Source organism: Streptomyces sp. NPDC002788 (assembly GCF_053592115.1).
The window spans coordinates 305,848-421,190 of the sequence record NZ_JBSFVB010000002.1 but is presented as its reverse complement, the minus strand read 5'-3'; the positions used below and the strand labels follow the sequence as shown (position 1 = coordinate 421,190).

The 115,343-nt window shown below is 71.6% G+C and carries 94 protein-coding genes, 2 tRNA genes and 2 pseudogenes (2 of these 98 only partly in view); 24 read left to right on the top strand and 74 right to left on the bottom strand.

Annotation, left to right across the window (positions count from 1 at the left end):
- The 3 genes in view from ACWD1U_RS05145 to ACWD1U_RS05135 are tightly spaced (each overlapping or abutting the next) and all read left to right on the top strand, a layout consistent with a single transcriptional unit that may run on beyond the window.
- Nucleotides 1-1,350, top strand: partial view of a dipeptide/oligopeptide/nickel ABC transporter permease/ATP-binding protein gene (locus tag ACWD1U_RS05145; protein WP_451104541.1) — the 3' portion only. Its footprint begins 621 nt before the window's first position; only the last 1,350 of its 1,971 coding nucleotides appear in the window; the start codon falls outside the window, past its left edge; it ends in the stop codon at nucleotides 1,348-1,350.
- On the top strand, nucleotides 1,347-2,405 hold the full coding sequence (locus tag ACWD1U_RS05140) for an oligopeptide/dipeptide ABC transporter ATP-binding protein (RefSeq protein WP_451104539.1): 1,059 nt from the start codon (nucleotides 1,347-1,349) through the stop codon (nucleotides 2,403-2,405). Before ACWD1U_RS05145 ends, ACWD1U_RS05140 begins: the two co-directional genes overlap by 4 nt.
- Complete coding sequence (locus ACWD1U_RS05135) at nucleotides 2,402-3,385, top strand: dihydrodipicolinate synthase family protein (protein ID WP_451104537.1); 984 nt, start codon at nucleotides 2,402-2,404, stop codon at nucleotides 3,383-3,385. The genes ACWD1U_RS05140 and ACWD1U_RS05135 overlap by 4 nt, the downstream gene beginning before the upstream one ends.
- A gap of 254 nt (nucleotides 3,386-3,639) precedes the next feature.
- Here ACWD1U_RS05135 and ACWD1U_RS05130 read toward each other — a convergent pair whose 3' ends face one another.
- The 5 genes from ACWD1U_RS05130 to leuA all read right to left on the bottom strand — a co-directional run bounded on the left by ACWD1U_RS05130 (nucleotide 3,640) and on the right by leuA (nucleotide 10,482).
- Complete coding sequence (locus ACWD1U_RS05130) at nucleotides 3,640-4,302, bottom strand: response regulator (protein WP_451104535.1); 663 nt, start codon at nucleotides 4,300-4,302, stop codon at nucleotides 3,640-3,642.
- Nucleotides 4,299-5,540, bottom strand: a complete 1,242-nt coding sequence (locus tag ACWD1U_RS05125) for a sensor histidine kinase (protein ID WP_451104533.1) — start codon at nucleotides 5,538-5,540, stop codon at nucleotides 4,299-4,301. Before ACWD1U_RS05125 ends, ACWD1U_RS05130 begins: the two co-directional genes overlap by 4 nt.
- A gap of 50 nt (nucleotides 5,541-5,590) precedes the next feature.
- Nucleotides 5,591-7,684 carry an MMPL family transporter gene (locus ACWD1U_RS05120; RefSeq protein ID WP_451104531.1) on the bottom strand — a complete coding sequence of 698 codons (2,094 nt, stop codon included), beginning with the start codon at nucleotides 7,682-7,684 and terminating at the stop codon, nucleotides 5,591-5,593.
- A 190-nt stretch (nucleotides 7,685-7,874) separates the two neighbouring features.
- A complete protein-coding gene (locus tag ACWD1U_RS05115) occupies nucleotides 7,875-8,573 on the bottom strand; it encodes a TerB family tellurite resistance protein (protein WP_451104529.1) in 699 nt (232 codons plus the stop codon).
- 187 nt (nucleotides 8,574-8,760) lie between these two features.
- On the bottom strand, nucleotides 8,761-10,482 hold the full coding sequence (gene leuA, locus ACWD1U_RS05110) for a 2-isopropylmalate synthase (RefSeq protein WP_451104527.1): 1,722 nt from the start codon (nucleotides 10,480-10,482) through the stop codon (nucleotides 8,761-8,763).
- A 322-nt stretch (nucleotides 10,483-10,804) separates the two neighbouring features.
- Here leuA and ACWD1U_RS05105 point away from each other — a divergent pair, with 322 nt between their 5' ends.
- Genes ACWD1U_RS05105 through ACWD1U_RS05095 form a run of 3 tightly spaced genes read left to right on the top strand, consistent with a single transcriptional unit; the run spans nucleotide 10,805 to nucleotide 13,534 of the window.
- Nucleotides 10,805-11,866 carry a M4 family metallopeptidase gene (locus tag ACWD1U_RS05105; protein ID WP_451104525.1) on the top strand — a complete coding sequence of 354 codons (1,062 nt, stop codon included), beginning with the start codon at nucleotides 10,805-10,807 and terminating at the stop codon, nucleotides 11,864-11,866.
- A gap of 20 nt (nucleotides 11,867-11,886) precedes the next feature.
- Nucleotides 11,887-12,153: a protealysin inhibitor emfourin gene (locus ACWD1U_RS05100; RefSeq protein WP_451104523.1), complete on the top strand. Its 267-nt coding sequence runs from the start codon at nucleotides 11,887-11,889 to the stop codon at nucleotides 12,151-12,153.
- Nucleotides 12,154-12,211: 58 nt separating this feature from the next.
- Nucleotides 12,212-13,534: a GH1 family beta-glucosidase gene (locus ACWD1U_RS05095; RefSeq protein ID WP_451104521.1), complete on the top strand. Its 1,323-nt coding sequence runs from the start codon at nucleotides 12,212-12,214 to the stop codon at nucleotides 13,532-13,534.
- Here the strand turns inward: ACWD1U_RS05095 and ACWD1U_RS05090 are convergent.
- The 3 genes from ACWD1U_RS05090 to ACWD1U_RS05080 are packed head-to-tail and all read right to left on the bottom strand — an operon-like array spanning nucleotide 13,524 to nucleotide 15,500.
- Entirely contained in the window at nucleotides 13,524-14,336 is an 813-nt protein-coding gene (locus ACWD1U_RS05090; RefSeq protein WP_451104519.1) for an SAM-dependent methyltransferase, read from the bottom strand. The genes ACWD1U_RS05095 and ACWD1U_RS05090 overlap by 11 nt on opposite strands.
- A 43-nt stretch (nucleotides 14,337-14,379) precedes the next feature.
- On the bottom strand, nucleotides 14,380-14,631 hold the full coding sequence (locus ACWD1U_RS05085; RefSeq protein ID WP_451104517.1) for a DUF397 domain-containing protein: 252 nt from the start codon (nucleotides 14,629-14,631) through the stop codon (nucleotides 14,380-14,382).
- Nucleotides 14,628-15,500 carry a helix-turn-helix domain-containing protein gene (locus ACWD1U_RS05080; RefSeq protein WP_451104515.1) on the bottom strand — a complete coding sequence of 291 codons (873 nt, stop codon included), beginning with the start codon at nucleotides 15,498-15,500 and terminating at the stop codon, nucleotides 14,628-14,630. The genes ACWD1U_RS05085 and ACWD1U_RS05080 overlap by 4 nt, the downstream gene beginning before the upstream one ends.
- Nucleotides 15,501-15,732: 232 nt before the next feature.
- On the opposite strand from ACWD1U_RS05080, the gene ACWD1U_RS05075 reads away from it, so the two are divergent.
- Nucleotides 15,733-16,179 (top strand): ATP-binding protein, encoded by a 447-nt coding sequence (locus ACWD1U_RS05075; protein WP_451104513.1) that lies wholly within the window; start codon nucleotides 15,733-15,735, stop codon nucleotides 16,177-16,179.
- Between the two features lie 9 nt (nucleotides 16,180-16,188).
- Here ACWD1U_RS05075 and era read toward each other — a convergent pair whose 3' ends face one another.
- Nucleotides 16,189-17,151 (bottom strand): GTPase Era, encoded by a 963-nt coding sequence (era, locus tag ACWD1U_RS05070; RefSeq protein WP_451104511.1) that lies wholly within the window; start codon nucleotides 17,149-17,151, stop codon nucleotides 16,189-16,191.
- A gap of 172 nt (nucleotides 17,152-17,323) precedes the next feature.
- Here era and ACWD1U_RS05065 point away from each other — a divergent pair, with 172 nt between their 5' ends.
- On the top strand, nucleotides 17,324-18,634 hold the full coding sequence (locus tag ACWD1U_RS05065; protein ID WP_451104509.1) for an ammonium transporter: 1,311 nt from the start codon (nucleotides 17,324-17,326) through the stop codon (nucleotides 18,632-18,634).
- Complete coding sequence (locus ACWD1U_RS05060) at nucleotides 18,631-18,969, top strand: P-II family nitrogen regulator (RefSeq protein ID WP_451104507.1); 339 nt, start codon at nucleotides 18,631-18,633, stop codon at nucleotides 18,967-18,969. Before ACWD1U_RS05065 ends, ACWD1U_RS05060 begins: the two co-directional genes overlap by 4 nt.
- Nucleotides 18,970-19,059: 90 nt before the next feature.
- On the opposite strand, the gene ACWD1U_RS05055 is transcribed toward ACWD1U_RS05060, so the two are convergent.
- The 8 genes from ACWD1U_RS05055 to ACWD1U_RS05020 all read right to left on the bottom strand — a co-directional run bounded on the left by ACWD1U_RS05055 (nucleotide 19,060) and on the right by ACWD1U_RS05020 (nucleotide 25,521).
- A complete protein-coding gene (locus ACWD1U_RS05055) occupies nucleotides 19,060-19,413 on the bottom strand; it encodes a cytidine deaminase (protein ID WP_451104505.1) in 354 nt (117 codons plus the stop codon).
- A gap of 20 nt (nucleotides 19,414-19,433) precedes the next feature.
- Nucleotides 19,434-19,793: an MmcQ/YjbR family DNA-binding protein gene (locus ACWD1U_RS05050; RefSeq protein ID WP_451104503.1), complete on the bottom strand. Its 360-nt coding sequence runs from the start codon at nucleotides 19,791-19,793 to the stop codon at nucleotides 19,434-19,436.
- Nucleotides 19,790-21,094, bottom strand: a complete 1,305-nt coding sequence (locus tag ACWD1U_RS05045; protein ID WP_451104502.1) for a hemolysin family protein — start codon at nucleotides 21,092-21,094, stop codon at nucleotides 19,790-19,792. The genes ACWD1U_RS05050 and ACWD1U_RS05045 overlap by 4 nt, the downstream gene beginning before the upstream one ends.
- Nucleotides 21,095-21,102: 8 nt before the next feature.
- Entirely contained in the window at nucleotides 21,103-21,600 is a 498-nt protein-coding gene (ybeY, locus tag ACWD1U_RS05040) for an rRNA maturation RNase YbeY (protein ID WP_355854887.1), read from the bottom strand.
- Nucleotides 21,601-21,614: 14 nt separating this feature from the next.
- Nucleotides 21,615-22,682 carry a PhoH family protein gene (locus tag ACWD1U_RS05035; RefSeq protein ID WP_451104499.1) on the bottom strand — a complete coding sequence of 356 codons (1,068 nt, stop codon included), beginning with the start codon at nucleotides 22,680-22,682 and terminating at the stop codon, nucleotides 21,615-21,617.
- Between the two features lie 156 nt (nucleotides 22,683-22,838).
- Nucleotides 22,839-23,975, bottom strand: coding sequence for a carbohydrate kinase family protein (locus ACWD1U_RS05030; RefSeq protein ID WP_451104497.1), 1,137 nt, complete (start codon nucleotides 23,973-23,975; stop codon nucleotides 22,839-22,841).
- 137 nt (nucleotides 23,976-24,112) lie between these two features.
- Nucleotides 24,113-25,402 carry a glucarate dehydratase family protein gene (locus tag ACWD1U_RS05025; protein ID WP_451104495.1) on the bottom strand — a complete coding sequence of 430 codons (1,290 nt, stop codon included), beginning with the start codon at nucleotides 25,400-25,402 and terminating at the stop codon, nucleotides 24,113-24,115.
- Nucleotides 25,399-25,521 carry a hypothetical protein gene (locus ACWD1U_RS05020; RefSeq protein WP_451104494.1) on the bottom strand — a complete coding sequence of 41 codons (123 nt, stop codon included), beginning with the start codon at nucleotides 25,519-25,521 and terminating at the stop codon, nucleotides 25,399-25,401. Before ACWD1U_RS05020 ends, ACWD1U_RS05025 begins: the two co-directional genes overlap by 4 nt.
- 579 nt (nucleotides 25,522-26,100) lie before the next feature.
- Here ACWD1U_RS05020 and ACWD1U_RS05015 point away from each other — a divergent pair.
- The gene (locus tag ACWD1U_RS05015) at nucleotides 26,101-27,414 is read left to right on the top strand and encodes an MFS transporter (RefSeq protein WP_451104492.1); all 1,314 of its coding nucleotides are present in this window, start codon (nucleotides 26,101-26,103) and stop codon (nucleotides 27,412-27,414) included.
- A gap of 3 nt (nucleotides 27,415-27,417) precedes the next feature.
- Here ACWD1U_RS05015 and ACWD1U_RS05010 read toward each other — a convergent pair whose 3' ends face one another.
- From ACWD1U_RS05010 to hrcA, 10 genes are all read right to left on the bottom strand, one after another.
- Nucleotides 27,418-28,410: an adenosine deaminase gene (locus ACWD1U_RS05010; RefSeq protein ID WP_451104490.1), complete on the bottom strand. Its 993-nt coding sequence runs from the start codon at nucleotides 28,408-28,410 to the stop codon at nucleotides 27,418-27,420.
- A 20-nt stretch (nucleotides 28,411-28,430) separates the two neighbouring features.
- Complete coding sequence (locus tag ACWD1U_RS05005; protein ID WP_451104488.1) at nucleotides 28,431-29,336, bottom strand: ribonuclease Z; 906 nt, start codon at nucleotides 29,334-29,336, stop codon at nucleotides 28,431-28,433.
- A gap of 6 nt (nucleotides 29,337-29,342) precedes the next feature.
- Complete coding sequence (locus tag ACWD1U_RS05000) at nucleotides 29,343-29,696, bottom strand: histidine triad nucleotide-binding protein (RefSeq protein ID WP_451104486.1); 354 nt, start codon at nucleotides 29,694-29,696, stop codon at nucleotides 29,343-29,345.
- Between the two features lie 124 nt (nucleotides 29,697-29,820).
- Entirely contained in the window at nucleotides 29,821-32,967 is a 3,147-nt protein-coding gene (locus ACWD1U_RS04995) for a S41 family peptidase (protein ID WP_451105017.1), read from the bottom strand.
- Nucleotides 32,968-33,057: 90 nt separating this feature from the next.
- Nucleotides 33,058-33,603, bottom strand: coding sequence for a hypothetical protein (locus tag ACWD1U_RS04990; protein ID WP_451104484.1), 546 nt, complete (start codon nucleotides 33,601-33,603; stop codon nucleotides 33,058-33,060).
- A gap of 49 nt (nucleotides 33,604-33,652) precedes the next feature.
- Entirely contained in the window at nucleotides 33,653-34,045 is a 393-nt protein-coding gene (locus ACWD1U_RS04985) for a VOC family protein (RefSeq protein WP_451104482.1), read from the bottom strand.
- A gap of 17 nt (nucleotides 34,046-34,062) precedes the next feature.
- Nucleotides 34,063-34,803: a 16S rRNA (uracil(1498)-N(3))-methyltransferase gene (locus ACWD1U_RS04980; protein WP_451104480.1), complete on the bottom strand. Its 741-nt coding sequence runs from the start codon at nucleotides 34,801-34,803 to the stop codon at nucleotides 34,063-34,065.
- Nucleotides 34,800-35,873 (bottom strand): nitronate monooxygenase, encoded by a 1,074-nt coding sequence (locus ACWD1U_RS04975; RefSeq protein WP_451104478.1) that lies wholly within the window; start codon nucleotides 35,871-35,873, stop codon nucleotides 34,800-34,802. Before ACWD1U_RS04975 ends, ACWD1U_RS04980 begins: the two co-directional genes overlap by 4 nt.
- Before the next feature lie 121 nt (nucleotides 35,874-35,994).
- A complete protein-coding gene (gene dnaJ, locus ACWD1U_RS04970) occupies nucleotides 35,995-37,131 on the bottom strand; it encodes a molecular chaperone DnaJ (RefSeq protein WP_451104476.1) in 1,137 nt (378 codons plus the stop codon).
- A complete protein-coding gene (gene hrcA / locus ACWD1U_RS04965; RefSeq protein ID WP_451104474.1) occupies nucleotides 37,131-38,147 on the bottom strand; it encodes a heat-inducible transcriptional repressor HrcA in 1,017 nt (338 codons plus the stop codon). The genes dnaJ and hrcA overlap by 1 nt, the downstream gene beginning before the upstream one ends.
- Nucleotides 38,148-38,318: 171 nt before the next feature.
- On the opposite strand from hrcA, the gene ACWD1U_RS04960 reads away from it, so the two are divergent.
- Nucleotides 38,319-39,050, top strand: coding sequence for an MBL fold metallo-hydrolase (locus tag ACWD1U_RS04960; RefSeq protein WP_451104472.1), 732 nt, complete (start codon nucleotides 38,319-38,321; stop codon nucleotides 39,048-39,050).
- Nucleotides 39,051-39,081: 31 nt separating this feature from the next.
- Entirely contained in the window at nucleotides 39,082-39,906 is an 825-nt protein-coding gene (locus ACWD1U_RS04955; RefSeq protein WP_451104470.1) for a DUF3097 domain-containing protein, read from the top strand.
- An 80-nt stretch (nucleotides 39,907-39,986) separates the two neighbouring features.
- Here ACWD1U_RS04955 and hemW read toward each other — a convergent pair whose 3' ends face one another.
- The 4 genes from hemW to lepA form a co-directional block, all read right to left on the bottom strand.
- Nucleotides 39,987-41,219 carry a radical SAM family heme chaperone HemW gene (gene hemW / locus ACWD1U_RS04950; RefSeq protein ID WP_451104469.1) on the bottom strand — a complete coding sequence of 411 codons (1,233 nt, stop codon included), beginning with the start codon at nucleotides 41,217-41,219 and terminating at the stop codon, nucleotides 39,987-39,989.
- A 97-nt stretch (nucleotides 41,220-41,316) separates the two neighbouring features.
- Nucleotides 41,317-43,530 carry a SpoIIE family protein phosphatase gene (locus ACWD1U_RS04945; RefSeq protein ID WP_451104467.1) on the bottom strand — a complete coding sequence of 738 codons (2,214 nt, stop codon included), beginning with the start codon at nucleotides 43,528-43,530 and terminating at the stop codon, nucleotides 41,317-41,319.
- Nucleotides 43,531-44,037: 507 nt separating this feature from the next.
- Nucleotides 44,038-45,912: an AMP-dependent synthetase/ligase gene (locus tag ACWD1U_RS04940; RefSeq protein ID WP_451104465.1), complete on the bottom strand. Its 1,875-nt coding sequence runs from the start codon at nucleotides 45,910-45,912 to the stop codon at nucleotides 44,038-44,040.
- 261 nt (nucleotides 45,913-46,173) lie between these two features.
- Nucleotides 46,174-48,042 carry a translation elongation factor 4 gene (gene lepA / locus ACWD1U_RS04935; RefSeq protein ID WP_451104463.1) on the bottom strand — a complete coding sequence of 623 codons (1,869 nt, stop codon included), beginning with the start codon at nucleotides 48,040-48,042 and terminating at the stop codon, nucleotides 46,174-46,176.
- A 229-nt stretch (nucleotides 48,043-48,271) separates the two neighbouring features.
- On the opposite strand from lepA, the gene rpsT reads away from it, so the two are divergent.
- Nucleotides 48,272-48,538: a 30S ribosomal protein S20 gene (rpsT, locus tag ACWD1U_RS04930; RefSeq protein WP_086849999.1), complete on the top strand. Its 267-nt coding sequence runs from the start codon at nucleotides 48,272-48,274 to the stop codon at nucleotides 48,536-48,538.
- A gap of 176 nt (nucleotides 48,539-48,714) precedes the next feature.
- Here rpsT and ACWD1U_RS04925 read toward each other — a convergent pair whose 3' ends face one another.
- Nucleotides 48,715-49,110: a nuclear transport factor 2 family protein gene (locus ACWD1U_RS04925; RefSeq protein ID WP_451104461.1), complete on the bottom strand. Its 396-nt coding sequence runs from the start codon at nucleotides 49,108-49,110 to the stop codon at nucleotides 48,715-48,717.
- An 85-nt stretch (nucleotides 49,111-49,195) separates the two neighbouring features.
- Between ACWD1U_RS04925 and ACWD1U_RS04920 the strand changes: the two are divergent.
- A pseudogene (locus tag ACWD1U_RS04920) lies at nucleotides 49,196-49,620 on the top strand (VOC family protein).
- Nucleotides 49,621-49,816: 196 nt separating this feature from the next.
- Here ACWD1U_RS04920 and holA read toward each other — a convergent pair.
- The 9 genes from holA to leuS form a co-directional block, all read right to left on the bottom strand.
- A complete protein-coding gene (holA, locus tag ACWD1U_RS04915; RefSeq protein ID WP_451104459.1) occupies nucleotides 49,817-50,806 on the bottom strand; it encodes a DNA polymerase III subunit delta in 990 nt (329 codons plus the stop codon).
- Nucleotides 50,807-50,842: 36 nt separating this feature from the next.
- On the bottom strand, nucleotides 50,843-51,088 hold the full coding sequence (locus tag ACWD1U_RS04910) for a hypothetical protein (protein ID WP_451104457.1): 246 nt from the start codon (nucleotides 51,086-51,088) through the stop codon (nucleotides 50,843-50,845).
- A 38-nt stretch (nucleotides 51,089-51,126) separates the two neighbouring features.
- On the bottom strand, nucleotides 51,127-52,008 hold the full coding sequence (locus tag ACWD1U_RS04905) for a YceI family protein (protein ID WP_451104455.1): 882 nt from the start codon (nucleotides 52,006-52,008) through the stop codon (nucleotides 51,127-51,129).
- Nucleotides 52,009-52,183: 175 nt separating this feature from the next.
- Nucleotides 52,184-53,014: an arylamine N-acetyltransferase family protein gene (locus ACWD1U_RS04900; protein WP_451104453.1), complete on the bottom strand. Its 831-nt coding sequence runs from the start codon at nucleotides 53,012-53,014 to the stop codon at nucleotides 52,184-52,186.
- A gap of 4 nt (nucleotides 53,015-53,018) precedes the next feature.
- Entirely contained in the window at nucleotides 53,019-55,601 is a 2,583-nt protein-coding gene (locus ACWD1U_RS04895) for a ComEC/Rec2 family competence protein (protein WP_451104451.1), read from the bottom strand.
- Complete coding sequence (locus tag ACWD1U_RS04890; RefSeq protein ID WP_451104450.1) at nucleotides 55,598-56,713, bottom strand: helix-hairpin-helix domain-containing protein; 1,116 nt, start codon at nucleotides 56,711-56,713, stop codon at nucleotides 55,598-55,600. The genes ACWD1U_RS04895 and ACWD1U_RS04890 overlap by 4 nt, the downstream gene beginning before the upstream one ends.
- Before the next feature lie 119 nt (nucleotides 56,714-56,832).
- Nucleotides 56,833-57,678, bottom strand: a complete 846-nt coding sequence (locus ACWD1U_RS04885) for a DegV family protein (RefSeq protein WP_451104448.1) — start codon at nucleotides 57,676-57,678, stop codon at nucleotides 56,833-56,835.
- 72 nt (nucleotides 57,679-57,750) lie between these two features.
- Nucleotides 57,751-58,500: a hypothetical protein gene (locus ACWD1U_RS04880; protein WP_451104446.1), complete on the bottom strand. Its 750-nt coding sequence runs from the start codon at nucleotides 58,498-58,500 to the stop codon at nucleotides 57,751-57,753.
- 138 nt (nucleotides 58,501-58,638) lie between these two features.
- Nucleotides 58,639-61,518 (bottom strand): leucine--tRNA ligase, encoded by a 2,880-nt coding sequence (leuS, locus tag ACWD1U_RS04875; RefSeq protein WP_451104444.1) that lies wholly within the window; start codon nucleotides 61,516-61,518, stop codon nucleotides 58,639-58,641.
- A 470-nt stretch (nucleotides 61,519-61,988) separates the two neighbouring features.
- Between leuS and ACWD1U_RS04870 the strand changes: the two genes are divergently transcribed.
- A complete protein-coding gene (locus tag ACWD1U_RS04870) occupies nucleotides 61,989-63,254 on the top strand; it encodes a cytochrome b/b6 domain-containing protein (RefSeq protein WP_451104442.1) in 1,266 nt (421 codons plus the stop codon).
- Entirely contained in the window at nucleotides 63,251-64,864 is a 1,614-nt protein-coding gene (locus ACWD1U_RS04865) for an NADH-ubiquinone oxidoreductase-F iron-sulfur binding region domain-containing protein (protein WP_451104441.1), read from the top strand. The genes ACWD1U_RS04870 and ACWD1U_RS04865 overlap by 4 nt, the downstream gene beginning before the upstream one ends.
- A 109-nt stretch (nucleotides 64,865-64,973) precedes the next feature.
- Here the strand turns inward: ACWD1U_RS04865 and ACWD1U_RS04860 are convergent.
- The 10 genes from ACWD1U_RS04860 to ACWD1U_RS04815 form a co-directional block, all read right to left on the bottom strand.
- Nucleotides 64,974-65,046 (bottom strand) — tRNA-Ala (locus tag ACWD1U_RS04860).
- A 128-nt stretch (nucleotides 65,047-65,174) separates the two neighbouring features.
- Nucleotides 65,175-65,408: a hypothetical protein gene (locus tag ACWD1U_RS04855; protein WP_006136074.1), complete on the bottom strand. Its 234-nt coding sequence runs from the start codon at nucleotides 65,406-65,408 to the stop codon at nucleotides 65,175-65,177.
- A gap of 3 nt (nucleotides 65,409-65,411) precedes the next feature.
- Nucleotides 65,412-65,585, bottom strand: a complete 174-nt coding sequence (locus tag ACWD1U_RS04850) for a hypothetical protein (RefSeq protein WP_451104439.1) — start codon at nucleotides 65,583-65,585, stop codon at nucleotides 65,412-65,414.
- Between the two features lie 202 nt (nucleotides 65,586-65,787).
- Nucleotides 65,788-65,860 (bottom strand) — tRNA-Ala (locus ACWD1U_RS04845).
- 74 nt (nucleotides 65,861-65,934) lie between these two features.
- A complete protein-coding gene (locus ACWD1U_RS04840; RefSeq protein ID WP_451105015.1) occupies nucleotides 65,935-66,606 on the bottom strand; it encodes a histidine phosphatase family protein in 672 nt (223 codons plus the stop codon).
- The gene (gene rsfS, locus ACWD1U_RS04835; RefSeq protein ID WP_451104437.1) at nucleotides 66,597-67,043 is read right to left on the bottom strand and encodes a ribosome silencing factor; all 447 of its coding nucleotides are present in this window, start codon (nucleotides 67,041-67,043) and stop codon (nucleotides 66,597-66,599) included. The genes ACWD1U_RS04840 and rsfS overlap by 10 nt, the downstream gene beginning before the upstream one ends.
- A 105-nt stretch (nucleotides 67,044-67,148) precedes the next feature.
- Nucleotides 67,149-68,852, bottom strand: coding sequence for an LCP family protein (locus tag ACWD1U_RS04830; protein ID WP_451104435.1), 1,704 nt, complete (start codon nucleotides 68,850-68,852; stop codon nucleotides 67,149-67,151).
- 16 nt (nucleotides 68,853-68,868) lie between these two features.
- Complete coding sequence (nadD, locus tag ACWD1U_RS04825) at nucleotides 68,869-69,612, bottom strand: nicotinate-nucleotide adenylyltransferase (protein ID WP_451104434.1); 744 nt, start codon at nucleotides 69,610-69,612, stop codon at nucleotides 68,869-68,871.
- 85 nt (nucleotides 69,613-69,697) lie between these two features.
- Entirely contained in the window at nucleotides 69,698-69,862 is a 165-nt protein-coding gene (locus ACWD1U_RS04820; protein WP_094057638.1) for a hypothetical protein, read from the bottom strand.
- 165 nt (nucleotides 69,863-70,027) lie between these two features.
- Nucleotides 70,028-70,189, bottom strand: a complete 162-nt coding sequence (locus ACWD1U_RS04815; RefSeq protein WP_451104432.1) for a hypothetical protein — start codon at nucleotides 70,187-70,189, stop codon at nucleotides 70,028-70,030.
- A gap of 123 nt (nucleotides 70,190-70,312) precedes the next feature.
- Here ACWD1U_RS04815 and ACWD1U_RS04810 point away from each other — a divergent pair, with 123 nt between their 5' ends.
- On the top strand, nucleotides 70,313-71,437 hold the full coding sequence (locus ACWD1U_RS04810; protein ID WP_451105013.1) for a M48 family metallopeptidase: 1,125 nt from the start codon (nucleotides 70,313-70,315) through the stop codon (nucleotides 71,435-71,437).
- Between the two features lie 37 nt (nucleotides 71,438-71,474).
- On the opposite strand, the gene ACWD1U_RS04805 is transcribed toward ACWD1U_RS04810, so the two are convergent.
- From ACWD1U_RS04805 to proB, 5 genes are all read right to left on the bottom strand, one after another.
- The gene (locus ACWD1U_RS04805; RefSeq protein ID WP_451104430.1) at nucleotides 71,475-72,545 is read right to left on the bottom strand and encodes an SCO2583 family membrane protein; all 1,071 of its coding nucleotides are present in this window, start codon (nucleotides 72,543-72,545) and stop codon (nucleotides 71,475-71,477) included.
- An 88-nt stretch (nucleotides 72,546-72,633) separates the two neighbouring features.
- Entirely contained in the window at nucleotides 72,634-73,209 is a 576-nt protein-coding gene (locus ACWD1U_RS04800) for an SCO2584 family spore wall biosynthesis protein (RefSeq protein WP_451104428.1), read from the bottom strand.
- A gap of 193 nt (nucleotides 73,210-73,402) precedes the next feature.
- Nucleotides 73,403-74,689 (bottom strand): glutamate-5-semialdehyde dehydrogenase, encoded by a 1,287-nt coding sequence (locus tag ACWD1U_RS04795; protein ID WP_451104426.1) that lies wholly within the window; start codon nucleotides 74,687-74,689, stop codon nucleotides 73,403-73,405.
- A gap of 72 nt (nucleotides 74,690-74,761) precedes the next feature.
- On the bottom strand, nucleotides 74,762-75,220 hold the full coding sequence (locus ACWD1U_RS04790; protein ID WP_451105012.1) for a hypothetical protein: 459 nt from the start codon (nucleotides 75,218-75,220) through the stop codon (nucleotides 74,762-74,764).
- A 135-nt stretch (nucleotides 75,221-75,355) separates the two neighbouring features.
- Nucleotides 75,356-76,462 carry a glutamate 5-kinase gene (gene proB / locus ACWD1U_RS04785; protein ID WP_451105010.1) on the bottom strand — a complete coding sequence of 369 codons (1,107 nt, stop codon included), beginning with the start codon at nucleotides 76,460-76,462 and terminating at the stop codon, nucleotides 75,356-75,358.
- Between the two features lie 665 nt (nucleotides 76,463-77,127).
- Between proB and ACWD1U_RS04780 the strand changes: the two genes are divergently transcribed.
- Entirely contained in the window at nucleotides 77,128-79,194 is a 2,067-nt protein-coding gene (locus ACWD1U_RS04780; protein WP_451104424.1) for a hypothetical protein, read from the top strand.
- Nucleotides 79,195-79,450: 256 nt separating this feature from the next.
- On the opposite strand, the gene ACWD1U_RS04775 is transcribed toward ACWD1U_RS04780, so the two are convergent.
- The 13 genes and pseudogenes from ACWD1U_RS04775 to ACWD1U_RS04715 form a co-directional block, all read right to left on the bottom strand.
- A complete protein-coding gene (locus tag ACWD1U_RS04775; protein ID WP_451104423.1) occupies nucleotides 79,451-80,659 on the bottom strand; it encodes a glycosyltransferase family 2 protein in 1,209 nt (402 codons plus the stop codon).
- A 200-nt stretch (nucleotides 80,660-80,859) separates the two neighbouring features.
- A complete protein-coding gene (locus ACWD1U_RS04770) occupies nucleotides 80,860-82,938 on the bottom strand; it encodes a hypothetical protein (protein WP_451105008.1) in 2,079 nt (692 codons plus the stop codon).
- 199 nt (nucleotides 82,939-83,137) lie between these two features.
- Nucleotides 83,138-84,634, bottom strand: a complete 1,497-nt coding sequence (locus tag ACWD1U_RS04765; RefSeq protein ID WP_451104421.1) for a D-ribitol-5-phosphate cytidylyltransferase — start codon at nucleotides 84,632-84,634, stop codon at nucleotides 83,138-83,140.
- 946 nt (nucleotides 84,635-85,580) lie between these two features.
- The gene (locus ACWD1U_RS04760) at nucleotides 85,581-87,131 is read right to left on the bottom strand and encodes an alkaline phosphatase D family protein (protein ID WP_451104419.1); all 1,551 of its coding nucleotides are present in this window, start codon (nucleotides 87,129-87,131) and stop codon (nucleotides 85,581-85,583) included.
- Nucleotides 87,132-87,300: 169 nt separating this feature from the next.
- Entirely contained in the window at nucleotides 87,301-88,806 is a 1,506-nt protein-coding gene (locus tag ACWD1U_RS04755; RefSeq protein ID WP_451104417.1) for an FG-GAP-like repeat-containing protein, read from the bottom strand.
- A gap of 173 nt (nucleotides 88,807-88,979) precedes the next feature.
- Nucleotides 88,980-90,416 (bottom strand): GTPase ObgE, encoded by a 1,437-nt coding sequence (gene obgE, locus ACWD1U_RS04750; RefSeq protein ID WP_451104416.1) that lies wholly within the window; start codon nucleotides 90,414-90,416, stop codon nucleotides 88,980-88,982.
- Nucleotides 90,417-90,528: 112 nt separating this feature from the next.
- Entirely contained in the window at nucleotides 90,529-90,783 is a 255-nt protein-coding gene (gene rpmA / locus ACWD1U_RS04745; RefSeq protein ID WP_010041940.1) for a 50S ribosomal protein L27, read from the bottom strand.
- Nucleotides 90,784-90,797: 14 nt separating this feature from the next.
- Nucleotides 90,798-91,118 (bottom strand): 50S ribosomal protein L21, encoded by a 321-nt coding sequence (rplU, locus tag ACWD1U_RS04740; RefSeq protein WP_003990208.1) that lies wholly within the window; start codon nucleotides 91,116-91,118, stop codon nucleotides 90,798-90,800.
- A 265-nt stretch (nucleotides 91,119-91,383) separates the two neighbouring features.
- Entirely contained in the window at nucleotides 91,384-95,505 is a 4,122-nt protein-coding gene (locus tag ACWD1U_RS04735) for an Rne/Rng family ribonuclease (protein ID WP_451104413.1), read from the bottom strand.
- 259 nt (nucleotides 95,506-95,764) lie between these two features.
- On the bottom strand, nucleotides 95,765-96,547 hold the full coding sequence (locus ACWD1U_RS04730; protein WP_451104412.1) for a TIGR03936 family radical SAM-associated protein: 783 nt from the start codon (nucleotides 96,545-96,547) through the stop codon (nucleotides 95,765-95,767).
- Nucleotides 96,548-96,595: 48 nt separating this feature from the next.
- Nucleotides 96,596-96,868: pseudogene (locus ACWD1U_RS04725) on the bottom strand (hypothetical protein); the annotation flags it as partial.
- A 177-nt stretch (nucleotides 96,869-97,045) separates the two neighbouring features.
- Nucleotides 97,046-97,525, bottom strand: a complete 480-nt coding sequence (locus ACWD1U_RS04720) for an N-acetyltransferase family protein (protein WP_451104410.1) — start codon at nucleotides 97,523-97,525, stop codon at nucleotides 97,046-97,048.
- Entirely contained in the window at nucleotides 97,525-97,755 is a 231-nt protein-coding gene (locus tag ACWD1U_RS04715; RefSeq protein WP_451104408.1) for a helix-turn-helix domain-containing protein, read from the bottom strand. Before ACWD1U_RS04715 ends, ACWD1U_RS04720 begins: the two co-directional genes overlap by 1 nt.
- Before the next feature lie 171 nt (nucleotides 97,756-97,926).
- On the opposite strand from ACWD1U_RS04715, the gene ACWD1U_RS04710 reads away from it, so the two are divergent.
- Nucleotides 97,927-98,616: a GAF and ANTAR domain-containing protein gene (locus ACWD1U_RS04710; protein ID WP_451104406.1), complete on the top strand. Its 690-nt coding sequence runs from the start codon at nucleotides 97,927-97,929 to the stop codon at nucleotides 98,614-98,616.
- A 95-nt stretch (nucleotides 98,617-98,711) separates the two neighbouring features.
- Here ACWD1U_RS04710 and ACWD1U_RS04705 read toward each other — a convergent pair whose 3' ends face one another.
- Nucleotides 98,712-102,383 carry a LamG-like jellyroll fold domain-containing protein gene (locus ACWD1U_RS04705; RefSeq protein ID WP_451104404.1) on the bottom strand — a complete coding sequence of 1,224 codons (3,672 nt, stop codon included), beginning with the start codon at nucleotides 102,381-102,383 and terminating at the stop codon, nucleotides 98,712-98,714.
- Between the two features lie 341 nt (nucleotides 102,384-102,724).
- On the opposite strand from ACWD1U_RS04705, the gene ACWD1U_RS04700 reads away from it, so the two are divergent.
- The 5 genes from ACWD1U_RS04700 (at nucleotide 102,725) to ACWD1U_RS04680 (ending at nucleotide 108,636) form a co-directional block, all read left to right on the top strand.
- Complete coding sequence (locus ACWD1U_RS04700) at nucleotides 102,725-103,747, top strand: LacI family DNA-binding transcriptional regulator (protein WP_451104402.1); 1,023 nt, start codon at nucleotides 102,725-102,727, stop codon at nucleotides 103,745-103,747.
- Between the two features lie 142 nt (nucleotides 103,748-103,889).
- Nucleotides 103,890-105,131 (top strand): sugar ABC transporter substrate-binding protein, encoded by a 1,242-nt coding sequence (locus tag ACWD1U_RS04695; RefSeq protein WP_451104400.1) that lies wholly within the window; start codon nucleotides 103,890-103,892, stop codon nucleotides 105,129-105,131.
- A 1-nt stretch (nucleotide 105,132) separates the two neighbouring features.
- Nucleotides 105,133-106,029, top strand: a complete 897-nt coding sequence (locus ACWD1U_RS04690; protein ID WP_451104398.1) for a carbohydrate ABC transporter permease — start codon at nucleotides 105,133-105,135, stop codon at nucleotides 106,027-106,029.
- The gene (locus ACWD1U_RS04685; RefSeq protein WP_451104396.1) at nucleotides 106,026-106,841 is read left to right on the top strand and encodes a carbohydrate ABC transporter permease; all 816 of its coding nucleotides are present in this window, start codon (nucleotides 106,026-106,028) and stop codon (nucleotides 106,839-106,841) included. The genes ACWD1U_RS04690 and ACWD1U_RS04685 overlap by 4 nt, the downstream gene beginning before the upstream one ends.
- Before the next feature lie 67 nt (nucleotides 106,842-106,908).
- Complete coding sequence (locus tag ACWD1U_RS04680) at nucleotides 106,909-108,636, top strand: amylo-alpha-1,6-glucosidase (RefSeq protein ID WP_451104394.1); 1,728 nt, start codon at nucleotides 106,909-106,911, stop codon at nucleotides 108,634-108,636.
- An 87-nt stretch (nucleotides 108,637-108,723) separates the two neighbouring features.
- On the opposite strand, the gene ACWD1U_RS04675 is transcribed toward ACWD1U_RS04680, so the two are convergent.
- From ACWD1U_RS04675 to mrdA, 4 genes are all read right to left on the bottom strand, one after another.
- Complete coding sequence (locus ACWD1U_RS04675) at nucleotides 108,724-110,688, bottom strand: TIGR03960 family B12-binding radical SAM protein (RefSeq protein ID WP_451104392.1); 1,965 nt, start codon at nucleotides 110,686-110,688, stop codon at nucleotides 108,724-108,726.
- Between the two features lie 88 nt (nucleotides 110,689-110,776).
- Nucleotides 110,777-112,282: a CYTH and CHAD domain-containing protein gene (locus tag ACWD1U_RS04670; RefSeq protein ID WP_451104390.1), complete on the bottom strand. Its 1,506-nt coding sequence runs from the start codon at nucleotides 112,280-112,282 to the stop codon at nucleotides 110,777-110,779.
- Nucleotides 112,283-112,347: 65 nt separating this feature from the next.
- Nucleotides 112,348-113,550: a rod shape-determining protein RodA gene (gene rodA, locus ACWD1U_RS04665; RefSeq protein ID WP_451104389.1), complete on the bottom strand. Its 1,203-nt coding sequence runs from the start codon at nucleotides 113,548-113,550 to the stop codon at nucleotides 112,348-112,350.
- Nucleotides 113,547-115,343, bottom strand: the 3' portion of a protein-coding gene (gene mrdA, locus ACWD1U_RS04660; RefSeq protein ID WP_451104387.1) for a penicillin-binding protein 2. The gene runs 450 nt beyond the window's last position; the window shows 1,797 of its 2,247 coding nt (coding positions 451-2,247); its start codon lies beyond the right edge, outside the window — the gene reads right to left on this strand; it ends in the stop codon at nucleotides 113,547-113,549. Before mrdA ends, rodA begins: the two co-directional genes overlap by 4 nt.

Here is a 115,343-nt window from a genome sequence, read left to right as displayed (position 1 = left end):
CCGGTGCTGGTGTTCTGCACGGTCCAGGTCGCCGAGGCGATCGTCTTCGAGGCGTCGCTGTCCTTCATCGGCGCGGGCGTCCGGCCGCCGGACCCGTCCTGGGGCAGTGTCATCGCGGACGGCAAGAACATGGTGCTGACGGGCGGCTGGTGGGCGACCGTGTTCCCCGGGCTGCTGATGCTGGTGACCGTGCTGTCGCTGAACATCCTGTCCGAGGGCGTGTCCGACGCGTGGGCTGCACCGTCGGCCCGGGAGGTGGACGTACCCGAGGGCGACCGGCTGGAGGGGCCGGAGCCCGGCAGCGAGGACGTCGTGCCACTGCCCGGTCTGACCGAGGCGGCGCGGCGGCTGCGGGCCCGGGCCCGGCAACTGCCCCGGGACGGGCAGCCCGTACTGGCGGTGGAGAACCTCGCCATCGGCTTCGACCGTCGGCACGGCGGCGTGGACATCGTGGACGGCATCAGCTTCGAGGTGCGTCCCGGGGAGGTGCTCGGGCTGGTCGGCGAGTCGGGCTGCGGCAAGTCACTGACCGCGCTCGCGATCATGGGCCTCCAGCCGAAGGAGGCGCGCGTCAGGGGGCAGGTCCGTTTCCACCAGCGGGACCTGCTCGCCGAACCGATGCGCGTACGGCGCAGGCTGCTCGGTCACGAGATGGCGATGATCTACCAGGACGCGCTCTCCTCCCTGAACCCGGCGATGTCGATCCGTGCCCAGCTCAAGCAGGTCGTCCGGCGCGGCGGACGGCGCAGCCCGGCAGAGTTGCTGACGATGGTCGGCCTCGACCCCGAGCGCACCCTGCGCAGCTACCCGCACGAACTGTCCGGCGGGCAGCGCCAGCGCGTCCTGATCGCGATGGCCCTGTCCCGCGAGCCGAAGCTGATCGTCGCCGACGAGCCGACGACCGCCCTGGACGTCACCGTGCAGGCCCAGGTCATGGAGCTGCTGCTGCGGCTGCGCGAGGAGCTGGGTTTCGCGCTGATCCTCGTCTCGCACGACCTGGCACTGGTCGCGGACGTCACCGACCGGGTGGTGGTGATGTACGGCGGGCAGATCGTGGAAACAGGCGTCACCGCCGACCTGGTGGAGGCACCGGCCCACCACTACACGCGCGGCCTGCTGGGCAGCGTGCTGTCGCTGGAGTCGGCGCAGGAGCGGATGACGCAGATCAAGGGCGTCGTACCGTCCCCGGCCGACTTCCCCGCCGGCTGCCGGTTCGCCGACCGCTGCCCACGGGCGAGCGGGATCTGCCGGACGACGGCCCCCGTCCTGGCCGGAACGTCGGCGCACACGGCGGCCTGTCATCACCCGGCCGTGGAGCCGGCGACCACCGAGACCGAGGCGGTGTCATGAACGCACAGCCGGACCCCGCCCCGGTGAAGCCGTCCGGTCCCGCCCTGGTGGAGCTGTCCGACGCGCACGTCGTCCACAAGGCCCGCAGCGGTGGCCTGTTCACCCGCGACCGCGTGTACGCCCTGACCGGCGCCGACCTGGCCATCGCGCCCGGCGAGACCATCGGCGTGGTCGGCGAGTCGGGCTGCGGGAAGTCGACGTTGGCGAAGGTGCTGGTGGGGGTGGAGCGGCCGGCCCGCGGGACGGTGTCGTTCCGGGGCCGGGACCTGTGGGCGATGCCGGCCGCCGAGCGCCGCAGATCCGTCGGCGGCAGCATCGGCATGATCTTCCAGGACCCGTCGACGGCCCTGAACCGCCGCCTGTCCGTCCGGCAGATCCTGCGGGACCCGCTGGACGTGCACGAGTGGGGCACCAGCGCCCGACGCGAGGAAAGAGTCCGGGAGTTGATGTCCCTCGTCGGTCTCCCCCGGGCCCTCGCCGACGCCCTGCCCGGACAGCTGTCGGGCGGACAGCGGCAGCGCGTCGCGATCGCCCGGGCGCTGGCGCTGGACCCGGACCTGGTCGTGGCGGACGAGCCGACGAGCGCCCTGGACGTGTCGGTCCGGGCCCAGATCCTCAATCTCCTGCTGGACCTCAAGGAACGCCTGGGCCTGGCCCTGGTGTTCGTCTCGCACGACATCCAGACGGTACGGCGGATGAGCGACCGGGTGATCACCATGTACCTGGGCCGGATCGTGGAGGAGTCCCCGGCCCACCTGGTCACCGACCGGGCCCGGCACCCGTACACCCGCGCCCTGTTCTCCGCCACGCCCGGTCTGCTGTACCCCATCGACCCGATCCCGCTGGCCGGCCCGGTCCCCTCGGCGACTCGCCCGCCGAGCGGCTGCCCCTTCCGCACCCGCTGCTGGAAGGCCGACGCGGCGTGCGCGGACGAGATGCCGGGCTTCTCCGCCGCGTCGGCCCCCGCACACCGCTTCCGCTGCCACCATCCTGTCCAGGAGGACGAGTCGACCCGCGACCTCGTCCGCCAGAGCGGCACGATGGAGGCTCCATGACGGCCCACCCGTCACCCACCACCACCCTTTCAAGGCCGCGCTTCGCGCCTTCTCCTCTCCCGCTGACCGGTGTCATCCCGCCCGTCTGCACGCCCCTGACACCGGACCGCGAGGTGGACGTCCCCTCGCTGCTCAGGCTCGTCGGCCATCTGGTGGCCGGCGGGGTGCACGGGCTGTTCGTGCTCGGCTCCACCTCGGAGGCGGCGTACCTGACGGACGTGCAGCGCAGGCAGGTGGTCGAGGCGGTCACCGCTCACGTGGGCGGGCAGCTCCCGGTGCTGGCCGGGGCGATCGACATGACGACGCCCCGGGTCCTCGACCACGTCGCCTCGGTGACGGCGGCGGGCGCGGAGGCAGTCGTCGTCACAGCCCCGTTCTACGCCCGTACCCACCCGGCGGAGATCGCCCGCCACTACCGTGCGGTCGCGGCGGCGAGCCCGGTGCCGGTCATCGCCTACGACATCCCGGTCGCCGTCCACACGAAGCTGCCCGGCGAGGTCGTCCTGGAGCTGGCCGCCGACGGCGTCGTCGCCGGCCTGAAGGACTCCAGCGGCGACCTGGCCGCCTTCCGCCAGGTCGTCACCGGTGTCCGGGACCACCAGGGGATCTCCGGTTTCAGTGTGCTGACCGGCTCCGAGCTCATCGTCGACGCGGCCCTCGCGATCGGCGCGGACGGCACGGTCCCCGGCCTCGGCAACGTCGACCCGCACGGCTACGTCCGTCTGGACCGCCTGTGCCGTACCGGGGACCGGGAGGGCGCCCGTGCCGAACAGGAGCGCCTGTGCGCCCTGTTCGGCCTGGTGACCGTCGGACACCCCGCCCGCATGGGTCCCGGCTCCTCGGCGATCGGCGCCTTCAAGGCCGCGCTGCACCTGCGGGGTGTGATCGACTGCCCGGTCACGGCGGAGCCGCAGGTGCCGTTGTCGCCGGACGAGGTGGAGCGGGTCGGGAAGTACCTGGCCGCGGCCGGGCTGCTCTAGAGTCCCTGGGCCGGAATCCTGCGGAACTCGGTCGTCTCGTACGCCCCCGGGCCCCGGTCTCGTAGAGGATCCCGACCGTCTTCCGGCCGAGGGGTACGAGGTCGGGGCAGGGGGCGGGCCGCGGGGAGAGCGTCAGCGCCTTGGTGAAGGTGGCGCCACCGTCCGTGCTGCTCCAGATCGCCGTGCCCCGGGGGGTGGGGAGGCACGCGCCGGAGAACGGTTCTCCTGACGGAGCGTCGGACCGGGCCTGTCCGTCAGATGCTCCCCGGTGTCACCATCCCCGACTCGTACGCCACGATGACCAGCTGTGCCCTGTCCCGCGCCGACAGCTTGCCCATGATCCGGCTGACGTGGGTCTTGGCGGTCAGCGGGCTGAGGCCCAGCGTGTCCCCGATCTCGGCGTTGTTGAGACCGCGAGCGACCAGCGTGAGCACCTCCCTCTCGCGCTCGGACAAGCACTCCGGCCCGCCGGCCCCCGGTGCCGAGGGGTTGCGCAGGAACCGCTCGATCAGCCGTGCCGTGGGCCCGGGCGACAGCAGGGACTCACCGGCCGCGACCGTGCGGATGGCGTCGAGGAGTTCGGCCGGCCTGGTGTCCTTGACCAGGAACCCGGAGGCACCGGCCCGCAGTGCGTCGACGATGTTCTCGTCGGTGTCGTACGTGGTGAGCACGAGCACGCGTACGCCCGCGAGGTCTTCGTCGGCGGCGATGAGCCGGGTCGCCTCGATGCCGTCCAGGTCGGGCATGCGGATGTCCATCACCACGAGGTCGGCGCGCTCGCTGCGGGCCAGTTCCACGGCCTGCCGGCCCGTGGCGGCCCGGCCGACGACCTCCATGTCCCGGGCCGACTCCACGAGCATCGCGAACGCCTCCCGCACCAGGGTCTGGTCGTCCGCGAGCAGCACCCGTATGGTCATCCGGTCCTCTCCCCCGTCGTGGTCAGCGGCAGGACCGCGGTCACCTCGAATCCGCCCCCGCCGCGCGGTCCGGCGTCGAGTGTGCCACCCACGCTGCGGGCCCGCTCGCGCATCCCGACAAGCCCGAATCCCGGGGTGCCGCCCGGGGCCGGTCCGGTGCCGTCGTCGCTGACCGTCAGGTGCAGGGCGCCCTGCCGCTCCTCCAGCTCCACGCGGACGGCCGGTTCGGGCCCCGCGTGCCGTACGGCGTTGGTCAGGGCCTCCTGCACGATGCGGTAGGCGGCGGCGCCGACGGCGGGCGGTGCCTGCCGTATCCGTACGCTCTGCTCGACCCGGGCACCGGCGAGCCGCGCGGCCTCCACCAGGTCGGGCAGGCCGTCGAGGCCGGGCAGCGGGCCCCGGGCGTCCGGTGAGTCGTGCTCGCGCAGCACCTCCAGCGCCGTACGGAGTTCGCCGCGGGCGCTGCGGCAGGTCTCGGCGATGTCGTCGAGGGCCTTGGCGACGGTCTCCCGGTCCAGCCGCTCGGGATCGGCCGACAGTACGTGGGCGGCGACGGAGGTCTGCACACCGATGAGGGTGATGCTGTGGGCGAGCAGGTCGTGCAGGTCCCGGGCGATCCGCAGCCGCTCCTCGGCGACCCGCCGCCGGGCCTCCTCCTCCCGGGTGCGTTCCGCCCGCTCGGCCCGCTCCACGATCGAGGCGACGTACTGGCGGTAGAAGCGCACGTCGACGCCGAGGAACAGCACGGCGACGACCCAGCCGGACGCCTTCAGCAGCCCCAGCGCCTCGTGAACGCTGATGGTGAGCATCACGCCCACCGCCAAGGTGATGACGCCGATGCCGACCAGGACGGTGCGCAGCACCCGGCCGGTGACGGCGACGGTGTAGAGGGCGACGTACGCGGCCTGGGTGGCCGCGGTGTGCGGGTAGTCGAGGAAGTGGTACGGGAAGACGCAGGCCACCACGGCGACCAGGACGAGCACCGGACGGCGGCGGCGCCACACCAGCGGCACGTGGGAGACGAGCAGCAGGACCCAGCCGAGCGCGTCGGGCCTGCGGCCGTCGTCGACGAGCAGCGCGAGGGCGACCGCGAACGCGGCGACGACGACGGCGAGCAGGGTGTCGTTGCGCAGGGCATGGGGGGCGGTCAGGGGATCGCGGTTGATCGCGGCCATGACCCGCTCGGCGGGACGCGACCAGGTCGCGGTCGGTGTGGTGGGTGCCTGCACGGGCATCATCCTCGGCGCGGAAGGCGCCCCTCCGGGAGAGGAGGGACGCCGTCGGTCGGTCAGGGGGCGTTCGCGGACACGGGCTTCCGCTCCGCCGGCGGAGCCGGCCGCCGCGGCACGCGCGAGAGTTCGCCCGGCCACCAGACCCGCCCCTTCAGCAGCACGCTCGCCGTGGTCACCAGGTACGTACGCACCAGGAACGTATCGAGCAACACCCCCACCGCGATGACGAAGCCGAGCTCGACCAGCCCGACCATGGGCAGCGTCGTCAGCACCGCGAACGTCGCCGCCAGCACGACCCCCGCTGAGGCGATCACCCCGCCGGTCGTCCGCAACGCGATGAGCGCGGCGGTCTCCGGCTCGGCCCCCCGCACGGACTCCTCCCGCATCCGGTGCATCAGGAAGATCCCGTAGTCGACGCCGAGGGCCACCAGGAAGACGAAGGACAGCAACCCGAGACCGGGATCGCTCCCACCGAACCCGAACACCGGCTCGAACACCAGCCCTCCGATGCCGAGCGCCGCACCCCACACCGCGACGACCGCCGCGAGCAGCAGCAACGGCGCCACAAGACTCCGCAACAGCCCGACGAGGATGACGAACACGGCGGCCAGCACCAGCGGCACGATCACCTTCCGGTCCCGCGCCTCACTGCCGGCCAGGTCGATCTGCTGGGCACTGGGCCCTCCGACGTACGCGCCCTCGGGATCGAGCCCGGCCCGCAGCGCCTCGATGGTCCGGGTCTCGGCGGGCGTCTCGGGCGCGGCGTTCGTGAAGACGGCGATCTCCGTCCACCCCGAGCCGCTCCGGCCGGGAACCACCTCGGCGACGCCCTCGGTCGTACGGGCCCGGCCCAGCACCGTCTCCGCCCGCTCGTCGGAGGCGATGACGGTCACGGGCCGGCTGCTGCGCTCGGGATACTCGCGGGCCAGCGTCTGCATGGCGGTGATGGACTCGGGCCGCTCCGTGAAGGAGTCCTCCTGCTTGATGCTGCCGGACAGATTGAGCGTGCCGAGCGCGAGGGCCCCGAGCAGGGCGGCCCCGCCGACGAGCACGGTGACGGGCCGGCGCGTCGCCGACGTGCCCATCGCGGCGAACAGTGACCGGCGTGCCTTGGGCTCGCTGCCGAACGCGGGGATCAGCGGCCAGAAGACCCGCCGTCCGAGCAGCACCAGCACGGCCGGCAGCAGGGTCGTCATGGCGACCAGTGCGGCGAGCACGCCGACCACGCCGACCGGTCCCATGCCGCTGCTGCTGTTGAGGTCGGCGGCGAGCAGGCACAGCAGCCCGGCCGCGACGGTCCCCGAGGAGGCGAGGACGGCCGGCCCGCAACCGCGCAGGGCGGTGCGCATGGCGTCGTACGGCCGCTCGTGGCGCCGCAGTTCCTCGCGGTAGCGGGAGACGAGCAGCAGTGCGTAGTCGGTACCGGCACCGAGGACCAGCACGGTCATCACGCCGCCGCTCTGGCCCGTGACGGTGACGTCGAACAGTTCGTGCAGTCCGTACCCGGCGGCCATCGCCATGGCGGTGGCGACTCCGGCGACGGCGAGCGGGACCAGCCACAGGAAGGGGCTGCGGTAGATGAGGACGAGCAGCACGGTGACGACGCCGAGGGTGGCGAACAGCAGCGTGGCGTCGAGGGTTCCGAACACCTTGTTCATGTCGGTGTTCAGCGCCCCCGGCCCGCCGACCTCGACGCTGAGCCCCCCGCCGCCCTCGGCGATGTCCCGTACCCCGTCGACGAAGGCGTCCCGCGCCTCCTCGTCCTGACCGGGCTGGGTGCTGGAGACCGGGTACATCAGGGTGGAGCCGTCCTTCGACGGGACGCCCCGCGGTTCACCCGCCAGGTCGTGGGCGCCGCGCACCTCGGTGACCTGCTCGGCGGCCGTGCGCCGGTCGGCGTCGGTGAGGCCGCCGTCCCGGTGGTAGACGAGCACCAGGTCGGTGGCCTCCCCGCCGGGCAGCTCGTCCTGGATCCGCGCCACCTGCGTCGAGTCGGCGCTGTCGGGCAGGTAGTCGACCGCGCGGTTCTGCTGGATGTCGGCGAACTTCCCGGCGAACGGCCCGAGCAGCACGAGCGCGGCCACCCACAGCCCGACCACCACCCAGGGCACGGCCCGCCGCCGCCCTGCGACTGTCCTTGCGTCCCCCATCTGCCGATCTCCCTCCGGTCCGGGTGTCTGGAACGGTCTCCAGACTCCCGGCAGGGGCGAGCCGATTCGTCGGTCGTGAGGGCGAGTTGAGGCGTACTGCCGGAGGCGGTGCGCAGCGCCGGTTACTCCCTGGGGAGTACCGCGAGCCGCCCGGCCGCAAGGCGGCGTACGCGCGGCCGCCGCCCTTGCCCTAGGACGGCGTCCGCGCAGCCGCCGCCAGCAGCCGGGTCACGTCGTCGGAGCAGATGGTGAGGGCCGCCCCCACCGTCGCGAGGGCGTCCCGCTCGGCCGGTGTGTACGGCCCGTCCGCCAGGGCGATGCGGGCGCCCTGGAGCAGGATCGATTCGCGGCCGACGGTGGCGAGGTGCGGGGCGAGCGGGTCCAGGGCCTCGTGGAGCTCTATGGCCAGCCCCGTGCCGCAGGGTTCGCCGGTGATGCGGCCGGTGTCCGCCTCCAGGGCCTCGACGAGGGCGGCCAACTGCCCCTGTGTGCAGTCGTCGAAGCCGGCCGCGCGCACGGCGAGCACGGCCGACTCCAGTGCCGTACGGGATCCGGCGCCGCCGGCGGCGAGCACCGCGAGGGCGACGGTGTGCACGGCGTCGCGGAGCATCGCGGAGAAGCGGGTGGTGGTCGGGTGGTCGAGGACGTCTGTGCCGAAGTGGCGGCGGCAGGCGGCGCACTCCACGACCGGGCCGGTCTCGCCGCGCGGCAGCACGGGCACGCCGAGCAGGGTGAAGCGGCGCTGTCCGGTCAGCCGCTGGTAGTTGCGGTCGCCGCCGCAGCCGGGGCAGAAGAACTCCCCGTCACCGGCGGCCGTCCACGCGGTGCGGGTGCCCAGGACGCGAGAAAGCCTGGCGGCATGGCCGTTTCGTCCCCGTCCTGGCAGCACGTCGCACCTCCGTCATGCCGCACGGCAACGTCGCCGCGCTTGCGTGATGTTAGCCACATCCAGGAGGAGGAGTCAGTACCCCGGAGGAGACCTTTCCGTGACCTCCACAGCAATTGGCCGGTATGCGACGGGGCTCCGCCCGCCTGACCACGGCGGGCGGAGCCCTCAAACTCCCCGTTACGGCTGATCAGCGCGTCGCGCGGTTGACGGCCGAGACGACCGCCTTCAGCGAGGCCCGCGTGGTGTTCGCGTCGATTCCGATCCCCCACAGGATCTTGTCGCCGATCGCGCATTCGATGTAGGAGGCGGCCTGCGCGGAGGCGCCCTCACTCATCGTGTGCTCCTGGTAGTCCAGCAGGCGTACGTCGATGCCGACGGACTGCAGTGCGTTGAAGAAGGCCGAGATCGGACCGTTGCCGGAGCCGGTCAGGACGGTGTCCAGGCCGTCGACCGTGGCCTCCACCTTCAGCGTGTCCACGCCGTCGGTGTCGGTCGTCGACTGGTTGTTCTTGACCTGGATGCGGCCCCACGGGTTCTCCGGGTTGGGCAGGTACTCGTCCTGGAAGACGGCCCAGATGTCCTTCGGCGTGACCTCGCCGCCCTCGGCGTCGGTCTTCGCCTGGATGATCTTCGAGAACTCGATCTGCATCCGGCGCGGCAGGTCCAGCTTGTGGTCGTTCTTCAGGACGTAGGCGATGCCTCCCTTGCCGGACTGCGAGTTGACCCGGATGACCGCCTCGTAGGAGCGGCCGACGTCCTTGGGGTCGATCGGCAGGTAGGGGACGGCCCACTCGATGTCGTCGACGGCGACGCCTTTGGCGGCCGCGTCGGCCTCCATCGCGTCGAAGCCCTTCTTGATGGCGTCCTGGTGGGAGCCGGAGAAGGACGTGTAGACCAGGTCGCCCACGTACGGGTGGCGCGGGTGGACCTCCATCTGGTTGCAGTACTCCCACGTGCGACGGATCTCGTCGATGTCGGAGAAGTCGATCTGCGGGTCGACGCCCTGGGAGAAGAGATTCATGCCCAGGGTGACCAGGTCGACGTTGCCGGTGCGCTCGCCCTGGCCGAACAGGCAGCCCTCGACGCGGTCGGCGCCCGCCATCAGCGCCAGTTCGGCGGCGGCGACGGCCGTGCCGCGGTCGTTGTGCGGGTGGATCGACAGGCAGACGTGCTCGCGGCGGGAGAGGTTGCGGCCCATCCACTCGAAGCGGTCGGCGTGGGTCGACGGGGTCGAGCGCTCGACGGTGGCGGGCAGGTTGAGGATGATCTCGCGGCCCGGGCCGGGCTGCCAGACGTCCATGACCGCCTCGCAGACCTCCAGCGCGAAGTCCAGCTCGGTGTCGGTGAAGATCTCGGGGCTGTACTGGTAGCCGAACTCGGTCTCGGGGCCCAGCAGCTTCTCCGCGTACTCCATGACCAGGCGGGTGCCGTCGACGGCGATCTGCTTGATGTCGTCCCTGGAGCCGCGGAAGACGACCCGGCGGAAGACCGGGGCGGTGGCGTTGTACAGGTGGACGGTGGCGCGCTTGGCGCCCTTCAGGGACTCCACCGTGCGCTCGATCAGGTCCTCGCGTGCCTGGGTCAGGACGGAGATGGTGACGTCGTCGGGGATGGCCCCCGGCTCCTCGATGATCGACCGTACGAAGTCGAAGTCCGTCTGGCCCGACGCCGGGAAGCCGACCTCGATCTCCTTGTAGCCCATCTTGACCAGCAGGTCGAACATGGCGCGCTTGCGGGCGGGCGACATGGGGTCGATCAGGGCCTGATTGCCGTCGCGCAGGTCGGTGGAGAGCCAGCGGGGAGCGGTGGTGACGCGCTTGTCCGGCCAGGTGCGGTCCGGGATGTCGACCTGCTCGTAGCGGTCGTACTTGTGGATCGGCATGGAACTGGGCTGCTGGCGGTTCGCCATGATGCGGGGGCTCCTCAGGGGGTGTCCGGAAGGACGGCCGACGACGCAGCACCAAGCTCCGCGGGGAGGGAGTCGGCCTCGACTACAGGCCCTCGCCGCGGCAGCTAAGGAGAAGCAGCCCGAAACGCATGATGCGCAGCATGCTACCCGAGCCCCTCCCCGGCGCGTGGGGTCGTATCAGTATGCGGGACCCGGCGCACATACGGGACAAAAAGTGCGCTATACCACTCCACCACGGAATGTGAAGGACGTTGTCCCGGTATTTCACCAATCATGGTGGCGACTAGTGACAGCTTCGTCACGCAGTGCAAGGGTGCCGGGCATGACGACCCACGGGGGCTTCGAGCCCGTCTTCTGCACCATCGTTCCGCCCCATGTCCTCGACAAGCTCGCCCAGGCCGAGGACCCCGCGCTCGCCGGCCCGGCCCGCCGGACCCTGCAGCGCGACGCCTACGAGCGCACCCAGCGCCGCCTCACCACGGTCCTCGGCGCCACCGCCGTCGCCGCGGTCGCCGACGGCAGGCCGCAGCGCACGATCCACGACGCCCGGCACGGCACCGACCTGCCCGGCCACACGGTCCGCAGCGAGGGCGACAAACCCGGCAGGGACGCCACCGTCAACCGCGCCTACGCGGGTCTCGGCGCCACCTTCGAACTGTTCCTGCGGGCGTACCGGCGCGACTCCATCGACGGCAACGGCCTGCCGCTGATCGCGACCGTGCACTACGACCGCGACTACAACAACGCCTTCTGGAACGGCGAGCAGATGGTGTTCGGCGACGGGGACGGGGAGATCTTCCTCGACTTCACCATCCCGATCGACGTCATCGGCCACGAACTCGCCCACGGCGTCACGCAGTACACGGCCAACCTCACCTACTTCGGCCAGCCCGGAGCGCTCAACGAGTCCCTGTCGGACGTCTTCGGCGCGCTGATCAAGCAGTACACGCTCGGCCAGACCGCCGCCGAGGCCGACTGGCTGATCGGCGCGGGCCTGCTCGCCCCGCGGGTGACGGGCAAGGCGCTGCGCTCCATGAAGGAGCCCGGCACGGCGTACGACGACGACGTCCTGGGCAAGGACCCGCAGCCGGCCACGATGGACGACTTCGTCCGCACCGGCCGCGACAACGGCGGTGTCCACATCAACTCGGGCATCCCGAACCACGCCTTCTACCTCGCCGCCACGGCTCTCGGCGGCCACGCCTGGGAGCGGGCGGGCCAGGTCTGGTACGACGTGCTGACCGGCGGCGAGCTGAAGCAGCAGGCGATGTTCGCCGACTTCGCCGCGCTCACCGTCAAGGCCGCCCGGGAGCGGTTCGGCGACGGGGAGGAGCTGGACGCCGTGTCGAAGGCGTGGGAGCAGGTCGGGGTGCGGACCCTGTAGTTCCGTACTAGACAGGTGCCATGCGGATTCAGGTGAGGCGTACGGGCGGGTTCGCGGGCATCGAGCGGCATGCCGAGGTGGACACCTCGGGCCGGGCCGATGCCCCCGAATGGCACGCGCTGGCCGAACAGGCCGTCGCCGCCGGCCGGAGCACGCGGCCGGTCGGGGTTCCGGACGGGTTCAGCTACCAGATCACGGTGGACGGGAAGACGGTGTACGCGGCCGACCCGCGGCTGACGGATGAACAGCGGAAACTGATCTCGCGGGTGCTGAAGGAAGGGGCGTGACGGGCAGTTGCCACCCGGCCGTTGACTTCCGTTACCGCCGGTACGGATGATCCAGCGCATGGCGACTGACGCAGACAATCCGATCCCCCGCTTCCCGGCCGGCTTCCTCTGGGGCGTCTCGACCTCCGCGCACCAGATCGAAGGCGCGGCGGACGCACGCGAGCCGTCCGTGTGGGACGCCTTCACGGCCGAGCCGGGACGGGTGAAGGACGGCTCGACGGCGGCGGTGGCCTGCGACCACTACCACCGCCACCGCGAGGACGTGGCGCTCCTGGCGGACCTGGGCGTGAACGCGTACCGCTTCTCGATCTCGTGGCCGCGGGTGCGGTCCGACAAGGGCCTGGACTTCTACGACCGGCTGGTGGACGACCTGTGCGCGGCCGGCGTCCGCCCCGTGCCGACGTTGTTCCACTGGGACCTGCCGGCGGGCCTGGACTGGCTGGAGCGGGACACGGCGGCGCGCTTCGCCGAGTACGTTTCCCTGGTCGCCGACCGCCTGGGTGATCGCGTGAGCAAGTGGATCACCCTGAACGAGCCTGCCGAGCACACCCTGCTGGGCCACGCCCTGGGCGTGCACGCTCCGGGCAGGAAACTGCTGTTCGACGCGCTGCCGGTCGCCCACCACCAGCTGCTGGCGCACGGGCTGGCCGTACGCGCCCTGCGCGCCTCGGGCGCCACGGACATCGGGATCGCCAACTCGCACGGGCCGACCTGGGCGGCCTCCACCGAGGCGGCCGACATGGAGGCCGCCGAGTTCTACGACCTGCTGCTGAACCGTCTGTTCGCGGACCCGCTGCTGCTGGGCCGGTACCCGGACGGCATCGGAGAACTGATGCCCGGGGACACCGAGGCCGACCTGAAGGTGATCTCCGAGCCCCTCGACTGGTACGGCGTCAACTACTACGCACCGACGCGGGTGGGTGCCCCGCAGGGCGCGGAGATCGAGTTCGGCGGGGTCACCATGCCCGCCGAACTCCCTTTCTCGGTACGGGAGATCGAGGGCCACCCCGTCACCGACTTCGGCTGGCCGGTCGTCCCCGAGGGCCTCACCGAGCTCCTCACGGTCTTCCGCGACCGCTACGGCGACCGCCTCCCGCCCGTCGTGATCACCGAGAACGGCTGCTCCTACCCGGGCGTCGACGACCAGGACCGCATCACCTACCTGGACGGCCACCTCCGGGCCCTGCACCGGGCGGTGGAGGCGGGCGTCGACGTGCGCGGCTACTTCGTGTGGTCCCTGCTCGACAACTTCGAGTGGGCGGAGGGCTACGCACGCCGTTTCGGCCTGGTCCACGTCGACTTCGGCACCCTGGAGCGGACCCCGAAGGCCTCGTACCGCTGGTACCGGCGGATGCTGAGGACTCAGGCGCCTACGGCTTGATGCCCACCCCGGTCCACAGGCTGACCTCGGCGTCCGTCGGGGCGTCGCCCTCCACGGCGTCGGGACGCCAGCGGTGGCCGACGGTGACGCCCGGCTCGAGCAGGTCCAGGCCGTCGAAGAAGCGGGCGACGGCCTCCCGGGAACGGAACTGCACGGGCGTGCCGGCCGAGGTGTAGATGTCGGTGACCTTCTGCCAGGTGGCGGGGTCGAAGTCGGGCGTGCAGTGGCTCAGCGCCAGGGCGCTGCCCGAGGGCAGCGCGTCCAGCAGGCGGCGCACGATGCCGTACGGGTCCTGGGCGTCGGTGACGAAGTGCATGAGGGCGTTGAGGGACAGCGCGACCGGGCGGTCCAGGTCCAGGACCTCGGCCAGCTCGGGCGCGTTCAGCAGCGACTGCGGGTCGTTGACGTCCGCCTCGATGTAGGTGGTGCGGCCCTCGGAGGTGCTGCGCATCAGACGCTCGGCGTACTTGAGGACGAGCGGGTCGTTGTCGGCGTAGACCACCCGGGCGTCGGGGACCACGGACTGGGCGACCTGGTGCAGGTTGGGCTCGGTGGGGATGCCGGTGCCTATGTCCAGCCACTGGCGGATGCCGTGCTCGCGGGCGAGGACCCGGGTGGCGCGGTGCATGAAGGCGCGGTTCTCGCGGGCGCACACGAAGATGGCGGGGTAGGCCGCGGCGACCCGCTCGGCGGCCTGCTCGTCCACCTCGAAGTGGTCCTTGCCGCCAAGGTAGTAGTCGTACATGCGGGCGGAGTGCGGCCTGCTGGTGTCGATGTCCCGCGCGGCCTGCGTGTGGTTCATGGGGTGCCTCTCGTGGGGGGTGGTGGTGCGAGTGCGTGGGGCTTCAGCGGGCCGTCAGATGGTCGGCGAGGCCCTCCTTGACCCCCGCGACGAACGCGGTGATCTCCTCGGGCGTGTAGATCAGCGCGGGACCGGCGGGATCGGCCGACTGCCGCATCGCCACGCGGCCGTCGGCGAGCTGCTTCGTCTCCACGCACTGGCCCCCGTTGGGGCCGCTCCACGGGCGTTCCCAGCCCTGTTCCCCGAGATCCGACGCGGGCATCCCGTTGTAGACGGCGCCCTCGACGATGGTCATGAGTACTCCTTCCGCATGCGGTTCAACAGCGCCTTGCTGTCCGCGGACGAGGTCTTCAGCGACAGCCGGTTGTGCGCCTCCAGATGGGCCGCGACGTCGGCACGCTGGTCGAGGTAGACGGAGGCCGAGAGGATCTCGCTGTAGACGATGTCGGGCAGCTCCCGCTCCTCGAACCGGAAGTAGGTGAAGGGTGCGCAGGCGCCGACGTGGGCGCCCGCGGAGAACGGCACGACGTCGACGCTGACGTGCTCCAGCTCGGACGCCTCCAGCAGCCGGTCGATCTGCTCCCGCATCACCTCGGCGCCACCCACCACGCGGTGCAGCACGGCCTCCTCCATCACCACCCACAGCGTGGGCGCGTCCGGCTCGGTGAGCAGGCTCTGGCGGCGCAACCGCAGCTCCACGCGCCGCTCGAGGTCGTCCTCGTCGTCGTTCGGGAAGCCGCCGCGCAGGACGGCGCGCGCGTACCCGGGCGTCTGGAGCAGACCCGTGACGTACTGCGGTTCGTAGGTGCGCAGGGTTCTGGCGCCGGCCTCCAGGCTCACGTAGGCGGTGAACCAGGCCGGCATGACATCGCGGTACGGGTGCCACCAGCCGGGCTCGTTGGCCCGCTCGGCCAGGTCGACGAACTCGTCGATCTCCTGCCGGCCGGCCCCGTAGGTCTCCAGCAGCTTCTCGACGTAGAGGATCTTCAGCCCGACCTCCGCCTTCTCCAGGCGGCGGATGGTCAGCGGGGTCACGCGCAGGGCCCTGGCCGCGTCGTCGAGGGACAGGCCCGCGTGCTGCCGTGCCTCCTGGAGGCGGCGGCCGAGGATCATGCGGAGCACGGTGGGGGCGCCTGCGCCGGAGCCTGATCGGGCGTCGCTCACGCACTGCCTCCCTGAGGGGTCGTCACCGGCAGCACGCTGACAGGGGCTTGACGAGGCCGCCGGGGCGATACGGTCCTTCTGAAATTATCAGGGAGATGGTTGCAGCGTGAACTGCGCTGCGCGCATAGTTACTTGTGTGATCCGGAACCGGACACTCGAACCCCTTTCGGCCTGGTCCGTTCCCGCTCGCCCCTTCCTCGACTGCGTCCACCCCCCACGGAAGGCGATCGCCGTGTCCCCCCACACGACTTCCACCCCCCGGTTCCTGGAGGCGCTCCGCCCGGGGCGCACCGACTGGCTGGAGCTGCCGCCGCAGCGGACCAGTGTCAGAGTCGCCCGTCACGCCCTGCGGGCGCGGCTGGCCTCGTGGCAGGTGCCCGACGAGGTGTGCGCGAACGCCGTCCTGCTCGTGTCCGAACTGGTGACCAACGCCGTACTGCACACGCTCAGCGAGCGGATCCTGTGCGGCGTGCAGCTGGTGACCAAGGCGCGTTTCCGGCTGGAGGTCCACGACGGCGACCGCACGGGCCTCGGCATCCCCGACCGCTGCCCGGACCTCGACGACGAGGGCGGCCGCGGCCTGCTGCTGGTCCGGGAGATAGCGGACAGCTGGGGCATCACCCGCTCGCCGCTGACGGGCGGCAACGCCGTGTGGGCGAGCCTGGCGACGGCGTTGTAGCGCGGAGCCTCAGAACCCCAGCTTGCGCAACTGCTTCGGGTCCCGCTGCCAGTCCTTGGCCACCTTCACATGCAGATCCAGGAACACCGGGGTTCCGAGCAGGGCCTCGATCTGCTTGCGGGACTTGATGCCGACCTCCTTCAGGCGCTTGCCCTTGGGGCCGATGATGATGCCCTTCTGGCTGGGGCGCTCGATGTAGACGAAGGCGTGGATGTCGAGGAGGGGCTTGTCGGCGGGGCGGTCCTCGCGGGGGAGCATCTCCTCGACGACCACGGCGATGGAGTGCGGAAGCTCGTCGCGCACGCCCTCCAGCGCGGCCTCCCGGATCAGCTCCGCGATCATGACCTGCTCGGGCTCGTCGGTCAGGTCGCCCTCGGGGTAGAGCGGCGGGCCCTCCGGCAGGAGCGGGACGATCAGGTCGGCCAGCAGGTTCACCTGCTTGTCGCCGACCGCCGAAACCGGGACGATCTCCGCCCACTCGAAGCCGAGCTCCTTGCCGAGCTGGTCGATCGCGATGAGCTGCTCGGCGAGCGCCTTGCCGTCCACCAGGTCCGTCTTGGTGACGATCGCGATCTTCGGCGTCTTCCGGATGGACGCCAGTTCCTTCGCGATGAAGCGGTCACCGGGGCCGAGCTTCTCGTTCGCCGGCAGGCAGAAGCCGATCACGTCCACCTCGGCCCATGTCGTGCGTACGACGTCGTTGAGCCGCTCGCCCAGCAGCGTGCGCGGTTTGTGCAGACCCGGTGTGTCGACCAGGATGAGCTGGGCGTCCGGGCGGTGCACGATGCCCCGCACGGTGTGCCGCGTCGTCTGCGGCTGGTTCGCCGTGATCGCCACCTTCTGGCCGACCAGAGCATTCGTGAGGGTGGACTTGCCCGCATTGGGGCGGCCCACGAAGCAGGCGAAGCCAGCCCTGTGGACAGCTTCAGCCGGCTCTTCGGATGACTGGGTACGAACACTCATGCCGCCCATTCTCCCTGATCCACGAAGCCCCTCCGCACAGCGCCCCGCGCACCCCCGGCGCTGTGAGCTTCCCGAAACCCTCACGCGACGAAACACCTGCGAAACACACCCGTACGCAACCGGAAACGCACGCCGGTGAACCTCTGACGAGCCCCCGGAGCCCCCACCCGTTGGAGACACCGTGCCCCTGGCCGCCGCAAGCGCAGACACCGGCGACACCGCCTGGCTGCTCGCCGCCACCGCCCTCGTCCTGCTGATGACCCCGGGCCTGGCCCTGTTCTACGGGGGCATGGTCCGCACGAAGAGCGTGCTCAACATGCTGATGATGAGCTTCGTGTCGATCGCCCTGGTGACGGTGGTGTGGCTGGCCGCCGGCTACTCCCTGGCCTTCGGCGAGGACGCCGCGGGCGGTCTCATCGGCGGGCTCGACCACGCGGGCATGAGCGGCCTGGGCCCGGACAGCGTCCAGGGCACCGTCCCCACCCTCCTGTTCGCCACCTTCCAGCTCACCTTCGCGATCATCACGGCCGCGCTGATCAGCGGCGCGGTCGCGGACCGGGCCAAGTTCGGGGCCTGGCTGGTCTTCGTACCGGTGTGGGCGCTGCTCGTATACGTTCCGGTCGCGCACTGGGTGTGGGGCCCGGGCGGCTGGATCCTGGAGCGGCTCGGTGCCCTGGACTTCGCCGGCGGGCTGCCCGTCGAGATCGTCTCCGGCGCCTCGGGGCTCGCGTTGTGCCTGGTCCTGGGCCCGCGCATGGGCTTCAAGAAGGACGCCATGCGCCCGCACAACCTGCCCATGGTGATGCTCGGCGCCGGCCTGCTCTGGTTCGGCTGGTTCGGCTTCAACGCCGGCTCGGCCCTCGGCGCCAACGGCCTCGCGGCCGCCGCGTTCCTCAACACCCTCACCGCGGGCTGCACCGGCCTGCTCGGCTGGCTCTTCGTGGAGCACAAGCGCGACGGCCACCCCACGACCCTGGGCGCCGCGTCCGGCGCGGTCGCGGGCCTGGTCGCCATCACCCCGTCCTGCGGCTCCGTCTCCCTGCTCGGCGCGCTGGTCGTCGGCCTCGCCGCCGGCGCGGTCTGCTCGTACGCCGTGAGCTGGAAGTTCAAGCTGAACTACGACGACTCCCTCGACGTCGTCGGCGTCCACCTGGTCGGCGGGGTCATCGGCACGCTCCTGATCGGCGTCTTCGCGGTCGAGTCGATGACCGGCGGCGCGGAGGGCCTCCTCTACGGGGGCGGCCTCACCCAGCTCGGCAAGCAGCTGCTGGCCGTGGTGGTGGTCGCCGGCTACGCGTTCGGTGTGACGTACGGGATCGGCAAGCTGATCGACGGCACCATGGGCTTCCGCGCGAGCGAGGAGCAGGAGCAGACCGGCCTGGACCTTACGGTGCACGCCGAGACGGCCTACGATCACGGGGTCCTGGGCCACGGCGCCCCGGTCTCCTCCTCCGTCGTCTCCCCCGCCCAGAAGGTCACCACCCAGGCATGAAGCTCATCACCGCCATCGTCAAGCCGTACCGCCTCGACGAGGTCAAGAACGCCCTGCAGGCACTCGGTGCGCACGGCCTGACCGTCAGCGAGGCCAGCGGCTACGGCCGGCAGCGCGGTCACACCGAGGTGTACCGCGGCGCCGAGTACCAGGTCGACCTGGTGCCGAAGGTCCGGATCGAGGTCGTCGTCGAGGACGCGGACGCCGAGGCCGTCATCGACGCGGTCGTGAAGGCCGCCCACACCGGCAAGATCGGCGACGGCAAGGTGTGGGCGCTGCCCGTCGACACGGTGGTGCGGGTGCGGACCGGCGAGCGCGGGCCGGACGCGCTGTAGCTCGCGCCCGGCCCATCGCCGGGATCGAGGCGCGTGGAGCAGGAGGCGGCAAGGTGGAGACTGGCCTGATCACCGCCGGTCCAGCGGAGTTCAGCCGGCGGTGACCGTGGTGCGGACCGTCCCGTCCGGCCCCGCCACCAGCACCGGCGTCTGCGCGCTGCCCAGGTCCCGTACGGCCGCCCGGTCCTCGTCGGACGCGGTCCCGGCCTCTGTCACCACGGCAGCGGCCTCCAGCGACCGGGCACCCGAGGCCACCGCCATCGCCACCGCCGCCCGCAGGGCGCTCAGCTTCAGGGAGTCGAGGGCCACGGTGCCCGCGACATAGGTACGTCCGGTCTCGTCCCGTACGGCAGCCCCCTCGGGCACGCCGTTGCGGGCCCGCGCGGAACGGGCCAGGGTGACGATCTTGCGGTCCTCGGGGTCGAGCGCGCTGCTGTCGGTCATGATCCGAGCATACGGAAGCGTCACGGCCGGTCGAGGCGCAGGCGGTCCGCTCGCGGCAGGCCCGCGACGACCAGGTCGTAGGAGTCCTCGATGAGCTCCCGGACCAGCCGGTCGGGGAGGTCGCCGTCGGCCGTGACCGTGTTCCAGTGGCGCTTGTTCATGTGCCAGCCGGGGACGATGAGCCCCTCGTGCTCGCGGCGCAGGCGGATCGCGTCGTCCGGGTCGCACTTGAGGTTGACCTTCAGGGGGACCGCGTCGAGGAACGACAGGGCGAAGAGCTTCCCCCGCACCTTGAAGACCGAGATCTCCGGGCTGAAGGGGAAGTCCTCCTCCGCCGCGTTGAAGGACAGGCAGAACGCGCGCAGTTCCCGCGGGGTCACTCCGGCTTCTCCTCCTCCGGCGGATCGCCCGGGTCCACCGGCTCCGCCAGCACCGTCACGATCTTGTTCCGGCGGCCGGCCGCGGCCTCCGCGGTCAGGCGGAGCTCCCGGCCGTCGGGGAGACCGACCACGGACGACGCCCCGGCGATGGGCACCCGGCCCAGCGCCTTGGCCAGCAGGCCGCCGACCGTCTCCACGTCCTCGTCGTCGAACGCCTCCAGGCCGTACAGCTCGCCCAGGTCGCTGATGTCGAGGCGGGCGGTGACGCGGAAGCGGTCCTTGCCGAGGTCCTCCACCGGCGGCAGTTCACGGTCGTACTCGTCGGTGATCTCGCCGACGATCTCCTCGAGGATGTCCTCGATGGTGACGATGCCGGCCGTGCCGCCGTACTCGTCGATGACGACGGCGACGTGGTTGCGTTCCTTCTGCATCTCGCGCAGCAGGTCGCCGGCGTTCTTGGTGTCGGGCACGAAGAACGCCGGGCGCATCGCCGTGGACACCTGCTCGGACTCGGCGTCCCGGCTGATGTGCGTCTTGCGGACCAGGTCCTTCAGATACACGATCCCGACGATGTCGTCCTCGCTCTCGCCGGTCACCGGGATGCGGGAGAAGCCGGAGCGCAGGGCGAGGGTGAGGGCCTGGCGGATGGTCTTGAAGCGCTCGATGACCACCAGGTCCGTGCGCGGGACCATGACCTCACGGACGAGGGTGTCGCCCAGTTCGAAGACCGAGTGCACCATGCGGCGCTCCTCGTCCTCGATGAGCGACTCCTTCTCGGCGAGGTCGACCAGCGCGCGCAGCTCCGCCTCGGAGGCGAAGGGGCCGCGCCGGAAGCCCTTGCCGGGGGTGAGCGCGTTGCCGATGAGGATCAGCAGAGACGGGATCGGGCCCATGATCCGGGCCAGCGGCACCAGGACGTACGCCGAGAGCGTCGCCGTGTTCATGGGGTGCTGGCGGCCGATGGTGCGCGGCGAGACCCCGACAGCGACGTACGACACGAGGACCATGACCGCGATGGCGACCAGGAGGGCCTGGGTGGTGCCGTCGAACTCCTGGAGGCAGCCGTAGGTGATCAGCGCGGCGGCGGCCATCTCGCAGGCGACGCGGACCAGCAGCGCCACGTTGAGGTAGCGGGTCGGGTCGGCGGCGACCTGGGCGAGTTTCGCGCTGCCGCGCCGGCCGCTGCGCACGGCCTCCTCGGCACGGAAGCTGGAGACCCGCGCGAGGCCCGCCTCCGCGCAGGCGGCGAGCCAGGCCACGACGACCAGAGCGATGGCGCCCAGGGCGAGTTGCGGACTCATCGGCGGCGCTACGAGACCGTCGGCGCCGGGGACGGGCCGGTCAGGCCGCGCTCCGCACGCCAGCCGTCCACGATGGCCGCCTGGAGGCCGAACATCTCGGCCTTCTCGTCCGGTTCCTCGTGGTCGTAGCCCAGCAGGTGCAGCACTCCGTGGACGGTGAGCAGCTGGAGCTCCTCGTCCATGGAGTGCTGCGTGTCCGCTTCCCTGCCCTGCTTCTGAGCGACCTCGGGGCACAGCACGATGTCGCCGAGCAGCCCCTGCGGCGGCTCGTCGTCGTCCTTGGACGGCGGGCGCAGCTCGTCCATGGGGAAGGACATGACATCCGTGGGGCCCGGGAGGTCCATCCACTGGATGTGGAGCTGCTCCATGGCGTCGGCGTCCACGACGATCACCGACAGTTCGGACAGCGGGTGGATGCGCATCCGCGCGAGCGCGTAGCGGGCGATGTCGAGGATCGCCTGCTCGTCGACCTCGGTGCCGGACTCGTTGTTGACGTCGATCGACATGGTGTGGTGCTTGTCTACTTCCCCTTGTGCCCGGACTTGCCCCGGCTCTTGTTCGCGCCGTTCTGGGTGCCGTGCTCGGTGTCGTACTTCTCGTACGCGTCGACGATACGGCCCACCAGCTTGTGCCGGACGACGTCGTGCGACGACAGCCGGGAGAAGTGGACGTCCTCGACGCCCTCCAGGATGTCCTGGACCTGGCGCAGACCGCTCTTGGTCCCGTCCGGGAGGTCGACCTGCGTCACGTCACCCGTGATCACGATCTTCGAGTCGAAGCCGAGGCGGGTGAGGAACATCTTCATCTGCTCGGGGCTCGTGTTCTGGGCCTCGTCCAGGATGATGAAGGCGTCATTGAGGGTCCTGCCCCTCATGTACGCCAGCGGCGCGACCTCGATCGTGCCCGCCGCCATCAGCCGCGGGATCGAGTCCGGGTCGAGCATGTCGTGCAGCGCGTCGTAGAGCGGGCGCAGGTACGGGTCGATCTTCTCGTAGAGCGTGCCCGGGAGGAATCCGAGCCGCTCTCCGGCCTCGACCGCCGGGCGGGTCAGGATGATGCGGTTGACCTGCTTGGACTGCAGGGCCTGCACCGCCTTGGCCATCGCCAGGTAGGTCTTGCCGGTACCGGCCGGGCCGATGCCGAAGACGATCGTGTGCTTGTCGATCGCGTCCACGTAGCGCTTCTGGTTGAGCGTCTTGGGACGGATCGTGCGGCCGCGCGAGGACAGGATGTTCTGGGTGAGCACCTGGGCCGGGGTCTCCTGGCCGTCGCTCTCGCCGTTGTCGCTCGCCTTGAGCATGGCGATCGAGCGTTCCACTGCGTCCTCCGTCATCGGCTGCCCGGTGCGGAGCACCAGCATCATCTCGTCGAACACGCGGGCGATGAGGGCGACGTCCACGGGGTCGCCGACCGCGCTGATCTCATTGCCCCGGACGTGGATGTCGGCCGCCGGGAAGGCCTTCTCGATCACGCGCAGGAGGGAGTCGCCGGACCCCAGCACGGTCACCATGGGGTGTTGGGCGGGGACGGTGAACTGCGCTCTCGCCTGCTCCTGCGCGGGGGTGTGAGCTGTGGGTGTCTGAGTCATGGGCCGGCGCTGAAGGCCTGCGGTTCCTCCTCGTCACGGCCGCGCAGCTGAGGGCGGCCTCGCGATTCCCAGGGTACGACGGGGGAGTGACAACGCCGTAGGGGTTTTGGGGGCGGGGTTTCATCTGAGGGGCGGCGCCCTCCGGGACGGTTCGAATCACGCCGAGCGCCGGAACCCGATCGTAGGCACCGCGCGCCGCAACGGCCAGGGCCTCACCAGCTCCTCCGGCACAAGCCCCGCGAGGAACCCGTACCGCCGAAGCCCCACCGGATCCTGCCCCTCCACCGACTGCACCCTCCGCCACCACGCCGCGATCTCCGACCACCCCGGTGCCGACAGCGACCCGCCGAACTCCTGCACCGACAACGCCGCGGTCAGCCCGGCGAAGGCCAGCCGATCGGCGAGCGGCCAGCCCGCCAGCGTCCCGGCCACGAACCCGGCCACGAAGACGTCCCCCGCCCCGGTCGGATCCAGCGCCTCGACCTCGATCGCCGGCACCTCCGCCGTCTCTCCCGTACGCCGGTCCACGGCGTACGCCCCGTCCGCCCCGAGGGTCACCACGGCGAGCGGCACGTACGCGGTCAGGGCGTGCGCGGCGGCCCGCGGGCAGTCCGCGCCCGTGTACCGCATGGCCTCCTGCGCGTTCGGCAGGAACGCCTCGCAGTGCCGCAGGTCGGGCAGCCCCGCCAGATCCCACGCCCCGGTGTCGTCCCAGCCGACGTCGCCGAAGACCCGCGTGCCCTTGCTCGCGGCCTGGGCGATCCAGGGCGCGCTCACGCCGGGCGCGAGGGAGGCGACGGCGGCTCGGGCGCGGGGCGGGCACTGCGGGGCCGGTTCCGCCGGGGGCGGCTCGTGGCCGTGCGAGACCATCGTGCGCTCCCCCTCGTACGCCATGGAGACGGTCACCGGGGAGTGCCAGCCGGGCACCGTGCGCGACGGGGAGAGGTCGATGCCCTCGCCGTGCTCCAGGGCGTCCCAGCAGTAGTCGCCGTAGTGGTCGTCGCCGAAGGCCGCCGCGAGGGACGTACGCAGGCCGAGGCGGGCCAGCGCGGTGGCCATGTTGGCGACGCCGCCGGGGCTCGACCCCATCCCGCGCGCCCAGGACTCGGTACCGCGCACCGGGGCGGAGTCGAGGCCGGTGAAGATGATGTCGAGGAAGACGGTGCCGGTGAGGTAGACGTCCCAGGGCGGGTCGTCCGGCCTGCGCAGCGGCGCGAGGGGATCGACCTGGGTCTGACGGTGCGACCCCTTTCCGGCCGGGCCCTTTCCTGCCGGGGCGGTGGACGCGATCACGATGCGCTCCCTGACGTGGTGCGGATCAGGCCAGTCTGCACCACATCACCGTCAACCGTGACGCCGATCACGCCGGACCCGCCCGTCCCGTCAGCTCGCGCCGGACCCGCGCGTCCCCGCCCGCGAAGCCGCGGGCACTACCAGCGGGGCATCGAGGGCGTCACCCACTCCGGGTCGGTGATCCGCATGGCCGCCGCGTCGTCGCGGTCCCGCAGCGCCCCGTCGTCGTCCCGCCACCGCCGGTGCAGTACGGCCAGCCGCTCGCGGTCGAGCTCCACGCCGAGTCCGGGCGCGTCGGACACCGCGACCTTGCCGCCCCGGAAGGTGAGCCGCTCGGTGAGGACGTCCTCCGACTGCCAGGGGTAGTGGGAGTCGCAGGCGTGGTGGAGGTCGGGGACGGTGGCCGCCACGTGGGTCATCGCGGCGAGCGAGATGCCCAGGTGGGTGTTGGAGTGCATGGACACGCCGACGCCGAAGGTGCGGCAGACGGCGGCGAGTTGCTGGGTGTTGCGCAGTCCGCCCCAGTAGTGGTGGTCGGACAGCACGACCTGCACGGCGCCCCGGGTGAACGCCTCCTCGATCTCGGCGAAGGTCGTCACGCACATGTTGGTGGCGAGCGGCACCCCGGTCCTCGCGGCGACCTCGGCCATGCCGGAGGTGCCGAGCGTGGGGTCCTCCAGGTACTCGAGGACGTCCCCGAGCTCCTCGGCCACCCGCAGCGAGGCCTCGACCGACCAGGCGCCGTTGGGGTCCAGCCGCAGCGGATGCCCCGGGAAGGCCCGGGCGAGCGCCCGGACGGCGGCGATCTCCTGGTCGGGCGGGAAGACACCGCCCTTGAGCTTGAAGGAGGTGAAGCCGTACCGCTCCGTGAACCGCCGGGCCTGTTCCACGACCCCCGCGGGGTCGAGGGCGGCGCCCCAGTCGTCCTTCTCCGCGCGGACCCCCTCCGGGTGGTCGGCCCACTTGTAGAACAGGTAGGCGCTGTACTCGACGGCGTCGCGCACCTTGCCGCCGAGCAGCGCGTGGACGGGCAGTCCGAGCGCCTTGCCGAGGGCGTCGAGGCAGGCGACCTCGAAGCCGGAGACCACGGACAGTCGCAGTTTGCCGGCGGTCTGGACGCCGCGCAGCCCTCCCACGTCGACGGCGTCATCGATCCGGGAGGCGTCCACGGCCACCTCGTCCGCGATCGTGAACAGCCCGTTCAGATCGCTGACCTGGCGTCCCTTCAGCCGCTCGGCGAAGGGCCGGGCCAGCTCCAGGTACTTGGCGTCGCCGTAGGTCTCCCCCACGCCCGTGACCCCGTCCGCCGTGACGACCTCGACGATCAGCCGGGGTGTGTACGGCTGGTGCACGCCCTGGGTGTTCAGCAGCGGCGGGTCCGCGACCAGGATCGGCGTCAGCCGTACGTCGGTGATGGCGAGATTCACGGAGCGGCTCCCACGAGGTCGAGTCCGGCGGTGAGGAGGGTGGTGAGGGCGGCCGGGCCGGCGGACGCCGGTGAGCGGTCCGCCGCCCACGGCGATTTCCCCATATGGACGTCATCCATGGATGAGAATGAAGGTCGGCTATACGGACGTCAACCGGGCGGGCGGGCCGACCGTGATCGGCCCGTGTCGGACTCAGGGGTCCTTGCACTATGAGCGTCCGATCAGGTCGCGTGGTCCGGTGCCGTGCACCGCAAGGCGCCGGAGTGCCCAGGTAGCGGAGCTACCTGGGCACTTCGGCAATGCGGCGAGGCGCGGTGCCAGGCCGCGCGACCCGGGCGGGCATAGTGCAAGGACCCCTCAGGGCGCGTCCACGAGCTCTCACACCGGAGCACGAGGAGCGGATCGTCGCGGTGACGCGGGAGAACCGGACGAAGTCCGGGGCGACGGTTCCGGCGGGCGGCGGTTCCGTGCACTGGCGTCAGCCGGAAACCCGCCGGTGAAGGCCCACCGACGTGAGCAAAAAGCGCACTTCTACCCGTCCTTTCCTCCCTCAAACGCAACGTGCTCCACATCACACCCCCCGGGCTCACGGGTGTGACTACATGCTTGATACAAATTGCCCGCGCGTTCCTGTCCGTCGACGGTCGTCGCCCAATCCCCCTTTCCTGCCGCTCCTTTCGCATGCCCTGGGAACGCCCGTGTTCGCCCCTCGCACCACCCCCTGGCCCCTCGTCGCCCTTTTCACGGCCGGATACCTCGCTCCGTATCTGCTGCCGACCACCGTCGGCCGACTCGACTCGGCCCTTCCGCTCTCCGCCACGCAGGCCGGTGCCGTCGGCAGTGCCCTGCTGCTGAGTTCGGCCGCCGCCGGATTCGCCCTGGCCTCCCGGGTCGAACGGATCGGGGCCCGCACCCTCGCCCGGCTCGGCCTCGCCCTGGCCCTGATCGGCTACGGCGGCGCCGCCCTGACCACCACGGTCCCGGCCGTCGTCGCCGGAGCGGTGGTCGGCGGGTTCGGTTCCGGTACGGCCACCACCGTCGCCGCCACGCTCATCGCCGCGCAGCGGGATCCGCACCGGGCCTCCACAGCCGGGTTGCTCAGCGTCTCCGCCCTCGCGGGCGCCGTGTATCTGACGGTGCCGCACCTCGGCCCGGGGCACGGTCTGCCGCTGGCCGCGATCGCTCTCACGGCCCTCGCCGTGTGGCCGCTGACCGGCCGGCTCCCCGTCGGCACCCCCCCTGCCCCCACGCGGCAGGGCAGGTCCCGGCTGCCGCATGCCCGTTCGGGACTGGTGCTGGCCGCCGCCATGGTGTGCTGGTCACTCGCGCAGAACTCGCTGTGGGGCGTGAGCGGCCGGATCGGACTGGAGCAGGCGCACCTCGGCGAGGCCACCGTCGGTGCCGTCTTCGCCGTGGCACTGGGCGCCGGACTCACCGGCGTCCTGGCGGCCGGCGCGCTCGGGGCGCGGCTCGGGCGTGCGGTGCCGATCGGGGCGGGCACGGTCCTCATCGCCGGCTGCATCGTGCTCAGCGCCTCCGCCACCGGCCTGGGGAGTTTCGCGGCCGGCGAGATCGCCTGGAACACGCTGTACCCGGTGGTGCTGTCGTACCTGATCGGGCTGGCCGCCTCGCTCGACCCGCGGGGGCGCTGGGCGGTGCTGGTCGGTTCGGCGTCCTCGCTGGGCACGGCCGCCGGGCCGCTGACCGGCAGCGTGCTGTCGGCGCAGGCCGGGTTCCCGGTCATGGGCGCGGTCCTCGGCGCCGGACTGCTGGTGATCGCCCTGCCGATGACCGCCGTCGCCCTGCACACCGGCGGGCGCCCGCTGCTGCCCGGCGCGATCCGTCGCCGCGGCGGCCACCCGGCCGCCCTGGTCGCCGCCGCCCCGGGTACGCCCACCGGCGCGATCCCCGAGATCGGCGCCCCGGAGCAGCCGGTGGTGGAGATCCCCGTCGAGGCCCCGGCCGTCCCCGCCCAGCGCGCCTACGGCAAGGCGGGGTCCGAGGTCTTCTGAGACCTACGCGAAGGTGTACGCCTCCACCTCGGCGAGGTACCGCGCCCGCAGCTCCTCGTCGTCCTCCAGGAACGAGGCGAGGAAGGAGTTGCGGGCGAGCTCCCGCAGCCGTTCCTCGCCGAGGCCGAGGGTGTCGCGCACGGCGTCGAAGTTGTCACCGGCGTAGCCGCCGAAGTAGGCCGGGTCGTCGGAGTTGACCGTGCACAGGAGGCCGGCGTCCAGCATGGCGGGCAGCGGGTGGTCGGCGAGGGTGTCGACCGTGCGCAGCCGGACGTTGGACAGCGGGCACAGCGTCAGCGGCACCCGGTCGCGCACCAGCCGCTCCACCAGCGCCGGGTCCTCCACACAGCGCAGCCCGTGGTCGATTCGTTCGACACCGAGGACGTCCAGCGCCTCGGTGATGTACTCGGGCGGGCCCTCCTCGCCCGCGTGCGCGACCCGCCTCAGGCCGAGCGCGGCGGCGGTCTCGTAGACCTCGCGGAACTTCACCGGCGGATGCCCGACCTCGGCCGAGTCGAGGCCGACGCCGGTGATCCGGTGCAGGTACGGCTTCGCCGCCTCCAGCGTGGCCAGGGCCGACTCGGCGGACTCGTCGCGCAGGAAGCACAGGATCAGCCGGGTCGAGACACCGTGGTTCGCCTCACTGTCGCCCAGTGCGCGCCACAGCCCCTCGACGACCGTGCCGAGCTCCAGCCCCCGGCTGGTGTGGGCCTGGGGGTCGAAGAAGATCTCCGCGTGCCGCACACCCTGCGCGGCGGCACGGGCGAGGTAGGCGTCGGCCAGATCCTCGAAGTCCTGCTCGGTGCGCAGGACGGCCATGAGCTCGTAGTACAGGTTCAGGAAGGACTGCAGATCCTCGAACCGGTAGGCCTCGCGCAGCTCGTCCGTGTCGGCGTACGGGAGCGTGACGCCGTTGCGCGCGGCGAGTTCGAAGGCGAGTTCCGGTTCCAGGGTGCCTTCGATGTGAAGGTGCAGTTCGGCTTTGGGGAGGGACATCACTTCATCGTACGGCCGTTTCACCGACGCTTCGGAACCGGTACCCGGAGGAGATCGTGTGCCACGGTCAGTTCGCCCTCGTACCCGGCCGCCCGCGCCTGCCGCTCGAACTCGTCCGGTTCGGTGTAGCGCTGGCTGAAGTGGGTCAGCACGAGGTGCCGCACCCCGCCGTCCCGGCCCACGCGGGCGGCCTGACCTGCGGTCAGATGGCCGTGCTCGACGGCGAGTCCCTCGTCCTCGTCGAGGAAGGTCGACTCGATGACGAGCATGTCGCAGCCCTCGGCCAGGGCGTACACGCCGTCGCACAGCCGGGTGTCCATGACGAACGCGAACCGCTGCCCGCGCCGCACCTCGCTGACGTCTTCCAGCGAGACGCCGCCGAGCGATCCCTCGCGCTGGATGCGGCCGACGTCCGGGCCCTCGATGCCGTGCCCGGCGAGCCGCTCGGGCAGCATGCGGCGGCCGTCGGGCTCGACGATCCGGTAGCCGTAGGACTCCACCGGGTGGGACAGCTTCCGGGCCTCCAGCGTGTAGCCGTCCGTGCGGGCCAGGGGGCCGTCGGCGGCGACCGGCGCCTGCGTGAGCTCGACGGTCTCGCGGTAGGCGGTGGCGTACCGGAGCCGGTCGAAGAAGCGCTGCCCGGAGCGGGGGTAGTGGGCGGTGATCTCGTGCGGGACCCGGTCGAGGTTGATGCGCTGGATCACGCCGGCGAGGCCGAGGGAGTGGTCGCCGTGGAAGTGGGTGACGCAGATCCGGTTCAGGTCGTGCGCGGCGACCCCGGCGCGCAGCATCTGGCGCTGCGTGCCCTCGCCGGGGTCGAACAGGATGCCCTCGCCGTCCCAGCGCAGCAGGTAGCCGTTGTGGTTGCGGTGCCGGGTCGGGACCTGGCTGGCGGTGCCGAGGACCACGAGTTCACGTATGGACAAGGCGCGTTACCCCGGGGGCCACTGGAGGCCGCGGCCGCCGAGCACGTGGCCGTGCACGTGCCAGACGGTCTGGCCGGCACCGCTGCCCGTGTTGAACACGATGCGGTAGCTGTCGAGTTTCTCCTCGTCCGCGACGGCCTGGGCCTCGCGGAGCACGTCCGCGGTGAGGGCCGGGTCGGCGGCGGCGAGGGCGGCTGCGTTCTCGTAGTGCGCCTTGGGGATGACCAGGACGTGGGTGGGGGCCTGCGGGTTGATGTCCCGGAAGGCGATGGTCGTCTCCGTCTCGCGCACGATCGTCGCCGGGACGACGCCTGCGACGATCTTGCAGAACAGGCAGTCGTCCTGGGGTTCCCCTGCCATGGTCCCTCCGGGGGTTGGCCGATCTCGGGTCCGACTCGGGCATCGTATCGTCGTCGGGTGCGGCTGCGTTCGTTGCTGGTCGCGCCCACGCCGCGCAGCCGCACGTCCACACCGCCCCGCGCTCTCAGCTCGGCAGGCCCGGCGGCGTCTTCGCCGGTACCGCCTCCAGAGCCTCCAGCGCGAGCCGGATCGCCTCGTCCAGCTGGGTGTCCCTGCCTGCCGCGTAGTCCTGAGGGCGTTGGACGATCTCCACGTCCGGGTCCACCCCGTGGTTCTCCACGCCCCACTCGTAGCCCTCCAGCCAGAAGGCGTACTTGGGCTGGGTGACCTGAGTGCCGTCGACAAGGCGGTAGCGGCTGTCGATGCCGATGACGCCGCCCCACGTGCGGGTGCCGATGACCGGGCCGAGGCCGAGGGCCTTGATCGCGGCGTTGACGATGTCGCCGTCGGAGCCGGAGAACTCGTTCGCGACGGCCACGACGGGGCCGCGCGGGGCGTCCTCCGGGTAGCTGTAGGGGCGCATGCCGCGCGGGACGGCCCAGCCGACGATGCGGCGGGCGAGCTTCTCGACGACCAGCTGGGAGGTGTGGCCGCCGCGGTTCTCGCGGACGTCGACGACCAGGCCCTCGCGGGCGACCTCGACGCGCAGGTCGCGGTGGATCTGGGCCCAGCCGGGGGCCTGCATGTCCGGGACGTGCAGATAGCCGAGCCGGCCGCCGGACTTCTCGTGGACGTAGGCGCGCCGGTCGGCGACCCAGGCGTGGTAGCGCAGCGGCTCCTCGTCGGCGACCGGGACGACGACGGCGTGCCGGGGGTCGCCGCCGCCGGACGGGGAGATCGTCAGCTCCACCGGCTTGTTCGCCGTGCCGATCAGCAGCGGGCCGGGCCCGGCGACCGGGTCCACGGGCTGCCCGGCGATCGCCACGATGGCGTCCCCGGGGCGTACGGCCACGCCGGGCGCGGCCAGCGGGCTGCGGGCGTCCGGGTCGGAGGTCTCCGAGGGCAGGATGCGGTCGACGCGCCAACTGCCGTCCCCGTGGCGGGAGATGTCGGCACCGAGGAGGCCCTGACGGGGTCCGCCGCCGTGGCCGCCGCGCGGGGTGACGTAGGCGTGCGAGGTGCCGAGTTCACCCTGGACCTCCCACAGCAGGTCGACGAGGTCGTCGTGGGTGGCGAGGCGCTCCACGACCGGGCGGTAGCGGTCGAGGACGCCGTCCCAGTCGACGCCGCTCATGTCCGGCCGCCAGAAGTGGTCGCGCATGATGCGGCCGTTCTCGTCGAACATCTGCCGCCACTCGGCGGCCGGGTCGATGAGCTGGCGTACGCGGCCGAGGTCGACGCTGATGTTGGATTCGCTGTCGTCGTCGCCCGAGGCGCGCCGGTCGCTGGGGACGACCTTCAGCCGCCCGTCGGTCCACAGCAACACCCGCTTGCCGTCGCCGCTGACCTCGAAGTGGTCGGCGTCGACGGCGAGATGCTCGACGCGCTGCTGGGCGAGGTCGTAGCGCTCCAGCTCGGACTTGGGCTCGGGATCGTCCGGGGTGGCCCGGGACGCGCCGAGCACCCCGGCGACCGGGTGGCGCAGCCACAGCACGCCGTCCTTGGCGGCGCGCAGGTTGGAGTAGCGGGCGGCCTCGACCGGGAAGGGCACGATGCGGTCGGCGAGTCCGTCGAGGTCGATGCGCGTGGTGGGGGTGCCCTCGCTGTCGGGGGTCTCCTCTCGGTCGGGCGTCTCGAAGGAACGGCCGTGCCGCTGCGGGCCGAACGGGGACGGGGTGGTGGCCGCCAGGGTGATCAGGTGCGGCCGGGCGCCCTCCACGAAGGCCAGGTCGAAGACGTGCTCGTCGTAGACCGGGTCGAAGGAGCGGGTCGACAGGAACGCGAGGTGCTTGCCGTCCACCGTGAAGGCGGGTGCGTAGTCCTGGAAGCGCAGCGGGGTCGCCTCGGTGACCGACAGGTCGGTGGTGTTGGCGAGCTTCAGCTGGCACAGGGGCCGCGGGCCGGGGTGGGACCAGGCGAGCCAGGAGGAGTCGGGCGAGAAGACCAGTCCCGACACGTCGCCGTCCTCGCTGCGGTCGACCTCCCGTACCTCGCCGGTCTCCCGTTCCACGAGCAGCAGGCGCCCGTCGTGGGAGGCCACGGCGGCACGGCTGCCGTCGGGCGCCATGGCGAGGGCCAGTACCCGGCCGAGCTGCCCGGCGGCGAGCCGGCGCGGTGTCGCCCCCGGGGTGAGGCCGGTGGCGGGTGCGAACTCCAGGGCGTCGTCGCCCTCGGCGTCCGTCACCCACACCACCCACTCCTCGCCGTCCGCGCGGAACGTCCGCGGCAGCCGGGCCCGTACGCCGGGCGTGGCGGCCAGCGCGCGGGCCGGGCCGGAACGGTGGGTGACCCAGTGCACGGAGCCGCGTACGGAGACGGCGCTGCCGCGCGCGGTGTGGTCCGGGGACGCCGATCCGAACCACCGGGAGGCGTTCACCGTGAACGGCTGGAGGTCGACGCGCTGCCCGCCGAGCCGCACATCGAGCCGGCGCGGCTCGGCCCCGTCCAGGTCGTCGAGCACCCACAGCTCACCGGCGCTGGAGTAGACGACGCGGGTGCCGTCGGTCGCGGCGTGCCGGGCGTAGAAGCCGTCCAGGGCGGTGTGCCGGCGCAGGTCGGATCCGTCGGCGAGGGAGGAGTAGAGCGCTCCGGTGCCCTCGTGGTCGGAGAGGAAGGCGACTCGGTCCCCCACCCACAGCGGATACTCGACGTTGCCGTCGAGGTCTTCGTGCAGCCGCACGAACTCCCCGTTGTCCTCGGGGTCGATCCACAACTTGCCCGCCGTACCGCCGCGGTACCGCTTCCACCACGCCGCCTCGCGCCCCATCGGGGCGGACAGCAGCACCGTGTGCGGGCCGTGGGCGATGTCACCGACCGGCCCGTACGGCAGGGTCGTGGCCGGGCCGCCGTCCAGTGGGACGGCACGCGCCCAGGTACGGCGCAGGCTCGCCTGCCCCTGGGCGCTGATGGCCAGCACCTCGCCGTCCGGGGTCCATCCGCGCACCTGGGTCTTCGGACTCCCCCAGTACGTCAGCCGCTTGGCGGGACCGCCGTCGACCGGGGCGATGTGCACCTCGGGGGCGCCGTGGCGGGTGGAGGTCCAGGCGACGGTGGTGCCGTCGGGCGAGATCCGGGGCTGGTTCACCGGCACGTTGTCGGCGCTGACCCGCCAGGCCCGGCCGCCGGCGAGTGGAGCGAGCCACACGTCGTCCTCGGCGGTGAAGGCGACCAGGTCGCCGTGCGCGTGGGGGAACCGGAGGTAAGCAGGCGATGTCACCTGATCACCCTATGCAGGGACGACGGCGCGCGGACAGGGTTCGGATCACTTGCCCTCGACGGGACGGCAGTCCGGGTAGCGGTCGCACCAGATGGTCTGCGTGACGGTCACGGTGACGGTGGGTCCGGGCTGCCCGTTCGTGGGCCCACCGCCGACGGGCGGCGGACTGGTGCGGTTGCAGTCGCCGAGCCCGTCGACCTCGAACCAGACCTTGCCGTCCACCTTGGCGGTGATGTTGCCGCGCACACAGGCGCCGTCCACCGCGTGGGTGACCTCGCCGGTGACGGTGATGTCCTTGTCGTCCTCGGTCTTGCCTTCGCAGTCGACGGTCGCGACGGTCTTCTCGCTCGCCGACGGCGACGACTTCCCGCCGTTGCCGTAGGAGGCCGTGCACGTCAGCCAGCGCACGCCCGCCTTCTGCCGGTTGAGCTCCTTGGTCACGGTCTCGTCGGTGGTGTACGCGACGGACGCGGAGCTGATGCCGCCGGGCTCGCACGCGACCGCGCCGCCCACGGCGACCACCGCGAACGTCGCCGCCACAGCCACTCGCCGGCCGCGCGCGCCCCGCCGGACCCTCCTCAAAGCCCCCATGGAGGGCAGCCTGCCACTGACGGGGGCGGCGCGGTAGGGCGCAAAGGCGTCAACCGCGCAGCAGAAGCCACTCCTGAAGTTCCACCAGGTTGCCCTCGGGGTCCTTGAGGTGGGCGACTCGCATGCGGTCCGTCATCCGTGCCGGGCCGTGCAGGACCGTCGCCCCGCGCAGGGTGATCTCCTCGCAGTACGCGTCCAGCCCGTCCACCCGCAGCACGACCAGGGACCGATGCCCCTGCGCCGCATCGCCCAGCTCGTCGAGCACCTCGGCCATCACCGACCGGTCCTGCAGCGCGATCCCGGCGGAGCCCACCGCGGGGCTGAACTTCTCGTAGGGCCCCCGCGCCGCCCCGGACTGCGGCTTGAGGCCGAGGACCTCGCCGTAGAAGTGGTAGCAAGCGGCGAAGTCGGACACGAGCAGACGTACCTGTGCGAGTTCCACGGTGCCTCCAGAAGGGGTCAGGACCAGCGGCCGGTGCGAGCCAGGAGCACGGCCGCGGCCGCCGTCCCGGCAGTCGATGTGCGCAGCACACTGCGCCCGAGGCGGTGCGCCTTCGCTCCCGCCTCCTCGAACAGCGCCAACTCCTCGGGCGCCACGCCCCCTTCGGGCCCCACGACCAACACGATCTCACCGGCGGACGGCAGTTCGGCCGTGGCCAGCGGCGCGTCCCCGCTCTCGTGCAGCACGGCCGCGAAGTCCGCGGTCGCCAGCAGCGCGGCGACCTGCTTGGTCGTGGCGGCCTCCGCGACCTCGGGGAACCGCACCCGGCGCGACTGCTTCCCGGCCTCCCGGGCGGTCGCCCGCCACTTCCCCAGGGCCCTGGCCCCGCGCTCGCCCTTCCACTGCGTGATGCAGCGCGCCGCCGCCCACGGCACGATCGCGTCGACCCCGACCTCGGTCATGGTCTCGACGGCCAGCTCCCCGCGGTCGCCCTTGGGCAGCGCCTGGACGACGGTGACCCGCGGCTGCTCCGGCGGCTCCTCGCTCACCGAGTCCAGTTGGACGACCAGCCGGTCCTTGCCCTCCGTGTCGAGCACGACGCAGTCCGCCCACCGCCCGGCCCCGTCCGTGAGGACGACGTCCTCGCCGGCCCGCAGCCGCTTCACGGAGACGGCGTGCCGTCCCTCCGGCCCGTGGAGCACGTACCGGCCGCCCAGGCCCGCGTCGAAGTGCTCGACCACGAACACCGGCGCGGTCACAGAACGCCCCCGCCGGCCGACGCCGCACGGGCCGCGGCGAGTTCTCCCGCGAGCACCTCCACCAGCTGTCCGGCCGGCAGCTCCCGCGCCATCCGGTGGCCCTGCCCCGCCCACAGCGCCATCCCCTGCGCGTCCCCGGCCTTGGCGGCGGCCTTGCGCAGCGGCGAGGTGAGGTGGTGGATCTCGGGATACGCGGCGGGCGCGTACGGACCGTGCTCCCGCAGGAACCGGTTGACGAGGCCACGCGCGGGCCGGCCCGAGAACGCCCGGGTCAACTCGGTCCGGACGAACAGGGGGTTGGTCAGCGCCTGCTTGTGCAGGGCGTGCGCGCCCGACTCGTGCGTGGCGAGGAAGGCGGTGCCCAGCTGGGCGGCGCTCGCGCCCGCCGCGAGCGCCCCGGCGATCTGGCCGCCGCGCATGATGCCACCCGCGGCGATGATCGGGATGTTGACGGCCTCGCGCACCTGGGCGACCAGCGACAGCAGGCCGATGCCGGAGCCGTCCGTCTCGGGGACGTCCCGGTGGGTGCCCTGGTGGCCGCCGGCCTCGACGCCCTGGGCGATGACGCCGTCCGCGCCCGCCCGCTCGACGGCCCGGGCCTCGTCGGGGGTGGTCGCCGCGGCCAGGACGAAGGTGCCGACGCGGTGCAGGGCGTCGATCACCTCACGGCTCGGCACGCCGAAGTGGAACGACACCACCGGCACGGGGTTGTCGCGCAGCACCACGATCTTGGCCTCGAAGCCGTCGTCGCGTCCGCTGTCGGGATCGCCCAGCTCGGCCTCGTACCAGGTGGCCTCGCCGGCCAGCTGATGAGCGTAGACGTCGACGGCGGCGGGGTCGGCGTACTCGGGCTGCGGCATGAAGACGTTGACGCCGAAGGGCCTGGCGGTCAGGCTCCTGAGCTGTTTGATCTCCTGGTACATCCCGTCGGCGGTCTTGTACCCGGCGGCGAGGAAGCCGAGCCCGCCCGCCTCGCACACGGCGGCGACGAGCTTCGGCACGGAGACGCCGCCCGCCATGGGGGCCTGCACGATCGGGAGCGGGAAAAGATCGGTCAGCGCGGAGGACATGACCGCATGTTGTCACGCCTTCCGAACAAGTCCGAAACCGGCCTGCCGGGTGGCATAGACCAGAGGAACAGGCGCCTCCTGCTACCCGGCACCCACCCCGTCACCGGCCGGGCCACCCCCGTCAGCGACCGTTGAAGGCGTCCTTCAGCCGCGAGAACAATCCTTGCTGCCCGGGCTGGAACTGCCCCGTCGGGCGTTCCTCGCCGCGTAGTTTGGAGAACTCGCGGAGCAGGCGCTCCTGCTCGGGGTCGAGCTTGGTCGGGGTCTGGACCTCGACGTGGACGATGAGGTCGCCGCGCCCGCCGCCGCGCAGGTGCGTGACACCGCGGGCGTGCAGCGGGATGGACTGGCCGGACTGGGTGCCCGGGCGGATGTCGACCTCCTCCATGCCGTCGAGCGTCTCCAGAGGCACCTTCGTGCCGAGGGCCGCCGCCGTCATCGGGATCGTCACCGTGCAGTGCAGGTCGTCGCCGCGCCGCTGGAACATGGAGTGCGGCAGCTCGTGGATCTCGACGTAGAGGTCACCGGCCGGGCCGCCACCGGGCCCGACCTCGCCCTCGCCGGCGAGCTGGATCCGCGTGCCGTTGTCGACACCTGCCGGGATCTTGACCGTGAGGGTCCGGCGGGACCGCACGCGGCCGTCGCCCGCGCACTCGGGGCACGGCGTCGGGACCACCGTGCCGAAGCCCTGGCACTGCGGGCAGGGCCGGGACGTCATGACCTGGCCCAGGAAGGACCGGGTGACCTGCGACACCTCACCGCGACCGCGGCACATGTCACACGTCTGCGCGGAGGTGCCGGGGGCCGCGCCCTCACCGCTGCAGGTGTTGCAGACGACCGCCGTGTCGACCTGGATGTCCTTCGTCGTGCCGAAGGCCGCCTCGTCGAGCTCCACCTCGATGCGGATCATCGCGTCCTGGCCGCGGCGGGTGCGCGAGCGCGGTCCGCGCTGCGACGCCGTGCCGAAGAACGCGTCCATGATGTCGGAGAAGTTCCCGAAGCCACCGGCTCCGAAGCCGCCCGCGCCGCCGCCTCCGGCCTGCGAGAGCGGGTCGCCGCCGAGGTCGTAGACCTGCTTCTTCTGCGGGTCCGACAGCACCTCGTAGGCGGCGTTGATCTCCTTGAACCGCTCCTGGGTCTTCGGGTCGGGGTTGACGTCCGGGTGCAGCTCGCGGGCGAGCCGCCGGAAGGCCTTCTTGATCTCTTCCTGCGACGCGTCGCGGCGCACGCCGAGTACGGCGTAGTAGTCCGTGGCCACTACGACTCCGCCAGGATCTGTCCGACGTACCGTGCCACTGCGCGTACCGCTCCCATCGTTCCCGGGTAGTCCATGCGGGTCGGTCCGACCACGCCGAGCTTGGCGACTGCCTCGCCGCCCGAACCGTAGCCGACCGACACGACGGACGTGGAGTTGAGTCCTTCGTGGGCGTTCTCGTGACCGATCCGTACGGTCACGCCCGGATCCTGCGCCTCGCCGAGCAGCTTGAGGAGCACGACCTGCTCCTCCAGCGCCTCCAGCACCGGCCGGATCGTGAGGGGGAAGTCATGACCGAAGCGGGTCAGATTGGCGGTGCCGCCGATCATCAGCCGCTCCTCGTTCTCCTCGACGAGCGTCTCCAGAAGCGTGGAGAGCACCATGGAGACCGTACCCCGGTCCTCGTGCTCGAACGCCTCGGGGAGATCCTCCACCAGACTCGGCACATCCGTGAAACGACGGTTCGCCACCCGGCTGTTGAGCCGCGCGCGCAGATCCGCGAGCGAGGCCTCGCCGAAGGGCGCCGGGCAGTCCACCACACGCTGCTCTACCCGCCCGGTGTCCGTGATCAGCACGAGCATCACGCGCGCGGGCGCCAGGGAGAGCAACTCCACATGACGCACGGTCGAGCGGGTCAGTGACGGGTACTGCACCACGGCGACCTGGCGCGTGAGCTGCGCGAGCAGCCGTACCGTGCGCGCCACGACGTCGTCGAGGTCGACGGCGCCCTCGAGGAAATTCTGGATCGCGCGCCGCTCGGGCGCGGTCATCGGCTTGACACCGGCGAGCTTGTCCACGAACAGCCGGTAGCCCTTGTCGGTGGGGATGCGCCCGGCGCTGGTGTGCGGCTGGGCGATGTACCCCTCGTCCTCGAGGGCCGCCATGTCGTTGCGGACGGTCGCCGGGGAGACGCCGAGGTTGTGCCGCTCGGTGAGGGCCTTGGAGCCGACGGGCTCCTCGGTGCCGACGTAGTCCTGGACGATGGCGCGCAGCACCTGAAGCCTGCGTTCACTGAGCATCGCGCACACCTCCAGATCGTCCGTCTGCTGCCCTGCCGGTCGCGGCCTGGCACTCTGCGTGTGCGAGTGCCAGCATCCCCCGGCCCAGTGTACGGCGGTGGGGTACGCCCCCGGCAAGGCTGGTCGTGCGTCGTCGTGCCCTGAGCGGGGGTGCACGGCTAGCGTCGCCGTATGAGGGTGACTTGGGAAGAGCTGGGGTGGGAGCGCGTGGCCGCCGGGGTGGGGCGGTGCCGGCTGCCGGTGTGGGACTGCACGGCGGGGCTGGTCGCGGGTGAGGGTGCGGTCCTCGTGATCGACGCCGGGTCGAGCCCGGCCGAGGGCGCGCGGTTGCGCGAGCAGGCGCAGTCCCTCACCGGTCACCGTGTGACACATCTCGCGCTGACGCATCCCCACTTCGACCATGTCTTCGGGGCGGCGGCGTTCGTGGGGGCGGAGCTGTTCGGCGCGGTGGGCGTGGACGCGGTGCTGACGCGTGTGCGCGACCGCGAGGAACTGCGCGCGGACGCGGTAGGGAACGGCTTGGCGGAGAACACCGCGCGGGAGTCGGCGGACCGGCTGGTCCCGCCCCGCCACCTGGTCTCCGGGGAGTGGACCCTCGACCTGGGCGGCGGGTGCCAGGTACTGCTGGCGAACGTCGGCCCGGGGCACACCGCGCACGACCTGGCGGTGCTGGTGCCGGGTGACCCGGAGGTGGTGTTCTGCGGCGACCTGGTCGAGGAGTCGGGTGAGCCGCAGGCGGGCCCGGACGCCGTGCCGTCGCACTGGCCGGCCGCCCTGGACCGGCTGCTCGACCTGGGCGGCGAGGACGCGGTGTACGTGCCCGGTCACGGAGCGGTGGTGGACGCGGCGTTCGTCCGGGCCCAGCGGGACGCGCTGGCGGCTCGGTTCGGCGTGTCTCCGTGACCGGTCGGCGGCTTCTCCTATCGTCATTCGAATGCGCCAGTACTCGCCCGATATGACTCCGCCGTGGAAGAAGCCGCAGCCGGTGCCCGAGGTTCCGGCGGAGCCGGGTCTGGTGGTCGAGGAGCCCGGGACCGGTTTCTGCGGCGCCGTGATCCGCTGCGAGGCGGGCACGGTGACGCTGGAGGACCGCTTCGGCAAGCACCGCGTGTTCCCGATGGAACCGCGCGGCTTCCTCCTGGAGGGCAAGGTCGTGACGCTGGTCCGCCCCTCCTCGCGCGGCCCCGAGCGCCCCGCCCGTACGGCCTCCGGTTCGGTGGCCGTACCCGGCGCACGCGCCCGTGTGGCCCGCGCCGGCCGCATCTACGTCGAGGGCCGGCACGACGCGGAACTGGTCGAGAAGGTGTGGGGCGACGACCTGCGCATCGAGGGCGTGGTCGTGGAATACCTGGAGGGCGTCGACGACCTCCCGTCGATCGTCACCGACTTCGCGCCCGGGCCGGACGCGCGGCTGGGCGTCCTAGTGGACCACCTCGTGCCGGGCTCGAAGGAGTGGCGCATCGCGCAGGCGGTGACCAGCGAACACGCCCTGATCGTCGGCCACCCCTACATCGACGTCTGGGAGGCGGTGAAACCGTCGTCCCTGGGCATCGGGGCGTGGCCCCGCGTCCCCCGCGGTCAGGACTGGAAGACCGGCGTGTGCAGGGCCCTGGGCTGGCCGGAGAACACGGGCGCGGCTTGGCAGCGGATCCTGTCGGGGGTGCGCTCGTACAAGGACCTGGAGCCGGTGTTGCTGGGCAGGGTGGAGGAACTGATCGACTTCGTGACGGCTCCCTGGCCGCAACCGCTCGCGCAGTAGCAGGGCGAGCCCGCACTGGGCCAGGCCGAAGGTGACCGCGGCCACCTAGCCGCGCCCAGCCGCCACCGACGCCGAGCACCTCATTCCACGAGGTCCCGCACCACGCCGTCCGCGAGCAACCGCCCTCGCAAGGTCAGCACCGCACGCCCGTCCGCGTACGGCCCCTCCTGGAGCAGCCCGTCCGACAACGCCCGGCGCGACGCGGCAAGCCCCTCCTCCCGCAGCAGCGACAACGGCACCCCGTCCCGCAGCCGCAGCTCCAGCAGAATCCGCTCGACCCGGCGGTCCTCTTCCGTCAGCAGCTCACGCCCGGCACCGGGCGACCGCCCCGCCGCAAGCGCCGCCGCGTACGCACCGGGGTGCTTCACGTTCCACCACCGCACACCGCCCACATGGCTGTGCGCACCGGGCCCGGCCCCCCACCAGTCGGCGCCCCGCCAGTAGAGCTCGTTGTGCAGGCACCGCCCCGCCCGCGAGGTCGCCCAGTTCGAGACCTCGTACCACTCGAACCCGGCTGACGAGAGGACCTCGTCCGCGATCAGATACCGGTCGGCATGCACATCGTCGTCGGTCATCGGTACCTCGCCCCGGCGGATCCGGCGAGCCAGCTGCGTCCCTTCCTCCACGATCAGGGCGTACGCGCTGACATGATCCGGCCCGGCCGCCAGCACCGCGTCCAGCGACGCCCGCCAGTCCTCGTCGGACTCACCCGGCGTGCCGTAGATCAGGTCGAGATTCACATGGTCGAACCCGGCCGCGCGGGCCTCCGCGACGCACGCCTCCGGCCGCCCGGGTGTGTGCGTGCGGTCCAGCACCTTCAGCACATGCTGCCGCGCGCTCTGCATCCCGAAGGAGATGCGGTTGAAGCCGCCTTCGCGCAGCGTCGCCAGATACGCCGGGTCCACCGACTCCGGGTTCGCCTCGGTCGTGACCTCGGCGTCCGCCGCGAGCCCGAACTCGTCCCCCACAGCCCTCAGCATCCGCACCAGGTCACCGGCATCGAGCAGCGTCGGGGTACCCCCGCCGACGAACACCGTACGAACGGGCCGCGGATCGTCGCCGAGGACCTTGCGGGCCAGGCGGATCTCGTCGGTCAGCGTCTCGGCGTAGTTGTCACGGGAGGCGAGCACGCCGCCGGTGCCGCGCAGCTCGGTGGCGGTGTACGTGTTGAAGTCGCAGTAGCCGCAGCGGGTCGCGCAGTAGGGAACGTGCAGGTAGAACCCGAGCGGACGATCGGCTGCGCCGGTGAGCGCGGACGCGGGCAGCGTGCCGTCGTCGGGGACGGGCTCGCCGTCGGGGAGTGCGGAAGGCATGCCTTCCATTGTCCAGCACCCGGGCACCCACCTGTTTCCCGCATGGCGGCCCCGGCGTCCACACAGGGGAGGAAGCGCGTCCCTTCAGGCACGGGAATCAATCCGCTTGGAGCACCAGCAGGGCGAGATCGTCCGCCGGGGGCCGCGCCCCGAACTCGTGCACGAGCCGCTTGATCCGCTCGGCTATCAGCTCCGCGTCCAGGCCGGCGCACCCGGCGAGCGCCGCGGCGAGCCCGTCCCCGTCGTCGAACTGGCGGGAGCCGGAGCGACGCTCGGTCACCCCGTCGGTGACGCACAGCAGCGTGTCGCCGGAGCGCAGCTCGAAGGTCTCGCTGGTGTAGGTGGCGTCCTCGACGACGCCCAGGAGGGTCTGCGGCTGGGCGGCCGTGTGGACCTCGCCGCCCGCCCCGAGCAGCAGGGGCAGCGGGTGTCCGGCGGAGGCGACCGTGCAGCGGACACCGCCGTCGAAGGGCACCAGCTCGCCGTAGAGCAGGGACAGGAAGCGCGTCTGCGGACCGTCGCCGGGCGGGGTCGGGCGCGCGCCCGCCGCCATCAGCGCCCGGGCCGCCGCGTCGGAGGCCTCGGTGGCGTCGTCGAGCAGGAGCTGGTTGAGGCGGTCGAGGACGTCGGCGACCCGGTAGCCCTCGCGGGCCAGCAGCCGCAGCCAGGGCCGGGCCAGGCCGATCACGACGGCCGCCTCGGGTCCCTTGCCCTGGACGTCGCCGACGGCGAAGCACCAGCGGCCGTCGCCGGCCGGGAACAGGTCGTAGAAGTCGCCGCTGGGGCCGCCCTTGTCGCACGGCTCGTAGACGAGCGCGCTGCGCACGCCGGGGATCTCGGCCACGGCGCCGGGCAGCAGGCCGCGCTGGAGCACGGCGCTGATGGTGGCCTGGCGGGCGTACTGGCGGGCGGCGCCGATCGCGAGCGCGACGCGGCGGCTGAGGTCCTCGACGAGGCCGGTGATCTCGTCGGGGAAGCCGGCCGTCCCGGACCGCCCGATGACGAGGGTGCCCAGCGGGCGTCCCCCGGCGACCAGCCGGTACGCCAGGGCCGAACCGGGCTCACCGAGCGCCTCGCCGGGCCAGTGGTACTCGGCGGGCCCCGACAGCAGTGGGTCGCAGGGGTGCGGCGGGTCCTTCTCCAGCGCCCGGCGCAGCTCCTCGATGCGGTTCTCGCTGCCGTGCCAGACCCGGGCGAGGCGGGGCCCGCCCGCGCCGGGCCCGCCGCTCCAGCCGCCGCCGGTGACCTCGTCCTCCAGCCACACCGCGCACCAGTCGGCCAGCCGCGGCACGATCAGCTGCCCGGCGAGGGCGGCGACCAGGTCCTCGTCGAGCTGCCCGGCGAGCAGGTCGGAGGCCTCGGCGAGGAAGGAGAGGGCGCCGCGGCCCAGCCAGGTGCCGTCGCCGCCGACCCGGCCCTCGTGGCGCTCTCGTCGGTCCCGGAGGTCGTTCCAGTCCCGCGAGTCCCGAAGGCCGCGGGGGTCGTGCGGGCCGCCGGAGTCGTGCGCGGCGCGGGAACCGTGCGGGTCGGGACTGTCCCGGGCGTCTCCTCCGTCACGCCGGTGTCCCGGCCCGGTCTCCCCTGCCTGCTCGGCGTCCCGGCCGGGACGCGGTCCGGGCGCCAGGATCTCCGCCACCCGGAGCCCTCGCGCCAGCGCGTGCTCCCCGGCGTACGCCTCGATCTGCTCCCCCGCCTCGCACCCCGCAGCGGGCAGCCTCGCCCACACGGTCTTCCTGCCGGTGCGGTAGGTGATCCCCCACGCCTCGGAGAGGGCGCCGACGAGCCGCAGGCCGCGGCCGTACTCGGGTGGGTCGTGGGGCGTGTCGGGCTCGCCGCCGCGCGGGGCGCGGGAGGGATGGTGGTCGGAGACCTCGACCACGAGCGCGGCCGTGTCCGGGGCGTCGCCTTCCAGGCGGCACTCCATCTCGACGTCGGTGCCGGCGTGCACGACGGCGTTGGTGACGAGTTCGCAGACGATCAGTGTGGCGTCGTCCGCCAGGCGCTCGGTGAGGTGCTCGGCACCGGGCAGGCCGGCATCGGCCCACTCGGCGAGCGCCGCGCGCACCAGGACGCGGGCGGCGCTCGGCGCGAGAGAGCTGCCGGGCAGGGTCGCGTGCGCCCGCGCGTGCTTCTGCGCGGGCTCCCACTCGTCGGAGCGGAGCGCCCCGGCGGCCTCGGCGCGTGCCTCCACAGCGGGTACGGGCTCCTCGGGAACAGGCCCTTCCTGAGCGGGCAGGGACGTCTCCCAAGCGCGTGCAGGCGCCTCTGAGGCACGGGAAGCGGTCTCCCGTTGCGTCGGAATGGCCCCCATGTGCAACTCCCCGGGCAGTTCGTACGAATACGCCACAGTCGATGCCGACAGAGTGACAGACTGACCGCGCGCATAAGCAAGGAGTTACTGAAGTGGGCCGCCATGAGTGAAAACAGTGCTCTTCATGCGGTCGAATACCGACACGAGAACGGTCAAATACGTGCATCCGATCTGCGTCCCCTGCTCGCTGCCATGGCAGCCGCGCGGGGCGGTGAATTCGCCAAGGTGCCCGAAACCGGCCACGACATGGTGGCCGAAGCCACCACTGGCTCGGTCCTGCCAGGGACCGCAGCGCCCCCTTCACCGGCGAGGTGCGGCGCGTCGGACGGGAGCCGTCCGCACGGCCGCCTCGACGAGCGGCTCTCCGGTCGAGCCTTCTGCCACCGGATGCCGAGGGCGAGAGTCAGCGTCGGACATGCGACGCCGGAAATGCACAGACCTGAGGGGCGCGGGGAACTGCGCGAGCGACCACGAACCGCAACCGCCGGCGCATCCCCGCGCCGCCCCCTACGCCTCGCGAGAGCCCTCGTACATCTCCTCGATCAGGTGCTTGTACTCCCGCTCCACCACCGGCCGCTTCAGCTTCAGACTCGGCGTGATCTCCCCGTGCTCCACATCGAGATCCCGCGGCAGCAGCCGGAACTTCTTGATGGTCTGCCACCGCTGCAGTCCGTCGTTGAGCTGCTTCACATACCCGTCGACCATCTCGACGGTCACCGGCGCCGCCACGATCTCCGCGTACGACTTGCCCTCGAGCCCGTTCTCCTTGGCCCACTCGGTGACGGCGGCCTCGTCGAGCGCGATGAGCGCCGTGCAGAAGTTCCGGTCGGCCCCGTGCACCAGGATGTTGGACACGTACGGGCACACCGCCTTGAACTGCCCCTCGACCTCCGCGGGCGCGATGTACTTGCCGCCCGAGGTCTTGATGAGGTCCTTCTTGCGGTCGGTGATCCGCAGGTACCCGTCGGGCGACAGCTCCCCGATGTCCCCGGTGTGGAACCACCCGTCCGACTCCAGCACCTCGGCGGTCTTCTCGGGCAGCTTGTGGTAGCCCTCCATGACGCCCGGGCCGCGCAGCAGGATCTCGCCGTCGTCGGCGATCCGCACCTCCGTGCCCGGGAGCGGCTTGCCGACCGTGCCGGTGCGGTAGGCCTCGCCGGGGTTCACGAAGGACGCGGCCGAGGACTCGGTCAGGCCGTATCCCTCGAGGATGTGGATGCCGGCGCCCGAGAAGAAGTACCCGATCTCGGGTGAGAGCGCGGCCGAACCGGAGACACACGCCCGGAGGTTGCCGCCGAAGGCCTCCCGGATCTTGGCGTACACCAGCGCGTCGGCGACCTTGTGCTTCGCGCCCAGCCCGAACGGCACGGACGCGGTCCCGGTGCGCCGGAAGTTGTCCTGCGAGACCTTGGCGTACTCGCGGGCGACCTCGGCGGCCCACTGGAAGATCTTGTACTTGGCCCCGCCACCCGCGCGGGCCTTCGCAGCGACGCCGTTGTAGACCTTCTCGAAGATGCGCGGCACGGCCGCCATGTACGTCGGCTGCACCACCGGCAGGTTCTCGATGATCTTGTCGACCCGGCCGTCCACGGCAGTGACGTGCCCGACCTCGATCTGCCCTGAGGTGAGCACCTTGCCGAAGACGTGCGCGAGCGGCAGCCACAGGTACTGCACGTCCTCGCCGCTGATCAGCCCGGTCGCGGCGATCGCCTTCGCCATGTACGACCAGTTGTCGTGCGGCAGGCGCACGCCCTTGGGGCGGCCGGTGGTGCCGGAAGTGTAGATGAGGGTGGCCAGCTGGTCCTTGGTGATCGTGCCGACCCGCTCCTTGATCAGGTCGGGGTCCTTCGCCAGCCGGGCCGCGCCGCGCCTCTCCAGCTCGTCGAGCGTGAGGATCCAGTCGGCGGTCTCGGCGCCGGCCGGGTCCATGACCACGACATGGGTCAGCTCGGGCAGCTCCGAGCGCTTCTCCTTCGCCTTGGCCACCTGCTCGGCGTTCTCCGCGATGAGCACCCGGCTCTCGGAGTCCGACAGGATGTACGCCGACTCCTCGGCGTTGGTCTGCGGATACACCGTGGTCGTGGCGGCGCCGGCGCACATGATGCCGAGGTCGGCCAGGATCCACTCGATCCGGGTGCTGGAGGCGAGGGCGACGCGCTGCTCGGGCTGCACGCCCAGCTCGATGAGCCCCGCCGCGATGGCGTAGACCCGCTCGGCGGTGCGCGCCCAGCTCAGCGACTTCCACTCGTCCGGCCCCGAGCCGGAGGACGAGGGGACCGGATACCGGTAGGCCTCGGCGTCCGGCGTGGCCGCCACGCGCTCCAGGAAGAGGCCCGCCACGGACGGCGGACGGTTCTCGATCAGTGTCTTTGTGTCGCTCACGACATCCTCCGGGGCCCGCGGCAGCGCGGCTGGCTCAGGTGCGGCTGGTTTGTACTCCGAGGTGCTGGTCACACCGTTGTTTAACTCGCGAGTAACTATCGAGCAGGGATCAGAGTAAAGGGCGACCGGCCGCTGCGTAAGGGTCCGCGGCCTGTCACTTCGTACACAGAGCTACCCCGCGCACGCGCAGGGCCCGCCGCACTTTCGCACGACGGGCCCTTGTTCTACCCGGTTTGCGGTGTAACCCGCGGTAACCCGTGGCTACTTCTTGCCCTTGCCCGACCCCGCACTGTCATCGCTCGACAGGACGGCGATGAACGCCTCCTGCGGAACCTCCACGGAACCCACCATCTTCATCCGCTTCTTGCCCTCCTTCTGCTTCTCCAGCAGCTTCCGCTTCCGGGAGATGTCACCGCCGTAGCACTTGGCGAGGACGTCCTTGCGGATGGCGCGGATGGTCTCGCGGGCGATCACCCGGGAGCCGATGGCGGCCTGGACCGGCACCTCGAAGGCCTGCCGCGGGATGAGCTCCTTGAGCTTGGCGACGAGCCGCACACCGTAGGCGTACGCCTGGTCCTTGTGGGTGATCGCAGAGAAGGCGTCGACCTTGTCGCCGTGCAGCAGGATGTCGACCTTGACCAGGCTGGAAGTCTGCTCGCCGGTGGGCTCGTAGTCGAGCGAGGCGTAGCCCCGGGTCTTGGACTTCAGCTGGTCGAAGAAGTCGAAGACGATCTCGGCGAGCGGGAGGGTGTAGCGGATCTCGACCCGGTCCTCGGAGAGGTAGTCCATGCCCAGCAGGGCACCGCGCCGGGTCTGGCACAGCTCCATGATCGAGCCGATGAACTCGCTGGGCGCCAGGATGGTGGCGCGCACGACCGGCTCGTAGACCTCCGAGATCTTGCCCTCGGGGAACTCGCTCGGGTTGGTGACGGTGTGCTCGCCGCCGTCCTCCATGACGACGCGGTACACCACGTTCGGGGCCGTCGCGATCAGGTCGAGTCCGAACTCGCGCTCCAGCCGCTCGCGGATCACGTCCAGGTGCAGCAGTCCGAGGAAACCGACGCGGAAGCCGAAACCGAGGGCGGCGGAGGTCTCCGGCTCGTAGACCAGCGCGGCGTCGTTGAGCTGGAGCTTGTCGAGGGCCTCACGCAGCTCCGGGTAGTCCGAGCCGTCCAGGGGGTAGAGGCCGGAGAACACCATCGGCTTGGGGTCCTTGTACCCGCCGAGCGCCTCTTCGGCCCCCTTGTGCTGGCTGGTGACGGTGTCACCGACCTTGGACTGGCGGACGTCCTTCACACCGGTGATCAGGTAGCCCACCTCGCCGACGCCCAGGCCGTCGGCCGGCAGCATCTCCGGCGAGTTGGTGCCGATCTCCAGCAGCTCGTGCGTGGCGCCCGTGGACATCATCCTGATGCGCTCGCGCTTGTTGAGCTGTCCGTCGATGACACGGACGTACGTCACCACGCCCCGGTAGGAGTCGTAGACGGAGTCGAAGATCATGGCCCGTGCGGGGGCGTCCTTCACGCCGACCGGGGCCGGCACCTGCTCGACGACCTTGTCCAGCAGCGCCTCGACGCCGAGCCCGGTCTTGGCCGAGACCTTGAGCACGTCGTCGGGCTCGCACCCGATGAGGTGGGCGAGCTCCTCGGCGAACTTCTCGGGCTGCGCGGCCGGCAGGTCGATCTTGTTCAGCACGGGGATGATCGTGAGGTCGTTCTCCATCGCCAGGTACAGGTTGGCGAGAGTCTGGGCCTCGATCCCCTGGGCGGCGTCGACGAGGAGGATGGTCCCCTCGCAGGCGGCCAGCGACCGTGAGACCTCGTACGTGAAGTCGACGTGCCCCGGGGTGTCGATCATGTTGAGGATGTGCGTGTTGCTCTTGTCGTGGGTCGGGGCCCACGGCAGACGCACCGCCTGAGACTTGATCGTGATGCCACGCTCGCGCTCGATGTCCATGCGGTCGAGGTACTGGGCGCGCATCTGCCGCTGCTCGACCACTCCGGTCAGCTGGAGCATCCGGTCGGCGAGCGTGGACTTGCCGTGGTCGATGTGCGCGATGATGCAGAAGTTGCGGATCAGAGCCGGGTCGGTACGGCTCGGCTCGGGCACGTGGCTGGGGATCGCGGGCACGCAGGGTCCTGATTCTTGAGGCGTCCGCAGTGTCTGCGGTCTCGGGTCGGATCGATACGTAGCCTCCATGGTCCCACGGGTGCGGACCGTGGACGGGTTTGGGCCGTGAATGGGCCCGCTGGTAGCCTGGGTGGCTGTGCCTCATGCCCTCTCGCAGGAGGCACGACCTCAAGAAATCATCGGTACGGGCCCCCTGCGGTTCCGTACCAGAACCTGAGAAGGCTCATTCGTGGCGAACATCAAGTCCCAGATCAAGCGGATCAAGACCAACGAGAAGGCGCGGCTGCGCAACAAGGCCGTCAAGTCCTCCCTCAAGACCGCGATCCGCAAGGCCCGTGAGGCCGCTGCCGCGGGTGACGCCGAGAAGGCCACCGAGTACCAGCGCGCTGCCGCGCGTCAGCTCGACAAGGCCGTCTCGAAGGGCGTCATCCACAAGAACCAGGCTGCCAACAAGAAGTCGGCGCTGGCTCAGAAGGTCGCCGCGCTCAAGGGCTGACATCTGATGTGACGCCGGAGGGAATCGAGCGGGCCCTCTCTCATCCGCTCCCGTCCGGCACCCCTTCGGATCCGCGCGCGGCCTGCGTTCGCCACGCGGGCGCGGATCCAGCAGCTTGATCCGATGGCCGGATGCCCTCCTGTTCCCCATGGGAAGGCACCCGGCCTTCGGCCTGTTCAGGACCAGAATTCGTTGTTCTTGTCGATGTCCTCGACACACTCGTCGAGGTCGGTGAACTTGTCCCCGACGATCCGGAAGATGATGCACCCGGTGTCGTCCAGGCTCTTGCCGTCGCGCTCGGCGGTGAAGTGGATCATCCCGACCGCGTGGCCCCGGCCGTCGACACAGGTGCCGATCAGTTCGGCCCGCGCCGTCCCGTTGGTCTCCGTGCCGAGCCGCTCGTACATCTCGATGATCGCGTCCACCCCTTTGAAGTCGCCCGACAGAGGGTGATCTCCGGGCACGTGGTGTGTGGCGTCCCCGGCGACCAGCTCGCGCAGGGTGTCCATGTCACCGCGTGAGAAGGCATCGAATCCCCTGCGGACCAGCGCTGCGTGCGGATGCTCAGCCATGTCCGTCGCCACCTCTCCGTCGCTTGGCGAGTACGGCTGCACTCCCGATTCTCCCTCCGGACGGTTCCGGCGGCGCAGTGGAGACATGGCCGCAGACGACAGGAACGTGCTGGCCGTGTCCCGTGTGGCGACCAGGCTTCCCGCCCAGGACCTGAACCGGGCACGGCGCTTCTACTCCGAGAAACTCGGGTTGGAGCCGGTCGACGAACGGCCCGGTGGGCTGCTCTACCGGTGCGGCGGCACGGGAGTTCGTGCTGCCGGTCGACCGGTGCCTCACCGGGGACCTTCACGCAGATGGCGCTGGAGGTCGACGACATCGAGGCGGCTGTGGCGGAGCTGAAGCGGCGGGGGGTGGTGTTCGAGGAGGTCGACGCACCCGGCTTCCGCACGGAGGGCGGAATCGCCGAGATCGAGGGGAACTACCCGAGCAAGGGGGCACGGGGCGAGCGCGGCGCCTGGTTCCGCGACAGCGAGGGCAGCCTGCTGGGGATCGGGGAGCCGGTGTACTGAGCCACTGCGTCCCCTCCCGAGGGCCGCCCGGGTGAGGGGGGCCGTCGGCCCGGCCCCGGGGACCTTCCGCCGGAGTGGGGGCACGCCCCAGCCGTTGGACGGCGCCGCTGACGCCGCTTCGGGAAGCGAGCCGCCACCATCGCGGGTCTTGTGGAACAGCCGGGCCGAGAGCCCGCCGCCGCGATGGCAGGCGCCACTAACCCCGGCCCCGGGAGCGAGCCGCGCGGGCGATCGTGACCACTGCCTTCTCCAGGGCGTACCCGGGGTCGTCACCGCCGCCCTTCACGCCCGCGTCCGCCTCGGCCACGGCCCGGAGCGCCACCGCCACCCCGTCCGGAGTCCACCCGCGCATCTGCTGCCGCACCCGGTCGATCTTCCAGGGGGGCATGCCCAACTCCCGCGCGAGGTCAGCCGGCCGCCCACCGCGCGCCGACGACAGCTTCCCGATGGCCCGGACGCCCTGCGCCAGCGCACTTGTGATCAGCACCGGCGCCACCCCGGTCGCCAGCGACCAGCGCAACGCCTCCAGGGCCTCCGCGGCCCGTCCCTCGACCGCCCGGTCGGCGACCGTGAAGCTCGACGCCTCGGCCCGCCCCGTGTAGTACCGGCCGACGACCGCCTCGTCGATCGTCCCCTCGACATCCGCGACCAGCTGCGAGACGGCCGACGCCAGCTCCCGCAGATCGCTCCCGATCGCGTCGACGAGCGCCTGGCACGCCTCCGGAGTGGCGGATCTCCCCACCACCCGGAACTCCTGCCGCACGAACGCCAGCCGGTCCGCCGGCTTCGTCATCTTCGGGCAGGCCACCTCGCGGGCCCCCGCCTTGCGCGCCGCGTCGAGCAGCCCCTTGCCCTTGGCGCCGCCGGCGTGCAGCAGCACGAGGGTGATCTCCTCGGCGGGCGCCCCCAGGTACGCCTTCACGTCCTTGACCGTGTCGGCCGACAGATCCTGCGCGTTGCGGACGACGACGACCTTGCGCTCCGCGAAGAGCGACGGGCTCGTCAGCTCGGCGAGCGTGCCGGGCTGCACCTGGTCCGGGCTGAGGTCCCGTACGTCCGTGTCGGCGTCGGCGGCCTTCGCGGCGGCCACCACCTCCTGCACGGCTCGGTCCAGCAGCAGGTCCTCCTGGCCCACGGCGAGCGTCACCGGGGCGAGGGGGTCGTCATTCGCAGTCTTCCTGGCCATCGCGACAAGCATCCCACGCACCACTGACAGCGAGGCCTACGGTTCTTCCCGCCAGCCCTCCCACTCGCCGGCGAACCGGTCCAGCTCGCCGGGATCGAGCCGCCCCTCCTCGTCCCGCAGGACGACCAGCCACTGCGCGTCCTCGGCGTCGTCCTCGCCGGCCAGCGCGTCCCGCACCAACCGCGGCTCCTCGACGACTCCGAACCGCTCGGGGAGCGCCTCCACCACCTCTTCGGCCGCGTCCCGGTCGGGCAGCACCAGCACATGTCGCACGTCACTCACGCCGGACATTGTCCGACACCGCGTCGCGGCCCGGCCGCTCAGCCCTTGCGGACGACCTGCACATCGAGGTCGACCTTGATGCTCGGTCCCACGACCGCGATGCCCCGCGCCAGCATCGTCTGCCAGCTGACGGTGAAGTCGTCCCGGTGCAGCTCGGTCGTGGCCCGGCAGGCCGCCCGCACCTCGCCCTCCATGCCGTTGCCCAGCCCCAGGTACTCCGTGTCCAGGGTGACCGTCCGCGTCACGCCGTGCAGCGACAGCGCCCCCGTCACGGCCCACCGGTTCCCGCCCTTGTGCACGAACCGTTCGCTGTAGAACTCCAGCGTCGGGAAACGCTCGACGTCCAGGAAGTCCGCCGACCGCAGATGGTCGTCGCGCATCCTCATGTTGGTGTCGATGGACGCCGCGTCGATCACCACGTGCATCGCCGACCGCTCCACCGGGTCGTTGAGCCGTATGACACCCGCGAACGACTTGAACTGCCCGTGGATCCGGGCCAGTCCGATGTGCCGCGCGCTGAAGCCGATCGAGGAGTGCGCCGGCTCGATCTCCCAGTCGCCGGGGCCGGGCAGCTCCGGCGGCCGGGCCACCTGCAGCGTCACCTCCCCGAGCGACGCGAGGGAGTTCTCGGCGACCTGCGTGGTCGCCCGGTACGGCGTGTACCCCTCCGCCGACACCGCGAGCCGGTACTCCCCCGCGGGCACCGTCGTCATGAACGACCCGTACGGATCCGCTCCGCCGCTGACCACCGGACGCCCCATGCTGTCCGTGACCGCGAACTCCGCATGCCTGACCGGCTCGTGGACGGGGTCGAGCACCCGGCAGGCCAGCACTCCAGCGCTCGGCGGTGTCGACACCGCCGCCAGGGGACTCATCCGTTGCACCCGGTTGGTGCGGCTTGCCCGCCAGCGGCCGATCATCCACGCCTCCCCTGTGTGACTCGAAAACGCCTGTCGGTCACTGCTGATCACAGATACCGAAGACGCATTCGACCACCCGTGAGGCTTTCGAGGCAACACGGGGCCACATCACGGGAATCCAGCACATGTGCCGGCACTGCGCACGAGTAGCCCCCGTGTGGGCCGAATTGGCCCCCTAGGCGGGATCGCGCAGCGTCGGCACCCGGGCGAGTTCGATCCCGAACCGCTCCCGGTAGACCCCGAGCACCTCCTCGTCCGTCCCCAGCTCCCGCTCCTCCCTCGTCCCGTCGGCCGCCGTCACCGTGAGCCTGCGCCCGCTGAGCGTGATCCGTCCTCCTTCCCGCGTCAGCCGTGAGCAGACCAGCGACCGCGTGAAATGCGACACCGACGAGGTGCTGTGCCACCACGCCCCGGCCACGAAGTCGCCGAGCGCCCGCGGCCGCACCTCCAGGCGGTACTGCGGCCGGCCGTCCCGGATCACGTCCAGGTCCGCCGCCTCCGCCGCGTCGTGCCCGCCACGTACCCCGGCCGCGTCCGGCCCCGCCTCGACGATCCGGAACGTGCCCGCCGGGTCCTCCTGCTCCCCGCGGTCCCCGAACGCCAGCGGCAGATGGCTGTGCGCCCCGAAGCCGACGTCGGCCAGCCAGTCGCCCCCGTCCACCGTTCGCACCCGCAGCGCGAGATGGTCGTACGGGATCCCGAGCCGCTTCTCGTCCCCGTAGACCCGCGCCGCCAGCATCGCCACGTCGTACCCCAACGCGGCGAGCAACGCCCCGAAGGAACCGTTGAGTTCGTAACAGAATCCGCCTCGGCGCGCCCCCACCACCTTGTCCAGCAGCCGCGTCTCCTCCAGCACGATCTCCTCACCGAGATGGATCGAGAGGTTCTCGAACGGCACGGTCTGCAGATGACGCAGGTGCAGCTCACGCAGCGCGTCGACGGTGGGCCACGCCGGCTGCTCGACTTTCAGGCGGCGGAGATAGGCATCGACCAGAGCAGGGTTCATGCCCTCAGTCTCGCGCCACCCTCAGCTCTCCGTCCTCTCCTTCGACCGCCAGTGCGCCGTCCCGGTCCGTGCGCAGCACCATCGCGCCCGCCGCATGCAGCGCCGCGACCGTGCCGGGCGCCGGATGGCCGTACGGGTTGTCCTCGCCGCAGGAGATGAGGGCGAGCCGCGGGGCCGCCCGGCGCACGAGGCCGGGGTCCTGGTACGCCGAACCGTGGTGGGCGACCTTGAGCACGTCCACGCCCTCCAGCGCCTGGGCCGCCGGTGATCTGGCCAGCGCCCGCTGGGCCGGGGGTTCGAGGTCCCCGAGAAGCAGCAGGCGCAGTCCGGCTGACCGGACCAGCATCGCGACACTGGCGTCGTTCGGGCCCTCCGGGGGCGGTTGGGCCGGGAGCAGCTGCGGCGGCGCGTCCGGCGGCGGGCTCGGCGGCGGCCACACCACCTGCCAGGACAACTCCCCCGTGCGCCGCTCCTCCCCTGCCGCCGCCCGCGTCACGGGCACCCGCCGCGCCGCCGCCACTCTCCGTACGAACGCGGCCTGATCGGCCGGCTCTTCGAACCCCGTGGTCGCGATCGCGCCCACCTCCCGTCCGCGCAGCACACCGGGCAGGCCCGCCACGTGATCCGCGTGGAAATGGGTGAGCACGACCAGCGGGATCCTGGTGATGCCGAGCGAGCGCAGGCAGTGGTCGACGAGCTGCGGATCGGGCCCCGCGTCCACCACCACCCCCGCTCCCGCGCCCGCGGCGAGCACCATGGCGTCCCCCTGGCCCACGTCGCACATCACCATCCGCCAGCCCGGCGGAGGCCAGCCTGTGAGGGTCCGGGTCAGCGGCGGCGGCTGCACCACGACCAGCACCAGCAGCAGGCCGCAGACCCCGCACCACCAGGGGTGGCGAAGCATCCGCCGTCCCACGAGCAGCCCGACCAGGGTCACGGCGGCGAGCAGCGCCGCGCCCGTCCAACTGCCCGGCCAGTCCACTCCCGCGCCAGGCAGCGCCGCCCCGGTCCGGGCGATCCCCGCGATCCACTCGGCGGGCCAATGGGCGCACCATGCCAGGGCCTCGGCCACCGGCATCGCCACGGGTGCCGCGGCCAGGGCGGCGAAGCCCAGCACGGTCGCCGGCGCGATCGCGAACTCCGCGAGCAGGTTGCACGGCACCGCCACCAGGCTCACCCGCGCCGACAGCACGGCGACGACGGGCGCGCACAGGGCCTGCGCGGCGCCGGCGGCAGCGAGTGCCTCGGCGAGCCTCGGCGGTGCCCCGCGCCGCCGCAGCCCGGCGCTCCAACGGGGCGCGAGCGTGAGCAGGGCGCCGGTGGCCACGACGGAGAGCAGGAACCCGTAACTCCGAGCCAGCCACGGGTCGTACAGCACCAGCAGCAAGACCGCCGTCGCCAGCGCCGGGAGCAGCGATCTGCGGCGGCCGGTCGCGAGGGCGAGGAGCGCGACGGCCCCGCAGGCCGCGGCCCGCACCACGCTCGGATCCGGTCGGCACACCACGACGAACCCGAGCGAGAGCGCGCCCCCGAGCACCGCGGTCCCGCGCAGGGAGATACCGAGCCGGGGCGCGAGCCCCCGACGCTCGGCATGCTGCGCCAGGCCCGGCGGTCCGAGCAGCAGGGCGAGGAGGATCGTGAAGTTGGCCCCGGACACGGCGAGTGTGTGGGTGAGGTCCGTCTCCTTGAAGGCCTCCTCCAGGTCGGGGGTGACCCGCGAGGTGTCCCCGACGACCAGTCCCGGCAACAGCGCTCGGGCGTCCGCCGGCAGCCCGTCGGTTGCCTCCCGCAGCCCGGCACGCAACCGCCCGGCGAGCCTTTGGGCCGCCGAGGGCTCACCCACCACCTCGGGTGCGCCCCGGCCCCGCACCCGCAGTACGGCAGCGACCCGGTCACCGCGCGTCGTCGCGGGCGCCAGGCGCGCGTCGACCCGCAGCCGCGTCGACGGCAGCAGCCCGAGCCAGGGGGAGCGCGCCGAGGCACCGGTGACCCGGCCCGGGGCGGACGAATCCACGTCGACGATCATCAACACCGGTGTCCGTGTCACCGCCGCCACGCCACCCGCCTCGTGCACGCCCCGCACCTCCGCGTCGATCAGCACGGCGGTCGGAGCCACGTGATCACCCCGGACCCTGGGCCGGGTGAGCCGCGGATCGGACGTGAGCTCCACCTCGGCGGTCACCGTCGCGTACTCCCGCGCCAGGCCGGGCACGGGCCCCCGGCGCAGATCCGCCCCGTGCAGTCCGGCCGAGGCGGCAGCGGCGGCGACGCACAGCAGCACGGCGGCGGCCGACGCCCGAGGCCATGCCGGCGCTCCTGGCCGCCGGGCCAGCGGCAGCAGGGCGACGGCGACCAGACAGCCGGCCACGACGCCCCCGGCCCACCCGGGCGGTGCGTCCAGCACCAGCGCCGCCGTGGCCCAGGCCGCGAGGGCGGGTGGTACGAGCCGTAGGTCGGTGGGGCCCTCCTGCCGTGGTCGGGCGCTGCCGAGCCGTTTCCCGGAGGAGGCGTGCACGGACGACCGGGCGGGGCGGAGCTCGGGGGCGGCCTCGTCCTGCCGCACCGACGGGCCGGCGGCGCGCCTCATGGCCGTACGAGATTCCGCAGGTCGGCGAAGCGGCGGTCGCCGATGCCGTTGACCTCGCGCAGCTCGTCCACGGAACGGAAGCCACCGTGCTGCGTCCGGTAGCCGATGATGTGCTGCGCCAGCACCGGGCCGACACCCGGCAGGGTGTCGAGCTGGTCGAGGGTGGCCGTGTTGAGGGAGACCGGAGCTGCCGGTGCCGCCCCGGCCGCGGCCGCACCGGCCGGACCTCCGGGTGCCGCACCACCGGCTCCGGCCCCGGCGGCGGGTCCCGGACCGCCGACGATCACCTGCTCGCCGTCCACGAGGAACCGGGCGCGGTTGAGCCCGTCGGTGTTCGTGCCGGGCTTCACCCCGCCTGCCGCGCGCAGCGCGTCCGCGACGCGCGAGCCGGTCGGCAGCCGGTGGACACCGGGTTCACGGACCTTGCCGCTGACGTCCACGACGATCTCCGCCGCCCCCGCTTTCGCCGCCCCGGCCAAAGCCCCGGCAGCCCCGGCAGGCAACCCGGCGGCAGCCGGCGCTCGCTCCTCCTCGGCCCGGCCACTGCGCTCCCCCTGTCCGTAGGGAGCTGCCGCCCGCACCACCTCGGGCGGCCGCACGGACTGGGTCCGGCCGGCCCAGAAGTGCTGCACGGCGAACCCGGCGGCGACGACGAGCACCACCGTCAGAGCGAGCACGCTCCGCCGCTCCAGACCGCACCTGGTCTGCATCCACAGCGGCATGCGCTCCCGCAGCGCGAGGCCGGTCCGCTCCCGCCAGTCTCCTTCCGCCAGGCGACCGTCCCGGCCTTCCGCCTCGGGGAGGACACCCACGGGCTCCCCTGCCTCTTCGTGGCCACCGAGCCCCCGCCCGGCCTCTTCACCACCGACGGGGCCCGGCGGCGGCCCCTGCCCCGACTCCCGCCGCTCCCCGACGCGTTCGGGCGGCCCGGTGCACTCGCCGAACAACGCTCCCGCGCGCCGCCGGAGTTCCTCCGCCGAGGCGTGACGCTGCCGTGCCCGCCCGCGTGCGACAAGCCGATGCCGGCGATGACGGACGCGGCCGTCGGACGCCGGTCGCCGGCCCGGCCCACTGGTCGCGGTCGCTGTGCGTGAAGGTGATCGAAGTGCCATGCGACGAGGATCGGCCACATCGACCCGCCCGCGATGATCTTGGTCGATTCCCGGGGACAACCCCCGGGTTGTGGACAACTCCGCCACTCACACGGGTGGTCGAAGCCCCACGCCAACGTTCACCGAGGCGAAACCACAACTCCCAGCAGCCCGGGTCCCGTATGCGCCCCGATCACCGCCCCGACCTCGCTGACATGCAGATCGGCCAGCCCGGACAGCCGTGCCCGCAACCGGTCGGCGAGAGCCGACGCCCGGTCCGGGGCGGCGAGATGGTGGACGGCGACATCGACCTGGGCGCTGCCGGCCCGGTCGGCCGCGATCTCCTCGAGACGGGCGATCGCCTTGGACGCGGTCCGCACCTTCTCCAGCGGTTCGATACGCCCGTCGGCCAGCTGCAACAGCGGCTTCACCGCGAGCGCCGAGCCCAGCAGGGCCTGCGCGGCACCGATCCGGCCGCCGCGGCGCAGGTAGTCGAGGGTGTCGACGTAGAAGTAGGCGGAGGTGCCCGCGGCCCGCTTCTCCGCGGCGGTGACGGCCTCGTCCACCGTGCCGCCCGACTCCGCGGCCGCCGCCGCCGACAGCGCGCAGAACCCGAGCGCCATCGCGATCATGCCGGTGTCCACCACCCGTACCGGCACCGGCGCCCGGCGCGCGGCGACGACGGCCGCGTCGTACGTGCCGGACAGCTCGGCGGACAGATGGAGGGAGACGATGCCGGTGGCGCCGGACTCGGCGACCTTGCGGTACGTCTCCTCGAAGACCTCGGGACCGGGCCGCGAGGTCGTCACGGGACGCCGCTTGTGCAAAGCCTGGGCGAGGGCGCGGGTGGAGATCTCGGTGCCCTCCTCCAGTGCGCGGTCGCCGAGGACCACGGTCAGAGGGACCGCTGTGATGCCGTGGCGCTCCATCGTCCGGGCCGGCAGATAGGCCGTTGAATCGGTGACGATCGCGACATGGCGGGACATGAGCTGGAGGTTACCTGCCGTACAGCCCGTGCGGCAGCCCGACCCCGGTGCCCCGGGGCGCGCGTGGCCGGATCAAGTGGTGCTCTCGGGGCGGGGCTTCTTCTGCCAGGGGTAGGTGGGGCGTGGTGCGGGCGGGGTGATGGCGGGTTGGGTCGCCGGCTCCTGCCGCGGGGTCTCCTGCCAGGTCTGCCCGGCTGTCGCGGCATCGGCGCTGGGCGTTTCGGGCCACGGCCGAGCGGCGGGCTGGGGCCTCGGCGCGGAGGCGGGCTGGGGCTCCGGTGTCGTCCAGTGCCGCAGGGCGCCGGCCTCGACGTCGATCTGCGCGCTGAGGGTGTCCAGGTCGTCCTCCGCGAAGCGGCGGGCGCGGTCGCGGGCCGCCCAGCGCAGCGCGTCGGCCGACTGCGTGATGCGTTCGGTGCGCTCGCGCAGCTCCGGCAGGCGCTCCCTCAGCGCGGTGCGGTCCGGCTCGGACTCCAGGCGCTTCAGCTCGTCGTCCAGCTCGTGTCCGTGCGCACTGAGCCGCTCGAACAGGCCGAGGGACTCCTTGAGGGACTCGTCCTCGGCGACGGCTGCCCGCAACGCGTCCTGAGTGGCCCGCATCGAGGTGCGCAGCTTGAGCCGGAGCTGGGCCAGCTCGCCGGCGGCGCCGGGCTGGGCGAGGGACTTGGCCCGCAGTGTGTGGTCCTCGACCGTGCGGCGGGCCTGGGTGATACCGCGGTCCACACCGCGCTTGGCGGCACCGACGACCTTCACCGTGGCGTACACCCCGAGCCCGAGAAAGAGCACGAAGAGCAGGGCGAAGACTGCGATCACTGCATCCACAAAAGCTCCTCCTCAGGACGTCAGGGCACCTCACGTCACTCTCCAACGGTAAACGCGACGGGCAGGTCCGGAGTTCCGAAAGAACCCCGAACCTGCCCGTAGGGGACCACCCCGACAGAGGACGGCCGGCTCCGACGCCTACGCCGGAACGATGTTCACCAGCTTCGGCGCCCGCACGATCACCTTCCGGATCCCGGCCCCGCCCAGCGCGGCGACGACCTTCTCGTCCGCCAGCGCGACCTTCTCCAGCTCGTCCTCGGAGATCGACGGCGAGACCTCCAGCCGCGCCTTGACCTTGCCCTTGATCTGCACGACGCAGGTCACGGTCTCGTCGACCACGTACGCCGGGTCGGCCACCGGGAAGTCCTGGTGCACGACCGAGTCGGTGTGGCCCAGCCTGCGCCAGAGCTCCTCGGCGATGTGCGGGGCCAGCGGCGCGACCATCAGCACCAGCGGCTCGGCGACGGAGCGCGGCACCGCACCGCCCGCCTTGGTCAGGTGGTTGTTCAGCTCGGTGACCTTGGCGATGGCGGTGTTGAACCGCATGCCCTCCAGGTCGCCGCGCACCCCGTCGATCGCCTTGTGCAGGGCGCGCAGCGTCTCCTCGTCGGGCTCGGCCTCGACGACCGTCACCTCGCCGGTCGTCTCGTCGACGATGTTGCGCCACAGCCGCTGGAGCAGCCGGAACTGGCCGACCACCGCGCGCGTGTCCCAGGGCCGGGAGACGTCCAGCGGGCCCATCGCCATCTCGTACAGCCGCAGCGTGTCGGCGCCGTACTCGGCGCAGATCTCGTCCGGAGTGACCGCGTTCCTCAGGGACTTGCCCATCTTGCCCAGCAGCCGGGAGACCTTCTCGCCCTGGTAGTAGTACGCGCCGTCGCGCTCCTCCACCTCGGCGGCCGGCACCGCGATGCCGCGGCTGTCCCGGTAGACGTAGGCCTGGATCATGCCCTGGTTGTACAGCTTGTGGAACGGTTCGGCGGAGGAGACGTGCCCCAGGTCGTACAGGACCTTCGACCAGAAGCGCGCGTACAGCAGGTGCAGCACGGCGTGCTCGGCGCCGCCGACGTACAGGTCGACACCGCCGTGCGGCTGCCCCTCGCGCGGGCCCATCCAGTACTGCTCGATCTCGGGGTCGACCAGCTTCTCGGAGTTGTGCGGGTCCAGGTAGCGCAGCTCGTACCAGCAGGAACCGGCCCAGTTGGGCATGGTGTTGGTCTCGCGCCGGTACTTCCGCGGACCGCGGCCGTCGCCCAGGTCCAGCGTGACGTTCACCCAGTCCTCGTTGCGCGACAGCGGCGTCTCGGGCTGGGTGTCGGCGTCGTCCGGGTCGAAGGTGCGCGGCGAGTAGTCCTCGACCTCGGGCAGCTCCAGCGGCAGCATCGACTCGGGCAGCGCGTGGGCGATGCCGTCCTCGTCGTAGACGATCGGGAAGGGCTCACCCCAGTAGCGCTGGCGGCTGAACAGCCAGTCCCGCAGCCGGAAGTTGACGGTGCCCTCGCCGATGCCCCGACGCTCCAGCCACTCGGTGATGCGCGCCTTGGCCTCGGCGACGCCCAGGCCGTCCAGGCTGACCTCGTCGTTGGACGAGTTGATGATCTTCGCGTCGGACGACGAGAAGGCGTTCTCCCAGGTGGAGGTGTCCGTGCCGCGGCCGTCGGTGGGCTCGACGATGCAGTGGATCGGCAGCTCGAAGACGCGCGCGAATTCGAAGTCGCGCTGGTCGCCGGCCGGGACGGCCATGATCGCGCCGGTGCCGTAGCCCATCAGGACGTAGTCGGCGATGAAGACCGGGACCTGCTCGCCGTTGACCGGGTTGGTCGCGTAGGCGCCGATGAAGACGCCGGTCTTGTCCTTGGCCTCGGCCTGGCGCTCGACGTCGGACTTCGAGGCGGCCTGGGCGCGGTAGGCGGCGACCGCCTCACCGGGGGTGGCGTGGCCGCCGGTCCACACCTCGTGGGTGCCCTCCGGCCAGGCGGCCGGGGTGAACTTCTCGACCAGCGGGTGTTCGGGCGCCAGCACCATGTAGGTGGCGCCGAACAGGGTGTCCGGGCGGGTGGTGAAGACGGTGATGCGCTCGCCGTCGATGGGGAAGTCGACGCGGGCGCCCTCCGAGCGGCCGATCCAGTTGCGCTGCTGCAGCTTGATGGCCTCGGGCCAGTCCAGCTCCTCCAGCTCCTCCAGCAGCCGGTCGGCGTAGGCCGTGATGCGCATGTTCCACTGGCGCAGCTTGGCCTTGAAGACCGGGAAGTTGCCGCGCTCGGAGCGGCCCTCGGCGGTGACCTCCTCGTTGGCCAGCACGGTGCCCAGCCCGGGGCACCAGTTGACCGGCGCGTCCGAGGCGTAGGCCAGCCGGAACTCGCCCAGGACGTCGGCCTTCTCGCCGGCGCTCAGCTCGCTCCACGCGCGCGTGTGCCCCGGTACGGGCCGCTCACCGGACTCGAATGCGGCGACCAGCTCGGCGATGGGACGGGCCCGCCGGGCGTCGGGGTCGTACCAGGAGTTGAAGATCTGCAGGAAGATCCACTGGGTCCACTTGTAGTAGTCCGGGTCGATCGTGGCGAACGAGCGGCGCTTGTCGTGGCCCAGGCCCAGCCGGCGCAGCTGGGACTTCATGTTCTCCATGTTGGCTTCGGTGGACACGCGAGGGTGCGTGCCGGTCTGCACCGCGTACTGCTCGGCGGGCAGGCCGAAGGCGTCGAAGCCCAGGGTGTGCAGGACGTTGTGGCCGGTCATCCGCTGGAAGCGGGCGAAGACGTCCGTGGCGATGTAGCCCAGGGGGTGGCCGACGTGCAGGCCCGCACCGGAGGGGTACGGGAACATGTCCATGATGAACTTCTTGGGCCGGGCGACGATCTCCCGGTCGCCCGCCAGGTCACCCTTCGGGTTGGGCGCGGCGTAGGTGCCGTCCGCGTCCCAGAAGTCCTGCCAGCGTGCCTCGATCTCGGCAGCCGTCGCGGCCGTGTAGCGGTGCGGCGCTGCCACCTCGGAGGGGGCAGCGGGGTTCGTCTCGCTCATGATCCTCAAAGCTCCATCGATCGTCTCTGCCTGCGGCTGTGTGGTTCTAGAAACGAAAAATCCCCTCGCACAGGAGGGGACGCCGCGCCGATTCCGGCCACTCGACTCGTCCGGTGGCCGGGACTGATCAGCGCGGCCCGCTAAGCAGAAGGCGTACGGCACGCATGGCGTTAGGGTACCGCAGGCCCCCAGCGCGCCGCGACGCGCTTGTCGAGGGCCTTCTCGCCACTCGAAGAGCTGAACGAAGGTCAAAGGTTACTCCGCGTAACAGCACCTAAGGGGCATCGCAACAACCACATCGTCTTTTGATAACAACGCAACGACGCAAACCTCGTACCCATCGGTATGGCTCCGCTTAGAGTGCGGCAGCGGGACCGCTGCTTTCCCGAACCGCTCGGAGTTGCCCCCATGAACCCTCATCGCAGTATCAGCTCGCCACCCCCGGTCGACGGGACGTGGGGAGGCAGGTCGTGAACCCCAACGACTCGACGGCAGACGACTCGTTCGCCGAGTTCCTCAACTTCGGCGCCGGCGTGCTGTCCCTCGTGTGTCTGACGTGCTCGGTGATCTGGGGTCTGGTCGCCCAGGACCGGGTCCTGCTCGACGCGCGCAGGCGCATCCTGGCGCAGGCCGTGCACCGGACCACGGCCGTCGCCTCGATCGCCTTCCTGCTGGTGCACATCGGGGTGAAGCTGGCGCTGTCCCACACCTCGTGGATCGCCGCCGTGATCCCCTTCGGGCTGCTGCTCACCGAGGACGAGCTGGTCACGGGCAGGTCGTTCCTGATCGGCCTCGGCACCCTGGCCGGCATGCTCATGATCTTCGTGGGCGTCACCGGCGTGCTGCGCAACCGCTTCGCCTCCCCCGCGCCCGTCGCGGCCCGCTGGCGGGCCATGCACATGCTGGCCTATCCGGCCTGGTGCGCCGCCCTGGTCCACGGCCTCTACGCGGGTCGCGCGGCCAAGCCGATCTTCGTCATCCTGTACGGCCTGTCCCTGGCCGGAGTGGCCGGAGCCCTCGCCCTGCGCGCGGCTCCTCGCCCGGTCAAGCGCAAGGTCGCCGACCGGTTCGCCTCGCTCATCGGGCCTGGTGAGGGCCAGGGCCGCAGGGACCTGGAGGAGAGCCGGGCCCGGGCGGGCGGCGGCTCCGCGCTGCCCGGCTACGAAGGCCGGGAGGCGCGCGCGGGAGCCGCGGCGTCCGCGCCGGGCCCGCGCTACGAGAAGGCGGAGCGCCCCGCACCCCAGGAGTCGACGAGCGGCTTCGCCGCCGCCTACCGGGCCGTCTCGGGCCCACCCCTGGGCCAGCAGGCCTTCGCGCCGGGGCCGACCACCCGCATGGAACTGCCGCTGGACCTGCAGGCCACCGAGACCATCCCGACCGTGGACGGCCCGTCCAGCACCTCGGGCAACTGGCCGATCCCGTCCCCGCCCCCGGTCGGCGAGGCCCCGCCGTCGGCCTACGACCCGCTCCAGGACACCGGCTTCAACATCCCGCCCTACGACCCCCTGCAGGACACCGGACAAAGCATCCCGGCCTATGGCAATCCAGGCGCCGCCGGCTACGGATCGAGTGACGTGTACGACACGGGTGAGACGAACGCCGTCTACGAGACGTACTACCCGAACGACACGTACAACAGCGGTCCCGCCACTGAAACACCGCCCGGTGCCTCCTACGACTTCGACGCACCGGGCTCGGGCGAACCTTGGAACACGCCTTCCGGAGGCTTTAAGTGAACGAGGCCCTGCCCGACGTACCCGAAGTCCGCGTGGTCGGTCTTCCCCAGCTCACGTCGGGCTTCGACCTTGTCGATCGGCTCGATCTGTCCATGCATCTGAAGGTGCACGGACCGCTCGAGCCGTTGGGCGGCGAGCAGCTCGCCCAACTCGCCGAACGCATCAACCTGAAGGGCCGCGGCGGCGCGGGCTTCCCCTTCCACAAGAAGCTGCGCTCGGTCGCCGAGGCGGCGATCAAGCGCGGCGTCCGGCCGGTCGTCGTCGTGAACGGAAGTGAGGACGAACCGGCCTGCCGCAAGGACACGGTGCTGATCAACCGTGCCCCGCACCTGATCCTGGACGGCGCGCTGTTGTGCGCGGAAGCCCTGGGTGCCCGCACGCTCGTGGTGGGGGTCACCCGTGAGTCCACGCAGCGCTCGATGGAGGCCGCGCTCGCCGAACGCGGCCTCAGCAACGGCCGCAGGTCGGCGTTGCGCGCACGTGTGCAGCGCAACCCGGTCCGCATGGTCACCGGTGCCGCCGCCTCGCTGATCCGCTCGATCGACGGCGGCCCGGCCATCCCATCCGGCCGCAAGGTCAGCGCCTCGCAGAACGGCGTCGGCGGCGCTCCGACGCTGCTGTCCAACGCCGAGACCTTCGCCCAGCTGGCGATCGCCGCCCGCATCGGCCCGGAGCGCTACGGCAACACCGGCCTGTACGACGAGCCGGGCACCGTCATGCTCACGGTCTCCGGGGCGGTCGCCCGCCCCATGGTGATCGAGGTCCCGACGGGCGTGCCGCTGCGCTACGTCCTGCAGCTGGCCGGCGCGCCGCCGGTGCCGCAGGGCGTGCTCACCGGCGGCTACCACGGCAAGTGGATCGACGCGGCGACGGTCAACGAGGCGATCGTCTCCCGCAATTCGCTGGACGCGGTGGGCGGCGCGCTCGGCGCCGGCGCGATCCTGCCGATCACTCAGGACACCTGCCCGCTGGGCGAGTCGCTGCGGGTGGCGCAGTGGCTGGCGGAGGAGAGCGCGGGTCAGTGCGGCCCCTGCTACCTCGGCCTGCCGGCCGCCGCGCGCGGTTTGGAGGACATCCTCAACGGCGGCGGACCGGCCGCCCTGGAGGCGCTCAAGCAGGTCGCCAAGAACGTGAAGCGGCGCGGCGCGTGCTCCCACCCCGACGGCTCCGCGATGTTCATCGAGTCGACCATCAAGGCGTTCACCGACGACCTGGCCGCCCACGTCCTCGGCAACGGCTGCGGACGGCGCGTGGAGGGCGTTCTGCCGCTCTTCGAGGGCGGCAGGGCGCCGACGGGCATCCCGGGCGGCGGCGAGTCCGAGGAGAACGGCCCCAGCCGCCAGAAGATCTACGTCGACTGGACGTTGTGCCGGGGCCACGGCCTGTGCGCGGACATCCTCCCCGAGGTGTTCCAGCTGGGCGCCGACGGCTTCCCGACCGTGGCGCAGGCACAGGTGCCGCGGTACGCCGAGGCCAAGGCTCTGCGCGCGGTGCGCCGCTGCCCCGCGCTGGCCCTGCGCATCGAGGAGGACACGCGCTCCCAGGGCGCCCCGTCCCGCAACCTGCCGGTCCTCTCCCAGGGCCGCGGCCGCCGCGCTCTGGGCCGCTGAGCACCCGTACGGCGGGCTTCCCTCAGGGGAGCCCGCCGTACGTGTACACGGACACCGCACACGAAGAAGGCGGGCCATCCGATCGGATGGCCCGCCTTCTCATTTGCTGTGGAGCTAAGGAGAATTGAACTCCTGACCTCCTGCATGCCATGCAGGCGCTCTACCAACTGAGCTATAGCCCCTTGCGGTGCGCCCCCGGGTTTCCCTGGCGGCGACGCCAACATTACTGGGCCACCGGGCCCAACACCAAATCCATTTCACCTCGCACAGAGATGCCCGCTATGCCGGATTTGCACCAACCTTGCGAACACTAGGCCGTGACGAACGAATAGAACCGCTTGAGCGTGCAGTGCTCCTCCAGAAGCCGACCGTAGATCGGCTCGCCCTCCAGCTCGCGGTACGTCTCGATCGGGTCGCCTTTTATGATCAGCGCCCGCGCGCACTCCTCGCACCAGTACTGGTAGTCGGGATTGATCGGCTCCATGTCGCGGACGATCGGAGTCCCGCTGCCGCACCAGTCGCACTTCCGCCTGTGTGCACCCATCGATCAGCTCCAGCTGTGGCCGCAGGCCGTGCACACGTAGGAGATACCGCCGTTGTCGCCGAGCATCTGGGCCACATGCGCGGAACCGCAGGAAGGGCAGCTGAGGCGGGTGGACATGTCCTGTGTCACCGCCGCTCCGAGGAGGTGGTCGACCTCCTCGCGGATGCTCGCAGGCATCGCTACTCCCTCCCGTCGGGTCGCGCCCCCTTCCGGCCGTTTGATTCTGCCACGGCCGGACCAATACGGTCAGCGACGCCTCAGCACCAGTCCGGACACGGCACCCGGCGGGGCCGTAGAGGTATACGCCCCGAAGGGTCAGAGTGACTCAAGCCGGGGCGTGAAAAAAATCCCGCCCCCTGACGGGAACGGGATCTTGATGTGGAGCTAAGGAGAATTGAACTCCTGACCTCCTGCATGCCATGCAGGCGCTCTACCAACTGAGCTATAGCCCCTGGTGTCCTTCCCGGCGGGCCGGGCGAACAAGAAGAACTTTAGCCTGCGACCTGCCGGAAAGTGAAATCCGGGGTCAGTCGTCGTCTCCGAGCACCGGCTCCGGCAGCGTGCCGGCGTTGTGCTCCAGCAGCCGCCAGCCGCGGGCGCCTTCGCCGAGGACGGACCAGCAGCAGTTGGAGAGTCCACCGAGGCTCTCCCAGTGGTGGGGGTCGAGACCCAGGAGGCGGCCGATGGTGGTGCGGATCGTGCCGCCGTGGCTGACCACGACGAGCGTGCCGTCCTCGGGGAGCTTCTCGGCGTGCCGGAGCACCACGGGGGCGGCGCGGTCGGCGACCTCGGTCTCCAGTTCGCCACCACCGCGGCGCACGGGCTCGCCGCGTTTCCACGCGGCGTACTCCTCGCCGTGCCGGCTGATGATCTCCTCGTGCGTCAGGCCCTGCCAGACGCCCGCGTAGGTCTCGCGCAGCGCCTCGTCGTGGGTCACGTCGAGGCCGGTGAGCAGGGCGAGCTCGGCGGCCGTGTGCGCGGCGCGCTTCAGGTCGGACGCGGCGATCGCGTCCGGCTTCAGGGAGGCCAGCAGGCGGGCCGCGCGGCGGGCCTGGGCCACGCCGGTCTCGGTGAGCTCGACGTCCGTGGTGCCCTGGAAGCGGCGCTCCACGTTCCACGAGGTCTGGCCGTGCCGCCAGAGGATGACGCGGCGGCCCCGGCCCGGCTTGCCGGCCTCACTGAAGACACTCACCGCCAGTCACCTTCCAGCTCCGTCGCCTCCTCGGCCGCCCGCAGCTTTGCGTGCTCCTCGGCCTTGCCGCGGCTGGCCCGGGCGTCCTCGGGCAGGTCGAGTTCGGGGCAGTCCTTCCACAGCCGCTCCAGGGCGTAGAAGACGCGCTCCTCACTGTGCTGGACGTGCACGACGATGTCGACGTAGTCGAGCAGGACCCAGCGGGCCTCGCGGTCGCCCTCGCGGCGCACCGGCTTGGCGCCGAGTTCCTTCTGCAGGCGCTCCTCGATCTCGTCGACGATCGCCTTGACCTGGCGGTCGTTGGGCGCGGAGGCCAGCAGGAAGGCGTCCGTGATGGACAGCACATCGCTGACGTCGTAGGCGACGATGTCGTGGGCCAGCTTGTCGGCGGCCGCCTGGGCGGCGGTGTTGATGAGCTCCTGGGAGCGGTCGGTCACGGTCACTACAAGGCTTTCGGTCGGCGGTCAGTTGACACCAAGGGTCTCACGGACCGCAGCGGGCTCCCCACGCGATGACGCCGGACCGCGTGGGGAGCCCGCTCCCGCCGCCTAGGCGGACGACGGCTTGTAGTCCCGGCCGAGGATCACGGCGACGTCGGCGCCCGCGGAGATCCTGCCCTTGGTGACGGAGCTCGCCGGCAGTCCCAGGGTCTTGGCGACCTCGGCGGCGTTCGCCTTGTCGGCGGCGTCGGCGTAGACGACCTCGGAGGTGGCCTGGGCGGCCCCGGCCGTGCCGCCGTCCAGGAAGGTGAAGCCGCCGTTGAGGAGCACCACGCGGGCCTTCTCGGTGTCGTCCTTGACGCCGGTGGCGTTCTGGACGGAGACGCTCGTGGCGGCGTCCTTGTCGGGGCTCTTGGCGGTGCCGCCGAGGACCTTCTTGACCACACCGGCGCTCGCCTGGGCGCTGAGCGTGCCGTCGCCCTGGACGGGCAGCAGGTCCGTCTTGTAGTCGCCGCCCTTGGCGAGGTCGGAGAGCCCGGCGAGGAAGGCACCCAGGTCCTTGTCGGTCAGGGACGGGTCGAGGATCTGCGCCAGGGTCTGGATGGTGGTGGTCGCGGCCCCCGGGTCGGAGGGCATCTTGCGCAGCACGCCCTGCAGGACCTGCCCGAAGCGCTCCAGCTGGGCGTCCTGGGCCTCGCCGGGGGCGCGGTAGGTGGCGTAGGCGACGGCCATCTTGCCGCTGAGGGTCTGGTCCCGGCCCTTGCTGACCAGGGGCGCCTCGCCCTTCTTCTTGGCGGCCGGGTCGGGCACGTCGGTGTTGGTGTCGACGTCGATGTTGCCGACGAGGTCGACGAGGTTCTGCAGGTAGGGGGTGTCCAGACGCCAGGTGCCCTGGATGTCGGTGCCGAGGACCGTGTCGAGCGCGCCGCGGGTGCCGTCGGAGCCGTCGTCGTCCACCGACTTGGCGAGGGTCGTCGTGGTGCCGTCGTCGCTGGTCAGGGCGAGCGAGTTGGGCAGCAGGACGGTGGTGCCCCGCTTGGTGGTGGTGTTGTCGACGAGGAGGGCCGTGGAGGTGCCGCCCTTGGTGTCGTGCAGGTGGACGACGATGACGTCGCGCTTCTGGGCGCCGGCGGCCGTCGCTGTGCCCGTGGCGGAGTCGTCGGAGGACAGGCCGGGCAACTTCCCCGCGTACCAGAGGTAGCCGACGCCACCGGCCGCGGCGAGTGCGAGGACGACGGCCAGGGCCACGATCCGGCTGCGGGCGCGGCGCCGGGCCTCCTCCCGGCGCTCGGTGCGGTTCTCGGTGAACTTCAGCCAGTCGATGACGTCTTCGGAGTTGTCGTCCGGTTCCTCGACGAAGGCGAACTGCTCGGTGTGGTACTCCCGTCGCGGCTCGGCGGGGGCTTCCTCGTGGTCGGCCGGGCCGGCCTGCTGCGGGATGTGCGCCGCCTGCTGTGCGCTCTGCCCGGCGGCCCGGGGCTGCCGTCCGGTGCCGTCCGCGGTCGCGGCCTGGCCGTACGGGTCGTGGGGTCCGCCCTGGTGCGGGACGGAGCCGTAGGGGTCGTAGCCGTAGGGGGCGGCGGGCTGCTGCTGTCCCGTGCCGTAGTCGGGCGGGGGCTGCTGCCCGCCCGGGGCGTACGGGTCGTAGGAGTGGCCCTGCTGTTGCTGCTGGGCGTACGGGTCGTACGGGTCGTACGTCTGCTGCCGCGTCTGCTGATGCTGGACCTGCCGGTAGACAGGTTGGCCGTACTCGTCGTAGCCGACGAGCTCGTACTGGTCGCCCCCGTACCCCGGGTCGTATCGGTCGTTCACCGGTGCCCCTCTCGGCTCACTCGCCGCGGTACAGCTCGCGCTTGTCGATATAGCGCACGACGCCGTCCGGCACCAGGTACCAGATGGGGTCGCCCTGGGCGACTCTCGCACGGCAGTCCGTGGAGGAGATGGCGAGAGCGGGAACCTCCACGAGCGAGACGCCCCCCTCCGGGAGTCCGGCGTCGTCCAGCTGGTGGCCCGGCCGGGTGGCTCCGATGAAGTGCGCCAGGGAGAACAGCTCCTCGCTGTCGCGCCAGGTGAGGATCTGGGCGAGCGCGTCGGCGCCGGTGATGAAGAACAGGTCCGTGTCCGGGTTGAGCGCACGCAGGTCGCGCAGCGTGTCCACGGTGTAGGTGGGGCCGCCGCGGTCGATGTCGATGCGGCTCACGGAGAACTGCGGGTTCTCGGCGGTCGCGATGACCGTCATCAGGTAGCGGTCCTCGGCCGGGGAGACGCTGCGGTGGCTCTTCTGCCAGGGCTGGCCGGTCGGGACGAAGACCACCTCGTCGAGGTGGAACGCCGCGGCGACCTCGCTGGCGGCCACCAGGTGCCCGTGGTGGATCGGGTCGAAGGTGCCGCCCATGACGCCGAGGCGGCGCTTGCCCGGCTGCGCGGCGCTCTTGCCGGGGCCGTCGATCCGGCGGGGCGCCGTGGCGGCACGGCGGGGCTCCGAGTGTCGCTCGGTGCCGCTCGCCGTGTCCTGTGCCGGGTCGTGCGGCGTCTCGTTCGCCGGACCGGTAGGCATGTCCTGCTCTCCCATGCGTGCAGACCCTACCGGCCCTGCCTGAGGGCTCCGGCCGCCCCCGTGGTCCCCGGGGTGCCCCGCGCGGGGCACCCTGCCGGGCTCAGCGGTCGCGGTTGAAGCGGGTGGTGATCCACAGCAGGAGCAGCAGGATGAAGAGTGCGGCACCACCGGTGAGGTAGGGGCTGAGGCTCTCGTGGTTTCCGCCGTGCTCCTCGCCCTCGGCGGCGAGGGTGACCAACTGGGCAGCGGTGCTGTGGAAGCTCATCTTCGGCAGGACCTATCGCGTGTGGGCGGGATAAAGACGTCGGCTCATCGTAAGCGGGCGCCTCGGCCGCGATCACCCCGACTCCGCCTGTTCGTGCCGCGGGCGACGGTACGCCCGGCCGCCGTGCCCGGTCCTGGGAGCCCGGCGGGGAACCTTCCCGGTCCCTCAGTCGTCCTTCTGTCTGTAGCCACGCAGCAGGAACCACGCGGTCAACGCGCAGCCCGCGATCATCACCAGGAGAACGACCCGGAGGAACCCCGGCCCCCCGTGCCCCTCGGCGGCGCTCGCGGCCTCGGTCAGCCAGGCTGCTGCGGGGTGGTGCTCCATGGCGGTGGTCTCCTTCGCTGAACTGCCCGACCACGGTAACTCCGCCTAGGCTGGGCTCTGCCTCGGGGAAGCAAAAGGCCGCACAAGGGGCCGCAAAGGTCATACAGACGCATGGGGGAAGACATGTCCGACGGCCACGAGCACAACGGGCACGAGCACGTGCCGAGCAGACAGCGCAGGCGCTTCCCCGGAATCTCCTCGCGTGCGTACGAGCATCCGGCCGACCGTTCCGCCCTGGTGGCGCTGCGCAAGCTGAGCGGTTTCGACACGGCGTTCAAGGCGCTCAGCGGCCTGCTGCCCGAGCGCAGTCTGAGGCTGCTGTTCCTGTCCGACTCGGTGCGGGTCTCGGACCAGCAGTTCGCCCATCTGAACGTGATGCTGCGGGACGCCTGCTACATCCTGGACCTGGAGAAGGTCCCGCCGATGTACGTGAACCAGGACCCGCAGCCCAACGCGATGTGCATCGGCCTGGACGAGCCGATCATCGTCGTCACCACGGGCCTCGTCGAACTGCTCGACGAGGAGGAGATGCGGGCAGTCATCGGCCACGAGGCCGGGCACGCGCTGTCCGGGCACTCGGTCTACCGGACCATCCTGCTGTTCCTGACCAGCCTCGCCGTCCGGGTCGCCTGGATCCCGCTGGGCAACGTCGCGATCATGGCGATCGTGACCGGGCTGCGGGAGTGGTTCCGCAAGTCGGAGCTGTCCGCGGACCGGGCGGGGCTGCTGGTCGGGCAGGACCTGCAGGCGTCCATGCGCGGCCTGATGAAGATCGCGGGCGGCAACCACCTGCACGAGATGAACGTGGACGCGTTCCTCGCCCAGGCCGAGGAGTACGAGGCCGGCGGCGACCTGCGCGACTCGGTGCTGAAGATCCTGAACGTGCTGCCCCGGTCCCACCCCTTCACCACCGTGCGGGCGGCCGAGCTGAAGAAGTGGGGCGAGTCGCGGGACTACCAGCGGATCATGGACGGCCACTACGCGCGCCGCGAGGAGGACCAGGACACCTCGGTCCGGGACTCCTGGCGCGAGTCGGCGAACCACTACAGCTCCAGCGTGAAGAGTTCCAAGGACCCGCTGATGAAGCTGGTCACGGACCTCGCGGACGGCGCCGGCGACCTGGGGGACCGGGTCCGCCGCGGCTTCGGCGGATTCACCGGCTCGGCTCAGCGGCCGCCGCGGGACCCGGAGGCGCCGGGCTCGCCGGACTCTCCGGGGGACGGCCGGCCGCCGCGCGACGACAGGTAGGGACACCTGCGGGTCCGCAGGGCTCCCAGGATCCGCCTCACACCTTCGGCTGCGCGCTCGTCGCCAGGGAGCCGCACAGGGCCGTGGCGCTGCCGGTGGCATAGGGGTCGGTGCCCGCGGGGCCGCCCTCCTTGGCCGTCTGGCCGGCGAGGAGAGGGCGGAGGTGGTTCGTGGAGTCCTCGGCGCAGGACAGCGGACCGGCCTGGACGTAGGAGACGACGAGCTGGGCCTGGTGCAGCCGCAGGTCGTCCCGGTCGAAGCGGAACTGCAGCTCGCGCCGCAGGGTGAACAGGGACACCTCGTCCTCGGCGCCGGCCCCGGCCGGCCGCAGCGCGTACACGAAAGTGTGGTCCGCGGTCACCTCGAGCGTGGACGCGTCGGCCTCGGCGGCCTGCAGGGTGCCCTGAACGCGGACCTTCTGGTCGGCGAGCTCGGCGCGGGAGGGGTCGAAGCGGACCAGCCAGCCGGTGGGCGCGTGGCGTCCGTCGGCGGTGGGGCGCGCGAAGCTCTGGTCGAACTGGTCCAGCTGGTCGGGGTCGAGCAGCACGCGGACGGCCCTGACCTCGCCGCCCGTGAGCACCTCCGGGTCGAGGGCGGAGCGGACGATGTAGTCCTTGGCGGTGGTCAGGGCGGCCACGACCTGGCTGTCCGAGAAGTGCGCGGTGCGCCGCGAGGCGGGCAGCGGCACGCCCTCCGCGCCGGACTCGAACTGGGCTGCGGGGCTGTGCTTGTACAGGAACGCCGTATCGGCCGTGCCGGGCACCCTGCCCTCGGGGGCGAGCGGGATGACGGTCATCCGCAGGGGCTCGACGGGCTCCCTGGCGGTCGGGGCTTGGTAGGGGTGGCGTACGCCCATGTAGATCGCGGTGCCGAAGGCGATGGCGATGAGCAGTACCAGGATGAGAGCCTGCCGGGACAGACCCCGGCGCAGGGGCGGGCGGCGGCGCACTGCGGGCGCGTGGTCGGCGATGCGCTCCTCGGCGGAGAACTCCTGGAGGCGGGCAGCGCGGACGAACGACTCGTCGAAGACGACGGATCGGTACTCGTCCTCGCCACCTCCGGGAGCGCCCTCGGGTACCCCCTCAGGTGGGTTTCCAGGCCCGCCCATATCTTCAGGGTAGGTCGCGGGGAGCACGGGTAAACGCCCTGCTGCGCCACAAGTTCTGACAGGTTCTCACCAGGACGGCGGCTTCCGGTCAGGGGGTACGCGGGATGACCGACATGGCCGGCTGGGAGTGGTCGGCGGAGGCGGAGGGGGCGGCCCGGCTGCCCTGTTCCAGGCCGGTCGAGGCGGGCGGCGGGACGGGTTCCTCGCGGTTGGAGGACGCGCCCCGGTAGACCGCCGTGAAGGCCAGGGCGACCATGCCGATGCCCATCACGAGCGCGAGCAGCCAGGCGACGGGGCGGTGCCAGCGGACCTGTTTGGAGTACGGCCCCGGATGGCCGTAGTGGTCCTCCAGGATGTCCGGGTCGTCGAACTCGTCCAGGTCGTGATCACGGCCCGAACCGCCGTGACCGTCCGAGCCGAACCCGTCGTCGTAGCGCTCGCCTCTGGCGTGGGCGCGGCGGGCCTCCGCCTCGGAGGCCTCGGCTCTCGCCCGTGCCGCGGCCAGGAGGCGCTCCACTGCGGTCGGCTCGTGCACCACGGCCGCGCGTACGAAGGCCTCGTCGAAGACCACGGAGGCGAACTCTTCGTCCGACACCCCGCGGTCGTGGTCGTCGTCGGGCTCCCGGCCGTCCTGAAACGGCGTGCCCCCCACGTCCTCCGGCACGGATCCAGAGTAGACCTGGGGGGTCAATTTGGGCAGACGGTATGGAAATTCATCCGCCGGTCGGGGCGGGCTCTCACGGGGTTCCGGGCAGCGCGCGCCCGGCTGATCCGCCCTCGCCGCACGCATACACGCCGCCCGTACCGGCCCGCGGGAGTATGCGGAACCCCGCATACTCCTCTACGCCGTCCGTGGCTCAGCGCCGTACGTGGCCGTCTCCGGTCACGATGTACTTGGTACTGGTCAGCTCCGGCAGGCCCATCGGGCCGCGGGCGTGCAGCTTCTGGGTGGAGATGCCGATCTCCGCGCCGAAGCCGAACTGGCCGCCGTCGGTGAAGCGGGTGGAGGTGTTGACGGCGACGGTGGTGGAGTCGACCAGCTGGGTGAAGCGGCGTGCGGCCTGCTGGGATGTCGTCACGATGGCCTCGGTGTGGCCGGAGGTCCACAGCCGGATGTGCTCGACGGCCTTGTCCAGCGAGTCCACCACCGCCGCGGCGATGTCGTACGACAGGTACTCCGTCTCCCAGTCCTCGGTCGTCGCCTCGACGACGGTGGCCTCCGAGTCCTTGGCGTAGGCCTGCACGCGCTCGTCGGCGTGCACGGTCACCCCGGCCTCCGCGAGGGCGTCCAGGGCGCGGGGCAGGAATTCGGCGGCGATGTCCTGGTGGACCAGGAGCGTCTCGGCGGCGTTGCAGACACCGACCCGCTGGGCCTTGGAGTTGATCAGGATCTCGACGGCCATGTCGAGGTCGGCCTGCGCGTCGACGTAGACGTGGCAGTTGCCGGTGCCGGTCTCGATGACGGGGACGACGGACTCGTTGACGACCGTGTTGATCAGGGAGGCGCCGCCGCGCGGGATGAGCACGTCGACCAGGCCGCGGGCGCGCATCAGCTCGCGCACGCTGTCGCGGCTCTCGCCGGGCACGAGCTGGATGGCGTCGGCGGGCATCCCCGCCCCGCCCACGGCGTCGCGCAGGACGCGCACCAGGGCGGTGTTCGACTGGTACGCCGAGGAGGAGCCGCGCAGCAGGACCGCGTTGCCGGACTTCAGGCAGAGGGCGGCGGCGTCGACCGTGACGTTCGGCCGGCCCTCGTAGATGATCCCGACGACGCCGAGCGGCACGCGGACCTGGCGCAGGTCGATGCCGTTGGGCAGCGTGGAGCCGCGGACGACCTCGCCGACCGGGTCGGGCAGGGCGGCGACGTCGCGCACGTCGGAGGCGATGGCACGGACCCGCTCGGGGGTGAGCGTGAGCCGGTCGATCATGCCCTCGCTGATGCCGGCCTCGCGGGCTTTGGCGACGTCCTTGGCGTTGGCTTCGACGATCTCGCTCGTGCGGACCTCCAGCGCGTCCGCGATGGCGAGCAGCGCGTCGTCCTTGTCGGCCCGCGGCAGCGGCGCGAGGCTCGCGGCGGCGGCCTTGGCGCGGTAGGCGGCCTGGGTGACCGGGGACATGGAGTCGTACGGAGAGAGCGTGGTCATGAGGGAAGGGTAGTGCGCCGGACGCATCCGTTCATCGTGCGTTCCACAGCCCGAGACACTCCATGGACCGGATCAGAACGGGTGAACTCCGACGGGCGAGGCAGGGGGCGGGCCGTACCCCTCGGCGATGCGCTGGTGGTAGGTCGCGCGGTCGATGACCTCCAGGCCGACGATCTCCCAGGGCGGCAGCCCGGCGGTCTGCCGGTGCTCGCCCCACAGGCGCAGGGCGACGGCGGCCGCGTCGTGCAGGTCGCGAGCCTCCTCCCAGTAGCGGATCTCCGCGTGGTCGACGGCGTAGCGGCTGGTCAGGAGGAAGGGATGGTCGTGGGCGAGCTGCTCCAGGGCACGCCGGACCTCGGGGAGCGGGGCCTCCTTGCCGGAGACGCTGAGGGTGACATGCCACAGGCGAGGGGTGTCCGCGGGTTCCTCGCCCTCGAACCGGTCCCCGGCCGCCACACTGGTCAGGGCGCGCTCCTCACCGGCCGAGCGGGAGCCGGCACCACCGCGGGACGCCGTGGTCCCAGGGCGCACTCGTCTCACGACGGCCTCCTTCGCTCAGTGGCGCTGCTGCGGAACAGTTCCCCGGGACAAAGTTGAGCAGGCCCGCAAGGGTTCGCGTGGCGGTTTTGCGGAACGTCCACCACCGGGGACGGACGTTTCGGCACATTAAGGGTGCAGGACCACCAGGTCGTCCCTGTGTACGACCTCACGTTCGTACGCGGGGCCGAGTTCCCGGGCCAGTTCGCGGGTCGAGCGGCCGATCAGCCGGGGGATCTCCCTGGCGTCGAAACTGACGAGCCCCCGGGCCACGGCGTGGCCCGTGCCGTCGCGCAGTTCGACCGGGTCGCCGGCACTGAACTCGCCCTCGACGGCGGCGATCCCGGCGGGCAGCAGCGACTTGCGGCGCTCCACGACGGCCTGCACGGCGCCGTCGTCCAGGGTCAGTGCGCCCTGCGGGGTGGAGGCGTGCTGGAGCCACAGCAGCCGGTCGGCGGAGCGCTTGCCGGTGGTGTGGAAGTAGGTGCCGGTGTCCTTGCCGGTCAGGGCGTCGGCCGCGTGGACGGCGCTGGTGAGGACGACGGGGACGCCGGCGGCGGCCGCGATCCGGGCGGCCTCGACCTTGGTGACCATGCCGCCGGTGCCGACGCCGGCCTTGCCCGCGCTGCCGATCTCGACATGGGCGAGCTCGGAGGGGTCGCGCACCTCGGCGATGCGGGACGTGCCGGGCTTGCCGGGGTCGCCGTCGTAGACGCCGTCCACATCGGACAGCAGGACCAGCAGGTCGGCGTGGACGAGGTGGGCGACCAGGGCGGCGAGACGGTCGTTGTCGCCGAAGCGGATCTCGTCCGTGGCGACGGTGTCGTTCTCGTTGACGATCGGGAAGGCGCCCATCGCGAGCAGCTTGTCCAGGGTGCGGGAGGCGTTGCGGTGGTGCGAGCGGCGGCTCATGTCGTCGGAGGTCAGGAGCACCTGGCCGACACGGACGCCGTAGCGGGCGAAGGAGGCGGTGTAGCGGGCGACCAGCAGGCCCTGACCGACACTGGCGGCGGCCTGCTGCCGGGCCAGGTCCTTGGGCCGACGGCGCAGGCCCAGCGGGGCGAGACCGGCGGCGATGGCACCCGAGGAGACCAGGACGATCTCGCGCTCCCCGCCACTGCGGACCTTGGCGAGCACGTCGACCAGCGCGTCCACGCGGTCCGCGTCCAGGCCGCCCGAGGCGGTGGTCAGCGAGGAGGACCCGATCTTGACGACGATCCTGCGGGCCTCGCCCACGGCCTGCCTTGCCCCAGCCACGTCCTCGTCCGTCCCCTCGCGTCGACTCGGTCCCTCACCGGGAAATCTACGGGACGGACCGGCGGGGCGCGGCGCCGGTCCACGCTACGGACGGTGCGGGAGGCGTCACGGGCGGGCTGCGGGGCCTGCCGTGCCAGGGGACCGGGCCTGCCGTGCCCCGGGGACCGGGCCTGCCCTGCCAGAGGACCGGGCCTGCCGTGCCCCGGGGACAGGGTGGCAGTGGCGCGGCGCCCTTCCGCCGCCGGCTTGTCGGCGCCCGGGCGCGGTGCGCACGCGCGTGAAGACGAGAGGCGATGGCGCGGCGTGACGTGTGCCTGGCGGCGAGCACTCAGGGGCGGTCCGGACGACAGGCGGTGCCGGGGCCGCGCGTGCCCGGTGGCGACGACTCAGGGTCGGCGTCGACGACAGGCCGGGGCATCACACGTGCTCTGCGATGAGCGCCCGGCGCCGGGCCCGCGGACCCGCCGTCCGGGCCCTCGACCACGCCCCCGGTCCAGATTCCGTCCCCCTCGTACGCCGCTTCGAACACACCTGCGCCCCACCCCCGCAGGCAGCCCCCGGACACGCGCGTGTCGTCAGGTGGTTGCCGCGCGTTAACCCGGACGGCCGTCCTGCGCCGAACCGACGCTCCTGGAGTGACCGCAGTGCCCGTACCTCTCCCCCGCCCGCCGGCCCTGCTCAAGGGGCTGGTCACCGTCGTCCTGGCCGCCGCGTTCGCCGCACAGGCGGTCGCGGCGCTGCTGCCCCACGTGCCGCTGCTGCTCGCCGCCACCGCCGTCTCGCTCGCCACCGAGGGCGCCCTGTACCGGTGGCAGCGTGGGGTGCTGTCGCTGTTCGCCAAGTCGCACGCGGACATCACCGTGCGGCACGTCCTGCGCGACCTGCTGCTGGTCGTGGGCCTGCTGCGGCTGGGCGAGCAGGACCGGGAGACGGTGTACGCCCCGTTGGTGGCCGGTCTGCTCGTCTTCTACGCGCTGCACTGCGCGATCCAGGCGGTCTCCGTCCTGGTGCGCCGTACCCGCACCCTGCCGGTGGTGACGCGGAACATCGACGCCTCGGCGCTGCGGCTTTCCCCCGCCCCGGCGGTACTGCTGCGCCGCCCCGGCCACCGGCTGCTGGTCTTCGGCCTGCCGTCGACGGCCGGGCTGCTGGCCGCCGCACCGGGCGACGAGCCGGTGTACGCGGCGGCGGGCATCACGGTCTCCCTCACCCTCTCCCTGACCGGTCTCGGTGCGCTGCTGCTCCGGCTGCTGCCGGGTCGCCGTCCGGCGAACGAGCAGGAGGTGCTCGAGTGGTTCGACGCGTGGCTCGCCGCGTACCGGCCGACCGTCGGGCTGTACTTCTCCGGCGGGGCCGCCTCGGCCTACCAGGCGAACATGTGGCTGGAGCCGCTCGCGCACGTCGACGGCAGGCCGGTCATCGTGCTGCGCGAGCGGTTCATGGTGCAGAAGATCGCGGCGACGGACATCCCGATCGTCTGCCTGCCGAAGGTGTCCACGCTGATGCGTCTGGAGCACTCCACGCTCCAGGTCCTCATCCACCCGTCGAACTCCGGCAAGACCTCCCAGGTCCTGCGCATCCCCACGATCAAGCACACCTTCGTCAACCACGGCGAGAGCGACAAGCTGTCCTCGTGCAACCCGTACGCGAAGGCGTACGACGAGGTGTGGGTGGCCGGGCCGGCCGCCCGCGAGCGGTACGCGCTGGCCGAGGTCGGCGTCGAGGACAAGGACGTGGTGGAGACGGGCCGCCCGCAACTGGACGGCGTGACACCGTACGCGGGCCCGCCGGCCGGGGCATGGACGACCGTCCTGTACGCGCCGACCTGGGAGGGCTGGGACGGCAACCCCGGCAACACGTCGGTGGTCGCGGCCGGGGAGAACCTGGTGCGGGCGCTGCTCGCGGACCCGGGCGTGCGGCTGCTGTACAAGCCGCATCCGCTGACGGGCTCGGTGGACCCGCGCGCGGGCGCGGCCGACCTGCGCATCCGCGAACTGATCCGGGCGGCGAACCGGGAGCGGACGGGGACGCCTCCGCCGACCGGTGCGGAGCTCGCCCGCCGCACCGCCGAGTTGGACCGGCTCACCACGTCGGTCTTCCGGACCGGGGCCGACACGGTGGAGCGGATGCTGGCGCAGTCGGCGCCGGAGCCGGGCCGTGCGGCGGTCGTGGCACGGGCGACGGCCGCGTGGGAGGAGGCGTACTGGGCCTCGCTGCCGGAGGGCGAGCACCAGATCATCACGGACGTCCGGCCCGCGCTGTACTCCTGCTTCGACGCGGCCGACCTGCTGGTCAGTGACGTGTCGAGTGTCATCAGCGACTTTCTGGCCAGTGAGAAGCCGTACGCGGTGGCCAACACCAGCGGGCTGCCCGAGGACGCCTTCCGCGCGGCGTTCCCGACGGTGGCGGCGGCGACGGTGCTGACGCCGGACGCGGCGGGGGTGCCGGGCCTGCTGGAGACCGTCCGGCATCCGGAGACGGACCCTCTGGCCGAGGCCCGTGCCGAGTTGAAGCTGCGCCTGCTGGGCCCGGCCGAGCCGTCGTCGCAGGAGCGCTTCAACGCGGCTGCCCGCGCGCTGTGCGAGAAGGCCCGGGAGCACCGGGCCCGAGTGTCGGAACGACTGACGGCGGAACGCCTGGCGGCGGAACTGCCGGGCCAGCGCACCGGGACGGCGAGCGACCCGACCGGCCTGCCGACCGCACCACGCTGACCGACAGCACTGCGAGAGGACCGCGGAAGCCGGCGACACACCGGCCGGCCACCCCGCCACGAGACGACCGCGCGGCCACCGGAACACCGGCCGACCGCACCGCGAACAGGACGACCGCGGGGCCACCGGAATCCGTCCGGTGGCCCCGCATCGCTGTCCACACGGCAGCGAATGCCCGCCCCGCCCGGACCACGCTCCCGGCCGACCGCGTTCACGCCGCCACCCGGACCACGCTCCCCGCCGGCCCGGCCCGCGGTCACGCCGCCACCCGCACCTCCCGGGACGCCAGCACCCGCCGCGCCTTGCGTACCGCTCGTCGCATGAACGTGTCGACGCCGCCCTCCCGGTAGCCCGGGAACGCGCGGGCCTCGCGGGGCTCGGCGAGGTACACCGCGTCGGGGATGCCCGCGGCGCTGTCGCGGAAGTGCGGGTAGGCCAGGTAGACGCGGCGGCCCTTCTTCTCCAGGAGAGCGGCGGCCTGCTTCTTGGCCTTGACGAACTTCACCACGTCCAGGAGCAGCTCGGGACGCTGCTCGGCGACCAGATGCAGCCGCAGCCGCTCGTGGACCTTGAGGCGCTGCGCGACGCCCTCCGTCCAGTAGGCGTCCGTCAGCGGCCTGGCCAGCTCGAACTTGTGCCGGCGGACCTCCTCGCTGTCGGTCAGGTACTTGGGCCCGAACTGCGGCAGCAGCGTCACGAGGAAGGGGCGGACCATCAGCTGGTCACGCCGGCCGCCCGCGGGGACGTGCTCGGCGATGAGGTTCATCAGGGCCCGCGCGGAGTCGAAGCGCAGCGTGTAACTACCGCTCTTCGTCACGTGCTTGCCGTCGTCGCGGCCCACCAGGTAGTAGCAGGTGTGGTCGGCGACCACGGAGACGCCGTCCGCCCGCAGGTACGCCTCCATCGTGAACAGTGCGTCCTCGCCGGTGAACAGCGACTCGTCGAACCGCATGCCGTGCCGCTCCAGCAGCTCACGGCGGAACAGTTTCTGCGCGCTGAGGGTGAACTTGATGTTGGAGGAGAAGACGTCCGTCCGTTCCACCGTCCTGCCCCACATGGACTTCGGCGCCGTGCGGTTGACGCCCTCGACCTTGCCGAGGACCACGTCCGTGCCGGCCCGGTCGGCCATGGCGACCATCCGCTCCAGCGCCTCCGGGCCCAGCCGGTCGTCGGCGTCGAGGAAGAAGACGTAACGCCCGCTCGCCTTGCCCAGGCCGACGTTGCGCGGGCCGCTGGGGCCGCCGGAGTTCTCCTGCCGGATCACCAGGACGTGCATGGGAGCCCGCTCGGCGAACTCCTCCAGGTACTTCCCTGTGCCGTCAGTCGATCCGTCGTCCACCGCGATGACCTCGACGCGCTCCGGATCGAGGGTCTGCGCTTCGACCGACGCGAGGCACTCGATCAAGTACGGCATCGCTTCGTACGCCCCGATGATCACACTCACATCAGGCTGCGTCACGGTCACGTTTCCCCCTAGTCAATGGGATATTCCTCCCGTATCGCCTCATTCGCTACTTGGTAGACGGGTGATCGAGGCAAGCGGTTGCCTCGCACGTACGTTTTCGTGAGTCACCTCACACGGCGAACCCGCACGGGACGGGAAAACGAAAGAGTTCGGCCCCGAGGAGCTGCTCCTCGGGGCCGAACTCTTCAGTCGGCGGCGGTTCAGGCCGTGCCGACTCCGTCCGTGTCACCGGCCGTCGACACCCGCTGCCCGGGCACGGCGTTCGCCAACTCGGCCTCGGCGCCGGCGACGGCCGCCCGTGACTGCTGGCCGACGTTGCGCGTCTCGGCCTTGAGCGCCAGGTCCGCGACGGCGGTGTTGAACTGCTCGAGGGAGGTCGGCTCGTCCGGGCCCAGCAGGTACTGCTTGAGCTCCTTGCGGTCCTCGGCCAGCGGGTCGGCGGCCGGGTCGCGGACGGCGCTGAGCAGCTCGCCCAGCTCGGTGGCGCTGTTGGAGAGGATCACCGCGGCGCGCACCGCCGTGTTGTTCCGCTTGAACTCCTCGGCACCCGTCTCCGCGGAGTCCGTGACCGCGTACGGCTTGCCGCTCGCGATGAAGTCGGACACCACGCTGGAGATGTCGGAGACCATCGCGTCGGAGACGTTGAAGCAGTCGTACAGCCGCGGCTCGGCGCCGGTGATGACGCGATGCTCCCAGGAGGGGAAGGAACGCCAGTAGGCGTCGTTCCACTCGGCGCGCAGCCGGGCGACCTCCTCGTGCCGCGCGACGTCGACCAGCCCGTCACGGGTGGCCTCGGCCTCGTCGCCCCGGTCGCCGCCGGAGCCGGACAGCTGGGCCAGCCGGGCCTCGATCCGCTCCAGCTCGGCCTTGGCCTGCGCCTGGGCGGCGGTGTCGGCGACGAACCGCGGGTCGATGGCGCGCTCGGCGGCGGCCTTCTGCACCAGGGCGGTGATCCGCCGGTGGGCGGCGCCGGCCTCCTTGCTGACGGTGCCGGTGAACGGGTGCGGCTTGTACAGGACGCGGACCGGCGGGTCGGCCGCGACCAGCTTCTTCACGATGTTCTCGCCGGCCAGCACGATCGAGGTGTTGCCCGGGTTGCCGTCCCAGCCCTCCCAGGTGGGGGCGTACAGCACGGTCGGGATGCGCCCCTCGGGCACGCCCTGCCAGGTCTGGATCGGGGCGAGCTGCGGGCGGCCGACCTCGACGATGTCGTCGTCGCGGACCCCGACGTCGGCGATGGCGTAGCGGTCGCGGCCCGCGCGCCCGGCCGTCCACACCTCGTCGTAGACCTTGCTGAACGGGTTGACGCTGGCGAGCTTGTCGCTGTCGCCGTGGCCGATGAAGACGTGCTTCATGGTGGGCACGCGCAGCAGGTGGATGTTCTTGCCGACGTTGGCCGCGTAGAGCGCCACCCGCACCGTGGACAGGTCCAGGTTCATCAGGTGCACCCCTCCGGGCACGCAGATGACGGGGACCGTGGTGGGCGCCAGATTGTTCAGGATGGCCCGCTCACGCAGGATGATCAGCGGCTTGGAGTCCAGCTTCTCCATGGTGTCCAGCCACATGTTGACCTGGTACGCGGAGTCCTTGGACCCGGAGAAGTACAGGACCGTCTCTGGCTTGTACTCGCCCAGCCAGTCGTCGACGGCGGCCAGGACCCTGTCGGCTTTCGGCGGGATCTTCCGGCCGCGCACGAACGGCATGAGCGCCAGGACGTACAGGGTGGCGAGGGCCACGGTGACGCCGATCCCGATGAAGCCGATCAGGGCCGACTGGACCTGGGCGGCGAGCAGGATGCCGACGACCGCCGCGAGGTCGAGGTGCAGCATCTTCTCGGCGGAGCGGTGCAGCAGCCGGCGCGGCGGGGCGTTGGGGATGCGGATGCGGGACTTGAGGTCGACGTTGCGGGTGGCGACCGGCATGCGACGGCGGTTGCGGATCAGCTGGACCAGCGCGCCGTGCGGGGCCTGCAGACCGTAGAAGGCGATGAAGCAGGCGATCGCCCCGTAGTAGATCAGGTTGTCCGCGTAGGACAGCCGGGCCAGCAGCAGGATCAGGAGGAGCTGCCGGATCAGGAAGCGGATCGACAGGCCGGCCCGGACCTTGCCGAGGCGGTTGATCAGGTAGCTGCCCTTGCGGTGCAGATAGTGGTCCGCCAGGTACGTCACGGCGGCCGCTGCCGCGAAGGCGGGGACGCTCGGGACGAGCGCGGCCAGCATGAGGGCGGGGAATCCCGCCACCATGAGGACCGCCGCGGCCAGCTCGGCCGCGCTGCCCACCCGGGCGACGCGAATAGCGGTGGATATCACGGAGAAACCTGCTCTTGGGAGGGGTGTGCCGGTCTTGTTCAAGAATGCGGCTGGTCTGTGAATATTCCGAGGGGTATTGATTCAGGCCCCTGCGAACACTCCTGTTACCGGATTCGTTAACAGAAGGGCGCAGAGGCCTGAATTACGGAAGTCTATTTGGCGCCAATTATTACACGCCGTCCTGCCGGTCCAGGACCGAGGCCAAGGCCTGCTCGAAACCGGAGGCCCGGGCCGCGCCGGCCGTCGGGTCCTGCTGCCGGACGTCGATGACGTGGCCGGTCAGCTCGGACAGCAGCACGTCGAGCGAGGTGCGGGCCACGGCCTCGGAGGACAGCAGCGAGCCTGCGGGCTCCTGGCCGAAAGCCTTGGTGCGCATCGGGGTGGCGGTGCGCTCGGGGTTGATGCAGTTGACGCGGACGCCGTCGCCGGCCCACTCGTCGGACAGGGCCTGGGTGAGGTTCACCATGGCGGCCTTGGTGGAGGAGTAGAGGCTGTACTCGGCGCGACCCCGGGTGTAGCTGCTGGAGGTGTACAGCAGCAGTTGGCCCTTGGTCTCGGACAGGTACTTGTACGACGACCGGGCGATCTGCACCGGGGCCAGGTAGTTGACCTTCAGCGCCTCCTCGATGGTGGCGTTGTCGGTCTCGGCGAGCTTGCCTATGCGCAGCACGCCCGCGGTGTTCACCACGTAGTCGATGCGGCCGGTCTCGGCGTACGCCTTGGACAGGGCGTCGTCGACCTCCTCCGGGTTCTCCACGTGGGTGCCGGTGGTGGAGCGGCCGAGCGCGTAGACCTTGGCGCCGTAGGACTCGGCGAGTTCGGCGATGTCCTTGCCGATGCCGTAGGAGCCGCCGAAGACCACCATCGTCCTGCCGGTGAGGAGTTCGCGGTAGGCCGCTTCGGAGACCTGCTCGGGCGCGGCGGTCGAGGCGAGCTGGAAGAGCTTGTCGGCGATGAAGACGTCGACGGGCTGGGTGACCTTCATGTTGTACTCGTCACCCGCGACGACGTGGATCGGCACGTCCGGCAGGTACTTGAGCACGACGGAGCAGTCGTCGGTGGCCTGGAAGTTGGGGTCGCCGGCGGCGACCTCGTAGGCCCGCTTGATCGTGGACAGCTTGAAGGCCTGCGGCGTCTGGCCGCGGCGCAGCCGGGAGCGGTCCGGGATCTCGGTGATGAACTCGCCGTCCTCGCCGTGCGTGCGCGTGACGATGATGGTGTCGGCGGAGGGGATGGCCACGTCGACGGCCTGGTAGCGCTCCAGCGCGGTGACGCAGTCGTCGATGACGCGCTGCGACAGCAGGGGGCGCACGGCGTCGTGGAAGAGGACGTTCGCGTCCTCGCCCTCGGCCAGGCCCTCGCCCAGGGCCGAGATGGCGCGCTCGGTGGTCTCGTTCCGGGTGGAGCCGCCCTCGATGACCTTCGAGACCTTCTTGAATCCGGCCTTCGCGACAATCTTCTCGATGTCGGGCACATAACCCGGCGCCATCAGCACGATGATGTCGTCGATCGAGTCGGCGTTCTCGAAGGTGGTCAGGGTGTGCTCGATGACTGCCTTGCCGGCGATCTTCAGCAGCTGCTTGGGGATCGACAGACCCACGCGCTGACCGGTGCCACCGGCCAGGATCACTGCGGTGGTACGGGGCTTGGCTATGTGCTGGGACACAGGTGACCTACCTTGGGGCGACAGGGAACTTCGAAATGGTCCCACTTGTGGTTACCGCAGTGCAAGGTGAGCGACCTCTGACGCATATGTGCGCGCAACCTGTCATTCACCTCCCACCCCTGGTGATTGGTGAGACGGCTGCGCGGGCCCCGAGTAAATGCGCTGTGAGTAACTCCACAGTGTCTCAGCGATGTCGGAGCCGCTTGAGACAGCGGTGACCGAGGACCTTCACGAGTTCCTTGGACGATGTCTGGTGCACGGTACGCGCTTTGCCGGTGCCCCGGGTGCGCGGTGCGGCCGGCAGCAGCGCCGGTTCGCCGGTGACCCGCACGCCGAGTCCCTCGATCCGCCGCGTGGCCTCGGCGCCGATCGCGGCGACGCCGGGCCCGGCCCAGCGCGGTGGCGGATCCTCACGCCCCCGGGCGCCGGGCTGCCCGCGTTCTTCCTCTGCATGGCCGCGTCGCCACGGATAAGTGGCGAATGCAGCTCGTCCGGCGGCTCATTGCCGCGGAATTCCCGGTCAAGATTCCGCAGCATTTCGGTCTCGACGAGAGTAAGGGGTCCTCGACCATGAGCGTCCGGTCAGGTCGCGTGGTCTGGTGCCGTGCATCGCAAGGCGAGGCGCGGTGCCAGGCCGCGCGACCCGGGCGGGCACAGTGCAAGGACCCCTGATGGAGCGAGTCGCCGCGTCCGGAATGGGCCGCAGGAGTTCGTCCGCAAGTCCGAGGAGCGCTTCGAGGGTGCGCAGAACGCCGCCACCGGACTGCTCGGCGGTCCGGGCGGCGGTCGCCTCACGCCGTACTCCGGCATCGCCTCTTCGGCGAAACACCCCCTGGACGGCCGTGGTCCCGGTCCCCTGCGGCCGATCCGCGGCAGGCGGGACTTCGGGGCAGCGGAGCCCGGGACCCCGATGGGTCCCGGGCTCGCGCGCCGTCCGGGAAGGGCGTCAGACGACCTCGACGCCGGGACGGCCCGCCTCGACCCTCAGCCGGGCCAGCGTGCTCGGCGCCGAGGTCGGCTGCCGCACGGTGTCGACCACCCTCACCTGCGCGTCGATTCCGCCGCGGCCGATGTCGAAGAGGTGGTAGCCGCGGTGCGCGTCGAGCAGCTTCCAGTGCGGGTTGTCCGGGCGCCTCGGGTCCCACTCCCTGCGGAAGGCCGCCTGGTCCTGGTCGCCGTTGCTGGAGATGGAGGTGCCCACGAACTCGGCGCCGACGACCGCGGAGTCCGGGTCGGCGTAGTCCTCCTTGAGGTCGCTGATCATCGTCAGGTGCCGGTCGCCGGAGAGCACGACCGGGTTGCGGACGTGCTTGAACTCCTCCATGAACCGGTTGCGTTCGGCCTGGTAGCCGTCCCAGGCGTCGTAGAACCAGAGCTTGCCCTCGCCGACCTTGAGGTCCGTCTCCGCCATCATGATCTGGGAGGCGATCAGGTTCCAGCGGGCCGGCGAGTCCTGCAGCCCGTCGAGCAGCCACCGCTTCTGCCGCGCACCCAGCATGGTCAGGGACGGGTCCTGGGCCCCGGCCTGGCTGGTGGCCTGGTCGCTGCGGTACTGCCGGGTGTCCAGGACGTTGAGCCGGGCCAGGCGGCCGAACTCCAGACGGCGGTACATCCGGATGTGCGGGCCGTTCGGGACGGCGGCGGCCCGGACCGGCATGTGCTCGTAGAACGCCTGGTAGGCCGCGGTCAGCCGGGCCACGAACGCGTCGTGCGGCTGCTTGCCCGGGTCCTGCGGGATCTCCCCGGCGAAGTCGTTGTCCACCTCGTGGTCGTCGAAGGTCACCACGAAGGGCGCGTTCGCGTGCATCGACGCGAGGTCCGGGTCGGTGCGGTACTGCGCGTACCGGTTGCGGTACTGGACGAGGCTGAAGGGCTCACCGGTCCCCTCGTGCCGCCGCACGCCCGTCGCCGAGGGCGTGGACTCGTAGATGTAGTCACCGACGAACACCACGACATCCGGGTCCTGCTCCAGCATGTCAGCGTATGGCGTGAAATAGCCGTGCTGCCAGTTCTGGCAGGACGCCAGGGCCACGCGCAGGGAGCCGCCGGAGCTGTAGGGGTGGGCCGCGGTGCGGGTGCGGCCCACGGGCGAGAGCTGTCCGCTGGTGCGGAAGCGGTACCAGTAGGCACGGTCCGGGCGCAGGCCCCGTACGTCCACGTGAACACTGTGCCCGTACTCGGGCCGGGCCTGGGCGGTGCCCCGGCGGACGAGCTTTCTGAACCGGTGATCCTCCGCGACCTGCCACTCCACGGGCACCACCCGGTCCGGCATGCCGCCGCCGTTCAGCGGGTCCGGGGCGAGCCGGGTCCACAGCACGACGCCGTCCGGCAGCGGGTCGCCCGAGGAGACGCCGAGGCTGAACACCCCGTCGGGCAGCGGTGTCTCGGCCGCGTGCGCGGCGGCCGGAACCCACAGCTGTGCGGAGGCCGCGGCGCCGAGCACCGCGGCGCCGGCGCTCAGAAAGCGGCGTCGGTCGGGGGATACTGCTCCGGTCATCGGCTGACTCCCTTACCTCGCTGGCCACTTGGACACCTGGGAAGCTTCACGCTCGCGGGCGGTCCGCCCGCTGAACGTCGGGGTTCACGTACATGACAACTAGGCAGACAAAAGAAGACCCGCCGCCAGCGCTGGAACAAGCCTTTGCCGGGGCGGGTCTGACGGGTGATCAGTAAGCGAGACCTGTGCCCAGGCGGGCGCCCGTCGCAGTCGTGCCGAGGAGGGTGTTGCCGAAGGTCGTCGTGGCGTTCGGGCTCACGACGGTGGTCGGGCCGGACCTGAAGTACCACACGGACCCGGCGTTGCCGTTCTCCCCCGGCGCGCCGACGGCCAGGTCGGCCAGGCCGTCGTGGTCGGCGTCGGCAAGGTGGACGGCCCTGCCGAACGCGTCGCCCTGCTCGGCGGCGCCCGGCACGTTGGGCGTGTTCTGCGTGACCACCTTCGCGCCTGCGCCGGTGAGCCCGCGCGCGGTGCCGGGCAGCACGACGACGGCTCCCGCGTCGGCCACACTGCCCAGGTTCTCACCGGGCAGCCCGGTCACCACGTCCGGGTATCCGTCGCCGTTGACGTCGGCGATTTGGACGTCGGTGCCGAAGCCGTCGCCCGCCTCGGCGTTGCCCGGCGCGCCGGGGCTGTCCTGGTCGAGGTGCTCGGCCTTCACACCGTCGGGCCCTTCCGGGCCGCCCGGGATCCACGTGACCCGGCCGCCCTTGGCGGCGGGGGTGTCGAGGTCGCTGTCGTACCCGTCGACGGCCCGGCCGACCACGATGTCGTCGTAGCCGTCCCGGTCGACGTCCCCTATGTCGAGGCCCTCGCCGCCCTGGAGCCGGTACCCGTCGCCGCCCTGCACGGTGATGTACGGCTTGAGTCCCTGCTTGGTGCCCAGCCAGTACACGACGCGGCGGGCGTCGAACTCGTCGCCGTCGTGCTGGGTGGCGGCCACGTCCGTGACACCGTCGCCGTTGACGCCGCCGGTGGCCAGGTCGAGGTAGCGGGTGTCGAACTCGTCCGTCACGAGCTGCTCGCCGTGGCCCGTGGAGGCGTCCCGGGGGAACGGGCCTTTCAGCACGCGCAGATCGAACTGGTTCTCCACGGTCACCAGGTCCTCGGCACCGTCGCCGTTGGTGTCCCCTGCGGTCAGGCGCCCCTTGCTGCCGAGCCGGTCGTAGGCCTTCCCGGTGGCCAGGACGGCCCCGCCGGACAGGCCCTGCGCACCGCCCCACAGGACCTCGATGAGTCCGGACTCCTCACCGCCGTCGGCCGTGTCCTCGCTTCCCACGCCGACCACCAGGTCCGCGTACCCGTCGCGGTCGAGGTCGGCGGTGGTGAGCGCGCTGCCGAACGCGTCGTCCGTCTCGGGGCTGCCGGGCACGCCGGCCGCGCTCTGGCTCAGGACCTGCCTCGTCGTGGTGTTCAGCCCGTTCTTCGAGCCGTAGACCACGGCGACGTAGCCGGCGCCCTTCTTCCCGCCGACGGTCGCGGCCGGGGCGGCGACCGCCAGGTCGGCGTAGCCGTCGCCGTTGAAGTCGTCGTGGAGCTTCGCCGCGCCGGCCGAGGTGCCGGGGGCGGCGTCGGCGGCGTGCGCGGCCACCGGGGCGGTGCCGGCCGCGACGACGGCGACGACCGCCGCGACTCCGACTCGCCCGATCCTGCGCTTGCTCTTGGACTGGGGCACGTGAACTCCGGTGATTCGCCGGCGATTGCAACGCGGCGAGGAACAAGATCCTCATCCGCGCTGCCCCGTACGACTCACCGCGATACGACTTGGTTGCCTTGGGGTCCGTTGCGAATGCGCTCTCCGTCGTCCGGCGGGCCGGAGCCGTCCGACCCGCCGGACCTACGAACCGGTCAGAACGGCTCGAAGTCGTCGAACTCCTGCTGCGCCTCGTCCCGCTCGGCCTGCCGGTCCCTGCGGCGCTGCGCGGCCGGCCGCGCCTCCTCCAACCGGTGGTCCTCACCGCGTCGGCCGAGCATCTCGGCCCCGGCCATCACGGACGGCTCCCAGTCGAACACCACGGCGTTCTCCTCGGGACCGATGGCGACACCGTCTCCACCCCGGGCGCCCGCCTTCATCAGCTCCTGCTCGACGCCGAGCCGATTGAGCCGGTCCGCCAGGTATCCGACCGCCTCGTCGTTGTTGAAGTCGGTCTGCCGCACCCAGCGCTCGGGCTTCTCACCCCGGACCCGGAACAGGCCGTCGGCCTCACGCGTCACGGTGAAGCCGGTGTCGTCCACGGCCTTGGGCCGGATCACGATCCGCGTCGCCTCTTCCTTCGGCTTCGCGGCCCGCGCCTTCGCCACGAACTCCGCGAGCGCGTACGACAGTTCCTTCAGCCCCAGGTGCGCAACGGCCGACACCTCGAACACGCGGTACCCGCGCGCCTCCAGGTCGGGCCGCACCATGTCGGCCAGGTCCTTGCCGTCCGGCACGTCGATCTTGTTCAGGACGACGATCCGCGGCCGGTTGTCCAGCCCGCCGTACTGCCGCAGCTCCTCCTCGATGATGTCGAGGTCGGAGACCGGGTCGCGGTCCGACTCCAGCGTCGCGGTGTCCAGGACGTGCACCAGCACACTGCACCGCTCCACGTGCCGCAGGAACTCCAGCCCCAAACCCTTGCCCTGACTGGCCCCGGGGATCAGCCCGGGCACGTCGGCGATCGTGTACACCGTCGAACCGGCCGTCACGACACCGAGGTTCGGCACGAGCGTGGTGAAGGGGTAGTCGGCGATCTTCGGCTTGGCGGCGCTCAGCACCGAGATCAGCGATGACTTGCCGGCGCTCGGGTATCCGACGAGCGCCACGTCGGCGACGGTCTTCAGCTCCAGGACGATGTCCCGCAGGTCCCCCGGCTCGCCGAGCAGCGCGAACCCGGGCGCCTTGCGCCGGGCGGAGGCCAGCGCCGCGTTGCCGAGCCCGCCCCGGCCGCCCTGCGCGGCGACGTAGGACGTGCCGTGCCCGACCAGGTCGGCGAGGACGTTGCCCGCCTTGTCCAGCACCACCGTGCCGTCCGGCACCGGCAGGATCAGGTCCTGCCCGTCCTTGCCGAAGCGGTTGCCGCCCTCGCCGGGCTTGCCGTTGGTGGCCTTGCGGTGCGGGGAGTGGTGGTAGTCGAGGAGCGTGGTGACGGACTGGTCGACGGTGAGGATCACGTCGCCGCCACGGCCGCCGTTGCCGCCGTCCGGGCCGCCCAGCGGCTTGAACTTCTCACGGTGGACGGAGGCACAGCCGTGGCCTCCGCTACCCGCGGCGACATGCAGCTCGACGCGGTCCACGAAGGTGGTCATGGTGTGTGCCTCCAGTGATGTACGGGTCGTACGGGTTGTTCTCTGCGTAACACGCGAAAGGCGGACCCGCTTCCCGTGAGGGAAGTGAGGTCCGCCTCGCGAAAGTCTCCGGTCAGGCGACCGGAACGATGTTCACGACCTTGCGGCCACGGTGGGTGCCGAACTGCACCGAACCGGCCTGCAGAGCGAACAGCGTGTCGTCGCCGCCACGGCCGACGCCGGCGCCCGGGTGGAAGTGGGTGCCACGCTGGCGGACCAGGATCTCACCCGCGTTGACGACCTGACCGCCGAAGCGCTTCACGCCGAGCCGCTGGGCGTTGGAGTCGCGACCGTTCCGGGTGGACGATGCGCCCTTCTTGTGTGCCATTTCTCCTCAGTCCCTTACTTCGCAGCCGTGGGGATCTCAGTGACCTTGATCGCCGTGTACTGCTGGCGGTGGCCCTGGCGACGGCGGTAACCGGTCTTGTTCTTGTAGCGCAGAATGTCGATCTTCTGGCCCTTGTGGTGGTCCACGACCTCGGCCTGGACCTTGATGCCGGCCAGCACCCACGGGTCGCTGGTCACGGCGTCGCCGTCGACAACGAGCAGGGTCGAGAGCTCGACCGTGTCGCCAACCTTGGCAGTGGAAATCTTGTCAACCTCAACGATGTCGCCGACAGCAACCTTGTGCTGGCGACCACCGCTGCGCACGATGGCGTACACGCGGAACTCACTCTCTCGCTCGGGAAACGGCACCCCCGCAGGCCAGCCGCCCGACGGAACGGGCAGCCTCTCCTGGGCGCCCGGCGCCCGGAGGATGAGGTTTACGGGGATGTGACGTGTCAGTCGACACGCCGACGGTCAAGGTTACGGGGCTGCGGCCGAAGGGGTCAAACCGAGCCGGGCCCACCACCTGTGCGACCGGTCACGCCGGCCGCGTCCGCCGGGGCGTGCGCAGGGTTCACGCACGCCCCGGCGGACGTCGATGTCAGCCCTCGTCGGTGGAGGCCGTGACGGAGGGCAGGGACTGCTCCGCCGCCACCGTCTTCTTCGACGCGGTCTTCTTGGCGGCGGTCTTGGTGGTCTTCGCCGCCTTCTTGGCCGTCGTCTTCTTGGCCGCGGTCTTCTTCGCCGCGGTCTTCTTGGTGACGGCCGTCTTGGTGGCGGCCTTCTTCGCCGTGGCCTTCTTGGCCGTCTTGCGGGCCGTCCTCTTGGCCGGGGCCGACTCCTCGGCGGCCTCCCCCGTGGCCACGCCCTCCGCCGCGGCGGCCTCGGGGGCCTCCTCGGACGCGGCCGACGGGACGACCACGACGGCCGCCTCCTCGGACGCGGTGGACGCGGTGGGCTTGCGCACGGCGCGGCGCCGTGGACGGGCCGGGGCGGCACTCTCGGCGGGCGCCTCGGCGGCCGGCTCGGGCTGTTCGACCTGCTCGGGCGCCTCGGTGACCGCGGGCGCGGCCTCGGAGATCGTCACCACGGTCGCCTCCGCACCCGCCGGGGAACCGGCCGGAGCGGACACCTTGCGCGTCGCCCGCCGACGGCCACGGCCCTGGGGCGCTGCCTCCTCGGCGGCCGGGGCCGCTTCGCCGGCGACCGGGGCAGGGGCCTCGACCACCGGGTCCTCGACGGCCATCGGCTCGGCCTGCGCCTCGGCGGCCGTCTCCGGCTGCACCGGGCGGGCGGCCTCCTGCTCGGCCGTCACGTCCTGAGCCGTCGGCACCTCGGCCTGCCCGGCCCTGGCCTTGCCCCGCTTGGCCCGGTCCTTGCCCTGCTCCTCGTTCGGCTCCGCCGCCTCACCGCGCGGGGAACCCGCCGGAGCCGACGCCCGCCGGCTCGCCCGGCGCCGCGTCCGCCCGCGCGTGGCCGCGGCCTCCGCCTCGGCGGCGCTGCTGTACAGCTCCTCGTCGGGCTCGAAGGACGGCTCGGGCAGTGCGACCGGCTCGGCGACCTCGGCGACGATCTCCGCCTCGGCCTCCGCCTCCTGCTCGGCGGTCTCGACGGCCGCCTCGTGGACGTGCGGCTGCTCATCGGCACCGGCGCGCGCACGCTTCTTGCGCTTGCCGCCGCCTCCGGGGGCCGTCGGCTGCTCCATGTGCACGATGACACCGCGCCCGTTGCAGTGGACGCAGGTCTCGGAGAACGACTCCAGCAGCCCCTGCCCGACGCGCTTGCGGGTCATCTGCACGAGCCCCAGCGAGGTCACCTCGGCGACCTGGTGCTTCGTACGGTCGCGGCCCAGGCATTCGAGCAGGCGCCGCAGCACCAGGTCCCGGTTGGACTCCAGCACCATGTCGATGAAGTCGATGACGATGATGCCGCCGAGGTCGCGCAGCCGCAGCTGGCGGACGATCTCCTCGGCCGCCTCCAGGTTGTTCCTGGTGACGGTCTCCTCGAGGTTGCCGCCCTGACCGGTGAACTTGCCGGTGTTGACGTCGACGACGACCATCGCCTCGGTCCGGTCGATCACCAGCGAACCGCCGCTGGGCAGCCAGACCTTGCGGTCGAGGGCCTTGGCGAGCTGCTCGTCGATCCGGTACGTGGCGAAGACGTCGACCTCGGAGGTCCACTTCTGCAGCCGCTCGGCGAGGTCGGGCGCGACGTGCGAGACGTAGCCGTGGATGGTCGACCAGGCCTCGTCGCCGCTGACGACGACCTTGGTGAAGTCCTCGTTGAAGATGTCGCGCACGACCCGGACGGTCATGTCCGGCTCGCCGTAGAGCAGGGTCGGCGCGTTGCCGTTCTTGGCCTTCTTCTGGATGTCCTCCCACTGCCGCTGCAGCCGCTCGACGTCGCGGCGCAGCTCGTCCTCGCTCGCGCCCTCGGCGGCGGTGCGCACGATGACGCCCGCGTCCTCGGGGACGATCTTCTTGAGGATCGTCTTCAGCCGGGCCCGCTCGGTGTCGGGCAGCTTGCGGCTGATGCCGGTCATGGAGCCCTCGGGGACGTACACGAGGTAGCGGCCCGGGAGGGAGACCTGGCTGGTCAGACGGGCGCCCTTGTGCCCGATGGGGTCCTTCGTCACCTGGACGAGCACGGGCTGCCCGGACTTCAGGGCGGACTCGATGCGCCGCGGCCCGTGGCCCATGCCGAGCGCCTCGAAGTTGACCTCACCGGCGTACAGGACGGCGTTGCGGCCCTTGCCGATGTCGATGAAGGCGGCCTCCATCGACGGCAGCACGTTCTGCACCTTGCCGAGGTAGACGTTGCCGACGTACGAGGTCGACTGCTCCTTGTTGACGTAGTGCTCGACGAGCACGTCGTCCTCGAGGACGCCGATCTGCGTACGGTCTCCGTGCTGGCGGACGACCATCACACGCTCGACGGCCTCGCGCCGGGCCAGGAACTCCGCCTCGGTGATGATCGGGACGCGTCGGCGGCCCTGCTCGCGGCCTTCGCGGCGGCGCTGCTTCTTGGCCTCCAGACGGGTCGAGCCCTTGATGGACTGCACCTCGTCGGACGGCTCGGCCTTGGGGCGGGGCTCGCGGACCTTGACGACCGTGCGCTCCGGGTCGTCGTCGGAGGGCTCGGGCTCGACGCCGGAGTCACCGGCACGGCGACGGCGGCGACGGCGACGGCGGCTGCTGCTGGAGCCACCCCCGCCGGCCGACTCGTCGCGGTCGTCCTCGGAGTCCTCCTGGTCCTCGTCGGCGGTGTCCTCGTCGTCCTGCGCGGCGGCCTGCTCGGACTCGGCGTCCGTGGTCGCGCCGTCCTCGGCGTCGGACTCGGCGGACTCGCCGCGCCGGCGGCGGCGACCGCCGCGGCGGCGGCGACGGCGCGAGCCGCTGCCGTCGGACTCGTCCAGGTCCTCGCCGTCGGCCTGGTCGTCGGCGGAGTCCTCGGACTCGTCCGTCTCGTCCTCGGCGGACTCGGCGGTCCGGGCCGCGGGGGCCTCGGTGGCCTGGGCCTCGGTCTCCTCACCGGAGCCCCGGCGCCGGCGGCGGCGACGCGACCCGGCGGGCTGCTCCTCGCGGGCCTCCTCGACCTGTGCGGAGTCCTCGGTCTCCTCGGGCTCGTCGGCTCCGGCCGCCTCGGCGGCCGCGGCTGCGGCGGCCCGCTCCGGCGTCTGGAACTGCGGCTCGGTGAACACGGGCGCCTGGAAGAGGGCGACAGCGGGCCGCGCCGGACGCGCCGTCGACTCGCTGTCACCGTCAGCCGTGTCGGCGGCAGCGGCGGATTTGGGGACCCTCTTCGCGGACTTCGCGGGCCGGGCAGGCTCGGCGAAGCCGCTGGCGGCCCGGCGGACGGCCCGGCGACGGCGACGCGGAGCGGCGTCTTCGGCAGGTTCGGCGGCCTCGTCGGCCTGGGCCACGCGGGCGGGCTCGGGGGCAGGGGTCTCAGCGGGCTCGGCAGCGGCGGTCTCGGCGGCAACGGCCTCAAACGCGCGGGCGGGCTCGGGGGCAGGGGTCTCGGTCACGGGGGCCTCCGCCTCCTCGGCGTTCCCTTCCACGGGGGCCCCGGCGGGCGCGGACACCCGTCGCGAGGCACGTCGGCGGGTCCGACGCGGAGCAGCGTCCTCGGCGGCGGCCTCGGCACCGTCGTCGGCGGCAGCCGGCTCGGAGCCGCTCGCCGCGGTCTTCACGGCCTCGGCCTCCGCCTCGGCCGGAGCCGCGGCAGGCGCGGTGACACTGCGCGTGGCCCGCCGCCGGGTACGCCGGGGAGCGGCGTCCTCGGAGACGGCGGGCGTGGACTCCTCCGCCTGCTCCGGCGCCTCGGTGACGGCCGGAGCACCGGCGGTCGCCGGGACCACGGTCTCGGCGGCGTCCGCGGCCGCCGGGGTCCCGGCAGGCGCGGAGGCGCGGCGCACCGCGCGCCGCCGCTTGGGAGCGGCCGGCGCGACGTCTTCGGCAGCGGCCTCGGGGTTCTCTTCCACCTCGGCGGCGGCTTCCTCGACCTCGTCGCTCTCCACGCCGTCGGCCGCGAGTTCGGCGGCCTCAGCGGCCGGTATGGCCGACGCGACGGTCTCCGCCGACGCGTCTGAGGAGGCGCCGGCGGGGGGACCCGCGGGGCGGGACGCGGCACGGCGCCGCCGGCGGGGCGGCAGGGTGTCGCTGGGGGTGTTGTTCTCTTCGGAGCCCGTGGAGGACTCTGCGGATTCGGTCGGTTCGAGCATGCGGGTGTATCTCCCGTCAGGCTCCCGGGCGCCGCGCCTGGTCCGGCGATGCCGGTGACGTCCGCGGCTCGCGCTGTGCGCGTCGCCGCCGTCCGGGGCGCGGGCGCCGCACGGGAGCTCTCCGTGTCCTGTCTCGCCGGTTCCGTACGCCGAATGCGTACGGCCTGGCGAAAGTCTTCTGGGCGGTGCGCTGCCCGACCCAGGTGGCTCCCGAGTCCGAGGGCGGCGCTACGACGTCCGTCCCTACGCGGAACCTTCCTTACGCCGGCGCCGTCGCGGCGGCAGTCACTTCGGCCGTTGTGGGGGCCTCGGCTGCCTCGCGGTCGGGCGCGAGCGGGTCGGTCACCGTGCCGGTCTCTTCATCGAACAGCCCCTGCGCCAGCCTGGTCACCGCTGCGGGGACCGGCGGCGCCAGGTCGGCCACGGCGCGGAGACCGGACAGGACGTCGTCGGGTCGTACGGCAGGCGTCACGTGCCGAACAACCAGCCGCAGTATCGCACAGGGCTGGTCGGTCGGCCTATCAGCCTGGGAACTGTGTGTTTCCGAGAGGTCGCGCGTCTCCAGGCTCGCGACGGCGGAGCGGGCGTCGAAGGTGCGGACGCCGTTCTTGGCGAGGCGCTGGACCTCGACGGTCTCCGCCGCGTTGAAGGCGTCCGCCGCTCGGCGGGCCTCCTCCTGCGACACGCCGTCCAGCCGCAGCTCCCAGACGGAAGCCGTCAGCCGGTCGGCGAGCCCCGAGGTACGGGCCTCGACCGCCTCGACGATGTCGAGCCCGGCGGGCATCGAGTCGTCGAGGAGAACCCTGAGCTGCTCCGGGTCGCGCGGCGCGGTGAGCGCGATCTCCAGGTACTCCGCCTCACTGCCCGTGCCGGTGGGTGCGGCATTGGCGTACGACACCTTCGGGTGCGGTGTGAAGCCGGCCGAGTAGGCCATCGGCACCTCGGCACGGCGCAACGCACGCTCGAAGGCGCGCTGGAAGTCACGGTGGCTGGTGAACCGGAGGCGGCCGCGCTTGGTGTAGCGCAGTCGGATGCGCTGCACCGCGGGTGCGGGCGGCGGGCCTTCGGGCTGTCGCTTGCCCAGTGTCGTTCAGTCCTTCGTGAGAGCGGTCGTACTGATACCAAGAGTACGTGCCTCGCGTCCCGATGGTTCCCCGAGGTCGACGGGCCGGGGCTGCCGCGCCTCGCCGAAAAGCATCCGCCGGAAGCCGGCGCGTGCCTGCCGTACGGACTCCCGGGCGGAGGCCAGCGCCTGCCGGGTGGCCCGTCCGACGCTGCGGGCGGCCTCGGCGGCGGGGCGCAGGACGGTGTCCCGTACGACGTGACCGAGGGGCGTCAGCACGCCGCGGTACACCCACCGCAGCGACGGCGAGGCAGCCCTCGGGCGCCTCCGGCTCGCGCCGGGCAGGCGGTTCGGCGGGCCGCTGGTGCGGATCGACCCGCGGCTCGGAACCCTCGCCTGACGGTTTTTCCAGGTCCATACCGTCGTAGACGCCTCAGCGGCCCGTCCGGATCCAGCTCCGCACGGTCGTCATACGCCTCACGTACCTGCGAGGTGCGCCTGCAGCAGCCGCGGCGACTCCTGGAAGCCGCAGCGGGCGTAGGCGGGGATCGCCCGGGAACTCGAGTGCACGGTCACCCGCTCGAGACCGAGCTCCCGGGCTCCGTCCAGGACCGTCCGGATGAGCCGCCCGCCGAGTTTGCCGTCGCGCGCCTCGGGTACGACGTACACGCACTGCACGTCGCCGGAGGTCCGCCGCGGCGCCCGCGGTGCGGGGACCCGCTGCACCACGGCCAGCCAGGCCATGCCGATGACCACGCCGTCGCGCACCAGCACCACGCACCGGTGCGACGCGGCGTTGCGCCGCGCCCAGGTGACGAAGTGCCGCACGAAGTCCTCGCGTTCGCCGCCGGGCTCGCCGCTGGTCTCGTCGCCGTTCTCCACGAGCCAGTCCCACCGGAGTGCGGCCACGGCGGTCAGGTCGCGGGGCCGGGCCGGGCGGATGGTGATGGTCTCCATCAGGGGATTGTCCGGTCCCCGGACCCGTCCGTCTCCCACCGAAGGAGATCTCCCGGCTGGCACTCCAGCACCTCGCACAGAGCGGCCAGGGTCGAGAAGCGGACCGCCTTGGCGCGGCCGTTCTTGAGGACGGCCAGGTTGGCGGGGGTGATGCCGACGCGTTCCGCCAGCTCACCCACGGACATCTTGCGCCTGGCCAGCATGACGTCGATGTCGACGGCGATCGGCATCAGATGACCTCTTCCAGCTCGGCCCGCATCCGGCCCCACTCCTTCGATCGAACGGCGATGGAAATCTATCGAAACTCGATAGATCGGGCACGTGGGCGTTCTCCCGGAAGCGCACGGCACATGGCACGGTGGCAGGAGACACGCCGAGCATGCGGACCGAGGAGGACGACAGTGGACTGGCGCGTGTTCGCACAGGAGATGGCCTCCATGGCGCGTGACCTGCTGTCCCAGGACTCGGTCGGCGCCACTCTGGAGCGCATCACCGGCTCGGCCACGGAACTGGTGGAGGGATGCGACGCGGCCGGCATCCTCCTCCTGCACGGCGACCGCGTGGAGACGCTCGCCCCCACCCACGACCTGGTCGTCGAGAGCGACCGGCTCCAGGAGAGCCTCGCGGAGGGCCCCTGCTTCGACGCCGCCCGCACCAGTACCGGGGAGCGGGTGTTCCGCATCGCCGACTTCACCGACGAGCAGACCCGCTGGCCCTCGTACGCCGTACGGGCCAAGGCACTGGGCGTGGGCAGCATGATGGGCTTCCTGCTGTACACCGAGGACGAGGACCTCGGCGCGCTCAATCTCTACTCCCGCCGGCCGGGATCCTTCTCGCAGGACAGCGAGACCGCCGGCTGGCTGCTGGCCTCGCACGCGGCCGTCGCCTTCTCCAGCGCCCGCAGTCACGCCCAGATGGAGCAGGCCATGGCCACCCGCCACCTCGTCGGTGAGGCCATGGGCATCCTCATGGGCAGACACCGCGTCACCGAGGAGCAGGCCTTCGACGTGCTGCGCCGCTACTCGCAGGAGAACAACATCAAGCTCCGCGAGGTCGCCCGGCGGGTCTGCGAGCAGGGCGGCCTGACCTGACGGCTCCCCCAGCACACATTCTGAACTGGGGGAACCTGGCCGGGCCGGCCCCCCGGGGGGAGCGTCACCGACTCGGCCTGTTCAGCGGGTCCCCCTCAGGACCGGCCTCTCACCTCCCGTTTCTCCCGCGCGTAGGGCGCGACCGTGATCCGGTCGATCAGCGGGGCGTAGCGGGAGCGGAGCAGCACCCCGGGGAAGGTGTCCGAGGCGTAGGTGCTGCCGTCGAAATTCGGCAGTTCCTCGGAGCGGAAGGCGATCGTGTTCTTCCCCTTCCTCAGGTGCACCGGGACGGTCAGCTCCCAGAAGTTGTTCCGGTGGAAGGTGTGCGGGAAGCCGACGCGCTGCGTTTTTCCGCCGTTGACGCGGAGGTCGGCGTGGCGGGCGAGCGGGTCGGGGTTGTAGTGGGTGGCCTCGGACTGCTCCGGGTTGGAGTAGCGGATGCGCAGCGCGTGCAGCCCGGGCCGGTCGGCCGTGACGGTGAACGTGGCGGTGTTGCCGTTGCCGGGATCCCCGCCGATGCCAGTGATCGCCGTGCCGGCGGTGGCCAGCGAGAGCGGGGCGAGCGTGGCCGAGCCCGCCAGCCGGGCGTCCCCCGCCTCATAGGTGCGGGTCGGCAGTGTGCCCTCGGTCGGGGTGACTGCCAGGCGGTCGACGAGGGTCGTGGCGGCGCCTGCGGTCACCGTCACCTTGTTGACGCCGCCGGAGAGGGAGACCGCCGCGCTGCTCCGGTTCTTGCCCAGACGCAGGACGTCGTGCCCGTTGACGGCGAGCCGGGCGCCCGTGCCGCCGAGGGTGTCGACGTCGAGGGTGGCCTCGCGGTCGGCCGGTGAGTAGACCCAGAACGTGGCGGTCTGGCCCTTGGCGAGCCGGGCCGCGCCCGAGCCGGTTGCCGCCTTCTTCGGCGGGTCGTAGACCGGGCGTGCCCCGCCGGCCAGCCACGCCAGCTCGCCCTCGTACACCTGCGCGCCGGCCGAGGCCCCCGGGAGGGAGAGGGTGAGCCGGTCGACGATGGCGTCACCCTTGGTGGCGCGCTTGCCGTCGAGGCTCTTGGCGGCGAGCGTCAGGGTGTGCTTGCCCTTGGTGAGCTTCACCTCGGTGTCGGTGTGGTCCCAGACGACCCACTTGTAGCCGAGCGGCAGGTACAGCTCCTGCTCGCTGTCGGCCTTGCCGTCGACGCGCAGGAAGACGTTGGTGGGGCCCTGCTCCTCGACCTTGTCGAAGGTGTTGAGGGAGTTGGCGAAGACGCTCAGGTCGTAGGTGCCGTCCTCGGGCACGTCGACGGTGAAGTCGAGCGTGACGTCCGAGCCGGTGCGCAGACCGCCCACGTCGTAGCGGCCGGAGGTGTAGAACTTCGACACGTCGCGCGGCGAGCCCTCCGGGCCGTTCTTCGACCAGCCGGAGCCGGTGTGCGCGGCGTCCTCCGCCTCGTAGGAGCCCTGCCAGCGCACGGGCGGGGACTGCGTGGCCTTCGCCTCGCCGGCCGGGCTGAGGACGATCTCGTAGGCCGAGGACTCCTTCAGCCGCGGCAGCGCGCCGTCACCGAAGTCGACGACGACCGTGCCGTCGGCGCCGACCTCAAGGTTCTGCTCGGCGAGCAGCTTCGGGCCGGAGTGGTCGCCGATCTGGCCGCTCCACTCGATCTCCCGCACCCAGGCGTGCACCCGGTCCCCGAAGAGCTTCTTCGGGACGCCCGCGAAGGTGACGTGCCCCTTGCCGGTGGAGCCGCCGAAGATCAGCCGGGACTGCTTCTTCTTCTCGTCGAGGGTGGCGACGCCCTGCATCGTGTAGTTCTCGCCCGGGAACGGCGGGGTCACCTTCACCGTGTGGCCGCTCATCGAGGCGTAGGAGTTCAGGAGCCACCACTGGCCGTTGCCGCGGCCCGACTGCACCGCGGAGTCGGACAGGTTGCCGTCGATGTTCCAGTACGCGATGTCGGCGTCGACCTTGGACTCCTCGATCGCGGACACCCACTGGATCATCTGGCCGGGGACCGAGGTGTGGTAGTTGAAGGCGTACTCGTTGATGTTGACGGGTAGGCGTGTGCCTTCGCGGTCGGTGCCCCGGAACAGGTCCTTCTCCCAGGCCCGGTACTTGGCGACGCTCTGCCGCACCGCCTCCGGGTGGCTCAGCTCGTGCCAGGTGATGACGTCCGGCAGGGTGCCCGCGGCCAGGGTGTGGGTGAGGAAGCCCTTCACCTGGTCGTACAGGACGCTGGTGTTGGGTCCGGCGATGCGGGCGTCGGGCATCTTGCCCTTGATGAGCTGGTAAGCGTCGTCCCAGGCGGCGAAGAAGGCGTGGGGGTCGTTGAGCCAGCTGACCTTGTCGTAGCTCCACTCGCCGGTGCCGAACATGTTACCCTCGGGCTCGTTGAAGGGCACGAAGACGATGTTGTCCTGGTACTGCTCCGGCAGCTTCAGGACCTGGTCGACCTGCTCGGCGATCTTCTCCTTGTAGAGCTTGAGCTTCTCCTCGGGGCTGTCGCCCGGCCACTGGTAGGGGAAGCCGCGGTGGATGTCCGTCATGTAGATGTACACGTCGCCGTCGGTGGAGTCGGCGAGCGGCTTGACCACTTCCAGGGCGTCGGCACCGGGGTGCTGCGGGCCGTCCTGCGCCTTGGTGGAGACCGTGCGCAGGCCCATGCCCTCGATGAGGTTGTTGGTGGGGACGTCCGGCCCGTACACGCCGTAGAGGGTGCCGGAGGCGCCGCCGTGGAACGCGCCGGTGTCCGAGCCGAGGTCGACGGTGAGCTGTCCCTCGCGGACCACGGTGACGGTGGCCTTCACCGCGCGTCCGGCCGCGGTCCCGGCGACCGCGAACGTCCCCGGCTGCGCGTACTTCCCGGACGGTACGGCGTCCCAGGTGACGGGCGTGTCGCGGTCGTAGCCGTCGGAGAAGGAGGCCCGGACTGCGGCGGGCAGGGACGGGGCGGTCCCGGTGGTGGTACGGACCTCGAAGGACGTCCGTGAGAGCTCCTGGACGGTCGGCACGGCACCGACCGTACCGGCCACCTGTTCGGCGCTCAGGGCCGAGTGCCAGACGGTGAAGTCGTCGATCGCGCCCTTGAGCAGTGGGTCCGGGTAGAGCGACTTGCCTATGTAGCCGGCGGCGGTGGCCGAACCGTCCAGCAGCTCCCCGGCCTTGATGCCGGTCGCGGACGAGGAGACCGCCACGCCGTCGAGGTAGGTGGTGAGCCGGCCGGCTCCGGTGTCGAGGGTGACGGTGACCGTCCGCCACTCGTTCGCGGGCAGGCTCGCGTAGCCGCGGACCTGGGTCTCCCCACCGCCCCCTCCGGTGGTCACGGAGGTCTGGAAGAGCCCGTTGCTGTTGTTCGGGGTGGCGAAGAGGTACCTGGTGGTGTCGGTGCCAAGGTCGAAGATGCGCTGCCAGGGCGCCTTGTCTCCGCTCCACTTCACGCGGGCGGAGACGGTCAGGTCGGTGGCGCCGTCGAGCACGTGGCGGGGCAGGCGGACGTACGCGCCGTCGGAGGCGGGCGCGCCGCCGGGCAGGGCCAGGGCCTTGCCTCCGGCCGCGCCCGCGACCGCCTGGGCGGTGGAGCCGTTCACCAGGGTCGCCGTCTGACCGTTGCCGGAGCTGTCGGTGATCTTCCCGGAGGCGAGGTCGTCCTGGTCGAAGGTGTAGTGGGCGGCGGGTCGCGGCGCCTCGGCGGCGTGCGCGGGGGCGGCCGGCGCGGCCAGCAGGCCCGCGCCGAGGGTCAGCGCCACGGCGGCCGGGGACCGGCGTCGCGTGGGTCTGTCTGCGGATGGCATGGATGGCGTCCTCAGTCGTCGTGTGGCGGATTGCGCGTCGGCCGCTCGTCGAACCGGTTCGATCAAGGAATCACGCGGGCCAGGGGCACGGGTCGGGGTGGTGGGCACGGCGGCTTCAACGGATGAGCGCAAGAAGGTCTGCCCCCTGCGGCCTGGAGGGACGGATGCGTCGAACCGGTTCGGGAAGCTAGCACTGAGGCTCCCGGCCAGCAATCCCTTGGACACCGTCATCTTTCCGACCGTCGCGTCCGACCAGGGGAGTAGCGCACAGGTGTTGACAGGCGCCCGGGCAGTTCCTACCTTCCTGCCAAGCGAACCGGTTCGACGAGCTAGGAGTTGCCGTGAACATCGGTGAGATCGCCCGGCGGGCCGGTGTCTCACGGAGCACCGTGTCCTACGCGCTGAGCGGCAAGCGCCCGGTGTCGGAGGAGACCCGACGGAAGATTCAGCAGGTCGTCGACGAACTGGGCTACCGGCCCAGCGCCAGCGCCCGCGCCCTGGCCAACGGCCGGACCAGCACGATCGGCCTGGTCTTCCCGCCGGCCGGGAACCACTACACGGGCATGCAGCTGGACTTCATCGGCAGCGTGGTCGAGGCCGCCGCGGCCTACGACTACGACGTGCTGCTGTCACCCAGCGGAGTCGACAGCGACCGTTCCTTCCAGCGGCTGCTGGGGGAACGCCGGGTCGACGGCGCGATCATGATGGAGATCCGGCTGGAGGACGACCGGGTGGACCATCTGGCAGCCCTGGACTTCCCGTTCGTCGCCATCGGCCGCACCGCCCACCCGGAGGGCGGATGGTGGGTGGGCCTGGACCACACCGCGCTGGTGCAGGCCTGTGTACACCACCTCGCGGATCTCGGCCACCGCCGGATCGCCTTCGTCAACCGTCCCGAACAGCTCCTGCGGGCCGGGTACGAGTCGGCGCACCGCGGTCTGGACGGCTTCACCAAGGCCGCGGCCGAACGCGGGCTCACCGCCCGGACGTACTGCTGCGGGGACGACGCCGCGTCGGGCCAGGCATGCCTGGAGCGGATCCTGCACGACGACCCGGAGACCACCGCCCTGGTCACGCTCAACGAGGCCGCCCTGGGCGGCCTGTACCGAGGACTCGCCCGGGCGAGCCGCCATGTGCCGCGCGACTTCTCCGTCACCGGGGTGGTGGCGAGCCGGTGGGCGGAGACGGTGACCCCGCAGCTCACCGCGGCGGACGTGCCGGCGGAGGAGATGGGCCGTCGCGCCGTCGAACTCCTGGTGGAACGGCTGGACCAGCCCGACGCCCCCGCCCGGCACCATCTGCTGGCGCCCCCGATCTCCCTGCGGGCCAGCACCGGACCCGCCTCCGGCTCCCCGCAGCCCTGACCTCACCCCACTCCCCCACTCCCCCACTCCCTCACCCACCTTCTTCGAACAGGCACCCCTCACCGCCTCCGTTCGGCGTGCCCGTTTCTCCCCACGTCGCCCCTGCCACGGCACCCGTGTGCCTGAAACGAAGGAACCCGCGATGCACTGCACCTCCAGACGGCGTCTCGCCGCAGTGGCCCTGTCGACCGTCCTCGCCGCCGCCGGCACCGCCTGCTCCTCCGGTTCGGGCAGCGCCGACACGAAGGGCGCCGACAGCGGCACCTACACGATCTGGGACCCGTACCCGCAGTTCGCCAAGGGCTCGGCGTGGGCGAAGCTGCTGGACGCCTGCGGCACCGAGGCCGGCGTGAAGGTCGAGCGGACCGGCTTCGACACCAGCGATCTGGCCAACAAGACCCTGCTCGCCGCCCAGCAGGGCAACTCACCCGACGTCCTCGTCGTCGACAACCCGGTGGTGTCGACCCTGGCCGAGGCGGGCGTACTCACCGCGACCGACGAGAGCAAGCTCGACACCTCGGCCGTCGACCCCAACCTGCTCGCGGCCGGCCAGTCGGGCGGCAAGACGTACGGCACCCCGATCGGCGCCAACACCCTCGCCCTCTACTACAACAAGAAGGTCCTGAAGGAGGCCGGTGTCGACATCGCCTCGGTGAAGGACTGGACGTCACTCACGGCCGCGCTGGCGAAGGTGAAGGCGGCGGGCAAGAAGGGCATCACCTTCTCCGCGATCGGCACGGAGGAGGGCACGTTCCAGTTCCTGCCCTGGTTCTGGGGCGCGGGCGCCGAACTGACCGCACTCGACTCCGCCCGGGCCGCCTCGGCGCTGTCACTGTGGAAGGACTGGCTGGAGCAGGGCTACGCCCCCAACTCGGTGCTCAACAACACCCAGACGACCAGCTGGCAGGAGTTCGCGAGCGGCGACTACGCCTTCGCCGAGAACGGCACCTGGCAGCTGGCCAACGCCGGGAAGACGGGCTTCGACTACGGAGTGCTGCCCGTGCCGGCCGCCGACGGAGGCAACGCCGCCACCCCGACCGGCGGGGAGTTCGTCACCCTCCCGGTCCAGGCCGACACCGGCCGCTACGGCACCTCACGGAAGCTCGCCACCTGCCTGACCAGCACGAAGAACCTCTACGACACCGACACCACCCTGTCGTACGTGGCGCCCACCCGCGAGGTGCAGGACAAGCAGGTGGCGTCGAACCCCGGGCTCAAGCCGTGGGTCGACGCGGTCAAGACGGCCAAGGGACGCACCAGTGACGACCTGGGCACCAAGTACCCCAAGATCTCCGAGCAGTTGTGGAAGGCCGTCCAGTCCGCCCTCAGCGGCTCCAAGTCCCCCGAGGACGCGCTCGCTTCCGCCCAGGCAGCGGTCAAGTGACATGGGCCCGATGAAGACGCCCCGCGAGCAGTGGGCCGCCTGGGCCTTCCTCACCCCGGTGACCCTCTACCTCGCCCTCTTCTACGCCTATCCCCTCTACCGCAACCTCGACCTCAGCCTGCGCAACTACACCGTCCGCTCCTTCGTCCAGGGCGACGCGCCCTTCACCGGCCTGCAGAACTACCGCACGATCCTCGACGACCCGGTCTTCGCCCCGGCCCTGCTCCACACCGTGGTGTTCACGGTCGTCTGCCTGGCCTTCCAGTACGCCATAGGCCTGGCCCTCGCGGTCTTCTTCAACCAGCACTTCCGGCTCTCGGCGACTTTGCGCGCCCTGTTCCTCGTCCCCTGGCTGCTACCGCTGATCGTGTCGGCCTCCACCTGGTCGTGGATGCTCAACAGCGACTCCGGCATCGTCAACGCGGCCCTGCATGTCGTGGGTGTGGATCCGGTGAACTGGCTGACCTCGCCGTCCTGGTCGCTCACCTCGGTGATCATCGCGAACATCTGGATCGGCGTCCCGTTCAACCTGGTCGTCCTCCACAGCGGCCTGCAGTCCATCCCGTCCGGCCTGTACGAGGCCGCCGCACTGGACGGGGCGGGTGCCTGGCGCCGGTTCTGGAGCATCACCTTCCCGCTGCTGCGCCCGGTGTCCGCGATCACCCTGCTTCTCGGGCTGGTCTACACCCTCAAGGTCTTCGACATCATCTGGATCATGACCAAGGGCGGCCCGGCCGACTCGTCCACCACCTTCGCCACCTGGTCCTACCAGCTCGGCTTCGGCAACCTGCTGCCCGCCTTCGGCCCCGGCGCGGCCGTCGGCAACCTGCTGGTGGCGGCCGCCCTGGTCTTCGGCCTGGTCTACCTGAGGGTCCAGCGAAAGCAGGCGCTGTCATGAGCCGACGCACCTGGGGCAAGACCACCGTCGGCGTCCTGCTGACCGGGATCATGCTCTTCCCGGTCTACTGGATGCTCAACGTGTCCCTCACCCGTGACCAGGACATGCGCAAGAACCCACCCGGCCTGTTCCCGGTCCACGGCACCCTGGCCGGCTACCGCACCGTCCTGGACGAGCAGTTGCCCTACCTCGGCACCAGCCTCGTCATCGGCCTGGGCACCGTCGCCCTGACCGTGGCCCTGTCCGCCCCCGCCGGCTACGCCCTGGCGAAACTCCGCCCGCGCGGCGGCGGTGTCCTGAGCTTCCTCCTGCTGACCGCGCAGATGATCCCCGGCATCATCATGGCGATGGGCTTCTACGCCATCTACCTGCAGCTCGGCCTGCTCAGGTCCGTCCCCGGCCTGATCGTCGCCGACTCCACCCTCGCCGTGCCCTTCGCGGTGCTCATCTTCACCGCGTTCATGTCCGGCATCCCCGGCGAGCTCCTCCAGGCGGCCCGGACGGACGGCGCCGGACCCCTGCGCACCTTCTGGTCGATCGTCCTGCCCATGAGCCGCAACGCCGTCGTCACCGTCTCCCTGTTCGCGTTCCTGTGGTCCTGGTCCGACTTCGTCTTCGCCGGCACCCTGGTCAACGGCGGCGCACACGAGCCGATCACCCTCGGCATCTACCACTACATCGGCAACAACAACCAGGAGTGGAACGCCATCATGGCCACCGCCGTCGTGGCCTCACTGCCCGCCGCGGTCATCCTCGTCCTGGCCCAGCGCTACGTCGCCGCCGGCGTGACAGCCGACGCGGTCAAGGACTGAAGCATCCACCAGGGCGTGACCAGCACCACCCCCTGACGATCCCTGCTCGAGAAACGAGTGACACCACATGACCGCCGACCGTTCCGGCCCGGCCTTCTCCGTCCAGGACATCCCCTTCAGCACGGACGGATCCTGGTTCGGCTTCTCCCCCGTCGTGGCGGAGAAGACGTACGCCGAAGACCTCCACCTCGTCTCGCACCAGAACGGCATGCACGCCGTGCTGCGCCTGACCCCGCTCCACGCCGTGACGGGCGAACGGGCCGAGACCCGGGTGGAGGCCACTCCGGACCTGCTCACCTGGACCGGCGAGAGCGGCCGCATCGAGCTGACCTACGCCTCACCGGACACCGTGCGCCTGCGCGGCAGGACGCTCCCGCTGCGCGTCTCCTCGGCGGCCCGCACCCTGACCCCGTTCAGCGGCACGTACTACTTCCGGGACGCGGCCGCCGGCGCCCACGTCTTCACCTCGTACGAGACCGGCCGCCGCTACCGCGTCACCGTGCTGTCCGGCACCGTGACCCACGTCGACGGCGACCAGGCCCTGGGCAGCGCCGACCGCGGCCTGACGATCACCGCGGACGCGGACGCCCCCTGGGAGATAGCCCTCGAGGAACTCGACACCGCCCGCCCCCCGTACACCTCGACGACGCCCTTCACCGCCCTCGTCGAAACGGCCCGGAAAGCCTTCACCGACTTCGTCGACACGGTGGCCCCCTGGCGCTCCTCCGCCACCCCGGCCGCCGAACTCGCCGCCTACGTCCTCTGGTCCGCGACGGTACGCCCCGCCGGACTGCTCGCCCGCCCCGCCGTCCTCATGTCCAAGCACTGGATGGACAAGGTCTGGAGCTGGGACCACTGCTTCAACGCCCTCGCCCTGGCCCCCGGTTGCCCGGACCTGGCCTGGGACCAGTACCAGCTGCCCTTCGACCACCAGGACGAGACAGGGGCACTGCCCGACTCGGTCACCCACTCCGAAGTCCTGCACAACTTCGTCAAACCGCCCATCCACGGCTGGGCCCTGGCCCGCCTCCGCCGCCGACTGCCGCACCCCCTCGACCGAACCCGGCTGACCGAGACCTACGACAGACTCCGCCGCTGGACAAACTTCTGGCTCACCGCCCGACGCGCCCCCGGCGCCGCCCTCCCCCACTACCAGCACGGCAACGACAGCGGCTGGGACAACGCCACGACATTCGACCCCGAGCGCGTCACCGTCACCGCGGACCTGTCCGCCTTCCTCACCCTCCAGCTCCACGAACTGGCCGTTCTGGCGGCGGACTTGAACAGACCGGACGAGGCCGGCCACTGGAGACGGGCCGCCGGGACGACGCAGGCGGCCCTGCTCGACGAACTCTGGACCGGCGACCGCTTCGTCACCCGGGGCGTCCACAGCGGAAACACCTGGACCGGCTCCAGCCTCCTCGACCTGATGCCCATCACCCTGGGCGAGCACCTCCCGCCCGAGATCAGCGACACACTGGCCGCCCGCATCGAGGCCCACCTGACCCCCCACGGCCTGGCCACGGAGCTGCCGTCCTCCCCGCACTACCTCGCCGACGGCTACTGGCGCGGCCCCATCTGGGCCCCCGCCACGGTCCTCATCGAAGACGGCCTGCGCCGCGCCGGGCACCACCGCCTGGCAGCCGACATCAGCACCCGCTTCCGCACCCTCTGCGAAACCCACGGCTTCGCGGAGAACTTCGACGCCCTCACGGGCACGGGCCTCCGCGACCGCGCGTACACGTGGACGGCCAGCAGCTACCTCCTCCTCGCGGAGGCGGCCGCGAGGAACTGAGAACCCTCGGCTCTGGGGGCCGGTCATGCCGACGCAGACACGCCGGGAGCCCCCTCCGCTGTGAAGGGGGCTCCCGGCGTGCTGGTCTCAGTGCGCGTGGCCGCTCGGCGCCGGCGCCGCGTTCTTGACCGTCAGCGGCAGCAGCTTCTTGCCCGTCGGGCCGATCTGGATGGCCGTGTCCATCTGCGGGCACACCCCGCAGTCAAAGCACGGCGTCCAGCGGCAGTCCTCGACCTCCGTCTCGTCGAGGGCGTCCTGCCAGTCCTCCCAGAGCCAGTCCTTGTCGAGGCCCGAGTCGAGGTGGTCCCAGGGGAGGACCTCCTCGTAGGTGCGCTCGCGGGTGGTGTACCAGTCGACGTCCACGCCGAACGGCTCCAGTGCCTTGTCGGCGCACGCCATCCACCGGTCGTACGAGAAGTGCTCGCGCCAGCCGTCGAAGCGGCCGCCGTCGTCGTAGACCGCGCGGATGACCGCGCCGATGCGGCGGTCGCCCCGGGAGAGCAGGCCCTCGACGATGCCGGGCTTGCCGTCGTGGTAGCGGAAGCCGATGGAGCGGCCGTACTTCTTGTCGCCGCGGATCTTGTCGCGGAGTTGGGCCAGGCGGGCGTCGGTCTCCTCGGCGGACAGCTGCGGGGCCCACTGGAAGGGCGTGTGCGGCTTGGGGACGAAGCCGCCGATCGAGACCGTGCAGCGGATGTCGTTGGAGCGGGAGACCTCGCGGCCCTTGGCGATGACCCTCGTCGCCATGTCGGCGATCTGCAGGACGTCGTCGTCGGTCTCCGTGGGCAGGCCGCACATGAAGTACAGCTTCACCTGCCGCCAGCCGTTGCCGTAGGCCGTCGCGACCGTGCGGATCAGGTCCTCTTCGGAGACCATCTTGTTGATGACCTTGCGGATCCGCTCCGAGCCGCCCTCGGGGGCGAACGTGAGGCCCGAGCGGCGGCCGTTGCGCGTCAGCTCGTTCGCCAGGTCGATGTTGAAGGCGTCCACGCGGGTGGACGGCAGCGAGAGGCCGATCTTGTCGTCCTCGTAGCGGTCGGCGAGGCCCTTGGCGATGTCGCCGATCTCGCTGTGATCCGCCGAGGACAGCGACAGCAGGCCGACCTCCTCGAATCCGGTCGTCCTCAGGCCCTGCTCGACCATGTCGCCGATGCCCGTGATGGAGCGCTCACGGACCGGGCGGGTGATCATGCCGGCCTGGCAGAAGCGGCAACCCCGGGTGCAGCCGCGGAAGATCTCCACCGACATGCGCTCGTGGACCGTCTCGGCCAGGGGAACCAGCGGCTGCTTGGGGTACGGCCACTCGTCGAGGTCCATGACGGTGTGCTTGGACACCCGCCACGGGACACCGCTGCGGTTCGGCACGACACGGGCGATCCGGCCGTCGGGGAGGTACTCCACGTCGTAGAACGCCGGGATGTACACGCCGCCCGTCTTCGCCAGGCGGAACAGCACCTCCTCGCGGCCGCCCGGCCGGCCCTCGGCCTTCCACTCGCGGATGATCCGCGTCATGTCCAGGACGGCCTGCTCTCCGTCGCCGATGACGGCGGCGTCGATGAAATCGGCGATCGGCTCGGGGTTGAACGCCGCGTGGCCGCCGGCCAGGACGATCGGGTCGTCGACGGTCCGGTCCCTGGACTCCAGCGGGATCCCGGCCAGGTCCAGGGCCGCCAGCATGTTCGTGTAGCCCAGCTCCGTGGAGAAGGACAGGCCGAACACGTCGAAGGCCTTCACCGGCCGGTGACTGTCCACCGTGAACTGCGGGACGCCGTGCTCCCGCATCAGCTTCTCCAGGTCCGGCCACACGCTGTAGGTGCGCTCGGCGAGGACGCCCTCCTGCTCGTTCAGCACCTCGTAAAGGATCATGACGCCCTGGTTGGGCAGGCCGACCTCGTAGGCGTCCGGGTACATGAGCGCCCAGCGGACGTCACAGGAGTCCCAGTCCTTGACCGTGGAGTTGAGTTCTCCGCCGACGTACTGGATCGGCTTCTGCACGTGCGGGAGCAGAGCTTCGAGCTGCGGGAAGACCGACGCAGCGACTTCGGCAGGCATGTCGCGCACCTTCGTGAACTGGACTGAACTGACAGGGGTGACCATCCAGCCTAACGCGACCGCGGCGCACCTTCGTACGCCCGCGCGGTCACAGGCCCCCCGGCCCGCCCTTGATCCCGTCCCAGAACCCGGGCAGCTCGGCCTCCGCGCGCAGGGCCCGCTGCTCCTCGCGCTCGTGGAGCAGGCCGTAGGTGAAGGCGCTCTCCCCGGCCGCGTGGGCGACCGCCGACAGTTCGCGCAGGGTCTGCCGGGCCATCACGCTGTCCTGGTGCTCGCCGAGCAGGTTCTGCAGCGCCTTCATGGACTTGACCATGGTCTTGGCCGGCCTGCCGAGGACCGGCCGGGCCGCCTCGGCCGCGTAGCGGGTGCGCTTGGCCTTCTTGCGGGCCTCGTGCAGGGCGACGTCCCGGTCGGTGCCGGGCTCCAGGTCCAGCGCCCGCTCGACCAGCGCGGTGACCGTGCGGAAGTCCTTCTTCACCGCCCGGGCGATCGTCTTGCGGGGCTTCTTCCCTGCCGCCCTCAGCAGCGGCGGGTCTGCGATCAGCGCGTCGAGGGTGTCGAGCAGGGCGAGGTAGCGGCGGGAGTCGAGAACGCCGATGAGGTGACTGCGGGCCCCGCTGTGCTCGGCGTTCGACCAGGAGAGCAGCCGCTCCTTCATCGGGCCTCGGACGAGGCCGACGGGCACCTCGTCGAGGGTTTCCGTCAGCCGCTCGGCCAGCACCTCGCGGTCCCGGTCCACGCCCAGCTCACCAGCCAGCCATTTCAGCTCGTCGCCGACGGGGTCCGTGACGGCCCGGTCGAGGACGTTGCCGAACGACTTGAAGGTGCTGCGCAGCCGGCGGGTGGCCACGCGCATGCTGTGCACGGCGTCCTCGGTGTCCCGGCGGACGGCGGGGTCGAGCTCGACGATCGCGTCCCGCTGGGCGCGTACGTACGCCAGCACGTGGTCCCCGGCGGTCAGCGGCTCCCCGGCGGGGGCGGCCGGGCGCCGCCGCCCGGGCGCCGTCTCGGCCAGCGCCCGCGCCAGTTTCGACGCCGACCTCGACGGCCGTACGCCCGCCTTGCGCAGCCGCTTCTCCACCTTGTCGAGGAACGCCGGGTCACCCCCGTCGGCGAGCTCCACCTCGATCTCGGTCCACCGCGCCCGGCCCCCGTCACCGGTGAGCCGCTCGGCGCGGACGGTGTCGGCGCTGACCTCGGCGAGCAGCCGCCCGTCGGCGTCGACCAGGTGACGCACGTCGCGGTCCGAGCGCAGCCGCACCACGGGCGCCAGCTTCTTGCCGCGGACCCGGGAGCGGACCAACCCGGCGAGGTCGTCGGGGAGGGTGTCGGAGAGCGGGGCCTGGATCTCGTCGCGGACGCCGGGGCCGACCGGGAACTTCAGATGCCAGCCGGCGTCCGAGCCACCGGTGCGGCGCCGCAGCGTGACGGACGACGCGGCGAGGCGTTCGTCGGTGGTGTCGTAGTAGGTGGCGTCGAGGTGGGCGACCCCTCTGTCGACGACGGTCGCGACCCCGGCCACTCCGGTCAGGTCGGGCAGCCCACCGTCCTGGGCCTCGTACTTCCGCTCGATCTCGCGCTTGGTGTCCGCCATGAACCGAATCTAGTCGCCCCGCGGGCGAGGCGGTATGGGGCACCCCACAGGCGCCCCATACTTGCTCAGGCCGACATCGGGCGCTGCACTCTGATCGACTGCAGCAGTCCTACCGCTATCCACACCGCGAACATCGACGATCCGCCGTACGACACGAAGGGCAGTGGCAGGCCGGTGACCGGCATGATGCCGAGGGTCATGCCGACGTTCTCGAACGTCTGGAAGGCGAACCAGGCGACGATGCCCGCGGCCACGATCGTGCCGTACAGGTCCGTGGTCTCCCGGGCGATACGGCAGGCACGCCACAGGACGATGCCGAGCAGCAGGATGATCAGGCCGCCGCCGAGGAAGCCGAGCTCCTCCCCCGCCACGGTGAAGACGAAGTCCGTCTGCTGCTCGGGCACGAACTGGCCGGTGGTCTGCGAGCCGTGGAAGAGGCCGGAGCCGGTCAGTCCGCCGGAGCCGATGGCGATACGGGCCTGGTTGGTGTTGTAGCCGACGCCGGCCGGGTCGAGCTCGGGGTTGGCGAAGGCGGCGAAGCGGTTGATCTGGTACTCGTCGAGCACCCCGAGCTGCCAGACGGTGATCGCTCCGATGGCGCCCGTGCCGAGGAGGCCGAACACCCAGCGGTTGGACGCCCCGGAGGCGAGCAGCACGCCGAGCACGATGATGACCATGACCATGACCGACCCGAGGTCGGGCATGAGCATCACGATCGCCATGGGCACGGCGGCCAGGCCCAGGGCCTGTACGACCGTGCGGTGGTCGGGGTACTTCTTGTCGCCCGCGTCGACCCGGGCCGCCAGCAGCATCGCCATGCCCAGGATGATCGTGACCTTCACGAACTCCGAGGGCTGCAGGGAGAAGCCGCCGGGGAGCTTGATCCAGGAGTGGGCGCCGTTGATCGTGGAGCCCAGTGGGGTGAGCACGAGCAGGATGAGCAGCACCGAGACGCCGTACAGCAGCGGTACGACGGTGCGCAGGGCGCGGTGGCCCAGCCAGACCGTGGCGACCATCAGGCCGAGGCCGATGCCGGTGTTCAGCAGGTGCCGGACGAGGAAGTAGTACGGGTCGCCCTGGTTGAGCTCGGTGCGGTTGCGGGTCGCCGAGTAGACGAGCAGCGTGCCGAGCAGCGACAGGGCCGTCGCCGCCAACAGGATCGGCCAGTCGAGCCGCCGCGCCACCGAGTCACGGGCGATGAGCCGGGTCCAGCCGGAGCGCTCGGGCCCATAGCCGGAGACCTGGAAGCTGTTCACACCGCCGGTCATGTCGGCAACCTCCGGCTTCCCCGCCGGCGCCGGCGCCTTCGGGTGTCACGGTTCTCCGGCGTCGGCGGGGCCGCCGTGGCCGGCTGGAGCGGGTCGGCCGGGGCGTTCGGGTCCTTCTTGTTCGCCTGCTGGTCCTTGGCCGGGTCCTTGGAGACCTTCGGGGAGGCGATGGTGCCGTCCGTCCTGACCTTGGGCAGGGCCTTCTGCGGGGTGGGCAGCAGCGCCTTCTTCGTGTCGATGTCGCCGTCCGGGGAGACGCCGTACAGCGCGTTGTAGATGTTGCGGACGGCCGGGCCGGAGGCGCCGGAGCCCGTACCACCCTGGGAGATCGTCATGACGATCGCGTAGTCCTTGGTGTACGTGGCGAACCAGGAGGTCGTCTGCTTGCCGTAGACCTCCGCCGTACCCGTCTTCGCGTGCATCGGGATCTTGTCCTGCGGCCAGCCGCCGAACCTCCAGGCGGCCGTACCGCGGGTGGCGACTCCCGCGAGGGCTTCGTCTATCTCGTCGCGCGTCTTCTGCGTCATCGGGAGCTTGCCGTGCGCCCGGGGCTTGATCGGCGTGACCGTCTTGCCGTCGGCGCTGATGACGGCCTTGCCGACGGACGGGGTGTACATCGTGCCGCCGTTGGAGATGGCTCCGTAGATGGTGGCCATCTGGATCGGCGTGACGAGCGTGTCGCCCTGGCCGATGGAGTAGTTGACGGAGTCACCGGCGCGCATGCGGTTGCCTTCGAGGCAGTTCTCGTAGGCGATCTGCTCGGCGTAGCTGCCGTTGCGCTTGCCGGTGCGGCACCAGGCGTCCTTGTTGGCCTTCCAGTAGTCGGACTTCCACTGGCGGTCGGGGACGCGGCCGGTGACCTCGTTGGGCAGGTCGATGCCGGTCTCCTTGCCGAGGCCGAACTGGTGGGCGGTCTTGTAGAACCAGTCGTTGGCGTTCTTCTTCGGCTTGGTGCCGCCGTCCTTCTTCCACTCCTCGTGGGAGAGCCGGTAGAAGACGGTGTCGCAGGAGACCTCCAGGGCGCGGCCGAGGCTGATCGGGCCGTACCCCTTGGACTCGAAGTTCTTGAAGACCTGGCCGCCGATCGAGTACGAGCTGGAGCACTGGTAGGGGCCGTTGAAGGAATAGCCCGCGTTGACCGCGGCGGCGGTGGGGATGACCTTGAAGATCGAGCCGGGTGCCGACTGGCCCTGGATCGCGCGGTTGAGCAGCGGGTAGTTGGAGCTCTTGCCGGTGAGCCGGGCGTAGTCCTTGGCGGAGATGCCGCCCACCCAGGCGTTCGGGTCGTACGTCGGGTTGGAGGCCATGGCGACGACGCGGCCGGTCTTGGCCTCCATGACGACGACGGCGCCGGAGTCCGCCTTGTAGTTCGTGCCCGTGTTGCGGTCGTGCTCCTTGCGGGCCTGCTTCATGGCCTCGTTCAGCTCGTACTCGGCGATCCGCTGGACCCGGGAGTCGATGCTGGTGACGAGGTTGTCGCCGGGGTGGGCCGGGTCGGCCTCGGCCTGGCCGATGACGCGGCCGAGGTTGTCGACCTCGTAGCGGGTGACGCCGGCCTTGCCGCGCAGCTGCTTGTCGTACTGGCGCTCCAGGCCCGAGCGGCCCACCTGGTCCGAGCGCAGATACGGCGAGTCGGTGTTCTGCGCCTTCTTGATCTCCTCGTCGGTGACCGGCGAGAGGTAGCCGAGGACCTGGGCGGTGTTGGCCTTGCCGGGGCTCGGGTAGCGGCGCACGGCCTGCGGCTCGGCGGTGATGCCGGGGAAGTCCTCGGCGCGCTCGCGGATCTGCAGGGC

Coding starts and splice junctions, on each gene's coding strand:
- leuS (WP_451104444.1), bottom strand. CDS start 61,518: ATGAGCGAGACGAACCCCGCTGCCCCCTCCGAGGTGGCAGCGCCGCAC.
- ACWD1U_RS05010 (WP_451104490.1), bottom strand. CDS start 28,410: ATGTCCCTCCCCAAAGCCGAACTGCACCTTCACATCGAAGGCACCCTG.
- ACWD1U_RS05100 (WP_451104523.1), top strand. CDS start 11,887: ATGCGGATTCAGGTGAGGCGTACGGGCGGGTTCGCGGGCATCGAGCGG.
- ACWD1U_RS04850 (WP_451104439.1), bottom strand. CDS start 65,585: ATGCCTGCGAGCATCCGCGAGGAGGTCGACCACCTCCTCGGAGCGGCG.
- ACWD1U_RS05055 (WP_451104505.1), bottom strand. CDS start 19,413: ATGACCGACAGCAGCGCGCTCGACCCCGAGGACCGCAAGATCGTCACC.
- era (WP_451104511.1), bottom strand. CDS start 17,151: ATGGGCGGCATGAGTGTTCGTACCCAGTCATCCGAAGAGCCGGCTGAA.
- ACWD1U_RS05085 (WP_451104517.1), bottom strand. CDS start 14,631: ATGACCATCGTCGAGGGCGCCGTCTACAACGGGATGCCCGCGTCGGAT.
- ACWD1U_RS05120 (WP_451104531.1), bottom strand. CDS start 7,684: ATGGGGGACGCAAGGACAGTCGCAGGGCGGCGGCGGGCCGTGCCCTGG.
- ACWD1U_RS04905 (WP_451104455.1), bottom strand. CDS start 52,008: ATGATCGGCCGCTGGCGGGCAAGCCGCACCAACCGGGTGCAACGGATG.
- ACWD1U_RS04960 (WP_451104472.1), top strand. CDS start 38,319: ATGAGGGTGACTTGGGAAGAGCTGGGGTGGGAGCGCGTGGCCGCCGGG.
- ACWD1U_RS04925 (WP_451104461.1), bottom strand. CDS start 49,110: ATGGCTGAGCATCCGCACGCAGCGCTGGTCCGCAGGGGATTCGATGCC.
- ACWD1U_RS04820 (WP_094057638.1), bottom strand. CDS start 69,862: ATGAGCTTCCACAGCACCGCTGCCCAGTTGGTCACCCTCGCCGCCGAG.
- ACWD1U_RS05130 (WP_451104535.1), bottom strand. CDS start 4,302: ATGACCATACGGGTGCTGCTCGCGGACGACCAGACCCTGGTGCGGGAG.
- ACWD1U_RS04945 (WP_451104467.1), bottom strand. CDS start 43,530: ATGGGGGCCATTCCGACGCAACGGGAGACCGCTTCCCGTGCCTCAGAG.
- obgE (WP_451104416.1), bottom strand. CDS start 90,416: ATGACCACCTTCGTGGACCGCGTCGAGCTGCATGTCGCCGCGGGTAGC.
- ACWD1U_RS04855 (WP_006136074.1), bottom strand. CDS start 65,408: ATGGGTGCACACAGGCGGAAGTGCGACTGGTGCGGCAGCGGGACTCCG.
- ACWD1U_RS05135 (WP_451104537.1), top strand. CDS start 2,402: ATGACGGCCCACCCGTCACCCACCACCACCCTTTCAAGGCCGCGCTTC.
- ACWD1U_RS04795 (WP_451104426.1), bottom strand. CDS start 74,689: ATGACCACGCTCTCTCCGTACGACTCCATGTCCCCGGTCACCCAGGCC.
- ACWD1U_RS04715 (WP_451104408.1), bottom strand. CDS start 97,755: ATGCCGATCGCCGTCGACATCGACGTCATGCTGGCCAGGCGCAAGATG.
- holA (WP_451104459.1), bottom strand. CDS start 50,806: ATGGCCAGGAAGACTGCGAATGACGACCCCCTCGCCCCGGTGACGCTC.
- ACWD1U_RS04680 (WP_451104394.1), top strand. CDS start 106,909: ATGACCGCCGACCGTTCCGGCCCGGCCTTCTCCGTCCAGGACATCCCC.
- ACWD1U_RS05020 (WP_451104494.1), bottom strand. CDS start 25,521: ATGGATGACGTCCATATGGGGAAATCGCCGTGGGCGGCGGACCGCTCA.
- ACWD1U_RS04900 (WP_451104453.1), bottom strand. CDS start 53,014: ATGAACCCTGCTCTGGTCGATGCCTATCTCCGCCGCCTGAAAGTCGAG.
- ybeY (WP_355854887.1), bottom strand. CDS start 21,600: ATGTCGATCGACGTCAACAACGAGTCCGGCACCGAGGTCGACGAGCAG.
- ACWD1U_RS05000 (WP_451104486.1), bottom strand. CDS start 29,696: ATGGCAGGGGAACCCCAGGACGACTGCCTGTTCTGCAAGATCGTCGCA.
- nadD (WP_451104434.1), bottom strand. CDS start 69,612: ATGGGAGAGCAGGACATGCCTACCGGTCCGGCGAACGAGACGCCGCAC.
- rpmA (WP_010041940.1), bottom strand. CDS start 90,783: ATGGCACACAAGAAGGGCGCATCGTCCACCCGGAACGGTCGCGACTCC.
- ACWD1U_RS04690 (WP_451104398.1), top strand. CDS start 105,133: ATGGGCCCGATGAAGACGCCCCGCGAGCAGTGGGCCGCCTGGGCCTTC.
- ACWD1U_RS04975 (WP_451104478.1), bottom strand. CDS start 35,873: ATGTCCTCCGCGCTGACCGATCTTTTCCCGCTCCCGATCGTGCAGGCC.
- ACWD1U_RS04885 (WP_451104448.1), bottom strand. CDS start 57,678: ATGTCCCGCCATGTCGCGATCGTCACCGATTCAACGGCCTATCTGCCG.
- ACWD1U_RS04675 (WP_451104392.1), bottom strand. CDS start 110,688: ATGCCTGCCGAAGTCGCTGCGTCGGTCTTCCCGCAGCTCGAAGCTCTG.
- ACWD1U_RS04955 (WP_451104470.1), top strand. CDS start 39,082: ATGCGCCAGTACTCGCCCGATATGACTCCGCCGTGGAAGAAGCCGCAG.
- ACWD1U_RS04720 (WP_451104410.1), bottom strand. CDS start 97,525: ATGGAGACCATCACCATCCGCCCGGCCCGGCCCCGCGACCTGACCGCC.
- ACWD1U_RS04760 (WP_451104419.1), bottom strand. CDS start 87,131: ATGACCGGAGCAGTATCCCCCGACCGACGCCGCTTTCTGAGCGCCGGC.
- ACWD1U_RS04810 (WP_451105013.1), top strand. CDS start 70,313: ATGTCCGACGGCCACGAGCACAACGGGCACGAGCACGTGCCGAGCAGA.
- ACWD1U_RS05125 (WP_451104533.1), bottom strand. CDS start 5,540: ATGATGCCCGTGCAGGCACCCACCACACCGACCGCGACCTGGTCGCGT.
- ACWD1U_RS05095 (WP_451104521.1), top strand. CDS start 12,212: ATGGCGACTGACGCAGACAATCCGATCCCCCGCTTCCCGGCCGGCTTC.
- ACWD1U_RS04735 (WP_451104413.1), bottom strand. CDS start 95,505: ATGCTCGAACCGACCGAATCCGCAGAGTCCTCCACGGGCTCCGAAGAG.
- ACWD1U_RS04895 (WP_451104451.1), bottom strand. CDS start 55,601: ATGAGGCGCGCCGCCGGCCCGTCGGTGCGGCAGGACGAGGCCGCCCCC.
- ACWD1U_RS04815 (WP_451104432.1), bottom strand. CDS start 70,189: ATGGAGCACCACCCCGCAGCAGCCTGGCTGACCGAGGCCGCGAGCGCC.
- ACWD1U_RS04695 (WP_451104400.1), top strand. CDS start 103,890: ATGCACTGCACCTCCAGACGGCGTCTCGCCGCAGTGGCCCTGTCGACC.
- hrcA (WP_451104474.1), bottom strand. CDS start 38,147: ATGCTCAGTGAACGCAGGCTTCAGGTGCTGCGCGCCATCGTCCAGGAC.
- ACWD1U_RS05060 (WP_451104507.1), top strand. CDS start 18,631: ATGAAGCTCATCACCGCCATCGTCAAGCCGTACCGCCTCGACGAGGTC.
- ACWD1U_RS04705 (WP_451104404.1), bottom strand. CDS start 102,383: ATGCCATCCGCAGACAGACCCACGCGACGCCGGTCCCCGGCCGCCGTG.
- hemW (WP_451104469.1), bottom strand. CDS start 41,219: ATGCCTTCCGCACTCCCCGACGGCGAGCCCGTCCCCGACGACGGCACG.
- ACWD1U_RS05090 (WP_451104519.1), bottom strand. CDS start 14,336: ATGAACCACACGCAGGCCGCGCGGGACATCGACACCAGCAGGCCGCAC.
- ACWD1U_RS04685 (WP_451104396.1), top strand. CDS start 106,026: ATGAGCCGACGCACCTGGGGCAAGACCACCGTCGGCGTCCTGCTGACC.
- leuA (WP_451104527.1), bottom strand. CDS start 10,482: ATGGCGAACCGCCAGCAGCCCAGTTCCATGCCGATCCACAAGTACGAC.
- ACWD1U_RS05140 (WP_451104539.1), top strand. CDS start 1,347: ATGAACGCACAGCCGGACCCCGCCCCGGTGAAGCCGTCCGGTCCCGCC.
- ACWD1U_RS04805 (WP_451104430.1), bottom strand. CDS start 72,545: ATGGGCGGGCCTGGAAACCCACCTGAGGGGGTACCCGAGGGCGCTCCC.
- ACWD1U_RS05035 (WP_451104499.1), bottom strand. CDS start 22,682: ATGACTCAGACACCCACAGCTCACACCCCCGCGCAGGAGCAGGCGAGA.
- ACWD1U_RS04890 (WP_451104450.1), bottom strand. CDS start 56,713: ATGGCACTTCGATCACCTTCACGCACAGCGACCGCGACCAGTGGGCCG.
- ACWD1U_RS05105 (WP_451104525.1), top strand. CDS start 10,805: ATGACGACCCACGGGGGCTTCGAGCCCGTCTTCTGCACCATCGTTCCG.
- ACWD1U_RS04670 (WP_451104390.1), bottom strand. CDS start 112,282: ATGGCGGACACCAAGCGCGAGATCGAGCGGAAGTACGAGGCCCAGGAC.
- rodA (WP_451104389.1), bottom strand. CDS start 113,550: ATGACCGGCGGTGTGAACAGCTTCCAGGTCTCCGGCTATGGGCCCGAG.
- ACWD1U_RS04990 (WP_451104484.1), bottom strand. CDS start 33,603: ATGGGGGCTTTGAGGAGGGTCCGGCGGGGCGCGCGCGGCCGGCGAGTG.
- ACWD1U_RS05045 (WP_451104502.1), bottom strand. CDS start 21,094: ATGAGTCCGCAACTCGCCCTGGGCGCCATCGCTCTGGTCGTCGTGGCC.